Source organism: Ruminococcus sp. AF17-12 (assembly GCF_003479245.1).
GTDB lineage: Bacteria > Bacillota > Clostridia > Lachnospirales > Lachnospiraceae > Blautia_A > Blautia_A fusiformis.
Window position 1 is genome coordinate 170,803 of the sequence record NZ_QUGY01000005.1, and the last position, 111,024, is coordinate 281,826.

The 111,024-nt window shown below is 44.8% G+C and carries 97 protein-coding genes; 16 read left to right on the forward strand and 81 right to left on the reverse strand.

Annotated features, from left to right (window positions below):
• Positions 1–190: 190 nt before the first annotated feature.
• A complete protein-coding gene (locus DWW77_RS07360; RefSeq protein ID WP_114002173.1) occupies positions 191–919 on the forward strand; it encodes a helix-turn-helix domain-containing protein in 729 nt (242 codons plus the stop codon).
• Positions 920–982: 63 nt separating this feature from the next.
• On the opposite strand, the gene DWW77_RS07365 is transcribed toward DWW77_RS07360, so the two are convergent.
• Genes DWW77_RS07365 through DWW77_RS07375 form a run of 3 tightly spaced genes read right to left on the reverse strand, consistent with a single transcriptional unit; the run spans position 983 to position 3,167 of the window.
• Positions 983–1,831 (reverse strand): 4Fe-4S binding protein, encoded by an 849-nt coding sequence (locus DWW77_RS07365; RefSeq protein WP_110102924.1) that lies wholly within the window; start codon positions 1,829–1,831, stop codon positions 983–985.
• 7 nt (positions 1,832–1,838) lie between these two features.
• Complete coding sequence (locus DWW77_RS07370) at positions 1,839–1,991, reverse strand: CD1871A family CXXC motif-containing protein (protein ID WP_015527265.1); 153 nt, start codon at positions 1,989–1,991, stop codon at positions 1,839–1,841.
• Between the two features lie 27 nt (positions 1,992–2,018).
• Complete coding sequence (locus DWW77_RS07375) at positions 2,019–3,167, reverse strand: TlpA family protein disulfide reductase (protein WP_015527266.1); 1,149 nt, start codon at positions 3,165–3,167, stop codon at positions 2,019–2,021.
• Positions 3,168–3,372: 205 nt separating this feature from the next.
• Between DWW77_RS07375 and DWW77_RS07380 the strand changes: the two genes are divergently transcribed.
• Both DWW77_RS07380 and DWW77_RS07385 read left to right on the forward strand, forming a co-directional pair.
• Complete coding sequence (locus DWW77_RS07380) at positions 3,373–4,050, forward strand: response regulator transcription factor (protein WP_118608400.1); 678 nt, start codon at positions 3,373–3,375, stop codon at positions 4,048–4,050.
• The gene (locus tag DWW77_RS07385) at positions 4,047–5,213 is read left to right on the forward strand and encodes a sensor histidine kinase (RefSeq protein ID WP_118608401.1); all 1,167 of its coding nucleotides are present in this window, start codon (positions 4,047–4,049) and stop codon (positions 5,211–5,213) included. The genes DWW77_RS07380 and DWW77_RS07385 overlap by 4 nt, the downstream gene beginning before the upstream one ends.
• A 439-nt stretch (positions 5,214–5,652) precedes the next feature.
• Here the strand turns inward: DWW77_RS07385 and DWW77_RS07395 are convergent, their stop codons facing one another.
• The 4 genes from DWW77_RS07395 to DWW77_RS07410 form a co-directional block, all read right to left on the reverse strand.
• Complete coding sequence (locus DWW77_RS07395) at positions 5,653–6,924, reverse strand: MFS transporter (protein ID WP_110102923.1); 1,272 nt, start codon at positions 6,922–6,924, stop codon at positions 5,653–5,655.
• A gap of 441 nt (positions 6,925–7,365) precedes the next feature.
• On the reverse strand, positions 7,366–8,490 hold the full coding sequence (locus tag DWW77_RS07400) for a DUF362 domain-containing protein (RefSeq protein ID WP_118608402.1): 1,125 nt from the start codon (positions 8,488–8,490) through the stop codon (positions 7,366–7,368).
• A gap of 143 nt (positions 8,491–8,633) precedes the next feature.
• The gene (locus tag DWW77_RS07405) at positions 8,634–9,101 is read right to left on the reverse strand and encodes a DUF2284 domain-containing protein (RefSeq protein WP_110102903.1); all 468 of its coding nucleotides are present in this window, start codon (positions 9,099–9,101) and stop codon (positions 8,634–8,636) included.
• 66 nt (positions 9,102–9,167) lie between these two features.
• Positions 9,168–10,040, reverse strand: coding sequence for a LysR family transcriptional regulator (locus tag DWW77_RS07410; protein WP_021976645.1), 873 nt, complete (start codon positions 10,038–10,040; stop codon positions 9,168–9,170).
• Positions 10,041–10,195: 155 nt separating this feature from the next.
• Between DWW77_RS07410 and DWW77_RS07415 the strand changes: the two genes are divergently transcribed.
• Genes DWW77_RS07415 through sdaAA form a run of 3 tightly spaced genes read left to right on the forward strand, consistent with a single transcriptional unit; the run spans position 10,196 to position 12,980 of the window.
• Positions 10,196–11,416 (forward strand): dicarboxylate/amino acid:cation symporter, encoded by a 1,221-nt coding sequence (locus DWW77_RS07415; RefSeq protein ID WP_118608403.1) that lies wholly within the window; start codon positions 10,196–10,198, stop codon positions 11,414–11,416.
• A gap of 5 nt (positions 11,417–11,421) precedes the next feature.
• The gene (gene sdaAB / locus DWW77_RS07420; protein ID WP_015527273.1) at positions 11,422–12,090 is read left to right on the forward strand and encodes an L-serine ammonia-lyase, iron-sulfur-dependent subunit beta; all 669 of its coding nucleotides are present in this window, start codon (positions 11,422–11,424) and stop codon (positions 12,088–12,090) included.
• A gap of 20 nt (positions 12,091–12,110) precedes the next feature.
• Positions 12,111–12,980, forward strand: a complete 870-nt coding sequence (gene sdaAA, locus DWW77_RS07425) for an L-serine ammonia-lyase, iron-sulfur-dependent, subunit alpha (protein WP_118608404.1) — start codon at positions 12,111–12,113, stop codon at positions 12,978–12,980.
• Between the two features lie 288 nt (positions 12,981–13,268).
• Here sdaAA and DWW77_RS07430 read toward each other — a convergent pair whose 3' ends face one another.
• The 4 genes from DWW77_RS07430 to DWW77_RS07445 all read right to left on the reverse strand — a co-directional run bounded on the left by DWW77_RS07430 (position 13,269) and on the right by DWW77_RS07445 (position 16,873).
• Positions 13,269–14,063, reverse strand: a complete 795-nt coding sequence (locus DWW77_RS07430; RefSeq protein ID WP_243164966.1) for a GTP pyrophosphokinase — start codon at positions 14,061–14,063, stop codon at positions 13,269–13,271.
• Between the two features lie 205 nt (positions 14,064–14,268).
• Complete coding sequence (locus DWW77_RS07435) at positions 14,269–14,628, reverse strand: P-II family nitrogen regulator (RefSeq protein ID WP_015527276.1); 360 nt, start codon at positions 14,626–14,628, stop codon at positions 14,269–14,271.
• 47 nt (positions 14,629–14,675) lie between these two features.
• Positions 14,676–15,920, reverse strand: a complete 1,245-nt coding sequence (locus DWW77_RS07440) for an ammonium transporter (RefSeq protein WP_353616925.1) — start codon at positions 15,918–15,920, stop codon at positions 14,676–14,678.
• Between the two features lie 227 nt (positions 15,921–16,147).
• Positions 16,148–16,873, reverse strand: a complete 726-nt coding sequence (locus tag DWW77_RS07445) for a TraX family protein (protein ID WP_243148535.1) — start codon at positions 16,871–16,873, stop codon at positions 16,148–16,150.
• A gap of 227 nt (positions 16,874–17,100) precedes the next feature.
• Between DWW77_RS07445 and nudC the strand changes: the two genes are divergently transcribed.
• Positions 17,101–17,937, forward strand: a complete 837-nt coding sequence (gene nudC, locus DWW77_RS07450) for an NAD(+) diphosphatase (RefSeq protein ID WP_118608405.1) — start codon at positions 17,101–17,103, stop codon at positions 17,935–17,937.
• Positions 17,938–18,142: 205 nt separating this feature from the next.
• On the opposite strand, the gene glgP is transcribed toward nudC, so the two are convergent.
• Positions 18,143–20,416 carry a glycogen/starch/alpha-glucan family phosphorylase gene (glgP, locus tag DWW77_RS07455; RefSeq protein ID WP_353616926.1) on the reverse strand — a complete coding sequence of 758 codons (2,274 nt, stop codon included), beginning with the start codon at positions 20,414–20,416 and terminating at the stop codon, positions 18,143–18,145.
• A 209-nt stretch (positions 20,417–20,625) separates the two neighbouring features.
• Positions 20,626–21,543: an AraC family transcriptional regulator gene (locus DWW77_RS07460; RefSeq protein WP_092068528.1), complete on the reverse strand. Its 918-nt coding sequence runs from the start codon at positions 21,541–21,543 to the stop codon at positions 20,626–20,628.
• Positions 21,544–21,828: 285 nt separating this feature from the next.
• On the opposite strand from DWW77_RS07460, the gene DWW77_RS07465 reads away from it, so the two are divergent.
• On the forward strand, positions 21,829–23,043 hold the full coding sequence (locus DWW77_RS07465) for an iron-containing alcohol dehydrogenase (protein ID WP_092068531.1): 1,215 nt from the start codon (positions 21,829–21,831) through the stop codon (positions 23,041–23,043).
• A 70-nt stretch (positions 23,044–23,113) separates the two neighbouring features.
• The gene (locus tag DWW77_RS07470) at positions 23,114–24,493 is read left to right on the forward strand and encodes an aldehyde dehydrogenase (protein WP_118608406.1); all 1,380 of its coding nucleotides are present in this window, start codon (positions 23,114–23,116) and stop codon (positions 24,491–24,493) included.
• Between the two features lie 57 nt (positions 24,494–24,550).
• Here the strand turns inward: DWW77_RS07470 and DWW77_RS07475 are convergent, their stop codons facing one another.
• From DWW77_RS07475 to trpE, 8 genes are all read right to left on the reverse strand, one after another.
• Positions 24,551–26,644 carry a glycoside hydrolase family 3 C-terminal domain-containing protein gene (locus DWW77_RS07475; RefSeq protein WP_118608407.1) on the reverse strand — a complete coding sequence of 698 codons (2,094 nt, stop codon included), beginning with the start codon at positions 26,642–26,644 and terminating at the stop codon, positions 24,551–24,553.
• A 182-nt stretch (positions 26,645–26,826) separates the two neighbouring features.
• The gene (gene trpA / locus DWW77_RS07480) at positions 26,827–27,597 is read right to left on the reverse strand and encodes a tryptophan synthase subunit alpha (RefSeq protein WP_118608408.1); all 771 of its coding nucleotides are present in this window, start codon (positions 27,595–27,597) and stop codon (positions 26,827–26,829) included.
• Positions 27,590–28,774 (reverse strand): tryptophan synthase subunit beta, encoded by a 1,185-nt coding sequence (trpB, locus tag DWW77_RS07485; protein WP_118608409.1) that lies wholly within the window; start codon positions 28,772–28,774, stop codon positions 27,590–27,592. The genes trpA and trpB overlap by 8 nt, the downstream gene beginning before the upstream one ends.
• Before the next feature lies 1 nt (position 28,775).
• Positions 28,776–29,423, reverse strand: coding sequence for a phosphoribosylanthranilate isomerase (locus DWW77_RS07490; RefSeq protein WP_118608410.1), 648 nt, complete (start codon positions 29,421–29,423; stop codon positions 28,776–28,778).
• Positions 29,424–29,530: 107 nt separating this feature from the next.
• On the reverse strand, positions 29,531–30,325 hold the full coding sequence (gene trpC / locus DWW77_RS07495; RefSeq protein WP_015527288.1) for an indole-3-glycerol phosphate synthase TrpC: 795 nt from the start codon (positions 30,323–30,325) through the stop codon (positions 29,531–29,533).
• Positions 30,326–30,454: 129 nt separating this feature from the next.
• Positions 30,455–31,468, reverse strand: coding sequence for an anthranilate phosphoribosyltransferase (gene trpD / locus DWW77_RS07500; protein ID WP_118368707.1), 1,014 nt, complete (start codon positions 31,466–31,468; stop codon positions 30,455–30,457).
• A gap of 57 nt (positions 31,469–31,525) precedes the next feature.
• Entirely contained in the window at positions 31,526–32,104 is a 579-nt protein-coding gene (locus DWW77_RS07505; RefSeq protein ID WP_118608411.1) for an anthranilate synthase component II, read from the reverse strand.
• On the reverse strand, positions 32,101–33,588 hold the full coding sequence (trpE, locus tag DWW77_RS07510; protein WP_118608412.1) for an anthranilate synthase component I: 1,488 nt from the start codon (positions 33,586–33,588) through the stop codon (positions 32,101–32,103). Before trpE ends, DWW77_RS07505 begins: the two co-directional genes overlap by 4 nt.
• A gap of 531 nt (positions 33,589–34,119) precedes the next feature.
• Between trpE and DWW77_RS07520 the strand changes: the two genes are divergently transcribed.
• On the forward strand, positions 34,120–34,797 hold the full coding sequence (locus tag DWW77_RS07520) for a GTP pyrophosphokinase (RefSeq protein ID WP_015527292.1): 678 nt from the start codon (positions 34,120–34,122) through the stop codon (positions 34,795–34,797).
• A gap of 17 nt (positions 34,798–34,814) precedes the next feature.
• Here the strand turns inward: DWW77_RS07520 and DWW77_RS07525 are convergent, their stop codons facing one another.
• The 5 genes from DWW77_RS07525 to DWW77_RS07545 form a co-directional block, all read right to left on the reverse strand.
• Positions 34,815–35,798: an AraC family transcriptional regulator gene (locus tag DWW77_RS07525; RefSeq protein ID WP_092068556.1), complete on the reverse strand. Its 984-nt coding sequence runs from the start codon at positions 35,796–35,798 to the stop codon at positions 34,815–34,817.
• A gap of 214 nt (positions 35,799–36,012) precedes the next feature.
• A complete protein-coding gene (locus DWW77_RS07530; protein ID WP_022427045.1) occupies positions 36,013–37,080 on the reverse strand; it encodes a substrate-binding domain-containing protein in 1,068 nt (355 codons plus the stop codon).
• A 99-nt stretch (positions 37,081–37,179) separates the two neighbouring features.
• Complete coding sequence (locus tag DWW77_RS07535; protein WP_092068559.1) at positions 37,180–38,187, reverse strand: ABC transporter permease; 1,008 nt, start codon at positions 38,185–38,187, stop codon at positions 37,180–37,182.
• 3 nt (positions 38,188–38,190) lie between these two features.
• Positions 38,191–39,183 carry an ABC transporter permease gene (locus tag DWW77_RS07540; RefSeq protein WP_110102893.1) on the reverse strand — a complete coding sequence of 331 codons (993 nt, stop codon included), beginning with the start codon at positions 39,181–39,183 and terminating at the stop codon, positions 38,191–38,193.
• Positions 39,183–40,688, reverse strand: a complete 1,506-nt coding sequence (locus DWW77_RS07545; RefSeq protein WP_110102921.1) for a sugar ABC transporter ATP-binding protein — start codon at positions 40,686–40,688, stop codon at positions 39,183–39,185. The genes DWW77_RS07540 and DWW77_RS07545 overlap by 1 nt, the downstream gene beginning before the upstream one ends.
• A gap of 265 nt (positions 40,689–40,953) precedes the next feature.
• Here DWW77_RS07545 and DWW77_RS07550 point away from each other — a divergent pair, with 265 nt between their 5' ends.
• Genes DWW77_RS07550 through DWW77_RS07560 form a run of 3 tightly spaced genes read left to right on the forward strand, consistent with a single transcriptional unit; the run spans position 40,954 to position 44,770 of the window.
• The gene (locus DWW77_RS07550; protein WP_022426624.1) at positions 40,954–42,519 is read left to right on the forward strand and encodes a response regulator transcription factor; all 1,566 of its coding nucleotides are present in this window, start codon (positions 40,954–40,956) and stop codon (positions 42,517–42,519) included.
• Positions 42,516–44,339 (forward strand): sensor histidine kinase, encoded by a 1,824-nt coding sequence (locus DWW77_RS07555; RefSeq protein WP_110102891.1) that lies wholly within the window; start codon positions 42,516–42,518, stop codon positions 44,337–44,339. Before DWW77_RS07550 ends, DWW77_RS07555 begins: the two co-directional genes overlap by 4 nt.
• Positions 44,340–44,386: 47 nt before the next feature.
• A complete protein-coding gene (locus tag DWW77_RS07560) occupies positions 44,387–44,770 on the forward strand; it encodes a DUF3783 domain-containing protein (protein WP_021652148.1) in 384 nt (127 codons plus the stop codon).
• A gap of 141 nt (positions 44,771–44,911) precedes the next feature.
• Here the strand turns inward: DWW77_RS07560 and DWW77_RS07565 are convergent, their stop codons facing one another.
• From DWW77_RS07565 to DWW77_RS07635, 15 genes are all read right to left on the reverse strand, one after another.
• Positions 44,912–46,330 carry an arabinose isomerase gene (locus DWW77_RS07565; protein WP_118608413.1) on the reverse strand — a complete coding sequence of 473 codons (1,419 nt, stop codon included), beginning with the start codon at positions 46,328–46,330 and terminating at the stop codon, positions 44,912–44,914.
• Positions 46,331–46,354: 24 nt separating this feature from the next.
• Positions 46,355–47,758, reverse strand: a complete 1,404-nt coding sequence (gene rhaB, locus DWW77_RS07570; protein WP_015527297.1) for a rhamnulokinase — start codon at positions 47,756–47,758, stop codon at positions 46,355–46,357.
• A 266-nt stretch (positions 47,759–48,024) separates the two neighbouring features.
• Entirely contained in the window at positions 48,025–49,194 is a 1,170-nt protein-coding gene (locus tag DWW77_RS07575) for a substrate-binding domain-containing protein (RefSeq protein WP_118608414.1), read from the reverse strand.
• A gap of 145 nt (positions 49,195–49,339) precedes the next feature.
• Complete coding sequence (locus DWW77_RS07580) at positions 49,340–50,317, reverse strand: ABC transporter permease (RefSeq protein ID WP_118608415.1); 978 nt, start codon at positions 50,315–50,317, stop codon at positions 49,340–49,342.
• Positions 50,318–50,328: 11 nt separating this feature from the next.
• Positions 50,329–51,840: a sugar ABC transporter ATP-binding protein gene (locus tag DWW77_RS07585; RefSeq protein WP_118608416.1), complete on the reverse strand. Its 1,512-nt coding sequence runs from the start codon at positions 51,838–51,840 to the stop codon at positions 50,329–50,331.
• Positions 51,841–51,861: 21 nt separating this feature from the next.
• The gene (locus DWW77_RS07590; protein ID WP_118608417.1) at positions 51,862–52,836 is read right to left on the reverse strand and encodes an ABC transporter permease; all 975 of its coding nucleotides are present in this window, start codon (positions 52,834–52,836) and stop codon (positions 51,862–51,864) included.
• A gap of 157 nt (positions 52,837–52,993) precedes the next feature.
• Positions 52,994–54,001 (reverse strand): substrate-binding domain-containing protein, encoded by a 1,008-nt coding sequence (locus tag DWW77_RS07595; RefSeq protein WP_022427197.1) that lies wholly within the window; start codon positions 53,999–54,001, stop codon positions 52,994–52,996.
• Positions 53,998–55,785, reverse strand: a complete 1,788-nt coding sequence (locus DWW77_RS07600; protein ID WP_114002271.1) for a cache domain-containing sensor histidine kinase — start codon at positions 55,783–55,785, stop codon at positions 53,998–54,000. The genes DWW77_RS07595 and DWW77_RS07600 overlap by 4 nt, the downstream gene beginning before the upstream one ends.
• Entirely contained in the window at positions 55,782–57,398 is a 1,617-nt protein-coding gene (locus DWW77_RS07605) for a response regulator (protein ID WP_118608418.1), read from the reverse strand. Before DWW77_RS07605 ends, DWW77_RS07600 begins: the two co-directional genes overlap by 4 nt.
• 248 nt (positions 57,399–57,646) lie before the next feature.
• Complete coding sequence (locus tag DWW77_RS07610; protein WP_118608419.1) at positions 57,647–58,648, reverse strand: aldo/keto reductase; 1,002 nt, start codon at positions 58,646–58,648, stop codon at positions 57,647–57,649.
• A 46-nt stretch (positions 58,649–58,694) separates the two neighbouring features.
• On the reverse strand, positions 58,695–59,624 hold the full coding sequence (gene pfkB, locus DWW77_RS07615; RefSeq protein ID WP_118608420.1) for a 1-phosphofructokinase: 930 nt from the start codon (positions 59,622–59,624) through the stop codon (positions 58,695–58,697).
• Between the two features lies 1 nt (position 59,625).
• A complete protein-coding gene (locus tag DWW77_RS07620) occupies positions 59,626–60,678 on the reverse strand; it encodes a galactitol-1-phosphate 5-dehydrogenase (protein ID WP_015527307.1) in 1,053 nt (350 codons plus the stop codon).
• Between the two features lie 2 nt (positions 60,679–60,680).
• Positions 60,681–62,198, reverse strand: a complete 1,518-nt coding sequence (gene xylB / locus DWW77_RS07625) for a xylulokinase (protein WP_118608421.1) — start codon at positions 62,196–62,198, stop codon at positions 60,681–60,683.
• Positions 62,198–63,223 (reverse strand): LacI family DNA-binding transcriptional regulator, encoded by a 1,026-nt coding sequence (locus DWW77_RS07630; RefSeq protein ID WP_015527309.1) that lies wholly within the window; start codon positions 63,221–63,223, stop codon positions 62,198–62,200. The genes xylB and DWW77_RS07630 overlap by 1 nt, the downstream gene beginning before the upstream one ends.
• 34 nt (positions 63,224–63,257) lie before the next feature.
• Entirely contained in the window at positions 63,258–64,109 is an 852-nt protein-coding gene (locus DWW77_RS07635) for a class II fructose-bisphosphate aldolase (RefSeq protein ID WP_015527310.1), read from the reverse strand.
• A gap of 347 nt (positions 64,110–64,456) precedes the next feature.
• On the opposite strand from DWW77_RS07635, the gene DWW77_RS07640 reads away from it, so the two are divergent.
• A complete protein-coding gene (locus DWW77_RS07640; RefSeq protein ID WP_118512862.1) occupies positions 64,457–64,903 on the forward strand; it encodes an RbsD/FucU family protein in 447 nt (148 codons plus the stop codon).
• Between the two features lie 117 nt (positions 64,904–65,020).
• Here the strand turns inward: DWW77_RS07640 and DWW77_RS07645 are convergent, their stop codons facing one another.
• From DWW77_RS07645 to DWW77_RS07665, 5 genes are all read right to left on the reverse strand, one after another.
• Positions 65,021–67,984, reverse strand: a complete 2,964-nt coding sequence (locus DWW77_RS07645) for a C1 family peptidase (protein ID WP_118608422.1) — start codon at positions 67,982–67,984, stop codon at positions 65,021–65,023.
• A 39-nt stretch (positions 67,985–68,023) separates the two neighbouring features.
• A complete protein-coding gene (locus DWW77_RS07650; RefSeq protein ID WP_118608423.1) occupies positions 68,024–68,896 on the reverse strand; it encodes a hypothetical protein in 873 nt (290 codons plus the stop codon).
• 124 nt (positions 68,897–69,020) lie between these two features.
• On the reverse strand, positions 69,021–70,136 hold the full coding sequence (gene glf / locus DWW77_RS07655; protein WP_118608424.1) for a UDP-galactopyranose mutase: 1,116 nt from the start codon (positions 70,134–70,136) through the stop codon (positions 69,021–69,023).
• Between the two features lie 118 nt (positions 70,137–70,254).
• Positions 70,255–71,142 carry an ROK family protein gene (locus DWW77_RS07660; RefSeq protein WP_118608456.1) on the reverse strand — a complete coding sequence of 296 codons (888 nt, stop codon included), beginning with the start codon at positions 71,140–71,142 and terminating at the stop codon, positions 70,255–70,257.
• Between the two features lie 29 nt (positions 71,143–71,171).
• Entirely contained in the window at positions 71,172–71,864 is a 693-nt protein-coding gene (locus DWW77_RS07665) for an N-acetylmannosamine-6-phosphate 2-epimerase (protein ID WP_118608425.1), read from the reverse strand.
• A 331-nt stretch (positions 71,865–72,195) separates the two neighbouring features.
• On the opposite strand from DWW77_RS07665, the gene DWW77_RS07670 reads away from it, so the two are divergent.
• Positions 72,196–73,158, forward strand: a complete 963-nt coding sequence (locus DWW77_RS07670; protein WP_118608426.1) for an Rpn family recombination-promoting nuclease/putative transposase — start codon at positions 72,196–72,198, stop codon at positions 73,156–73,158.
• 437 nt (positions 73,159–73,595) lie between these two features.
• Here DWW77_RS07670 and DWW77_RS18275 read toward each other — a convergent pair whose 3' ends face one another.
• From DWW77_RS18275 to DWW77_RS07750, 17 genes are all read right to left on the reverse strand, one after another.
• On the reverse strand, positions 73,596–74,384 hold the full coding sequence (locus DWW77_RS18275) for a hypothetical protein (RefSeq protein ID WP_243164970.1): 789 nt from the start codon (positions 74,382–74,384) through the stop codon (positions 73,596–73,598).
• Between the two features lie 2 nt (positions 74,385–74,386).
• The gene (locus DWW77_RS07680) at positions 74,387–74,536 is read right to left on the reverse strand and encodes a VOC family protein (RefSeq protein WP_330674368.1); all 150 of its coding nucleotides are present in this window, start codon (positions 74,534–74,536) and stop codon (positions 74,387–74,389) included.
• Positions 74,537–74,708: 172 nt separating this feature from the next.
• Complete coding sequence (locus tag DWW77_RS07685; RefSeq protein WP_118608427.1) at positions 74,709–75,131, reverse strand: plasmid pRiA4b ORF-3 family protein; 423 nt, start codon at positions 75,129–75,131, stop codon at positions 74,709–74,711.
• Positions 75,124–75,348, reverse strand: coding sequence for an ErpK protein (locus tag DWW77_RS07690; protein WP_118512869.1), 225 nt, complete (start codon positions 75,346–75,348; stop codon positions 75,124–75,126). The genes DWW77_RS07685 and DWW77_RS07690 overlap by 8 nt, the downstream gene beginning before the upstream one ends.
• 5 nt (positions 75,349–75,353) lie before the next feature.
• A complete protein-coding gene (locus DWW77_RS07695) occupies positions 75,354–77,057 on the reverse strand; it encodes an IS1634 family transposase (RefSeq protein WP_118608428.1) in 1,704 nt (567 codons plus the stop codon).
• 299 nt (positions 77,058–77,356) lie between these two features.
• On the reverse strand, positions 77,357–77,917 hold the full coding sequence (locus tag DWW77_RS07700) for a glycosyltransferase family 2 protein (RefSeq protein WP_118608429.1): 561 nt from the start codon (positions 77,915–77,917) through the stop codon (positions 77,357–77,359).
• Between the two features lie 40 nt (positions 77,918–77,957).
• Complete coding sequence (locus DWW77_RS07705) at positions 77,958–79,028, reverse strand: acyltransferase (RefSeq protein WP_182431202.1); 1,071 nt, start codon at positions 79,026–79,028, stop codon at positions 77,958–77,960.
• Positions 79,029–79,039: 11 nt separating this feature from the next.
• Positions 79,040–80,017: a glycosyltransferase family 2 protein gene (locus DWW77_RS07710; protein ID WP_118608431.1), complete on the reverse strand. Its 978-nt coding sequence runs from the start codon at positions 80,015–80,017 to the stop codon at positions 79,040–79,042.
• A gap of 4 nt (positions 80,018–80,021) precedes the next feature.
• Complete coding sequence (locus tag DWW77_RS07715; RefSeq protein ID WP_021651284.1) at positions 80,022–81,038, reverse strand: glycosyltransferase family 8 protein; 1,017 nt, start codon at positions 81,036–81,038, stop codon at positions 80,022–80,024.
• 18 nt (positions 81,039–81,056) lie between these two features.
• On the reverse strand, positions 81,057–81,992 hold the full coding sequence (locus DWW77_RS07720; RefSeq protein WP_118608432.1) for an NAD-dependent epimerase/dehydratase family protein: 936 nt from the start codon (positions 81,990–81,992) through the stop codon (positions 81,057–81,059).
• A 15-nt stretch (positions 81,993–82,007) separates the two neighbouring features.
• Entirely contained in the window at positions 82,008–82,571 is a 564-nt protein-coding gene (gene rfbC, locus DWW77_RS07725; protein WP_021651282.1) for a dTDP-4-dehydrorhamnose 3,5-epimerase, read from the reverse strand.
• Between the two features lie 2 nt (positions 82,572–82,573).
• Complete coding sequence (locus tag DWW77_RS07730; protein ID WP_118608433.1) at positions 82,574–82,945, reverse strand: NUDIX hydrolase; 372 nt, start codon at positions 82,943–82,945, stop codon at positions 82,574–82,576.
• A 6-nt stretch (positions 82,946–82,951) separates the two neighbouring features.
• Entirely contained in the window at positions 82,952–83,101 is a 150-nt protein-coding gene (locus tag DWW77_RS18015; protein ID WP_182431203.1) for a hypothetical protein, read from the reverse strand.
• Between the two features lie 14 nt (positions 83,102–83,115).
• On the reverse strand, positions 83,116–84,171 hold the full coding sequence (gene rfbG, locus DWW77_RS07735) for a CDP-glucose 4,6-dehydratase (RefSeq protein WP_118608434.1): 1,056 nt from the start codon (positions 84,169–84,171) through the stop codon (positions 83,116–83,118).
• An 11-nt stretch (positions 84,172–84,182) separates the two neighbouring features.
• Positions 84,183–84,962 carry a glucose-1-phosphate cytidylyltransferase gene (rfbF, locus tag DWW77_RS07740; RefSeq protein WP_118608435.1) on the reverse strand — a complete coding sequence of 260 codons (780 nt, stop codon included), beginning with the start codon at positions 84,960–84,962 and terminating at the stop codon, positions 84,183–84,185.
• A gap of 723 nt (positions 84,963–85,685) precedes the next feature.
• The gene (locus DWW77_RS07745) at positions 85,686–86,018 is read right to left on the reverse strand and encodes a UDP-glucose 6-dehydrogenase family protein (protein WP_118608457.1); all 333 of its coding nucleotides are present in this window, start codon (positions 86,016–86,018) and stop codon (positions 85,686–85,688) included.
• A gap of 387 nt (positions 86,019–86,405) precedes the next feature.
• Positions 86,406–87,641, reverse strand: a complete 1,236-nt coding sequence (locus tag DWW77_RS07750; RefSeq protein ID WP_182431204.1) for a zinc ribbon domain-containing protein — start codon at positions 87,639–87,641, stop codon at positions 86,406–86,408.
• Between the two features lie 314 nt (positions 87,642–87,955).
• Between DWW77_RS07750 and DWW77_RS07755 the strand changes: the two genes are divergently transcribed.
• Positions 87,956–89,065 carry a tyrosine-type recombinase/integrase gene (locus tag DWW77_RS07755; protein WP_118608437.1) on the forward strand — a complete coding sequence of 370 codons (1,110 nt, stop codon included), beginning with the start codon at positions 87,956–87,958 and terminating at the stop codon, positions 89,063–89,065.
• 182 nt (positions 89,066–89,247) lie between these two features.
• Here the strand turns inward: DWW77_RS07755 and galE are convergent, their stop codons facing one another.
• The 18 genes from galE to tnpA form a co-directional block, all read right to left on the reverse strand.
• Positions 89,248–90,264, reverse strand: a complete 1,017-nt coding sequence (galE, locus tag DWW77_RS07760; protein ID WP_118512885.1) for a UDP-glucose 4-epimerase GalE — start codon at positions 90,262–90,264, stop codon at positions 89,248–89,250.
• A gap of 92 nt (positions 90,265–90,356) precedes the next feature.
• On the reverse strand, positions 90,357–91,280 hold the full coding sequence (locus DWW77_RS07765) for a sugar phosphate nucleotidyltransferase (protein WP_118608438.1): 924 nt from the start codon (positions 91,278–91,280) through the stop codon (positions 90,357–90,359).
• A gap of 143 nt (positions 91,281–91,423) precedes the next feature.
• A complete protein-coding gene (locus tag DWW77_RS07770) occupies positions 91,424–92,779 on the reverse strand; it encodes a sensor histidine kinase (RefSeq protein ID WP_118608439.1) in 1,356 nt (451 codons plus the stop codon).
• A complete protein-coding gene (locus DWW77_RS07775) occupies positions 92,776–93,450 on the reverse strand; it encodes a winged helix-turn-helix domain-containing protein (RefSeq protein WP_118608440.1) in 675 nt (224 codons plus the stop codon). Before DWW77_RS07775 ends, DWW77_RS07770 begins: the two co-directional genes overlap by 4 nt.
• Before the next feature lie 158 nt (positions 93,451–93,608).
• Positions 93,609–95,429 carry a Na/Pi cotransporter family protein gene (locus DWW77_RS07780; protein WP_118608441.1) on the reverse strand — a complete coding sequence of 607 codons (1,821 nt, stop codon included), beginning with the start codon at positions 95,427–95,429 and terminating at the stop codon, positions 93,609–93,611.
• Positions 95,430–95,617: 188 nt separating this feature from the next.
• Positions 95,618–96,118: a transcription elongation factor GreA gene (gene greA, locus DWW77_RS07785; protein ID WP_015527340.1), complete on the reverse strand. Its 501-nt coding sequence runs from the start codon at positions 96,116–96,118 to the stop codon at positions 95,618–95,620.
• Between the two features lie 135 nt (positions 96,119–96,253).
• Positions 96,254–96,787 carry a CarD family transcriptional regulator gene (locus DWW77_RS07790; RefSeq protein WP_286188000.1) on the reverse strand — a complete coding sequence of 178 codons (534 nt, stop codon included), beginning with the start codon at positions 96,785–96,787 and terminating at the stop codon, positions 96,254–96,256.
• Positions 96,788–97,003: 216 nt separating this feature from the next.
• The gene (locus tag DWW77_RS07795) at positions 97,004–100,018 is read right to left on the reverse strand and encodes a translation factor GTPase family protein (RefSeq protein ID WP_118608443.1); all 3,015 of its coding nucleotides are present in this window, start codon (positions 100,016–100,018) and stop codon (positions 97,004–97,006) included.
• Positions 100,019–100,102: 84 nt separating this feature from the next.
• Positions 100,103–100,972 (reverse strand): patatin-like phospholipase family protein, encoded by an 870-nt coding sequence (locus DWW77_RS07800; protein WP_118608444.1) that lies wholly within the window; start codon positions 100,970–100,972, stop codon positions 100,103–100,105.
• 121 nt (positions 100,973–101,093) lie between these two features.
• Positions 101,094–102,650, reverse strand: coding sequence for an ABC-F family ATP-binding cassette domain-containing protein (locus DWW77_RS07805; protein WP_021652255.1), 1,557 nt, complete (start codon positions 102,648–102,650; stop codon positions 101,094–101,096).
• Between the two features lie 222 nt (positions 102,651–102,872).
• Entirely contained in the window at positions 102,873–103,862 is a 990-nt protein-coding gene (gene bsh, locus DWW77_RS07810) for a choloylglycine hydrolase (RefSeq protein ID WP_118608445.1), read from the reverse strand.
• 17 nt (positions 103,863–103,879) lie between these two features.
• A complete protein-coding gene (gene cls, locus DWW77_RS07815; protein ID WP_118608446.1) occupies positions 103,880–105,436 on the reverse strand; it encodes a cardiolipin synthase in 1,557 nt (518 codons plus the stop codon).
• A gap of 397 nt (positions 105,437–105,833) precedes the next feature.
• Positions 105,834–106,637, reverse strand: coding sequence for a hypothetical protein (locus DWW77_RS07820; protein ID WP_021652251.1), 804 nt, complete (start codon positions 106,635–106,637; stop codon positions 105,834–105,836).
• Between the two features lie 16 nt (positions 106,638–106,653).
• Positions 106,654–107,472 carry an ImmA/IrrE family metallo-endopeptidase gene (locus DWW77_RS07825; RefSeq protein WP_021652250.1) on the reverse strand — a complete coding sequence of 273 codons (819 nt, stop codon included), beginning with the start codon at positions 107,470–107,472 and terminating at the stop codon, positions 106,654–106,656.
• Positions 107,472–107,849 carry a helix-turn-helix domain-containing protein gene (locus DWW77_RS07830; RefSeq protein WP_015527351.1) on the reverse strand — a complete coding sequence of 126 codons (378 nt, stop codon included), beginning with the start codon at positions 107,847–107,849 and terminating at the stop codon, positions 107,472–107,474. The genes DWW77_RS07825 and DWW77_RS07830 overlap by 1 nt, the downstream gene beginning before the upstream one ends.
• Before the next feature lie 437 nt (positions 107,850–108,286).
• On the reverse strand, positions 108,287–109,906 hold the full coding sequence (gene tnpC / locus DWW77_RS07835; RefSeq protein WP_110102857.1) for an IS66 family transposase: 1,620 nt from the start codon (positions 109,904–109,906) through the stop codon (positions 108,287–108,289).
• A 292-nt stretch (positions 109,907–110,198) separates the two neighbouring features.
• Complete coding sequence (tnpB, locus tag DWW77_RS07840) at positions 110,199–110,558, reverse strand: IS66 family insertion sequence element accessory protein TnpB (RefSeq protein WP_118368676.1); 360 nt, start codon at positions 110,556–110,558, stop codon at positions 110,199–110,201.
• Positions 110,548–110,934 (reverse strand): IS66 family insertion sequence element accessory protein TnpA, encoded by a 387-nt coding sequence (gene tnpA, locus DWW77_RS07845; RefSeq protein ID WP_059085448.1) that lies wholly within the window; start codon positions 110,932–110,934, stop codon positions 110,548–110,550. Before tnpA ends, tnpB begins: the two co-directional genes overlap by 11 nt.
• Between the last annotated feature and the right edge of the window lie 90 nt (positions 110,935–111,024).

A 111,024-nucleotide genomic window follows, 5' to 3' on the forward strand; every position in this document is an offset into this window, starting at 1 on the left:
TATAGGCTGAAACCTTCAGCCTAACAGCCATATCTTACCTTAAATAAAGATAAGTGCAAATGGCAGAAGTTTCTTTTTACGAAATTTTATTTCAAAAAAGTTTCTTACTACTTTACAAAATACCGGTTTTTCCGATATAATCGTATACAATAAAAATTAATAAGAAAAATAGATAGTATGAGGAAACAAAATGAGTAATTTTACCTGTTATGTAGGTGAACAAATAAGAAAATACCGAAGAGCCGGAAAGATGACTCTGCAGGATTTGGCAGATGCCATCCATAAAAGTCGAGCTACCGTATGCAAATATGAAAATGGAGATATCTCCGTTGATATCGAAACTTTATATGAGATCAGCCAGATTCTCCAGGTATCTATGTCCCAGCTTACCACTGGTCTTCCTGAAACAGCCAGTAAACCGTCCAATGCACCGGGAAAAGGACAAAAAAGCCCATTTTTTCAGGCACAGCGGCTATATTTTTACTTTTACGATGGACGCTATCAGCGTACGAAGGATGGCGTCATCGATATTTATGAAAAAAAAGGCGAATCCGGAAAATACGAAGCAACCTTAACGATCTGTTCTGTTTCTGCCAACGGAAGAAGCAGTGAGATTTTTTACACCGGAAAAGTTCTTTACAGTGATATGCTGATCCGTTTTTCCTTTGTAAATCAGTATAACCCACTGGAAGAAGATCTCCTGTACATTTTTAATCCTCTGGAGCTTCGAGATTTTACAACAGGACTTTTGTGTGGGATTTCCAGTGCGGATCTGATGCCCTGCGCATTCAAATGTGTGATCACTTTAAAACCACAGGAGCTTACCGAAGCGTTCCGCCACCAGCTGCTTTTTACAAAAAAAGATCTGAAGCGCTGGGAACAGCTGAATATGTTACTGATAGATAATATGGAAAAGTAGTTTTCTGCAAAAAACGGTACACCTTATATTTTATAAGCTGTACCGTTTTCGTATTTTTCTGTATCAGGGTTTGCCTGCAAACCCACACCGGATCGCCTGTGTCGGACATATCTTTTTACATCTTCCACATCGGATACATTCTGTACTGTTTGGATTTTCCGTCGGATCGACCTCCATCTGGCAGATATTCCTGCATTTTCCGCAGTGAACACATTTTTCTTTATCTACTCTGTAACGAAAAACGGAAACTTTATTAAATACCGAATAAAAAGCTCCCAGCGGACAGATATACTTACAGAATGGCCGGTATATCATAATTGATAAGATAATGGTGATCACCAGGATTGTATTTTTCCACATGTACAGCCAGCCTACTGCACTTCGCATGGATTTGTTCAGCAGCACCAGAGGGATACCTCCTTCCAGTGTTCCTGCCGGGCAGATCAGCTTGCAGAAATATGGTGCTCCCTGGCCCATGATATCTACTACAAACATGGGAAGTATGATCACAAATACAAGAAAGATCACATATTTCAGTTTTCGCAGAAGCTTATCTCCCCGAAATGTCCGGATCTTCTTTGGAAAAGGAATCTTGTTCAACAGATCCTGGATCAGTCCAAAGGGGCAGAGAAATCCGCACACCAGTCTTCCAAGCAACGCTCCTACAAAGATCAGAAATCCAGCTACATAATATGCCATCTTGAAGTTCCAGCTTCCGATCACAGCCTGAAGGGAACCAATAGGGCAGGCCCCTCTTGCCCCGGGGCAGGAATAACAGTTCAGCCCCGGAACACAGACATTTTTCAGTTTTCCGGTATAGATCTTTCCAGTCACAAACCCTGATATGTGACTGTTTGTAAGGGCCGCCCACAATGCCTGGATCCCATGCCGCGGCCATTCATTTATTTTCATCTTCTTATTATCCAATGCCAATACACTCCATACAGATGTTGATCGCTTTTGTAAAAACTACAGACACCTCGCCCCTGCAGATTCCCAGTATCATCAGTAAAATCCCCAAAACCGCCAGAGCAGGTCCGATCCACCTGGATGCTGTTATTTTCCGAATCATTTTTTCACTCTCCGTAATGATCATCTTTTACTTTGAAACGTTTTTAAGCTCTTTTTCCACGATTTCCTTCCATTCGTCCAGTGTATGGCTTCCTGTATAGGTATCGCCTACAATGTTTCCATCTTTGTCAACAAAAAATGTTTCAGGAAATGCGGAAATCCCCTGCAGACGGCCATTCATCATAGTAGTATCCGGTATCAGGAACGGATACTCTGCTTTTGTTTTTTCCTGAAGAATGCCTGCTTTTTTTACTGCCTCCTCGTCCTGATTTCCCTTTTCATCTGTAGTATCAAGCACCACGCCTGCTACTCCGACGCCTTTCTCTTTCATTTCTTTATAAAGCTCCTGAAGTTCCGGAATCTCTTTTACACATGGTGAGCACCAGGTTGTAAAAATATTTACCAGCGTCAGGTCATAGTCACTGAATACTTTTTCTGTATATGTTTTTCCATCTATTCCTGTTGTTTCAAATTTTCCTACAGATTTTACATCCTCCGGGTTGACGCTGGTATCCTGTGGCTGTTCAAACACGGAAATATTCTGATACGGTGTCATTTCCGTAATGTCGGTTTTGATCTTTTCCAGCTCCTTTGTCAGCTTTTCATCTGCATCTTTGTTAGTGCTCAGATAATATTTGTATTTCCCGTCACTGCTGCTTCCAAGCTCTTTATGCTCTGTACAGCCTGTGATCTCATCCAGCTTTTTCTGTGAAGCTTCGTCATAAACGCCAATTGTACCAATTCTGTCCAGACCTGCCACCCAGTCGTCATATCCGGTTCCCATCTTCTGTATTTCGGCATTTTTCTGTTCCTCTGTCATTTTGCTCCAGCTTACATAGGCATATGTCACTGCATTGGTCTGATTCTCAAAATCTTCCGTAGTAAGCATTGCAATGCTCTGATCCTTGATCTGATTTAACAGCTCCTTCGAAAGTGAAAGCTTCAGTCCCAGAAACGGATATTCATAAGAATCCTGTGCCTTGCAGGTTACGTCGGAAGGCTTAAATGTACCTGCTACCAGATCTGATGAAACTGCCTCTCCATCCACCGCCATTGCCTCTCCGATATCTGCTGTTTCCGTGCTTTCTGCCGCCGTTACCGGTACGCTTCCAAATGCAGATATTCCTAATACCGCTGCTGCCATAAGTGCTGTTATTTTCTGTGTTCTTAATTTCATTGTTTATATTCTCCCTTCTGATATCACCGGCCCATATCCGGAACCGACGTATATTTTATATGTAAATCTTGCTCTCTGTAGCCTTACTATATCATCCCCTGTATAAAATCTCTGTTAAGAAATAAAAAAATTTACAGGAATTTTATGCTATACATGATATGATAGATAACAAAGCAAAATCAACTGTTTTTTAGGAGAATTTATTATGCATATATTGATAATTGAAGATGAACAGCAGCTTTGCCAGTCTATTGCGGAGGGGCTTCGCATGGATGGTTATGAAGCGGACACATGTTTTGACGGGGATGAAGGACTGGAATTATGTCTGGTGGAAAATTATGATCTCATCCTTCTTGATCTGAACCTTCCAGGCGTTGATGGTCTGGAAATCCTGCGCCAGTTTCGGGAATCCGATACTTCCACTCCCGTTTTGATCCTCTCTGCCAGAGGACAGATCCAGGACAAGGTTGAAGGGCTTGATCTCGGTGCCAATGACTATCTCACCAAGCCTTTTCATTTTGAAGAGCTGGAGGCACGGATCCGAAGTCTGACACGAAGGAAATTCATCCAGCAGGATATATGTCTGCAATGCGGACGTATCAGCTTTGATACCCGTACAAGAAAGGCCAGTATCGATGGACTTCCTCTTTCTCTGACCCGAAAGGAAAGTTCTCTTCTGGAATATTTCCTTCTTCATCAGAACCGTATCATAAGCCCGGAAGAAATGATCGAGCATATCTGGGACGGAAGCGTCAACAGTCTCAGCAATTCCATTCGTGTCCACATTTCTTCTCTTCGAAAAAAGCTGCGCACAGCTCTCGGCTTTGATCCAATACAGAATAAGATCGGCCAGGGTTACATTTTAACGGAGGATATACAATGAAAAAAATAACCGGAAAGCTATCTCTTCAATGGCGTCTGACACTGATCACCGCACTGCTTATGACAGTCACCTGCATTCTGATGTATTTTTTTATCAGCCAGTCTGCAGTTGCCGGAATGGAGGATCTGGGAGATTACATGATACGGATCGATAACACAGATTCTGCTCCCATCACCTTTAATATGGATCCCTCCGTCTTATTTCCGGAGCTTTCCGATCAGCTGCAGCTAACAAAAAAACTGTTTCTCACCAAAGGACTCATGGTAACAGGGATCATCATCCTTCTCAGCAGCATCTGCACTTATTTTATCAGCCGTCAGGCATTACTTCCGCTTCGCAGACTCAGCCAGGAGGTAAACCAAATAGAGGTCCAGAACCTTTCAGAGGCTCTTGAAGTTCCTGCTACCAATGACGAAATTTCCCGCCTGACAATTTCATTTAACAAAATGCTCGCACGCCTGGATGAGGCCTTTACTGCCCAGAAGCAGTTTTCTGCCAATGCAGCCCATGAGCTGAGGACTCCTCTTGCCGTTATCCAGACAAATCTGGAGGTCTTTGCCCGCAGGGAAGCACCTGCTTTAAAAGATTATCAGGAGATTTTTGCCATGCTCCAGGAACAGACCGGGCGACTTTCCCATCTGGCTGAAATCCTCCTGGATATGACCGGTGTACAGACTGTTGAACGTTCCGAAAGGATCTCTCTGGCAGCACTGACGGATGAGGTTTTCTGCGACCTGGCTTCTGTAGCGGAACAGAAGGATGTTGAACTGATCCAGCAGGAGGGGGACTGCATTATTACCGGAAGCTATCTGCTGCTGTATCGCGCTGTGTACAATCTTGTGGAAAATGCGATCAAATACAATCACTCCGGTGGAAAAGTAACCGTAAATATCCATCTTTCCGAAGAAATAACAGATACATCCACGTCGGTCAATTATGTCTTTCTTGAAGTCTCCGACACCGGGATCGGCATTCCTCCCGAATATCAAGAAAAAATCTTCACCCCGTTTTTCCGTGTAGATAAATCAAGAAGCCGCGCTATGGGAGGTGCCGGCCTGGGGCTTGCACTTGTCAGTGAAATTGTCCGACAGCATAACGGACAGGTAAAAGTACTGGAAAGCAGCAAAAAAGGCAGCATGATTGCAATTATTCTGCCAGTCTGAACATGTTTGTATTACATTTACTTTATATGCTCATGAACGCAATCGCTTTGCGATCTGCGTTCAAATCCGAGTATATTTTCTCAACAATACTGTCTGTATCCATTTCGCAGGTAATAGCCTGTTCCCTGAGAACTGAAGAAAAATCTTTTTCTCTCCACCATCTGCGCATATCTTTTTCACCAAATTCTCTGTTTCTTGTATTATGTCGTCTCACGGTTTCTTCGAACGACAGATCAAAATAAACAGTCAAAAACAATATCTGATTTTCTCATCCTTTCGTTATCCTAGCAGAAATATCTGATTCCGGCAACTCAAAAAAAGCCTGGAAGAAATCAGCCACAGGCATTTTATTTCTTCCAGGTTTTTCTGTTTTCTGATTCTCAGTCAGCTGTCTTTGATCCGGCAGCTGATACAGCTCTGCATCCAGTTACATTCAGACTTATTCTGCCTGTGGTTTGCTTACCTGTGCTGTATCATTCTTTACTCCGGCAGATTTTTCGGCATGCTCTTTCACAAGATTCCGTCCAAGTAGAGTCAGGCATACCAATGCGATCACTGCAAAAACAGCTCCGATCCCAAATACCACGTTCATCTCATAACCTTTGCTACTCACCAGACCGGAGATCGCCGGTGCGCCAAAGGTTGCAAATACAATGCCGAACATGACAAATCCGTAATTCTCCCCGGTGTGCTTCATTCCGAAAATAGAGCTTGTCAGGGACGGGAAGCTTCCCATGATGCCGCCGTAGCAGCCGTACATCAGCACAACAGCAACCGTTACTGCCAGGGATCTTGATACAGCGAGAACTCCCATAGCGATCACTGCCACGATCAGCACTCCTTTGATGCAGACGATCCTTCCCACTTTATCTGCCAGTGTCGGAAGCACCAGTCTTGCTCCCGCATTGACAATGGATCCAAGCATAACGGCGCTGACTGCCACTGCAGACGGGATCCCAAGGTCGATCTGGTAGGTCTGGGATACCGGTGAAACCATAAAATAAGAAATCAGTCCAAAGAACATGGTCGCAAGAAGAAGATAAAAATTTCTTGTACGCATCATCTCTCCGGATGTATACTGCTTCATCTCCGATGTTCCGGACTTTGCCGCAGAGCCACCTGCGTTCACCAGACTCTTATCGGGTGCCTGAAAAAAGATGCCGCACAGAATCCAGGAAACTGCGATGGCTGCCCCAATGATCAGAAAGGTTTTCTGCACACCCTCTGCCTCCAGCAGCTTTCGACTCAGCGGCGCCAGGAAAAATCCGCAAAGTCCGTTGGCAGTTACCACAACGCCGGAAGCAAATCCGGTACGGTCCGGGAACCATCTCTGCACAGTTGCCAAGATCACCGTGTAGATCATTCCCTGTCCAAATCCCTGCATCACGCCATAGGACAGATACATAGGAAGCGGTGTAGGAACGATCAGAAATGCAGATGCCAGGATTCCTGCCGCAAAGATCCCGCCTCCGATCCATACAATCGTCTTTTCCTTAAAGCGGTTCTGCATCCTTCCGCCTACGATATTTCCGAATACAAAGGTGCTCAGTGCCAGATAAAAGCACATGGATGCCTGTCCCTGACTCCAGCCTGCCTGCTCCATCACATAGGGCTGGTAAATAGACCATACATGGGGATATCCGGTAAAAAAGATCGCGAAAGCTCCAAATATCATAGTCAGCAGACGCTGTTTTTTCTGTATTCCTGTCATAATTTCCTCCTCTGAAAAAGATTTCAGGCCTGCTCTATATTCTCTGCTCACAGAATGCAGCCTGTTTCTGTACACACGATCTGCACGTTTTCCTGCACATTAGCTCCGCTTATCTTTGATATTTTCGTATTTGCGTGCCTTTTCTCTTTGTTTGCGTGTTAAATGCGTGTTAATTATGTTGTGTGTATGTTATCACACGCAGTCTGATTATGCAATATAAATTTACAGCTTTTTCTGTTTTCTCGTTTTTGTCCAAATTTTCCTGTTATTTCTTTGTATATTATTCACAATGGCTGTATTTCAAGCACGCATATGCACGCACATGTTTTTTATTTAAAAATACCGTCTTTATACGTTTTTTCATTTTATATTTCTTTATTTACGCAAAAAAGCACGCCATGTTGCAGGCGTGCTTTCGTAATTTTCTATGATTTCTGTTTCTTATTTGATTATCTTCAGCTCATATTCCCTGATTCCCAGGCCGATCTTTTCTGCCTGATCCAGGGTTGCCTTCCACTCAATATTCGGATTGGAATCCTTAAAGTGGTCATGGTGACAGTGCCATCCCGGCTCTGCCAGATGCTCTCCAAGCTGGCTGTTGGCGATCGGTGTTGCCTTCAGGCAGGCATCTGCACAGGCCTGATCCAGTGCAACCGGGTCAAAGCTTGCGAACATTCCGATATCCGGAAGGATCGGCGCATCATTTTCACCATGGCAGTCACAGTTAGGGCTGATATCCTGTACCAGTGCAATATGGAAATGGGGACGTCCGTGACAGACAGCCTGTGCATACTCTGCCATCTTGCGATCAAGAAGCTCGTTTGCACTGCTATTCGGATTGTATACGGCATCATAGCTGCAGGCCCCGATACAACGACCACAGCCTTTGCATTTATCGTAATCAATAACTGCTTTCTTGTTTACATATGTAATCGCATCACTTCCGCACTCTTTCGCACAACGGCGGCAACCACGACAGACATCTTCATGGATGGCCGGCTTTCCGCTGGCATGCTGCTGCATTTTTCCGGCACGGCTTCCGCATCCCATACCGATATTCTTCAGAGCACCGCCAAAGCCGGTTGTCTCATGTCCCTTGAAATGGCTGAGACTGATAAAAATATCTGCGTCCATGATAGCATGTCCGATCAGGGCAGTTTTGCAGTATTCTCCGTTTACTACCGGAACTTCTACTTCATCGGTTCCTCGAACTCCGTCACCGATGATGATCTGGCATCCGGTTGTGATCGTGTTAAATCCGTTAAGATTTGCACAGTCCAGATGCTCCAGTGCATTCTTTCTGCTTCCCGGATAAAGAGTATTACAATCTGTCAGGAACGGCATTCCGCCCTGCTCCTTACAGAGATCTGCTACTACCTTTGCATAGTTCGGACGAAGGAATGCCATATTTCCAAGCTCTCCGAAATGCATCTTGATGGCTACGAATTTTCCATCCATATCGATATCTTTGATTCCTGCGGCAACGCAGAGTTTTTTCAGTTTGTCCAGCTGGCTGGTTCCCACCGGACAACGAAAATCAGTGAAATAAACTGTTGATTTTTCCATTCTGGTTTTTCTCCTGCTGATTCTTTTTATGTAATTACATTTATTTAAACTCTACACGTTTTTTCTGTTTCTGTCAACGGATACTCGCATTCGTAAAATTCCATCTATTTCTCCCATATTCCTTTACAAAATCCTTCATCTTATTACCCACGGAAAAGAACCTGGGAAAAATAACGGATCATTCCGTCGCTGGTCCAGCATAGCATTCCTGCAGCGTCTGCCATTTTCTGTGCATCCACACAGTAAGCGGACATGCAGGAATTATGTTTATAAGGTCCCGCACTCATGATCAGAAGATCAGTTATTCCCTCTTCTTTCATCTTCTCTGCCAGCTGTTCTGTCAGTTTGTTATGAGCAAGTTTTGCCTTTTTGTAGTCCATAAGGCCATCCTGCATTGTCTGGAGTATCAGCGTTTTTTCATATTTCAGCGCATGCTCTTTCATCTCCTCTACAGTGCCGCTCTGTGGTGGACATGCCGGGTTTTTATCATAATTCCCGCAAAGATTGTCCTCGCAGAAAACCCGGTATTCCGGCACAAATACAAGCTGATCGGTACTTATGACCGCTGCGTCGGAAAAACCAAGAGCTTTTGCTTCTTCAATAAGATTCATTTTTTCTCTCCTGTGTTTTTTTCTTTTATAGTGCCACATTTTATTTGTTTTTACAAGCTCTGACTTTCACTCTGCCGCCAGACGGATAAACTCCTCCATCTCTCTCGTCTTAAACTTATTCTTATGGTAAAAGATCTGCCGGTACATGGATATCTCCACATCTTCCACATGTAAAAGGGCAATTCTTCCTTTCCGGATATCCCGCTCCACAGCCAGATAGGGAAGAAAGGAAAGTCCGTGGTTCTTTTCCAGCATGCGGATGATAAAAGCGGTATCGCTGATCTCCAGTACCGGTGACAGGGCCTGCTTCTTAAGCGCCAGCTGCTGATCCAGGGCCTGGCGATAATTGGCATTCTTTTCCGTGAGAAAAAAAGGCTCTTCCAGGATATTCTCCATCTTCAGCGTCTTTCCCGCAAACTCCGAATCTGCAGAGGCCACAAATACTACCGGCTCCGCCTTCTCCATGACCTTCACCCAGTTCTGGTCCCACCTTGGAGTATCCAGTATATAAATAAGATCCAGCCCGTTATGCTCCATCATCCGTATCAGCTGCTCCGGTGTATCAATAGTCACCTGCATATTTACTTTCGGGTGAAACTCACGAAATTTGCTGAGAACAGCCGGAAGCTTTGCTGTGCAGAGAGATTCAATCGTCCCGATATGTAATGGATTTTTCAGTTCCGCATCATCATTCATTGACTTTTTTGCTTTATTTACATCATATAAGATCCGGCTTGCATGCCCCATAAACTCTTTTCCGGACGGAGTAAGCACCACACGCTTTCCGGTTCTGTCAAAAAGTCTTGTTTCCAGCTCATTTTCCAGAAGACGGATCTGAACAGTGATCGCTGACTGAGTGTATCCCAGAACCTCTGCTGCCCTGGAAAAGCTCTGAAGCTGTGCTACATGTACAAACGTCTCCAACTGACGGATTTCCATGATTTTCTCCCTTTTACTATGAAATTTTTTCATCGTGATGATGAAATCTGTGAATTTGCCTTATTTTTATGTCAATGTTACAATACAATCACGAGGACGTCAATCGTATTTTTGTGCAAAATGAATAAATTCATACTTAGGAGGAAAGAATCCAAATGGAAAAGAAAAAAATCAAGATCGGACTTGTGCCGAAGCTGATCATTGCCATCATCGTAGGTATCCTGTTCGGCCAGTTCCTTCCGGAAGGCTTCTGTCGCTTTGTTGTAACCCTTTCCGGATTTTTCAGTACCTTTCTGAAATTCGTCATCCCGCTGATGATCCTTGCCTATGTGACCATGGGTATTGCGGATCTTTCACAGGGTGCAGGGAAGCTTCTCCTGATCACAGTGGCTCTGGCTTATGGCTCCACTCTGATCGCAGGTTCCGCATCCTATCTGGTATCATCCAGCCTGTTCCCGCACTTTATGAGTGAAGGTGCACTGGATCAGATCGCAGCTACCGCAGACGCATCCCTGACACCGTTTTTCTCCATCACACTGGAGCCGGTCATGGATACTCTTTCTGCTGTTGCTCTTGCCTTTGTCATGGGACTGTGCCTCTCTTCCATGCGTGGAAAAGAAATGGGAAACAGCCTTTATAACGGAATGAGTGACTTTTCCAAGATCATTGACAAGGTCCTTCATACCATTATCATCCCGCTGCTTCCGCTTTACATCTGCGGAACCTTCACAGATATGACTATTTCCGGAAAAACCTTTGCCATCTTAAGCATCCTCTGGAAGGTATTCCTTGTTGTTATCATCATGCACCTGATCTGCATTACGATCCAGTTTGTGATCGCAGGTACTGTCAGCAAAAAGAATCCTTTCACTCTGATCAAAAATCAGATTCCGGGATACACAACTGCTCTGGGAACCCAGTCTTCCGCAGCTACCATCCCGGTCAATCTGGAATGTGCCAAAAAAGACGGCGTGTGCGAGCAGATCCGCAACTTCGTAGTACCGCTCTGTGCAAACATCCACATGGCCGGTTCCATGATCACCATCACAGCCTGTGCTACTGCAGTCTGCCTTATGAACCAGCTGCCCATCAGTCTTGGGATCATCGTTCCGTTCATCATGACTCTCGGTGTTGCCATGGTTGCATCTCCCGGTGCTCCCGGTGGTTCCATCATGACTGCCCTTCCATTCCTTTACATGGTATTCGGAGCTGAAGCCGGTGATCCGGACGGTGCAATCTGTGCGATCATGGTTGCCCTTTATATCACACAGGATTCCTTTGGAACAGCCTGCAATGTATCCGGTGACAATGCTATCGGCGTGATCGTTGACACTATTTATAAGAAATTTATTGTAAAAACACCACAGGAGAATTAAGCAAAATGTCTTTTATCAGTGTATTTGACGTTATGGGTCCCAACATGATCGGTCCTTCCAGTTCTCATACCGCAGGGGCTGCACGCATTGCTTTCCTTGCCCAGAAGATGATCACGCCGCCCCTGAAAAAAGTGGAATTCATCCTTTATGGTTCCTTCGCCAGAACATACAAGGGACACGGTACAGACCGTGCCCTCCTTGGCGGGATCATGGGCTTTTCCACAGATGACATGCGTATACGGAATTCTTTTGATATTGCCAGGGAACAGGGGATCGACTTTTCCTTTACTCCAAATGAAGCGGAAACCGATGTCCATCCCAACACTGTAGATATCCATATGGTCAATGAACAGGGACAGGAAATGACAGTCCGGGGGGAATCGCTGGGCGGCGGCAAGGTCCGTATTGTGGAGATCAACCACGTGAAAGTGGATTTCACCGGCGAATACAGTGCCATTATCGTGATCCATCAGGATACTCCCGGTGTTGTGGCCTACATCACCAGATGCTTAAGTGAACGTAACATTAACATTGCCTTCATGCGCCTCTTCCGTGAATCCAAAGGAACCACAGCCTATACGATCGTGGAATCCGACGGTCATCTCCCGGAAGATATCGTAGAAAGCATTCACCGGAACACCAACATCCATGATGTCATGGTTGTTCAGATGTAGGGAAAAGGAGGATGTGTTTTATGGATTTCAAAAATGCCAAGGAACTTCTTGCTCTCTGCCAGAAAAAAAAGCTTCCGATTTCCGAAGTAATGCGCCAGCGTGAGATCCTTCTCGGTGAAACCACTGCTGAAATCGTGGACCAGCGCATGGACCGTGTTCTGGAGATCATGAAGGATGCTGCTTTTTCCCCTATCAAAGATCCGGTGATATCTATGGGCGGACTGATCGGCGGTGAAGCCCGAAAGCTCTGCGAATTTCATGACCTAGGAAAAAGCCTGTGCGGAAATGTTCTCGGAAAGGGGATCACCTACGCTATGGCAACCCTTGAGACCAACGCTTCCATGGGACTTATCGTTGCCTCTCCTACTGCCGGCAGTGCCGGGATCGTTCCCGGAATGATGCTTGCTCTTCAGGAGGTCTACGGCTTTTCCGATAAAAAAATCCGCCAGGCACTATTTAATGCAGGCGCGATCGGCTATCTTGCCATGCGTAATGCAACAGTTGCCGGTGCTGTTGGCGGATGTCAGGCTGAGGTCGGAATCGCTTCTGCAATGGCTGCTTCCGCTGCTGTGGAACTTCTTGGCGGTACACCTCTTCAGTGTACTTATGCTGCTTCCACCGTTCTTATGAATATGCTCGGTCTTGTATGCGACCCTGTAGGCGGCCTGGTGGAATATCCCTGCCAGAACCGTAACGCAGCCGGTGTTTCCAATGCCCTTATCGCAGCGGAAATGTCACTGGCCGGTATCCCCCAGTTCATCCCGCTGGATGAGATGATCGATGCCATGTATACTGTGGGCAAAAAGCTTCCTGCAGAGCTTCGTGAAACTGCTCTCGGCGGTTGTGCAGCCACACCGTCCGCCTGTGAAAAGTGTCATCTTTGCAGTTGAAATGCAACTATGGCAGAGAAAAAGCAGTTGGATATCTTATGCCCCATTTGTTGCACAGCTCTATATTGAATAATAACTTCATAGTTTGCTCAGTCAGATAATAAAACGGAGAATTCCTTAAATTTTTCTTTCGGGAATTCTCCGTTTTATTTTTTATAAATCCTAATTTATAATTTCATGTGTAAATATCTTTTATTTCTCCAGCACCGGGATATTCTCCTTTTCTGATGCAGTAATTTTACAGGTTTGTCATAAAACAGGCATTCTGATCTCGCATTCGCTGATTGCTCAGATTTTTTCGATTTTATTTCGTAATCCCAGCATTCTGTGATCCAGATTAGCAATTTCTTCTGCATATTTTTTTAATTCTGTTTCAATTTCCGCATTGTCTCTTTTTTTATAATACAATTCATATTCTAACACAGACCAGTAATCCATCGCAATGGTCCGAAGCTGTATTTCCACCAGTTCTTTCTGTTCACCTTCCGCAGAGTAGATAGGTACTTTCACGATCAGATGAAGACTTTTGTAGCCGTTTTTCTTTGGATTTTTAATGTAATCCTTTATCCGGACGATCTCGATATCCTTCTGCATTTCCAGGGATTCTGCAACCTGGTAAAGCTCATCCTCAAACGGACAGACTACACGGATGCCGATGAGATCTTTCAGATTTTTTCTGGCTGTCTCGAAATCCGGTTCCAGGCCTTTTTTCAGAAGTTTTGCGTAAATACTTTCCGCACTTTTGATCCGACTGGTAGTCTGACTGATCACAGTACGTTTTTTCTGCCCGGAAAGCTCTGCATTGATCATCTTCAGTTTTGCCATAAGGATATCGATGGCCGCCTTACAGCGGAGGCGGTAGTCCGGATCCTTGATGTAGCATGCGATGGCTGCTGTTTTTTCTGCTGTCAGTTTCTGATTTTCTGGTTCTATTGAATCCGGAACTCTGCTCTGCTCTGACTTCTGAGCCGGAGCATCCATTTTTGGATTCTCCTTCTCCTGCTCTTCTTGGTCCTGTTCGAATCCATCTTTAATAGATTTCTGTTTTTTTCTTATTTTTTTCTTTGATTTCTTTTTTGTCATGTCTGCCTTATCTATTATTTTTAGTTTTCGTGTACATCTTATATATTATACCGGCCACATGCTGTTTTTCATCAAATCAACGTAAGACTATTGTTAAATCTGTGGTAAAAAAGTCCTCCGAAAAATCTCAAGATTATATCTCCTGATATCTCTGCGACTTCCCGAAGGACTCTTTCACACATAATTTACATATTAATAAAACAATTTACAGAAATTCCGACTGCAGCGCATCGTATCCTGTCTCACCTGTACGGATACGAACAGCGTTACGAATCTCATAGCTGAAGATCTTTCCATCGCCGGGATCACCGGTAAACGCTGCTTTCTGCACAGCATCAATGACTTTGATCTCCCAGTCCTCCGATGATACCACGATTTCAAACTTGATCTTCGGTTTCAGAAATACATCAATTTTGGAACCACGGACATATTCTGTATAGCCGCGCTGTGTTCCGCAGCCCATGATCTGGGTTACTGTAAAACCGTTAACCTGGATCTCATTTAACGCTGCTTTGACATCTTCCATTTTTTCTTCTCTTACGATTGCTTCTATTTTTATAAGCATACGATTTCCTCCATTTTCACACGATCATTGCCGGACAAATTCTTTTATCAGTCAAATCCATTAAATGACGGATATGCATTCTCTCCATGCTGGGATGCATCCAGCCCTACCATTTCTTCCTTCGGATCTACACGAAGCGGTGTAAAGATCCGCACGATCCCGATACAGATCAGCGTTCCCACAATAGCAACCGCAATGGTGATCACAATACTCAATACCTGCGCCAGGAACAGACGGTGATCTCCAAACACAAGGCCATCCCATTTTGCAACCGAGTTAATGGAAGTTTTTCCGAAGAGACCTGTTGCGATTCCTCCCCAGATACCACCGATACCATGGCAGCCAAAAGCATCCAGGGCATCGTCGATCTTCAGCTTCTGTTTCAGAAGGATCACAGTAAAGTAACAGATCGGGCTTACCAGGATCCCAATGATAAAGGATGCCCATACCGGTACGAAACCAGCTCCCGGTGTAATGGCTACCAGTCCGATAACAAGACCTGTGGATGCACCAACCAGTGTCGGTTTTCCCTCGCGGATCACCTCGATCAGCATCCAGGTCAGCAGTGCGCAGGCAGAAGAAATACTGCTAGTCATAAAGGCATGTGCCGCAAGGCCGTCTGCCTTCAGCGCACTTCCTGCATTAAAACCGAACCATCCGAACCACAGCATAGCTGCTCCGAGAAATACAAATGGGATATTGTGTGTGCGATAGGTTGCTTTTGCATAGCCTCGTCTCTGTCCAAGATAAATGGCAAGAACCAGTGCACTGACACCGGAACTGATATGTACCACATTTCCTCCTGCAAAGTCCACAGAGCCAATGGCTGCCAGAAATCCACCGTCTCCCCAGACCATATGTGCCATTGGATAATACACGATCAAAGACCAGATCGCAATAAAGAAAAACAGCGCCTTAAAACGCATTCTTCCAACCACGGCACCAGTGATCAGTGCTGGTGTGATCATCGCAAACATCATCTGGAACGCCACAAATACCAGATGCGGGATCGTATCCGCATAAGGTCCCGGCTCCCAGCCTACGCCATTCAGCGCAAACCAGCGAAAATCTCCGATGATCCCGCCATGATTTCCTCCAAATGCCAGAGAATATCCAAACAATGTCCACATAACTACGGACAGTCCCATGATCGCCCCACAGGCCATCATGGTATTTACCACATTTTTCCTGCGGACCAGTCCTCCGTAGAAAAACGCAAGCCCAGGTGTCATAAAGAACACAAAGGCCGTACAGATCAGCATAAAACCAGTATCTCCTGCATTCATAATCATTCCTCCTCGATTCCCTCATTTATTTCTGCAACGCAAAAAGCGCCTGGAAACTCAATTTCCAGACGCCTTTGTCATGTCAGTTAGCATAGCAGATAATTTGTGGGTTTTCAAGAGTTTTTTCGCTATTTTTCTGTTTTCTTACAGAATTACTATGTTTTATGTGGATATGAAATTTATTTTCGGCAATCTATCCGTTTATAAATATTGGAGAGATTTTATTTTATCTCTTACTGTACTATAACACGGATTATGCTCAGGATCAGCAGATGTGCCGGATAAAAAATATAGAAAAACCACTTGGAAAACTTCGGTGCTTTTTCGGATTTTTTGCCATTATAGAAGCACAGGATGATGATTCCTGATGCCACGATCCCTGCTGCCGAAAACAGAGCATGGATCATTGCCGGTCCGGCTGCCATTTTTTCCACGTAGGAGCTGTAGTTAAACAGCACAAAAAGGGCAGCACCGACTCCGTACGCTGTTATCATCCTCTTCCTGTTCCCCCAGCTCTCATGGAACCAGATGGTAAAAACCGGTGCCAGGATTGCCCAGTCCGAACAAACGGATAGTAAAAGAAGCAGGATCAGAAGTGGAATTCTCCATTTACTTGCCATCATCCTTTCCTGAACAACCAGGATCATAAAGCAGATAAACAGAGTAAAGATCATATTCAGCTGTGAATTCCCAAAGGCCATCATATAGGGAACCTGGGAGATCCCGGCAAAGATCAGAAGTCTTTCGCCATATTTTCTCCTGGAATGTGTATAGTAAAAACCTTCCACAAGAAAATAGCACATGGTAATGGCTGTGAAGTAGCCAATGTCTATAAACACTTCCCACAGGATCGTGTTTTCCGGCAGAAGCACGTTGGCGATATGATTCAGAAGCATGGTAAAAATTGCCAGATATTTAATGGCATCCCGGGTCAGTCCCGGCTTTTCTGTTGTTGGCATGATCTTCTCCTTCTGTGCAGAAAAATTTTCAGACCTTTCACATCTTCTGCACAATATAATACATTTATCTTACACTGATTTTCTGACTCATACAACTTTTTTTGTTATTGCTGGAGTTGCCTTTTTCTTAAGGTAAGCTTATACTGTAGAAAGCGTGCTGTATTTTATATGGCAAAACTTCTCAGCAAACACTGTAAAACAATAAATTCGGAAAGGAATTATCGATCATGATCCAGGATATCGCACCACATGCCTATCACAATGAGTACAAACCTGTGGCCCCGGATAAAGAAAGCCACATCCTCGCCTATGAAGAAGGAAAGATCCTTATGAAAAAAGATGGCGAGACTATGACTCTTCCAAGCTTTGGAGAGCTGGAAGGAAAAGTTGAAAATCTCTATGAGAATTATATCTATCTCTTCTCCATTGACGAAGAGCATTTTTATCTGATCCCGGATCTTGACACCAGTCTCCTTCCTGGTTATCAGTTTGAGATCACAAGAGTTCTCCGCACAGCAGAGCCACAGTATCTGGCTTTCGCAGGAATCACCGGATATCAGCTCTTTCAGTGGTACAGCAAGCGCCGTTTCTGCGGCTGCTGCGGAAAACCGATGGTACATGATAAACATGAGCGCAAGATGATCTGCCCTGCCTGTGGAAACGGTGAATATCCGGTGCTTTCTCCGGCTGTGATCGTAGGCGTTACCAACGGCAACAAGCTGATTCTCTCCAAATATGAGGGCCGAAATCACACCCGCTACGCCATGATCGCAGGTTTTGCCGAGATTGGCGAGACCATCGAGGAGACTGTCCACCGTGAAGTTATGGAAGAGATCGGCGTAAAGGTCAAAAATCTCCGCTACTACAAGAGCCAGCCATGGTCCTTTTCCGGAACCCTTCTGTTTGGCTTCTACTGTGATCTGGATGGCGACGACACTCTGACTGTAGACCACGATGAGCTTTCCATGGCCTCCTGGTTCAACCGGGAAGACATTCCGGATGAAGGAGATAATATCAGCCTTACCAAGGAGATGATGATGGCATTTAAGCATGGAAAAGCCTGAAGTATCGCTTGCCTGATTCCGTAAACAATTTTTCGCAACCAATTTCACAAAAAAACACCGGCCATTCATCTGTACCATGTCCTGTCCAGGCTGCCAGATCATCTCTGACATCTCAGCCCCAGTACATATTCCGATGAATGCCGGTGTTTTTATTTTCTATTTTTCTATTTTTCTTCCGAGCCGGAGCAATCTGCCTAAAACCGTTTTATTTCTCCGGTGTCAGATGCCAGATATCTCTGTTGTACTCTTCGATGGTTCTGTCTGAAGAGAAGTATCCTGCTTTTCCGATATTTACAAGCATTTTCTCTGCCCATGCGGTTCTGTCCTCATAATCGGACAGTGCCTGATCTTTCACCTTCGCATAATCCTCGAAGTCAAGAAGAGTCATGAACCAGTCTTTGCTTACGATCTCATGATGCAGTCTTCTTAAATGCTCCTCACTTCCAATAGAAAGAAGCTCGTTTCCTACGATAAAGTCTACTGCACGACGGATGCGCTCGTCTTTCTCATAAAAATCTCTGGAGCAGTAGTCCGCCTTTTCATAGTGTTCGATAACCTGCTCACTGGACTCTCCGAAGATATAGATATTATCCTTGCCTACCAGCTGGCTGATCTCCACATTTGCACCATCCATGGTTCCCAGTGTTACAGCACCGTTGAGCATGAACTTCATGTTTCCTGTTCCGCTGGCCTCCTTGGAAGCAAGAGAGATCTGCTCGGAGATATCGCAGGCAGGGATCAGCTTCTCTGCTGCACTTACGTTGTAGTTTTCCACCATAACAACTTTCATGTACGGAGAAACCTCCGGATCATTGTTGATAAGCTCCTGTAAGCAGAGGAGAAGGTGGATAATATCCTTTGCGATAACGTATGCAGGAGCTGCCTTTGCACCGAAGATAAAGGTTACCGGGCGCTGCGGCTTCTCGCCTGCCTTGATCTTCAGGTAACGGTCAATGATGTAAAGTGCATTCAGCTGCTGACGTTTGTACTCATGAAGACGTTTGATCTGGATATCATAAACACTGTGTGTATTGATCTCTTCACCTGTGTTGGCTTTGATAAACTCCGCACATCTCTTCTTTGCATCCTGCTTGATCTTAAGGATATTTGCAAGAACGTCCTGATTTCCCTTGAAGCCAAGCATCTTGTCAAGCTCAAAGGAATCCTTGCGGAAGCCGTCACCGATCATGGATGTGATGTACTCTGTCAGCGGATGGTTGCAGTGAAGGAGCCATCTGCGGAAGGTAATTCCGTTTGTCTTGTTATTGAATTTCTCCGGATAGATCTCATAGAACTGATGAAGCTCTGTCTCCTTCAGGATATCGGTATGAAGGGATGCAACACCGTTGATGGAAAATCCGTAGTGGATGTCCATATGTGCCATGTGTACCAGGTCGTTCTTGTCGATGATGGCAAGATTTTCCTGCGGATATTTTGCTTTGATACGCTCGTCCAGCTTGCGGATGATCGGCATCAGATCCGGAACAACCTCCTCAAGATAGGAGATCGGCCATTTCTCAAGTGCCTCTGCAAGAATGGTATGGTTGGTATAAGCGCATACATGAGATACGATCTCGCATGCCTCCTCGAACTCGATTCCACGCTCTGTAAGGAGACGGATAAGCTCCGGAATTACCATACTCGGATGTGTATCGTTGATCTGGATCACTGCGTAATCGGCAAGGTCATGAAGATTGCAGCCTTTTGCTGTTGCCTCATCCAGGATCAGCTGTGCCGCATTGCTTACCATGAAGTACTGCTGATAGATACGAAGCTTTCTTCCTGCATCATCGCTGTCATCCGGATAAAGGAACAGTGTCAGATTGTGGAGCAGATCCTTCTTATCAAAGGAGATTCCCTCGCCCACAATGCTCTCGTCTGCAATATCAATATCAAAAAGGCGAAGCTTGATTGCTTTGTTCTCATAGCCTGCAACATCAATATCATACAGTGTGGATTTCAGCATAAAGCCCTTAAATGGGACATAATAGGAAACGCCTGCATCTGTAAGCCAGCTCTCCGGCTGGATCCAAGGATTCGGTGTCTCAAACTGAAGATGATCCTTAAACTCCTGTTTGAAAAGTCCGAGGTGATAATTAAGTCCGATTCCTTCTCCCGGAAGTCCCAGAGTTGCAATGGAATCCAGGAAGCATGCTGCCAGACGGCCAAGTCCGCCGTTTCCAAGAGATGGCTCCGGCTCGATCTCCTCGATCATGGAAAGCTCTTTTCCGTTTTCTTTAAGATATTTCGCAACTTCATCATAAACGCCCAGATTGATCAGGTTGTTGGAAAGAAGCTTACCGATAAGGAACTCTGCGGAAATATAATAAATTTTCTTTTTTCCTTCCTGGTAGCCGCGGCCCTTCAGCTGCTCCTTTGTCCAGGAGAGAAGTCCATGATAGATTTCCTCATTTGTACAATCTTTTACATTTTTGTTATATTTGTCTTCAAATACTTTGCTTAATGTTTCCATTTTGATCTCCTTTCATGGATCTTGATGGGATGAAATATGTTTTTACAAGGTTGTTTGCTTTGTTTTTGATGATATTAGGATATCACGCATTTCTTTTCAAAAATATAACAATCCTGTCATGATATGCAAGATATTTGTCAGACTGTTTTTCACTTTTTACTGTAGCTCTGCATAAAAACATAACCGGTACATATGCGGTTGTTTCGGGATCTGTCTCAGATCTGTCTCATACTCTTCCTGTACTTATGCGGTGAAACCTTATTGGACTGCTGAAATTTCTTTATAAAATAACTTGTACTGTTAAATCCCACCTGCATGGCGATCTCCGTCACAGGTGCATCGGAATGCGTAAGAAGATACTTCGCCTTCTCCATACGGAAGTCATTGATGTATTCCACCAGGGTTTTTCCCGTATACTGGCGGAAAAGCTTCATAAAATAATACTCACTGTAATTGGAAAGTCCGGAAAGCTCTGAAACAGTAAGATTCTCCTGGTAGTGAAGGCTGATATGATCCAGCACTTTCTTTACTGCTGCAAGGCTCTTGTTCTGCTCTGTGCTTACCGGGATAATATAATGCTTCGTCAGCATCTCATAAAAGAAATCAAAGAACAGCATTTTCAACTTCACATAGAAATATGGCTTCTTCTCCGTATGACAGTCATGGATCTCCAGAAAAATTTCCCGTAGCTTCTCATATCCGGAATCTCCTTCTTCTATATGATGGCAGAATTCTGCCTTGTTTTCTATTAATGGTGATACCACACATTCCTGGCAGATATCTCCCGGCTGACCTGCAAGGAAGCCCAGGCTGAAAACCACACTCTTATAATAAAGAGGCTTCTTAAGATCCGTGCGCATACTATGGAGAACTCCGCAGTTCACGATCAGGATATCCCCCTTTTTCAGGCGGATGCTCTCCCGGTTCAGTCTGGCAAAGCCACTGCCTTTTTCAATATACATGATCTCCATCTCACTGTGCCAGTGGTCATACAATGCATGAAAGATCTCACAGTTCGCCATATAGGTTTCCACCGGCAGCTCAAAGGAACCGTGAGGGCTTAATTCTTTTAAATTATCATCCACTTCGGATACATGAAGAGGATTTTTTGCGGATGTGTCTGTTTCTGGCATGATTTCCTCCGTGATCAATATCTATCCTGCGGACATTTGCCTTCCGCTGGATATCCAATCCTTGCATAATGATTCTGTTTGACTCCCTTAGTGTAAAGGATATTTACAACCATGACAATATTATATTTTCCTGTTTTCTTTTTTATGACGTTACGGTTACTCTGTTCTCAGCAACACGCTTCGCGATGCACTTCCATAAACGGCAACCTTGACTTTTCCCCTTCCAACTGCTATATATAATATTTAGAATAAAATAATTTGACTTTAAAAGGAACGAAAACTACCATGAATCCATTAAAAAAAGCTTACTGCCGGGTTTTCCAGAATGTCTTTAAATTCGCCCTTCCACTGCTTCCTTACCGCAATCCGAAGATCATCGGAAGCGTCAAAGGTATTCCGGAAGTTCTGGAAAAAAGAAACTATAACAATGTACTCATCATCACAGATGCAGGGATCCGAAGCCTTGGCCTTACAGAAAGGCTGGAGCAGACACTGAAGCGAAGCTGCATCTCTTACCACATCTACGACAAAACCGTTGCCAATCCAACAACCGTCAATGTGGACGAAGCCCTTCACATGTATCTGGACAATGACTGCCAGGCGATCATCGGCTTCGGCGGAGGTTCCAGTATGGACTGTGCAAAAGCCACAGCAGCCCGCATTGCCAAGCCACACCAGTCTCTTGCTCAGATGAAGGGAATCCTGAAGATCCACAAAAAGCTTCCTCTTCTCATCGCCATCCCCACGACTGCAGGAACAGGAAGTGAAACAACACTTGCTGCTGTCATTACCGATGCAGAAACACGGCACAAATATGCCATCAACGATTTTCCGCTGATCCCACGCTACGCAGTCCTTGACCCGAAAGTGACTTTAAGCCTTCCGCCGTTTATCACAGCTACCACCGGCATGGATGCCCTGACTCACGCGGTGGAAGCCTACATTGGAAATTCCACTACACCTGGCACAAGAAAAAATGCCCTGGATGCTGTCAGACTGATCTTTGAAAATCTGGATACCGCCTACACAGACGGCAATAATATTGAAGCAAGACGAAATATGCTCCGCGCCTCCTATTTCGCAGGCTGTGCCTTCACCAAATCCTACGTTGGATATGTCCACGCAATTGCACATTCCCTCGGCGGAAAATATAATGTTCCACATGGGCTTGCCAATGCAGTGATCCTTCCTATGGTACTGGAAACATACGGAGATTCCATCACTCACAAACTCCGCAACCTTGCCGTAACTGCCGGTCTCTGCGATAAACATGAGGACGATAAAACTGCTGCCCGGATGTTTATTGATGCAATAAAAGATATGAAAAAACGCTATGGCATCGGAGACTATATCCCGGAAATCCAGGAAACGGACATCCCGGAGCTTGCCCATTACGCAGATAAAGAAGCCAATCCTCTGTACCCGGTTCCTGTGCTGATGGATGCCGGCGAACTTGAGACACTGTATTACAGACTGATGCCTCCGGCAGGCAATTGCTAAAACAGCCATTGGCATAGAAAGATTTTTTCGATATTTCGAATACAGTTTTTTCAGAAAGGACTACAATTCCATGGAAAAAGAACAGATCAACCAGCTTTTAGATAAACAGCGCCAGTACTTCTACTCCGGCGCAACTCTTGACCTTGATTTTCGCATCAGCGCCCTGAAACGTCTCCGCGCTTCCATCCGGAAACACGAAGATCAGATCCACGCCGCGCTGAAAAAGGATCTGGGAAAAAGTAATTTCGAAAGCTATATGTGTGAGACCGGACTGGTGCTCTCCGAGATCACACATATGCTGAAAAATATCCGCTCCTACGCAAAAGAACAGACCGTTCCGACTCCACTGGCACAGTTCCATTCCCACAGTTTCCGCAAACCATCCCCCTACGGTGTTGTTCTCATTATGAGTCCGTGGAACTATCCGTTTCTTCTCACCATAGAACCACTGGTAGACGCCATTGCAGCCGGAAACACAGTCATCCTGAAACCAAGTGCCTACTCACCGGCAACAAGCGAAGTGATCCGTCTTCTCATCCATGAATGTTTCGATGAAAAATACGTTGCAACTGTCACAGGCGGACGTGCGGAAAACACACATCTTCTCAGTCTGCACTTTGATTACATCTTCTTCACAGGAAGCCAGTCTGTGGGAAAAGAGGTCATGAGAAAGGCTTCCGAATACCTCACACCAGTCACTCTGGAGCTGGGTGGAAAAAGCCCCTGCATCGTGGACAAAACAGCCAATCTCCGCCTTGCGGCAAAACGTATCGTCTTCGGCAAGTTTCTGAACTGCGGCCAGACCTGCGTGGCTCCGGACTACATCTACTGTGATCCGGAGATCAAAGAAGCCCTGATCGCAGAGCTTCGCAGACAGATCACACGCCAGTATGGAAAAGAACCTCTGAAAAACCGGAATTACGGAAAGATCATCAACGAAAAGCATTTCGACCGTATCAACAGTCTGATCGATCCTGCCAAAACTGTCTGCGGCGGTGGTTCCAGCCGTGAAACACTTCAGATCGAGCCAACGGTTCTTGACAACGTAACCTTCGATGATCCGGTCATGCAGCAGGAAATCTTCGGCCCGGTACTTCCGGTCCTCACCTATGACTCTCTCGGAGGTGCCGTAACAAAGATCAATTCCATGGCACATCCGCTGGCTCTTTATATCTTCACCGAAGATGAAAAAAATGCCCGGGAAGTTACTTCCCGATGTGGTTTCGGCGGTGGCTGTATCAACGATGTCCTCATACATCTGGCAACCAGCAATATGGGGTTCGGCGGCTTTGGTGAGAGCGGTATGGGATCCTATCATGGCATCGACGGCTTCCGAACATTCTCTCATTATAAGAGTATTGTAGATAAAAAGACCTGGATCGATCTTCCTATGAGATATCAGAAATATCGGAAGATTTATGAGAAAATGGTACGGTTGTTTATGCGGTAGATATGAAGGGAGGGCGCTGCCTGATTCATCGCCCTCCTGTTGCTTTAGATTTTCTTATTATTTTTCCCAGATGATCTTTACCGGCATGATTCCGGTCAGTTCTTTGCTTTTTTCATCCGGTTGGCTGCAGCCTGCATAAATTTCAAATTTCTTTCCTTCTTCCATCCGTTTCCCCATTTCATCTACTACGGTGAATGCTTTTTCCCATATTGGGATTTCTATTTTTCGGCATTCTCCCGCCTTCAGGAATATCCGCTGAAAACCGGCCAGCATCGGATTGGGAATGGCGTTTTTGCTGTCGATATTTTTTACATAGATCTGAACAACATCCTCTGTATCATATGCGCCGTTATTCCGCACTTCTACCTCCACGTTTACCTTCTGTCCACATGTTTTGACCCCTGCTTTATCTACTGCCACATTACTGTATGTCAGACCATATCCAAAAGGAAACTGTGCTTTTCGTTCCATATAGCGATATGTTCTGCCTTTCATGGAATAATCGGTAAAATCCGGAAGTTCTTCCAGACTTTCATAAAATGTCACCGGAAGTTTTCCTGATGGCGAGATTTCTCCAAACATTACCTTTGCCGCTGCCTTCCCACCCTGGCATCCAGGGTACCACAGCATCATGACTGCATCAAATTTCTCTGCCGCATATTTCAGATCAAGGTCACTTCCTGCCAGCAGACAGAATACTACCGGTTTTCCGGTGTCTGCGATTACTTCCATCAGTTCCCGCTGTACTCCGGGAAGTTCAATATCTTCTTTATCTCCCGATACATAGCTGTTTCCGGTATCTCCTTCTTCTCCTTCCAGTGTCTCATCCAGTCCCATACATAAGATCACTACATCGCTGTTTTCCGCAACCATCTTTGCTTCCGTAATACGATCTCTGGTAAACGCAAGGTGCTCCGTCCGGTCTCGGAACAGATCACAGCCTCTGGAAGTAAGGATCCTTACATCGTCTCCCACATAATCCTGGATGCCTTCCTGTATGGTAATATACCTGGAAGCTGTCCCGTGATAATTACCGATCAGCGCCTGTCTGCTGTCTGCATTTGGTCCAATAATTCCTATTGTTTTCAGTTTTTCTTTATCAAGCGGAAGAATCCCGTTATTTTTCAGCAAAACAAAACTTTTTTCCGCTGCTTTCTCCGCTGCAGACAGATTCCCGGGAGATTCCACCTCCAGGTAGGAGATATTGTCATATTCGCTTCCATCAAACAACCCCAGCAGATACCTTGTAGTAAAAAGCCGCACTGCTGCCTGGGTTATGGTTTCTTCTGTGACAAGCCCTTTTTCGTATGCTTTCATAATGTGAAGATAGGTGTTTCCACAATTCAGGTCACAACCATTATTAATAGCCAGTGCTGCAGATTCAACGGCTGTATCCGTTACCATATGGTGTTCGTGAAAATCACGGATCGCCCAGCAGTCTGATACAAAATGCCCCTGAAATTTCCATTCGCCTCTGAGTTTTTTCTGTAATGTGGGACTTCCGCAGCAGGGTTCCCCGTTTGTCCGGTTATAAGCTCCCATAACCGCTTCTACTTTCGCTTCTTTTACCAGACCTTCAAATGCCGGCAGATACGTTTCTTCCATATCTTTTGCGGATGCTTCCGCATCAAATTCATGACGAAGTGCCTCCGGCCCGGAATGTACTGCAAAATGTTTGGCACAGGCTGCTGCCTTCATTGTATCCCCATTTCCCTGAAGTGCTTTTACAAAGGAAACTCCAAGTTCTTTTGTAAGATACGGATCTTCCCCATAAGTTTCATGGCCTCTACCCCATCGTGGATCACGAAAAATATTGACATTAGGAGACCAGAACGTCAATCCCTTATAAATATCTCTGTCACCGTTTACGGAATATGCATTATACTTTGCTCTGCCCTCTGTTGCCACGATACCGGCCATCTCTGCCACGCTTTTCCTATCAAAAGTTGCCGCCATTCCGATCGCCTGTGGAAAAACCGTTGCCTGCCCTGCTCTGGCAACACCGTGAAGTCCCTCATTCCACCAGTTATATGCCGGAATTCCCAGTCTTTTTATTGCAGGTGCATCGTACCTTAACTGACTGGCTTTTTCCTCCAGCGTCATTCTGGCAACCAGCACTTCTGCTTTTTCCTTTGCTTCCTCCCGATTCATCCCCAATTTCCTCCTCACCTTTTTTTATATCATCTATCACCTGGTCTCTAACTGTCAAGTAGATATTTTCTGTAATTTCTCCGAAATCTGCTCAGCACGAAAAAAATCTGCTTTACCCTTTTTTTGGATAAAGCAGATTTTTATTACACTTTGTGATCTGTGTTCCGATTTCAACCGGAAATTTATCTGATCGCATCCTTCATCTCTTTCACATAAGCCTTCACCTTCGGCACGCAGTCTTTGCCGTAGGCACCACAAAGCTTCACAATGGCAGATCCTACAATGGCACCGTCCGACTGATCCGCCATCTTTTTTGCCTGCTCCGGTGTAGAGATTCCGAATCCTACTGCACATGGAATATCTTTCTGGGCTTTTACCAGCTTCACCATAGCTCCGATATCTGTGGTAATGCTGGTACGCATTCCTGTTACCCCAAGGGAAGATACGCAGTAAACAAAACCTTCCGCCTCTTTTGCGATCATGGCGATCCGCTCATGGGAGGTCGGTGCGATCAGGGAGATCAGATCAAGGCCATACTGTTTGCACACAACATCAAACTCTTCTTTTTCCTCAAACGGAACATCCGGAAGGATCAGTCCATCCATTCCAACTTCTGCTGCTTTCCTGATAAAACGCTCTGTTCCGTAAGAAAATACTACGTTTGCGTAGGTCATAAATACCATTGGGATTTTTGTGTTTTTACGGATTTTTTCTACCATTGCAAAAACTTTATCTGTAGTCACGCCGCCTGCAAGTGCCCGAACATTGGCTTCCTGGATCACAGGTCCCTCTGCGGTAGGATCTGAGAACGGGATTCCAAGCTCGATCAGATCTGCTCCTGCTTCTTCCATTGCATAAACCAGTTGCTCTGTTACCTCCAGAGACGGATCTCCGCAGGCCAAAAAAGGAATAAATGCTTTTCCGTTTGCAAATGCTTCTGTAATTCTATTCATGAATATCCTCCCCTCTGTAGCGGGCGATCGCCGCACAGTCCTTATCTCCACGTCCTGAAACAGTAACTACCATGATCTTGTCCTTTCCAAGTGTCGGTGCGATCTTTTTCGCATAAGCCACTGCATGAGCACTTTCGATCGCAGGAATAATTCCTTCTGTTCTGGAAAGATATTCAAAAGCATCTACTGCTTCGTCATCTGTAACAGGCACGTACTCTGCTCTTCCGATATCATAAAGGTGTGCATGCTCCGGACCTACACCCGGATAATCAAGACCTGCGGAGATGGAGTATACCGGTGCGATCTGTCCGTACTCATCCTGGCAGAAGTAGGATTTCATACCATGGAAGATTCCGAGACGACCGGTTGCGATGGTTGCCGCAGTTTCCGCAGTATTTACGCCACGTCCTGCTGCCTCACAGCCGATGAGACGAACGTTTTTGTCCTCAATGAAATTGTAGAAGGTTCCGATAGCATTGGAACCGCCACCCACACAGGCCAGGACAACATCCGGAAGTCTGCCCTCTTTTTCCAGCATCTGTTCTTTGATCTCCCTGGAGATCACTGCCTGGAAATCACGTACGATAGTTGGGAACGGGTGCGGTCCCATAACAGATCCCAGTACATAATGGGTATCTGCAATACGGTTTGTCCACTCACGCATGGTCTCCGAAACAGCATCCTTTAAGGTTGCGGTCCCGCTTGTGACTGCATGGACTTTTGCTCCGAGGAGACGCATTTTGTAAACATTCAGGGCCTGACGTTCCGTGTCTTCTTTTCCCATGAAAACTTCACATTCCATACCCATCAAAGCTGCTGCGGTTGCAGTTGCAACACCATGCTGTCCGGCTCCTGTCTCAGCGATCACACGTGTCTTGCCCATTTTTTTCGCCAGGAGCACCTGACCGAGTACGTTGTTGATCTTGTGGGCTCCTGTGTGGTTCAGATCCTCCCGTTTCAGATAGATCTTAGCTCCGCCAAGGTCCTCGGTCATATGTGCCGCATAGTAAAGACGGGAGGGTCTTCCTGCATATTCATTCAGAAGCTCTGTGAGCTCACGGTTGAATTCCGGGTCGTTTTTGTAATGGTTGTATGCTTCCTCAAGCTCCAGAACGGCGTTCATCAGTGTTTCCGGGATGTACTGTCCGCCATGGATGCCGAATCTTCCTTTTGACATGTTATATTTCCTCCTTTATGCTCCTTACTGCGTATACTGCTTCTAATATTTTATCCGGGTCTTTGTGACCACCGGTTTCTACACTGCTGCTTAAATCTACTGCCCAGGGGTGAAGCAGATGTATGGCTGATTCCAGATTTTCACAGCCCAGACCTCCTGCCAGAAACCAGGGACGTTTGATCGCCGGTACCAGGCTCCAGTCGAAAGTTTCTCCAGTTCCTCCTGCGCCCTGATCCAGAAGAATATAGTCTGCTTCCGAACGGATCGCTTTCTTTATATCTGCTTCTGTTTTTATAGAAAAAGCCTTTATCAGAAGCTGGTCTGTCATGATCCTAAGCTGTCTTATATAATTCTCGTCTTCCTGTCCGTGAAGCTGTGCCAGGGCAATGGTTCCTTCATTTAAAAGCTGTGCGGGAAGCCCCACCGGTGCATTGACAAATACGCCTACCGGCAAAATGCTCTCATCCAGTTTTTCCCGGAGAGCCTTCAATTGCTCCACGGTGACGCTTCTTCTGCTTTTTGGGAATTCTACAATGAATCCTACAAAGTCCGGTTTAGCCTGGTTAACTGCCTGGATATCTTCCGGGCGGGTCAGGCCGCAGATCTTGATCCTGATTCTGCTCCCATGTTTCAACGGTTGTTCTCTCATATTCAGCCAATCCTGCCCTTTCTGTCTGACCCTGCCCCTTCCTGTTTCGTTACTATTTGCTGCTGGTCAGCTCTGTTACTTATTTGCTCTATTCTTTCGTTTGGCCTTTATACAAGCGCTCCACCATTCAGATTTTCCAATGCTGCTTTCTTATCCGGGCTTCGCATCAGGGTCTCACCGATCAGGACTGCACCTACCCGGTTTCTTTCCAGGATAGCGATATCACCTGCGTTTTTGATTCCGCTCTCAGACACAAATACCACATTGTCCGATGCCAGGTTTCGAAGACGGATGCTGTTATTCATATCAACCTTAAAGGTTTTCAGATCACGGTTGTTTACACCGACGATCTTTGCACCTGTCTTTAATGCTCTTGCCACTTCATTCTCGTCATGAGCTTCCACCAGTGCATCCATTCCCAGAGTTTCTGCAAGCTCTCGGTATTCCAGGAGTTCCTGGTCATTTAAGATAGCACAGATCAGAAGTAAAGCCGATGCACCGAATGCTTTTGCCTGATAGATCATGTACTTATCCACCGTGAAGTCCTTCCGAAGAACCGGAATATCCACTGTTTCTGTGATCTCACGGAGATAAGTGTCACTTCCCATGAAATAAAATGGCTCTGTGAGGCAGGAGATCGCAGATGCACCTGCTGCCTCGTATTCTTTCGCAATTTCCAGATACGGAAATTCCGGTGCGATCAGCCCCTTGGAGGGGGAAGCTTTTTTTACTTCACAGATGTAGGACATACCCGGCTTTTTCAACGCTTCCAGAAAGGACGGCTGCTGTGGTGCTTTTTCTGCCAGGATTTTCAGCTGATCCAGGGGAAACTGAAGTTTTTCCTTCCGGATACGTTCTCTTGTTTTTTCTGCGATTTCCTCCAGAATGTTTTTTTCGCTCATTCTTTGTTTGTCTCCTTGATATTTCAGTTCAACTCTCATTCGGCAATTTCAAGAAGTCTGACCGATTAATGTTTCCGTTCGTATCTCTTCCGATAGGGATTGCCGATTTCTCTTCTGCCGCTATTATTTTCAAATCTCGTTACTTAATTTGATAAATTCCGCAAGCTTAGCAGCAGCTGCACCACTGTCGATCAGGTTTTCAGCCTTTCTTACGCCGGCTTCCAGGCTCTCTGCCTTTCCGGCGATATAAAGTGCTGCACCTGCGTTCATGCAGACCGCCTGACGCTTCGGGCCTTTTTCGTTTCCGTTTACAATGGCTTTTGTGATCTCTGCGTTCTCTGCCGGTGTGCCGCCTGCCAGATCTTCTTTGCTGCAGCGTGTATAGCCGAACTGCTCCGGTGTGATCTCATAGGACTGGAACCATCCGTCCTTGATCTCGCACACAGAAGTCGGTGCGCTCATGGAGATCTCATCCAGCTTATCCTGCCCGAAAACTACCATTCCGCGGTTCACGCCAAGCTTCATCATAACCTGTGCCAGCGGCTCTACCAGAGACTGGTCAAAGACTCCCATCAGCTCCATGTTTGCGCCTGCCGGGTTGCTTAATGGTCCGAGGATATTAAATACCGTGCGGATTCCCAGCTCTTTACGGATCGGTGCCACATATTTCATGGCAATATGATAATTCTGGGCGAACAGGAAACAGATGTTAATCTTTTTCAGGATCTCTGCACTTTTTTCCGGCGGGATGGTGATCTTTACGCCAAGTGCTTCCAGAACATCTGCTGCACCGCTCTTGGAAGATGCTGCACGGTTTCCGTGTTTTGCTACCGGAACGCCACCTGCTGCGATCACAAGAGAAGATGTCGTGGAAATGTTAAAGGAGTTTGCTCCGTCACCACCGGTTCCTACGATCTCCAGAACATTCATATCGTGGAGAAGCTTGATGCAGTGTGCACGCATTCCGGCTGCTGATGCAGTGATCTCATCAATAGTCTCTCCTTTCAGGGAAAGTGCAGTAAGGTAGGATGCCATCTGTACCGGTGTTGCCGCTCCGTCCATAATCTCATTCATTACGGCTTCTGCTTCGTCATATGTAAGATCTTCTTTTTTTGAAAGCTTGATGATTGCTTCTTTGATCATTGTTGTTTCCTCCTGTTCTGTAACGATTCTATCTTTTATGGATTGCTGTTCTCGGTCTTATCTGTCTCTGATAACCTTCATAAAGTTCTCGATCATTGTTTTTCCATCCGGTGTCATAACAGATTCCGGATGGAACTGTAATCCGAATATCGGATATTCTTTATGCTCCAGTGCCATCACCTCTCCGTCCTCAGACTCAGCGGTAACAACCAGTTTCTCCGGTAAAGTATCCCGGATAGCTGCCAGTGAGTGATATCTGGCTGCCGGAAAAGTTTCCGGAAGTCCTTCAAACATCCGGCTCTTTCCAACTTTATGTATCTCTTTCTGCTTTCCGTGCATCAGCTCTTTTGCGTAGGATACTGTCCCTCCGAAGGCTTCACAGATGGACTGATGTCCAAGGCAGATACCCAGGATCGGCAGCTTGTCTTTGAAATATTTTATGGATTCAATACAGATTCCCGCATCCTCCGGTTTTCCCGGACCAGGGGAAAGGATCAATGCCTCCGGCTTCATGGCCTCCAGCTCTTTGATGGTCACTTCATCATTTCTTACCACTTTGATATCCGGCTCCACATAACCGATCAGCTGGTAAACATTGTAGGAAAAGCTATCATAATTATCGATCAGTACTATCATTCCAGTCCCTCCTGTGCAGTTTCAATTGCCTGTACAACGGCTCTTGCCTTGTTGCAGCACTCCTGAAATTCACTTTCCGGAATACTGTCTGCTACGATCCCTGCTCCTGACCGGATACAGATCTCACCGTTTTTCTTATAAACCAGGCGAATGGCAATACAGGTATCCAGGTTTCCGGCAAAATCCAGATATCCGATAGCACCGCCGTAAATGCCTCGCTTGCTCTGTTCCAGTTCCTGGATGATCTGGCAGGCACGGAATTTCGGTGCTCCGGAAAGTGTTCCTGCCGGAAGGATGGCATCCACTGCATCCACCGCATCCCTGTCATTCCGGATCTGGCCGGTAACTGTGGAACCAATATGCATCACATGAGAAAAACGCTCGATGCACATATATTTTTCTACGTTCACGGTACCGATCTTACTGATCTTTCCGATATCATTTCGACCAAGATCCACCAGCATGTTATGCTCGGCACGTTCCTTCTCATCAGCCAGGAGTCCTTTTTCCAGCGCCAGGTCTTCTTCTTTTGTCTTGCCTCTTGGTCTTGTTCCTGCAAGCGGGAAGGTACTTAATTCTGTTCCTGCAAGCCTGGCAAGTGTTTCCGGGGAGGCTCCTGCAATCTCAATATCATCACTGGAAAAATAAAACATATACGGCGAAGGATTGGTAGCCCTGAGAACACGGTATGTATCAAACAGACTTCCCTCTGCTTTCGCTCGCATCGGATTGGAGAGCACCACCTGGAAAATATCTCCTTCGTGTATGTAATGCTTCGCTTTCTCAACCATCTCACAGTATTTTGCTTTCGGGAACTGCGGCTCAATGGAAGATTTCAGTTTCAAAGACGGAAATTCCTTCTGTTTTCCGTTTCGGATCAGATCTGCCATCTCTTTTAATTTTGCTTCCGCCTTCTGATAGGAATTTTCCGGATCATCCGTCATCACACCGGTGATCAGAAGCACCTTCTGTCTGTAATGGTCAAAGGCGATCACCTGGTCAAAAAGCATCAGATCCATGTCCCGAAAATCCTGTACTGTCTCGTCGGTAAGCTTCAGCTTCGGCTCGCTGTACTTAATATAATCGTAGGAAAAATATCCTACCAGACCTCCGGTAAAGGTCGGCATATTTTCCAGCACCGGGCTTTTGTATTCTTTCAGGATCTCCCGAATAGCATCTCCCGGATGCTTCGCCTGCTGTACGGTTTTTTCTTCAGTTCCGTCCTCATGGATCCTGCGGATCTGAAGCTTTCCGTCTGTACAGGTGATCTCCATGGATGGCTCATATCCCAGGAAGGAATAGCGTCCCCATACCTCTGTCTGGCTGGCACTTTCCAGAAGATAGCAATGTCTGCTGGCTGTGCGTAAGGTCCTCATGACTTCTACGGGTGTATAGCGGTCGGAATACAGCTCTCTGCATACAGGGATTCGCCGGTATTCGCCTGACTGTGCGAGTTCTTTGATTTTTTCTAATGTTGGATACATATACAGGCCCTCCTGAGTTTTTCATTCCTTACCGGAGGACGGGACATTCGTGATCTGCATTCGCTGCTTGCTCATGAAATCAAAGAAAAGCCCGTCTCCGACAGAATCTGGTTCTGTCAGGGACGAGCTCTAAATTCAAAATCACCCGCGGTGCCACCCTGATTCACGGTCTGACCCGTGCACTTGGCGGAATACCTTCATATTCCCGGCAACTGACGTATGCCCTCACGTCACAGAATACTTGATACCCGAAAATATCTTTCCCTGTGCCCTCTGCGGTCCATTTGATAAACTGCCTCTCGACCCGGCTCTCACCCTCCCGGACTCTCTGTGCGCGCATGAATATCTTTATCTCCGCTTCAACGGTTTAGTGGTTTAGTGGTTTACTTAATTAAACTTTTTCTATAAAATAGCACAGCTTTTCTGATATGTCAATACAAATGTTGAAAAAAATATCATTTTGTTCTATAATTGTATGAAAGTAATTGTTATAAATATTACATAAGAAAGGAGTTTCACCAGAAAAACACTATGGCTGAAAGAAATACAAACACCTGGCTGGATACCCCTGATCCACAGGTTTTTATCAAAAATTCCGCAAAATTTAATGATCTGATGATGATGTATCGATGTACGGTCCGTGAGGTACGCACCAAGCTGGAAGTCCTCAACGATGAATTTTCATTGGAATATAAACGTAACCCGATCTCCTTCATCAAAACAAGGATCAAAAAGCCGGAAAGCATTTACAAAAAGCTCAAAAAGCTCGGCTATGAGTTTACTGCGGAGAATATTCAGAATCAGCTGAATGACGTGGCAGGCATCCGTGTTGTCTGTGCCTTTATCGATGATATCTACACTATTGCAGACCTGATCACCAGGCAGGATGACATTACCGTCATCCAGGTAAAGGACTATATCAAAAATCCAAAGCCAAACGGCTACCGCAGTTATCACATGATCGTGGAAATCCCCGTATTCTTCTCCAAGGGAAAAACTCCCATGCGTGCAGAGATCCAGATCCGTACCAACGGTATGGATTTCTGGGCAACTCTGGAGCATCAGCTGCGTTACAAGCAGAATATCGAAGAAATGGACGGTTATGAGGATGTCAGCAATGAACTGCTGAACTGCGCCCGCACTGTGATCGATATGGATAACGAAATGCAGCGGATCAAAAACAAGATCGGACAATTCCATGATATTTAAAAAAACAGGTGAGGCTGTTACAGCCTCACCTGTTCTTTCTCACTGTTTTTCACCCGGAACGCCCGTGGTGTCATGTGATAATGTTCCTTGAATACCCGATGAAAATAACTGTTATTTTCATAGCCTACAGCCGCAATGATGTCACTGACAGGCAGATCTGTTTCACACATCAGCTCTACAGCCTTGTTCAGACGTTTTCTCTGAAGAAGTTCCTTGAAATTAAACCCTGTGCTTTTCTTGATCATCTTACTGAGGACATGCATGGGAAGATGCAGACGACCACAAAGCTCCGTCAGCGTAGCAGTCCGGTATTTCTGTTCAATATAATCCAGTGTTGTCATAGAGATCATATTTTCGTACTGATTGGGCAGACGCATCTCCACATACTGCACCGATTCTATCAGATACATGAATATCAGGCCCATTGTGGTCTGATTGATCCGCTCTCTGTTCTCCTCACCGTTTACAAGAGAATAGATGATATTTTCCAGAAGATTCTGGATCTGCAGCACTTCCGCAACCTTAAAATGAAGATATTCCCCACGCTCTTCATCCTGTCGCAGGACATTCACCAGAAAATCTGCCAGCATATTGTCATTGCCCGCCATGGAATAGGCCACATCAAAAAACTCCGGCAGCACCATAAAATTGATCGCAATATCATTCTGCCCCGCTTTCAGAATCTCATGCTTCGTAAACTGATTGAGAAAAAGCAGCTCGCCTTTGTTAACTATGACTTTTTTTCCGTCAATGATATTAGTCAGAGATCCCTCACACACATACAGCACTTCCACAAAATTATGCCTGTGAGCCGGAAAATACACAAAACGGGTGTGTGTACGCACAGCGATCAGCCTGCCTTCTTTCAGCATTTTACGGCTGTCCACAGTAAAGTCCCGACCGGATGTGTAGAGATCTCTATCCACCTCTGCTTCTCCATCCAGGATTTTTCTCTCTTCCTCTGTGATCTTTCTCAGCTGATCCAGTAATGCCTGCTGCATGTGTTTTGCTCCTTCATCTGTTCATGGTTTTCTATTCTGCTGTCCTCATTTTAACACCGCAGCCATAAGAGTACAACCAGAATCAAAAGACTGAAATTTTTTCGGAAACCTTCTATACACCAAATTCAAATATACGAAACAAGGCGGAGTCCGAAGACTCCGCCTTGTCCCAAAAGGATTTATCATATGATTATACAGTCAATCTGAGGATTGATTAGTACAGCTTAGCCATCTCCTCGATGTTGCTTGTATCGAATTTCAGAGGTGCACCAAGAACAACCTCTGTACCGCCGTCATCTGCCTCTGTTACTGTGTAGTCACCAAGGTCACCAGCTGTGAATTTGTCATCTTTAGCACCTGTGATGTCTTCGTTGATCAGAGCGATTGTTGTGTAAGCACTGAGTTTTCCAAGGCCCTGCATATCCCACAGATAGAAGTATGGGCAGGAATGAGAATCATCATCACCTGTGTACTCCTGCATCTCGGATGGAAGTCCAAGACCTGTCAGCTTGCAGGAAGATCCGTTATCCTGAAGATATTTAGCAGCTGCTGCGATACCAACTGTTGTAGGTGCGCAGATAACCTTCAGATCCTTGTAGTTCTGAAGAAGAGCTGCTGTCTGGTCTGTGGATTTCTGCGGCTCATCATCACCGTATACAACGTCTACAAGCTCAAGCTTGCTGTATTTGTCATCGCCTTCCATGATGGTCTTCATCGCGTCGATCCATGCGTTCTGGTTAGCGGACTGAGATGTAGCGGAAAGGATAGCGAACTGTCCCTCACCACCGGAAATATCAAGAACTGCATCCATAAGTGCCTGAGCAACTTCTTTTGTACCAGCCTGGTTTACGAAAATCTCACGGCTGTCTTTGTTCGGTGCGGAGTCGAAGGAAGATACCTTGATTCCCTCATCCATAGCTTCCTCAAGCTTAGCCTGAAGAGCGTTAACATCGTTAGCGGAGATACAGATTGCATCGAAGTCCTGAGAAATCAGGTTGTCAAGAACCTTGATCTGCGCATCAGCTGTAGCTGTCTCAGGATAAACGACCTGAACCTCGCCGCCTTCAGCCTCTACTGTCTCCTGGAAAGATTTCGCTGCGATCTCGAAGAATGCATTACCGGCTGCTTTACCAACCAGAGCGATCTTTTTGCCTTTTGCAGAATCGCCAGCTGCTGCTTCTGTCTTAGTATCTTCGGATTTGTCATCTGCTGCAAGAACCGGGCAAACTGTACCAAGAACCATTGCTCCACAAAGGATTGCGCTAATTACCTTTTTTTTCATTGTTGTTCCTCCCTATAAGAATATAATTTTTTTATATGCTACTGCCTCCGCTACACCAATGGAGGCAGCTAACAATCATATGAGTTTCAAAAGTGATATTTAGTTTTTCTTCATTGCGACTGCTTTTTTCACATCGCCGATGATATTCGGAAGAGCTACTGCTGCTACCAGAAGTACACCGATGATGAGAAGGATCACCTGAGCATTTACGTTCTTCTGTCCAAGGCCAACTCGTAAGCATACGATGATGAATGCAGAAATGATACCGCCGGCCAGGTTACCTTTACCACCTGTGGAGGAGATACCTCCGAATACTGCCATTGCAATGGCATCCATCTCAAATCCGTTACCGGTTGTTGTATTTGCACCGTAGGAAGAGGATACCAGGAATACTGCGCAAAGTCCGGACATAAGTCCCATAACTGTGTAGATGATGAAACGGATCTTCTCTACGTGAACACCTGCGTAATAAGCTGCCACACGGTTTGTTCCGATCGCATATGTACGGCGTCCAAATGTACTCTTTCCAAGAAAGATCGCAAAAAGTACACCAAGGATCAGCACCAGGAAAAGAATATATGGAATATTTCCAACCTTTCCACCGATAGCACGGAAGCCATCTGTGTTTGTGATCGCAATACTTCCGCCGGCTCCAAGTGTTACCTCAGCGATACCACGGAAGATGATCTGTGTTGCCAGTGTTACGATCATTGGAGGCAGCTCCTTGAAACGGGTAAGGATAAATCCGTTAACCGCACCACAGAGGGCACCAACAACCAGTGCTGTAAGTACTACTACAATGAACGGAGCGTTTGTGTTGCAGACCATACAGCTTAAGGTAGCGGAGAGACACACGATCGCACCTACGGAAATATCAATCTCGCCTAATACCAGGATGTACGCCATTGGAAACATCATGAATACCTCTGCAAGGTAAACCGGCATCTGACGAAGAACACTCTTCATATTATAAAACTCAGAAAATGATGCGCAGAAAATATTTACCAGGATAAAGAGAATGACCAGGATGCCTTCCCAACTGAATATGATGTGTTTCATCGGATTTTCCGGCACATTGTTAATACTTCTTCCAGATTTTCCAGCCATGATTTACATCTCCCTTCCCTTTAATGCGTTTTTATCTGCGATTCTCTGCAGAACAACGTTGATCACAACTACTACCAGGATGATAACACCCTTGATCATGTTCTGCCACAGTGAACTGATACCTACAAGCGGAAGAGCTTTTGCGATCGTTGCAAGGATAATGGAACCGAGGAATGCACCTACTACGGTTCCACGTCCACCGCTCATGCTTACACCACCGATAACGCAGGCTGCGATAACATCCATCTCACCACCGTACTGCATATCAGGCATTGCAGAAGCATAAACAGATACCTGAAGTGCTCCGCCAAGACCTGCGAGGAATCCCATGATCACATATACAAGAAGGTTGATATTCTTTGCATTGATACCGGAAACCTGTGCTGCACTTGCGTTACTTCCTACTGCGTAGATCCTACGACCGGTTCTTGTCCATTTCATAAAGAAGAAGAATACTACGTAGCATACGATGATCACCCAGATTACCTTGTTGATTCCAAGGAAATTTGTGGTGGCAAAATTCTTAAAATCACCGAGAGCTGCGGCACTTGCCCACTCACCACCGTGAGAAACAAGATATCCCATTGCTCTGTAGATGTACATAAAGCCCATGGTTGCAATGATCGGCGGAACGTTTGCTCTTGAAATTACAAGACCTACAACCAGTCCGCAGGCAATACCGATTGCCATTGCAATGATGAAAGCAAGTAATGTGCTTGTGATATGTCCGTATTTCAGAAGCATACCGATGGACATACCGGAAAGTGCCAGAGTTGACATAATGGAAATATCAATTCCGCCTACCAGCATGACACATAACATACCAAGTGACATTACCATTGTTACTGCATTATTTTTCAGCATCTCCATGAGTGACTTTGGCGTAAGGAATGACGGGCTGATCGCTGTGACAACTGCAAACAGCACGATTACGATAATTGCCAGCAGAGCCTCTCGGGAGCCTGTAATCTTCTTGATGACAGATTTCTTTTCCATTATTTAGTCCCCTTTCCAGTGCTCTTTTCCATGGACAGCTCAAGGATTCCCTCCTGTGTTGCCTCTCCTCTGTTCAGTTCTCCTGTCTTGCGGCCATTACACATAACAATGATACGGTCCGCCATACCCAGGATCTCCGGCATCTCGGAAGAGATCAGGATGATTGCATATCCTTTCTTTGCAAGGTCTCCCATGATCGCATAAATCTCAGCTTTGGCTCCGACATCGACACCCTTTGTCGGCTCATCCATGATAACTACTTTCATTTCCTGAGCAAGAGCTTTCGCAACAACAACTTTCTGCTGGTTACCACCAGACAGAGAGCTTGCCGGCTGGAAGATATCGACTGCCTTGGTATCTACTTCCTCAAGAAGTTTCTTGGAAAGTTCTCTTTCTGCCTTCTCATCGTTAAATCCGGATTTTGCATATTTGCTGATGATCGGAAGTGTTACGTTTCTTCCAAGTCCCCAGCTCATAACCAGACCCTGTTTCTGTCTGTCCTCTGGAAGAAGGATGATACCTTTTTCCATTGCATCAGACGGAGTCTTGATATAAATTTCTTTTCCCTCAAGGAAAACTTTTCCTTCGTCCGGACGGGTAATTCCACAGACAGCTTCCATAACCTCTGTACGTCCTGCACCAACCAGACCGGTAAGACCTACGATCTCGCCTGCATGTACATTGAAAGAAACATCCTTGAAAAATCCTATTCTGGAAAGATGTTCGATACGGAGCATCTCATCTCCAAACTTCACTTCCGGTTTCGGGAACAGATCGTTAATCTCACGACCAACCATTGCCTTGATCAGATCTGCGTTTGTGATTCCATCTACATCATAGGTTCCAATGTACTGGGAATCACGGAATACGGTAACTCTGGAAGCCAGACGGTACATATCTTCGAAACGATGGGAGATAAAGATAATGGAAACACCATTCTCTTTCAGCTTGTCAACCAGTGTGTAAAGCTTCTCGGACTCGTTTCTGGTAAGTGCTGCTGTCGGCTCATCCAGAATGATGATCTTCGCATTTGTGGAAAGTGCCTTGGCGATCTCGACCATCTGCTGCTGTGCAACAGAAAGTGTACCCATCTCTGCTGTTGCGTCAAAGTCTGCATCCAGCTCCTTCAGGTACTTGTTTGCCTCCTGATTCATCTCTTTCCACTGGATCATATGATGTTTAATGATCTCATGACCCATAAAAATATTTTCGGCTACTGTAAGATGCGGATATGATGTAGGGTGCTGATATACGGCAGCGATACCTGCCTCCTGGGCATCCTTCGGACCTTTGAAGTCAACCTTCTGTCCGTTTAAGAACATCTCACCCTCTTCTGCCTTATGTACTCCGGTAATAACCTTGATAAACGTAGATTTACCAGCACCATTCTCACCCATCAGCGCATGAACTTCGCCAGGTTTGAGCTGGAACTGTACATTATTCAGAGCTTTGACACCGGGGAATATCTTCGTAATACCTTTTAATTCAAGAACATATTCTGACACGGCTCTTTCTCCTCCCTTTCCTTTAATCTGATTATATTCTATCATCCGGCCCACAGATTGATAATGGGAATATTTTTGGATAAGGGTAAAATATTCTTCTTTTCCCTGTAAAATATTACTCATAAACCATTGTCCCATTCTCGTATTTCTATATACTTTATGCTATAATGATAACGCTGACGTTACAGTTTTCTGGGAATATAAACAGAGCTGTAAACGTCCGATTTACGAAGCTATAAAGCTATGCTCGATTGGAGAATTGTATATGAAATTACTGATCGTCGATGACGAAGAACTTACGCGTACCGGACTGATCTCATCTATCGACTGGGATTCTCTGGGAATCACCGAGATCCTTCAGGCAGATGATGGTGTGAACGGACTGGAAATGGCCAGACTGTATAAACCTGAGATCATTCTCTGCGATGTACGGATGCCGCGGATGACAGGCATTGCCATGCTGGAGCGTCTGGAGAAATTCCTGCCGGACAGTATCCCTATCTTTATGAGCGGATATTCTGACAAAGAGTATCTGAAAGCTGCCATCAAACTAAAAGCCATCAATTACATCGAAAAGCCTCTGCATCCCGAGGAAGTACAGGCGGCAGTTCTGGAAGCGCAGACTCTTTACAAACAAAAGCTCCGCTCCCATCGTGGCGAAGCGATCCATTCTCAGGAAATCGCTACCCGGCTGGCACAACAGCTGACTCTTCCACCTTCCGATAACAACAAAATTGCAGATCTCTGTCTGGAACTGGGGCAGCCGGAGCTTCTTGAGAACGGCATGAATTTTACCTCTGTGATCGTAAAGCTTAATGAATCTGTGGAGGCTTCCGGTATTTTCCTGGAAGATCTCCAGAACGACATTTCCTGTTTTCTGGAGCATTACCATCTGAAATGTCTTTTTGTGGAAAAAAGAGTTCAGTATCTGGTCCACCATATATATGGAAGGAATGCCCTTTCCCCGACTACCCTTTCCGCAGTGGGAAGCTATATTTCCAGACAATATGACACCTGCGGAAAGCATCTGATCGCTGCCGGAAATACCGTAACGGATATTTTCAGGGTTTATCAGTCCTACGCTTCTGCCGTGATCCTTCTGCAGAACTGTTTTTTCTTTCCGGAAAAAACATTTCTGACGGAAAATTCCATCCGCCTGCTTTCACCGAAGGGACCGGTTCCGGATTCCCTGCATTCACCGGAAAATACTTTTTCCAAATATCTCCTGGCCGGAGAAGAAGAACCCTGTTTTCAGTTTCTTGATGAGCTTTTCCGGTATTATAGCTGCAATCACACATTTATGCCTAACCAGATCCGTGATCTTTATTACCAGCTATTTAATACACTTTCGGCTTCCCGTAAAAAAAATCAGCTGGAAACCGAACTTCATGAAAAGCAGGATCTGATCGTAGATACGTTAAACAACGCCTTCACCTACGAAGAGCTTCACAAAGCTCTGAAAGAAAAAACCGCCCAGTATTTTGAAGATGCGAAAAATTCCCAGCCGGAAAATTCCACGATCTTTATGATCAAGGATTATATCAGCCGGAACTATATGAACGATACACTTTCCGTAAAAGATATCAGCGGCCATGTATACCTTTCCGCATCTTATGTATGCACTTTTTTCAAAAGCGAGACCGGACAGACTCTCAATCAATATCTGACAGAATACCGAATGGAAAAGGCCAAGCAGCTGCTTTCCGATCCCAAATACAAGATTTCCGAGATTTCTTCCAAGGTAGGCTATACGGATGGCAATTACTTCGGAAAAAGCTTCAAAAAATACTCCGGCTTTTCCCCGTCTGAATACCGGGAGAAAATGTCATGAGGGCCCTCTGGCGCCGTTTCAAAAACGGCTACCTGAATTTAAACCTGCAGACAAAATTCACCATTGCCCTGATCAGCATTGTGGTAATTCCTGCCTGTCTTACCGCCTTTCTTTTTTATGGACGACTTTATAGCATGGTGGTTTCCAATACCATCCGGCAGGAGCAGGACGCCTCCGCAAAAACTGCACCTCTGATCGAACGGACTATGGATACGATCCTCGCTACTACCCGGAATATTACAGGACAGAATTTTTTTCAGGAACTTTTTTATATGCCGGTCAGCGATTCAGCAGAACAGCTTGCAACATCTAACCATGCCACTGATTTTAAAAATGCCGTTCAGCGTCTGACCACAGATTCCATTGTTACCGATGTACAGATCTATGTGGATTTTCCTGATGATCTGAAGACACTGGATACTTATCCCAACACTAAGAATATCCTTGCTCCCTTAAGTCAGGCGAAAGGTACCTACTGGTACGGTATCTTTCAGGGAAACCGGAACACCCAGGAAATGTTCTGTCCTTCCTTCTATCTTGGTCCCAGGGAAAAAAAGAATTATGGTGATATGGCATATATCTGCCCTTTAAGCCTTTATTATCACTCCACTGCCTATAAGGCTTATCTGGCAGTGTATTATTCCGATGACAAGCTTACTTCCATTCTTTCCGACAATCTATCTCTGGAAGGAAGTGTTTCATATATTGTAAACGAACGTGATGCCATTGTTGCTACCTCAGATCTGTCATTATCCGGAATCTACCAACTGGATTACGACACCATCAAGGCTTCCTTTATGTCTTCCAATAACTTCATTGAGCGGAACATTCTGGACACAAAGGTTTATGCCGGTTTTTACAGCATTTCCAATACGGACTGGTTTATGGTGACGGTCCTTCCTTCCCCGCCGCTGATCCATGCGAGCAACCGACTGATGGTCCAGATCGTACTGATCTATGCAGTTTTTCTGGTTCTGGCTCTGATTTTTGCCAATGTACTGGCTCATTCCATTACCGGAAGACTTTCTTCTGTGATCCGGCAGATGCAGACCGTCCGCCACGGCCCGCCTACTCCTATGGAAAGTCCACAGGCACATGATGAGATCGGTAATCTTATCGATACCTACAACTATATGACTCGAAAAATGGAGGAACTGATGGAGAAGCAGGCTAAGGCTGCAGAAGATCTCCGGATTGCAGAATTCAATTCCCTCCAGGCACAGATCAATCCGCATTTTCTTTATAATACCATGGATATGATCAACTGGATGGCACTGCAGGGACAGACCGATGAGATCAGTCACGCAGTGCAAAGTCTTTCCCGTTTTTATAAGCTGACTCTGAGCCGCAAAAAAGGAATCTCTACCATTGCAAGGGAGCTGGAGCATGTAACCATCTACGTGCAGCTTCAGAATATGCGCTACCACGACAGCATTGAGCTGATCACGGATATCCCGGATGAGCTTTCAGAATACCAGATCCCGAAGCTGACTCTTCAGCCTGTTGTGGAAAATTCCATTCTTCACGGGATCCTGGAAAAAGAATCAAAATCCGGAACTATTGTTATTACCGGATGGATGGAAAATGAGGATATTGTTCTTCTGATTTCCGATGACGGTGTTGGGATTTCGCCGGAAATCCTGTCAACTATCCTTTCCGGAAAGGGAAAAAGCCAGTCCGGCGGCACAAATATCGCAGTTTATAATACCCACCGGAGACTCCAAATTCTCTATGGAAATAATTACGGACTCACTTATTCCAGCAAGCCTGGAGAGGGGACAGAGGTTGAGATCCGCTTCCCTGCACATCGCGAAAAGTAACTTATGTTCCACAAAAATCTTTATTCAGAAATGAGGTATGACACTATATGAATACACAGCCAGAAGCTCTTTTATATAATTTTAACGACCCAGAACGGCTTCGCCAGATCCGCCGCTATCTGAACCGTCAGAAGGTTAAGACACGGATCGTCACTGCGCCGGAATTTCTTCATCCGCTGGGATATCTTTTTGAGATTCCGGGATTTCATCCCTCATCCCAGTTTAATCTGGGAAGCAATTTCAGTGATGAGATGATCGTGCTGAAGGATTTTTCCAGTGCACAGATGGATGATTTTCTTGCTTTTTTCCGTGAAAACCAGATCCCGCCTGTTGCACTGAAGGCCATGCTCACACCGGTAACTCAGCACTGGTCTTCCATCCAGCTGCACGATGAGCTTTCCAGGGAGCACACACTTATGCATAAAAAATAACTGCAAAACCAAAATCTGCCGAATCTGCCTGCTGCATTTCCGGCAGATCTTTTTTATCTTATTTTTCCCACTGAAAAAGGAGACCGCTCCGCGCAGTCTCCTTTTTTGAATATGTTTTAGGTTGAATACATAAGAAAGAATTTATCTTGTCACGATATCTACCGGTACGTTAAAGATTTTTGCAACCTTCAGGATCGTATCGATGTGTCTTCCTGTAGCAGCTGCCATATGATGTGTCGGGCCAGCCTCGCTCCAGCGGTTAACGAACTCTCTTGCTCCGCATGTGAAGCGTGTTCTCATGTTTGTATCACCGAAGGAAAGGATCGGTCCCTCCTCGTTTACGCCCTCAGCTACAACGAATTTGAAGTTTCCGTCTTTATCCTGAGTGATTGCAAGGTAGGTTACAGGGCCTGTGTATGGATAGAACTGTGTCAGGTATCCGCCGCCTGTTTTGCCGTGGAATACCGGCACGATTTTCATGGTTGGTTTCTTGTCGGAGATGTCAGCGTCACCGCTTCCGGAATGTCCGATGATGCAGATGTCATCGTTGAAATCGATGGAGTACATCTCAGAAAGCTGGCCTGTACCGGAAATTGTCTTTAAGATACTCATTGCCATGGCAACTTTCATATCGCCCTCTACGGCACATGCAGTACCCTGTTTGATCAGCATGGAGAAAGCCGGGATCAGCATACTGTCAAGGACTCCTGCTTTACCCTGTGCAAATCCGTCGTAATGGGAAGCGATCATTCCAAGATGCTCGTCTTTTACCCACTCCTCAAAAGCAACTACATATTTTGCCATATCCCATACTTTCTCAATGGTGCCGCCGCCCTCAATATCGAATGTATCAAGGATATCCTGTGCTTTTGCCCGGATTGCCTCCTCATCTGTAATATCATCAGCGATCGCCCACATCTTCTCCCAGTCGAACTGTTTTGTGTAGAGGAACATTCTGTTATAGAGGTTTGTCTCATCAATATACAGATCCATCATACCCGGATATGGTCTTCCGATCTGCGCAATGTTAGTCTCACGGAATCTTCTTCTTACCTGAGCAGCCTTGCACCAGTCTTCGATCTCAGCCTGAACTGCAGGATCTCCGCCTTCTACAACGCCTGTGATAACCGCATGTCTCTTGCCTGCTCTCTCAAGGTCAGCAACTGCCTCGCCTACAGCACCGCATGCATAGCCTTCACCCAGCCAGGAGGCAATGTCAGTGTGCTCATAATCCAGCGCTTTGATCTTCTGAACGTTTACAAGAACAACCGGAACATCCAGATCACGGATTGCCGGAAGCATGTTGTAGGATGTTGCGTATGTCAGCATCTGAAGAAATACAAGGTCAACATCTGCTGCACGGAACTTATCTCCTGCCACCATTGCCTGCTCTTTTGTTGTCACCATTCCGCCGTCAACGATCTCTACTGTATCCGGGATCGTTTTCTTGAATGCGTCGTACTGTGCCTCAAATTCCGACACCAGTGACGGGAACTGCGGAAGATATGCGCCTAAAGCAATTGAAAATACACCAACTTTTGCCTTTGTGTTAACTAACATAATAAAACCTCCAGTTATTTTTATTTATGCTTTGTATACTTTGATACCGAAAGACTCATGGATGGTTGTACGAGCCTCCTCGATCGTTTTAAACTCCTCGGCCTTCAGCATCTGTGCTGTGATATTACCGATTGCAGTAGCCTCACCAGGGCCTGCATGGATTTCTTTCTTTGTAGCTTTTGCAGTCAGCTCATTTAAGTATCCTGCATTGGAACCACCGCCTACGATATGGATACGGCTGTAGGTTCTTCCTGTCATCTCCTCGATTTCTTTTGCGATCTTAGCGTAGCAATCTGCAAGGCTTGTATAGATAACGGTTGCAATCTCGCCAAGAGTTTCCGGAACCTGCTGTCCTGTTCTGCGGCAGTAGTCCTGAACCTCTTTTGTCATGTTCTCAGGAGAAAGGAAGCACTCATCGTTTGCGTTTACTCTTGACGGGAAGTCTTTTGCCTCCTCAGCCATCTCGCAGATCTGTGCAAAGCTGTACGCATCATCAAACTCATGACGTACAGACTGGATCATCCAGAGACCCATGATGTTCTTCAGATAACGGAAACGTCCTGCATATCCACCCTCGTTTGTGAAGTTCATCTCACAGCTCTTCTCAGAGCAGTCTGCTTCTTTTCTCTCGATTCCCATCAGAGACCATGTTCCGGAACTGATATAAATGAAATCGTCATCATTTGCAGGCACAGCCAGAACTGCAGACCCTGTATCATGTGTAGCCGGTGCTACAACCTCAAGATCAAAGCCAACTGCTTCCTTCACTGCGTCTGTTAAATGTCCGATGCTTGTGCTAGGCATGATCAGCTTCTGGAATATCTTTCTTGGATATCCCAGCATATCGATCAGCTCATAATCCCAGTCCTTGGTTGTCGGGCATACAAGCTGTCCTGTGGTTGCCTCTGTGTACTCGCAAGTTTTTTCGCCTGTAAGAAGAAAATGGAAGTAGTCCGGTACATGAAGAAGTGTCTCAGCCTGCTCCAGATACTCAGGATGTTTCTTCTTCACTGCCATCAGCTGATATACTGTATTGTAGATTGCTTTCTGGATACCGGTTCTTGCATACAGATCCTTCAGGGAAATTGTCTTATAAACTTCCTCGTCCATTCCCTCTGTACGATGATCACGGTAGCCTACCGTGTTGCCAAGAACCTTGTCATCCTTGTCTAGAAGCACAAAGTCAACACCCCAGGTATCAACACCCATGCTTACCGGGATCTTGCCGATCTCTTTACATTTCTTAAGACCATTTACGATCTCGTTGAAAAGGCGGTCAAACTCCCAGCAGAGCTCTCCATCCTTCTTAACCATGCCGTTCTCAAAACGATAGATTTCTTCCAGGATCATTTTTCCGTTTTCCATATGTCCCAGAATGTGACGTCCACTGGATGCTCCGATATCTACTGCTAAATAATATGTTGCCATTTTTAAATCCTCCTCAATATGTAAGCTTCTGATCACTTTCATATCTGATGTTGTATTTATCATACATCAGGATCCTTCCGGTGATAAGAACCTCTTTTGTCAAAAAAAGTGTCTTTATTTGCCAATAATACAGCGATTATTTATGAACTACTACATTATTTGTTTAAAAAATCCGCTGACTGAATCAGCCAGCGGATCTCTTATTTCATACGTCCGTGAACGCAATCCGCGTTCATTATAACTTCACGATCTTATCAATTATATGATTAGTCATAAAGGTTAGGTGCGATATTCTCGTCTTCCATATTTGTTGCATCATACCAGTAACCCTCTGTAGGAACATCCTCAAGCTTCTGGCCGTTTGCTGCTGCTGTCAGAGCGTAGATTGCATAGTATCCCATCATAAGAGGAGACTGTGTAACAGCACCAACGAGTGTGCCATCTTTAACAGCTGCTTTGATGATAGAACCAGCATCGAAACCAACACCAACTACATCACCGTTTGCCGGGTCAGAACCAAGAACGTTAAGGTTAGCATTTGCTGCAAGAACACCCTCTGCGGAAACCTGGTTGGAACCGAAGATTGCAATACAGTTCTCCTGGGAAAGGATTGCCTGTGCCTCTGTGGAGCAGAGCTCTACAGTTGTCTGTGCCGGAACAGCTACCTGGATAACAACGTCTGCGTCTTTAGCGTCTGCGTCAGCACCCTCTGCTGCGTTTACATAGAACTCGTTGCCGCTTACTGCAACTGTCTTTCCATCAGCCTGAAGAAGCTCGATCATCTTGTTGATGAATCCTGTACCACGCTGCTGGATGTTCTGAGCTGTTGCATCCTGGTTAACCTCACCGATGATAACCTGTCCGTCAGCATCTTTAACAACGTCTTTAATGGAGTTGTACATATTCTCAGCTGCTACTGCACCAGCCTGTGCGTTGTCTGTACAAACCTCGCATACTACAGATCCTTCCGGAGCATCAGCGATACCTGTATCGAATGTTACAACCGGGATTCCTTTTTCTGCACATGTCTTAAGTGCATCTGTAACGGAAGATGTATCACAAGCTGCAAGTCCTAATCCAACAGGATTGGAAGCGATAGCTGTGTTGATCATGTTAACCTGGTCAGCGATATCGGACTCACTGTTCGGTCCCTGTGGTTTATAATCAACGCCCAGCTCCTTAGATGCTTTCTTCATACCTTCCTGAGCTGCATCCCAGTATGTGGACTGGAAAGATTTAACCATCATCGGGAACACATAAGCTTCGTTTGCTTTCAGTCCGTCGAACTGTGCAGTAGGATCCTCAGCTGCTGTGGAATCTGCAGATTTCTCTGTTGCTGCATCTTCTTTCTCCTCAGCTGCAAAAGCTGCAGTTGCACTCATGCTTGTTACCATTGCTGCACAGAGCATTAATGCCATAACCTTTTTTGCTTTCATATAATATTTCCTCCTTAAATATATTATATAGTTTTTTTATGTTCATACGCCATTGCTACCCCTTGGCGTTTCACATCTTTGATAATGGGTACTGTCACATTTCTCTGTGAACAGCACCCTTTTTCACATTATATCTCACTGCTTATCAGTGAGCTGCTTTTTTCTCTTTCAGGATATCGATCAGAACGGCTACGATCAGAACGATACCAGTGATGATCTGCTGCCAGTTTGCCTGCAGGCCGATATATGGAAGACCTGTTTTCAGAAGCATGATGACGAAGATACCAACGAATGTACCGATCACGGAACCATATCCACCGGTAGCTGCTACACCACCAACGAATACACCACCGATAGCATCCATCTCAAGTCCGGCACCAGTACCAGGCTGTACAGTAGGTGTTACTGCTGCGTATGCGATCGCTGCAAGACCTGTAAACAGACCGCAGACAACGTATACCATTACGTGATAGAACTTTGTATTGATTCCGGAAAGGGCTGCTGCCTCTTTGTTGGAACCGATTGCAATTGTATAACGACCGAATTTGGTGTGGTTCAGGATGTACTCCATAAGAAGAACCAGAATGACCATCCACAGGAATCCAAGCGGATAACGGGAAGCACTTCTTCCTGTACCAACAGTTACTTTAAAGATTGTGTGGAACCATCCACCATCCTGTGTAAGTCCCGGCCAAGGTGTCGCACTGCAGAGAGATCCGGCACCACGGGTGATCATACAGGTACAAAGTGTTGCCAAAAATGGCGGCAGGTTCATAACACCGATCAGTACACCGTTCAGTGCACCGACTGCGATACCAAGAACAACACAGATCAGCATTGCCAGAGCTACCGGGCAATTGTTGTTTCTGATCAATGTTCCGGCGATCAGTGCGTATGCTACCATACCAGTTCCGATTGACAGGTCAACACCACCAGTGATAAGCGGGAATGTAACTCCGATCGCCATAAGAAGATCGTAATATGAGAAATCCAGCATACTCAGGATCGTGGTGTACTGTCTGAATTCTTTACTCAAGCCTGAGAATATTGCACACAGGACAATGATAACGAGCAAAACAATAAATCTCTGATCACTTAAAATACTTTTTTTCTTCTTAGTCATGACTTTCCTCCTTAATCGATATTCCGTGTGGCCTTGTCCATGATGTTTTCCTGGGTTGCCTCGGAGATATCAATACATCCGGTAACTTTACCCTCACACATGATGATGATACGGTCACTCATTCGGAGAACTTCCGTCATCTCAGAAGAAATCATGATAATGGATTTTCCTTCTGCTGCCAGTCTGTTCATTAATTTGTAGATTTCGTTCTTAGCACCAACATCGATACCTCTGGTAGGCTCATCGAAAATAAGGATGTCACTGTCTCGTGTCAGCCATTTTGCGATAACTACCTTCTGCTGGTTACCACCGGAAAGGTTAACTACCAGCTGGTCTGTAGTAGGTGTCTTAGTTGCAAGTTCGTTTACATATTTCTCAGCAACTTTTTTCTCTTTTGCTTTGTTGATAAAGATACCATTGGTAAACTCTTCCATTGTTGCCAGTGTTGTATTCTCTGTTACAGATTTCTGTACAACACAGCCGTATCTTCTTCTGTCCTCTGACAGATAACCGATACCGTATTTAACAGCATCCTGCGGGCTGTTGATGGTAACTTCGTGAAGCTGTCCATCTTTACCCATAACAGAGATCTTACCACTCTGTTTCGGGTCTGCTCCGAACAGTGCTCTGGCTGTCTCGGTACGTCCTGCACCCATCAGTCCTGAGAAACCAAGGATCTCACCTTTCTTCAGTTCAAAGCTTACATCTTGAACCATCTTTCCTGCGTTCAGATGTTCAACCTTAAGAACTACCGGTGCATCTGCCGGAACTGCACTCTCCTGCTTCGGATCCTCATAAATAACACGACCAACCATCATGTTGATGATATCTTCTTTTGTACTGTCTTTTGTGATGAGAGTTCCTACGTAACCACCATCTCGCATGACTGTTACACGGTCTGTGATGGTTTTGATCTCATCCATACGGTGTGAGATATACACGATACCAAGATTTTTCTTACGAAGGTCACGGATGATCTCGAACAGATCCGCGATCTCTTTCTCGGTAAGTGCTGCGGAAGGCTCATCGAAGATGATGACCTCAGCTTTATGAGAGATTGCTTTTGCGATCTCACACATCTGCTGTTTTCCGACTGTCAGGTTTTTCATCTTTTCCTTCGGATTGATCTCAATGTTCAGATCCTGGAAAAGCTTCTTTGAATCCTCGATCATCTTTTTGTCATCAATGCGGAAACCTTTTTTCGGCTCACGTCCGATGAAGATGTTCTGAGCAACGGTAAGATCACCTACCATGTTCAGCTCCTGATGTACGATTACAACGCCGGCATCCTGTGCCTCACGTGTATTGTGGAATTCTGTTTCCTGTCCTTTGTAAACGATGGAACCTGAATCCTTCTGATAAATACCGGTAAGAACCTTCATCAGTGTTGATTTACCGGCACCGTTTTCTCCCATAAGTGCATGTACTTCGCCGCGTTTTACTTCGAAATTAACGTGATCCAGAGCATGAACTCCAGGAAAGGACTTATCAATGTCCTTCATAGTTAAAATAACTTCACCCATTGTCGCATCCTCCCTCTAAGATCAGTTCTTTCTGCGTCTTGCAGAAACGTCGATATAAACTGCAACGATAACGATGATACCTGTGATGATCATCTGCTGTCCTTTACCAAGGCCAAATGCCATGATGCCCTGCTGAAGAAGAGAGATGATAAATACGCCGATTACAGTACCGCCGATGGAAGCAAGTCCACCAACCATGGATGTACCACCCATAACGCAGCCTGCAATAGCCTCATTGTTGTACTGATCGCCATAACCAGGCTGAACAGTTGTGTATGTAGCTACAAAGAAGAGTGCTGCAATACCTACCAGGAATCCGCAGATCATATAAGCAAGCATTTCCCATTTCTTTGTGTTGACACCGGAAAGACGGACAGCCTCTTTGTTAGATCCAAGGCAGAGGATGTAACGTCCTGGTTTTGTGTTGTAAAGAACGATACCGCAGATAACTGCCATTACCAGGAAAATAATAATTCCTACAGGGAAGCCGTTTACGGAAACGATATTACGGAACCAGCCGTTTGCATCGCTGGCTGCCGGCCAGCTTACAGACTGTGTTTTTGTGAATACAGAAGCAATACCTTTTGCAATGTTCATGGATGCCATGGAAATAATGAATGGTGGCACTGACATGTAAGAAACCATCCAGCCATTGAAAATACCAAAGCAGAGACCGATCAGAATGCAAAGGATCATGGCAACTGCACAGGGAACCTTGTAAGATGTCATGCAGTAACCGGATACCAGTGCACAGCAGAACATTACAGGTCCGATGGAGAAATCAATTCCTCCTGTAGCGATTACGAATGTAACGCCAAGTGACAAGAAGCCCAGGAAGTACACATAGTTCAAAGTAGACTTGATACTATCAACAGCCGGAAACTTGTTTCCAAGAACTACTTTAAAAACCAGGAACATAAGAATCAGAACACAGACAAGAAGTATTCTGTTCAATCCGAGCTTCTTAACGATTGGATTTTGTTTTAAGTTTTCCAATTTTTACCCTCCTCACGTTTTGCACGTATCTTGTGTTTTCTTGGTTATTATAATACCGTCAAAAATCAATAATTGTAATAGAATATCTTTCAAAAAAAGGTTAAATATTTACTGTATGGTAAATATTTAACCCTTTTCTTTGTGCATTTATGACTATTTACGGTGTAAGATCACCATATGTTTTTAACGTATTAAACGGGAAAAGCAGTTTTTCGATCTCACTGGTATACATATTGTCAGGAGTCACCAGCTGGCACCCGGAATTAATATTCTTCTTATAGTCTTCTCCACGCAGCATCTTAACAGTTTCCCGAACACCCACATACCCCATTTTAAATGCCTTCTGTACAACGATTCCCTGGAAGATTCCGTGTTCCATCAGCTGGACGGCCTCCTGTGAGCTGTCTACTCCCACCACCCTGATCCGATTCTCTGCTTTTGCTGCCTTTACTGCTCTTGCAGCACCTACAGAGGAATATTCATTCATTCCCGCGATCATCTTGAGATCCGGATATTTTTTCATCAGCTCTTTTGTAAGCTCATAGGACTTGTCATACTGAGAATCACAGTATACCACATCTACGATATTATCCTTCAGACTGCCAAGTCCTGTCCGGAAACCTTTTTCTCTTTCAACTGCCGTAGATACCCCCTTTACATGTGAAACGATCGCAATCTGATCATCCGTTCCCACAAGATCCTTCGCAAACCTGCCAAGGATCTGTCCCGCTTCCAGATTATCGGTCGCAACGGTAAGATCCTGGACCTCTTCCTGTGTGTAGGAATCAATAAATGCGATATGTATTCCCTGTTCCTTTGCCTTCTTCAAAAGCTGGTCGGATTCAGTGAAGCTGGACGGCGAGATCAGGATCGCGTCCGGTTTTTCTTCTATTGCCCTTTCGATCAGCTTGTTCTGCCCAGCCACATCATTCTCTTCCTCAGGTGCCCATACGCGGATATCTGCATTATATTCCTTTGCAGCCATCTCCGCCCCCTGGATCAGTGATGTCCAGAAATCATTGGTACCGTCCACAACCTTCGGAATATAGATCAGCGATAGTTTTCTCTCTTCTTCTACCTGTTTATAATAGACTATTCCGGCTACAAGCCCCGCCACAAGGCAGATGACCACTCCTAAAGTCAGGAGTTTTCTATGTTTTTTCATATTGATTCCTCCTGTATTCCCGGAATGGTGATCGTGGCAGTGGTTCCGACACCTTTTTCACTTTCATAGGTGATCCCGTAATTTTCTCCATAATAAAGCTTCAGACGTTTCTGTACATTGTAAACACCCACACCATTGGAATGATAATTCACCTTATGCTTATCATAAATATGTGACAATGTTTCCTCATCCATACCTACACCGTTGTCGATCACCTGAAGAACTGCATTTCCGTCCTTCATAAAGCCTTTTACCTGCAAAAGTCCCTTACTCTCTTTATATTTCAGTCCATGATAGATGGCATTTTCAATGATCGGCTGGAGAACCAGCTTGATCAGAGGGATATTTAATATAGAAGGTTCTACATCGATCTCGAATTCCAGCTTGTCCTTGTAACGCATCTTCTGGATCGTAAGATAACCCTTGGCATACTCCACTTCCCTTGCAAGAGGAACCACTTCATCTTCATTACTGATGCTCTGACGAAGAAGACGCGCCAGGGATGCTGTCATCAGAACAACCTCTTCGTACTTTCTGCCCTCTGCCATCCAGATGATCGAATCCAGGGTATTGTAGAGAAAATGAGGATTGATCTGGGACTGAAGGGCCTTAAGCTCACTTTTTCTCTTTGCTTCCTGTTCCTTCACGTTCTGCTCCATAAGATCCTGTATCCTATGTGTCATCACATTGAAAGATTTCGTCAGGCTTCCGATCTCATTCTCAGAATCGATCTCCACATCTGCTCCGTCAAAATGCCCTTCCTGTACTCTGGACATGGAATCTCTGAGACGCTGAAGAGGATATGTAAGACTCTTTGCCAGAAATCTGGAAAAAAGCAGTGCCACGATCATCAGAAGTGCGGAAATAAGCACATAAATACTCTGTGCCTGATTGCTTTTGCGCAGAAGCTCGCTGACGCTCATACAGCCCACAACGGTCCATCCGGTTTTATTTGATCTGGAAATGGAATACAGCTTTCCTCTGTTTCCCTTTTCGGTACGTACCGTATCTTCTTTTGATTTCACGATCAGGTCGATATTCTCAGTCTGCAATTCATTGTAAAGCTGCTGCTGTTGGGGATGGTATACAATATTTCCGCTTTCATCCAGAATGAATGCGTATCCCTTTTTCCCGATCGTATTCTGATCACAAAGTTCACTGATGGCACTGTAATTCAGATCAATAAAAAAGACTCCCTCTTTCTCACCACTGTTGGAAAAATTACGGATTCCCCTGCTTAAAGTGATCACCCACGGACGCTCTCCGCTGATGATGTGCTGTACATGAGAAGATGTAAGAAGCGGGCCTTCCGGCTTCTGTAAAGCTTCCAGATACCACTCCTGGGTGGAAAGCTTCAGATCCGGATTCACAGACTGTTTGCCTTCGTTGATCAGCTTCCGTCCATTACTTCCAATGATCCCAAGATTTCGGATATCACTTCGTCCATCCAGAATAGTCTTGAACTGATTGATCAGACGCTCTCTTGTTCCATTGTCCACATTTTCACCAAAAAGATATTGCTGTACATCCTCGTTACTGGAGATCATATAGGCTATATTTTCCATGTAATCAATATAGGAATCAATATTCTGATTCATCTGCTGCACGATATTCTGGGTGTAGACAGCAGAATTTTCAAAAATAGAATTGCGGGTATATCTCATGGAAACACCTGTTATGACCAGCACCGCACTTAAAAGCAGCACCGTCACTACCGCAAAGATCGCACTCTGGATACTCTTAAATTTTCCTATGATCTTTGCCGCAAACCGGATATCTCTCATTTACGTTTCTCCCTTGCATATTCTGTTGGTGTGCAGCCGGTCATTTTTTTGAAGGAGATCCCAAAATAATGGGGATCTGCAAATCCGACTTTCTCGGCAATTTCATAATTCTTCATAGTTGTATTCTCCAGAAGTTCCTTCGCCTTCTCCATACGGGTACGGATCAGAACCTCTGTAAAAGTCTCTCCCGTAAGATCCTTAAAGATCGTACTGAAATAGCTTGTACTGATATTCAGATAGGAACAGATACTGTTCAGGCTTAAATCCGGATCCATATAATTCTTCTGGATATAATCCAGGGCAAGTCTGGCCTGACGCTGTCCGCTGGAGCTGTTTGCATCGGAAAGTGTCTGGAAAATCTCTCCGATATGATTCCTGACCAGTTCAACAGCACTGTCAAAAGAATTCTGCTCCGTAACCTGCTGCAGAAGTGCTTCTCTTTTGGAAAAAAGCCTGTTGTCCGGAACCATATCCTCACAGGTTTCATCTGCTGCACGGATGATCTGCTGAAGATACACGCAGGCACGACTCTTATCCACCCGCGCTTCCTTGATCTCAGAAGAGATCTGTTCCAGAATATGCTCTGCGTTTTCCTTTTTACCCGCTTTCAGAGCAGCTGGCAGCTTCTCTACATAAGCTTTAATGGAAAGATTTTTTTCCTCCGGCTGTTCTTCCATATCAATAAGAAGGCTTCCGCCAAGAAGATAACGATATTCAATAGCTTTCTCTGCAAGTTCATGGGATACACGAAGCTCCTGCTGAGTTCTGGCCCAGCTTCCCACACCGATAGAAATATCCAGCGACATCAGTTCCTTCAGCTTATCCTGGATCGTCCTGCAGATCTCCATGATCTTGTGTTCAAACTCTCTGGTACGGTTTCCCATGAAAAGAGCACCGACCTTGTTATTTCCGGCCTGATATGCCACTCCTGCTTTTTCTTTGCTGATGATCTCATCACTGATATTAAAAAGGACAAAAGACATCAGTGCACTCTCCTGGCGTTTCTCCGCAGTAAGCTGACTGCCGTCCGAATACAGATCCAGATCAAAGACAGCCACACGATAGCATGCTGCCTCAAGATCGATTCCCAGTGCTGCAAGCTCTTCCAGACTTTCCTGCCGTGTCTTGATATTATCCACAAAGCCCTGCAGCGCTCTGGAACGGATCACAATGGCGTTTTTCTGATAATTCTCGGAAGTCTGTGTCAGACGTTCCAGCTTCTCTTTTTCTTTTCTTTGCTGGTCCACCTTCTCCTTCATTTTTCCGATAACATTTCTGAGTTCCATGGCTGTCACCGGCTTCAGCATATATTCACTGACACCATACTGGATCGCCTTCTTGGCATACTCGAATTCTCCGAATCCGCTGAAGATCACGATCACGATATCCGGATAATTCTCATGGAGAAAACGGCTCAGTTCCATACCATCCATATATGGCATAAGGATATCTGTAAGCACGATATCCACCGGATGGTTCTGTACAAATTCCGCTGCTGCTTTCCCGTTATCACAGTCTCCTACCAGCTCACAGTCCATTGCTTTCCAGTCAATATTCTCCCGGATCGCATCTCGAACAAGTATCTCATCATCTACCAGTAAAATACGATACATAATTTCTGTTGTCCCCCTCTGATCAGTTTCTGTTGTTTTTATTGCACATCCCCCTGACAGATCATTCCCCCCGTCTCTGTCATTTTCATTGGTAAGATTACTGTCCTTTCTGTGAACAATAACTGTTAATTCTTTTTATATGTTAACATGTTTGGTTAAAATTTACAACGGAGTTTCTTAGTCCAAATTAAATATAAAGAAATCCCGCATCCAACATATGGGATACGGGATTTTCCTGCATATTTTTATTATTTTACGATAACGCCATCCTCATCCCAGAGGTCATGCCAGTCCCTGGCACCATGCCACAGAAATACCTGGCCTTTTACAAGACGGTTGCCTTTTTCCAGAGTTGCGATGGTTGCCATTTCCTCATCTGTAAGTGGATCCTCTGTGACACATTTCAGGTTGCTTGCATAGTTGTGGACAGAGAACGGAATGGAGATCTCGCCTCTCTGATGTGCCCACTTCAGAGCGATCAGAGCCGGGTGAACCCCATGTGCTTTTGCGATTGCCTGCATCTCCGGAACCTCCAGATCCGCAACATCCTCCGGGCAGATATCTCTCTCCGGTCTGCGTGGAGAACCGATTGGCATATAGCCTACCGGCTGGATGTTATGCTCTACCAGATAATCATAAAGCTCCTGCTGCTGGAAGCATACATGAAGCTCAAGCTCACAGGTTGCAGGTTTGATCTTCATAAGCGGAAGAACTGCCTCAAGCTTCGGAATGGTCATATTGGAAATACCAATGTAACGGATCTTTCCTTTTTCTACCAACGCCTCACACTGGCGGTATGTATCCATAAACTCCTCCACACTGAAGGGTTTGGAATCCGGATTTCTGGAATCCACATCACATCCCGGTGCATGATAGTTCGGGAATGGCCAGTGGATGAAATACATATCCACATAATCGCACTGAAGATCCTTAATGCTCTTGTCGCAGGCTTCCTCTACTCTTCTGTGCATGTCGTTCCATACCTTTGTCATGATAAAAAGATCCTTACGCTCTACAACACCTTCGTCAAAAGCGTCCTTAAATACCTGGCCGATCTCATGCTCGTTTCCGTAGCATGCGGCACAGTCAAACATACGGTAGCCACTGCGGATCGCGCCTGCAACAGCTGCAGATACATCCTCTGCGGATACACGGTCGGAACCGAATGTTCCCATTCCGACACACGGGACCTGCTCGCCGGAAGGAAGTGTCACTTTCGGCACAATTGCCGGATTGATAACTTCTGCCATCTTTACATCTCCTTTTTTATAAAAATTTTTTTATTATAAGCTTATCTTATAAACGCCTGATCTCGATCTTCGGAAGAAGAGCCTCCATATCCTCCATCACAAAGAAGCCCGTTTCCTCGCACATGGCTGCCGCCGCTGAGATCGCACTGGCTCTTTGCAGAGTCTCTTCCAGGGAAAGTCCCTCACTTAATCCAAGGGCAAAGCCTGCGATCATGGAATCTCCGCAGCCTACGGTATTTACCGCATCGATCTTCGGAACCACCGCACGGAAAATCCCTTCCTCTCCGACTGCCAGGGAACCATCTGCTCCAAGCGAAACCGCCACGATCTCCACACCACCGGCATGGATGGCTTTCGCTGCTTCAATGATATCGTTGATATCGTCACAATGCTTGCCTGTCAGCATACGGATCTCATCAATGTTAGGCTTGATCAGTGTCGGTGCTGCCTTGATTCCCTCTTCCAGAAGCTTGCCGCTGGTATCCAGGATCACCGGTTTTCCGGCGTCTTTCACAATCTTCACAAGGCGCTGGTAGGCACTTCCGTCAAGTCCCTTCGGCACGCTGCCGGACATCGCCACAACAGAAGCGTCTTTTACAAGCTGGCGAAATTTTTTCTCAAAGCCCTCAAAATCTGCCTCTGTCAGTGTAAATCCCGGCTCCAGGAATTCGGTCTGTACATGATTCACCTCATCCCAGATGTTGATACAGGAGCGACTCTCCGCATCTACATGGTAAAAAGCACTCTTAATGCCAAAGGGTTTCAGGGCAGTTTCTATATAATTGCCTGCGTGGCCGCCTACAAAGCCGGTGGCAACCACTTCAGCACCGTAAATGGACGCCGGCTTGGAAACATTCAGTCCCTTTCCGCCGGGAACGTAGGTACATTCACGCACACGGTTCACTTCGCCCACTTTAAAATCATCCACTACATAACGCTTGTCAATGGCAGCGTTTAAGTTCACTGTCAGAATCATATCAGTCTTCCTCATTAGAAAGAAGGATCTTTCCTTTTACAAGGCCCGGTGTCTTGAACAGCTGGAATGCCTCCTGTGCCTGGCTCATCGGGATTTTCTTATAGATGAAGCCCGGGTCAAACTTCAGCTGGCCAGTTGCAAAATAATGCGCCGTCAGCTCCCACTCACGTCCCGGATACGGGGCACTGTAGGACATCCAGGAACCGGTAAGCTTGAACTCCTTACGGTTCATGTTCTCCCACTCCTTCGGTGTAAAGGTAAGGTTTTCATGAGGAGTACCGATGAAGCATACATGTGCCTTGTTTGCTGCAAGCTCAAATGCCATATGCATGGTAGGAACCTGTCCGGCTGTCTCAAATACGAAGCCGTAGCCCTTTCCACCTGTAATGGCCATGGCTTTTTCCATATATCCCTCTTCCTTTGTGTTGATGATCTCATCTGCGCCGAGACGCTTTGCAAGAGCAAGTCTCTCATCGCTGATATCAAAGACCACTACCTTCTTGGAGCCGAAGATCTTGGTCCACTGCATGGTGAACATACCAACCGTACCGCCGCCAAGGATTGCCACATACTCACCGCCGTGGTAATCGTTCTGGAATACACCGTGGATAGCTACGGTTGCAGGCTCAAACATGGCTCCCTGCTCATATGGAACATTGTCTGCGAATGGTACTGCATTCTGCTCAGGAACCACTACATAATCTGCGTTTGCTCCCTGCTCTCTGGAACCGATAAAGCTGTAATGCTTGCAGAGAGAGAAATTACCCTTCTGACAGTCGTCACATTTCATACAGGGAAGAAGTGGTGCACCGGATACACGGTCGCCGACCTTCACCTTGGTAACGCCTTCTCCCACTTCCACCACATCGCCGGAAAATTCATGTCCAAGCACGATGGGATAAAAATGTACGCCGTGATTTAATACACGCGGAATATCAGATCCGCAGATCCCGGAATATCTTACCTTGATCTTCACATGGCCCGGTGTTACCTGAGGTTCTTCCACTTCCTGATATTGAACATCCTCATTTGCTACTACTACTGCTGCTTTCATGATCACTTTTCCTCCTCATTTCTCATCATAGGTTCAAGAGATTTATAGAGATTTAAATAGGTTTTATAGGTTTTCTCATAAACGTCCCGGTTTTCCGGGTTCGGTTCATGTCTTCTTGTTTCCTTTACCGTAAGACGGATGGCCTCATCATAATCCTGATACATTCCAACACCAACACCTGCCAGAATCGCTGCGCCAAGTGTTGTTGCCGTATCAGAGGACGGCACTACGATGGGTTTTCCTGTGATATCGGATTTGATCTGTGTCCAGAGAAGAGAATTTGCAGAGCCTCCCATTGCGCGGAGAACTTCCACATCTGCTCCTGCTTCCTTTGCCACCTCAAGGTTGTGTTTCAGAGAAAGTGCTACGCCTTCCATACAGGCACGTACCATATGTCCCTTGGTCTTGGCAAAATCCAGTCCGTAGAATACGCCCTTCGCATTAGGATTCCAGATCGGGGAACGCTCACCGGACATATATGGAAGAAATACCACTCCGTCGCTACCTGGTGCGACCCTTTCCGCGATCTCATTGAGCTGATTCAGAGAAGAGCCTTTTTCTCCTGCTACAGAGCGCTCATAATCTGCAAACTCACGTTCAAACCAGCGCATGACACCACCACCTCCGGTGGTTCCTCCCTGAAGGAGCCACTGTCCCGGAACCACGTGATAGCCAAGGATCAGTCTGGGATCTGCCTTGTACTCATCCATGCAGATGCTCATTCCGCCGGCCTGTCCGCCTTGCTCCTGTGTCTCACCCGGATGGATCACTCCAGCCCCCAGTGTTCCGCATGCCGCATCCAGACCACCGGCAACAACCGGTGTTCCCACAGCAAGGCCGGATTCCTCCGCCGCCTTCTCTGTAACTGTTCCCACAACATGATCACAGGCACAGATCTCAGGAAGAAATTCCATGGGAATCCCAAGCTTTCTGCACATATCCTCATCCCAGGCTGCCTTTCTCATGTCAAAGCAATGCAGGCCATAGCCCTGGGAAACATCCTGGCTCATCACACCCGTCAGCTTATATGCAATGTAGCTGTTAGACTGCAGGATCTTGTGGATCCTTTGGTACACCTCCGGGAGATTTTCTTTATACCAGAGGATCTTTGCAGTTGTGTAGGACGGCTGAAGGGAATTACCGGATACTTCAAAAATCTGCTCTGCCCCGATCTCTTCATTCAATCTGTCACAGATAGACTGTGCTCTGGTATCCATCCAGATCGGAGTGTTTGTCAATACATTTCCGTCCTTATCCATGGCAATGGCTGACCAGCTCTGGCCGTCAACACCGATGCCTGCGATCTCCTCAGGTGCTATCCCCGCTTTTTGGATGGCCTTCTTTACCGCCTGACAGACAGCACTCCACCATTCTTCCGGATCCTGTTCTGCCCAGCCCTCCTTCGGATAGTAAACCGGATAATCGCCGTTGGCCGCAGCCACAACCGTTCCCGATTTTTCAAAAACCGCAACCTTACAGGCACTGGTGCCGATATCAATACCTAATAAATATGGTTTCATTATAGCTTCTCCTTCTCGTCCAGCACGCGGACGGATTTTCCCATGATGATCTCTGCGCCAAGCTTCTCCGTGATCGGTTCTGTTTCTTCACTTGCAGCCCCTTCCAGCCGTTTCAGCATGATTCCCGCCACTTCTCCGGCAATCCCCTGTGTAGGCTGTGCCACAATGGTAAGCTTGGGATTGCATGCTCTGGCAAACTGCAGATTGTCAAAACCGATCATAGACAGCTGTTCCGGGATCTTAAGACCCAGCTCATTCATCCCGATCACCGCCCCCATGGTCATCTCATAATTGGTAACAAACACAGCCGTCATATCCGGATTGTCCGCAACAAGCTTCTCTATTCCCTGCACACCGCCCTGAATGGTATAATCGCCGTGATAGATCAGAGATTCCCGTACCGGTATATTTTCTTTTTCGTATGCATTGCGGTACCCCTGGAGACGTTCCTGAGCTGTGGAAATTTCCTCCGGTCCGCCAATGATCCCGATCTTACGGTGTCCTGCCTGAAAAAAAACTCTCATTGCGTCCTCAGCCGCCTTCTCGTTGTCTACAAGAACACTGTCACAGGAAAGCTCCCGGATCCTGCGGTCAATGAGTACGATGGGCTTTCCGGTTTTCTGGAATTTTTTCAGATGATTGCCTTCCGCATCCACCGGCATGCTGATGATCCCGTCCACACGCTTCCGGCTTAAAAACTCCACTGCATCCCGCTCCAGTCTCTTATCGGTACGGCAGTCACAGACAATAGTCGCATATCCGTGACTCCTTAAGACATCCTCCATTCCTGTGATGATCTCCGCGCAAAAGGTATTGTTAAGCTCCGGGATCACCACGCCGATGGTCTTGGTAGCATTAGTCTTAAGCCCTCTGGCCACCTCATTGACCTCATAATGCAGCTCCTGAATGGCCTCCTCGATCTTTATTCTGTTTTTTTCTCTTACGTTTCCGCCGTTAAAATAAGAAGAAATCGTTGCGAGCCCAAGTCCGGTCCGCCTGGCAATATCTTTCATGGTTGCTGCCATACAGATCACTCCGTTTCTGCTTTTTTACAGAAGATCATTCTGCCTTTCCATCACAGCCGCAAACCTTCATACGCGCCTCAACCAGCTCCTTCACTGCCTGGATCGCTTTCTTTCCGTAGGCTTTCGGATCGATGGTGTTCTCATTCTCTGCAAAGGTCTCCTTCACTGCCCTGGAATATGCAGCACGAAGCTCTGTTGCAAAGTTAACCTTGCAGATACCACGTTTTACACAGTCGCTGACATCCTCATCACTGAGTCCGGATGCCCCGTGAAGAACAAGGGGGATATCTACAACTTCACGGATCTCGCTTAAGCGTTCCTTGTCAAGAACCGGTGTTCCCACATAGAAACCATGTGCGGTTCCGATGGCAACTGCCAGGGAAGTAACACCTGTACGCTCCACGAATTCCTTCGCCTCCTGCGGGTCGGTGTTAGTGTCTGCCTCAGCCTCAAGATCATCCTCTTTACCACCGACCTTACCGAGCTCAGCCTCACATGGGATATCCAGGGCTGCTGCCACATCCGCAACTCTCCTGGTCTCTCTGATATTATCCTCAAAATCCAGCTTGGAACCATCGATCATCACAGAGGTATAGCCCGCATGCATTGCCTGCATCGCAAGCTCAAAGCTGCTGCCATGGTCAAGATGAAGGCATACCGGAACGGAAGCCTTGGCTGCCTCTGCTGCTACGATCGCAGCGTAAGTCTCAACCGTACCATATTTAACAGTAGAAGGTGTTGTCTGGATCATAACCGGTGCTTTCAGCTCCTCAGCTGCCTGGATGATCGCCTTCACCATCTCCATATTCTCTGCGTTGAATGCTCCTACTGCATATCCGCCCTTCTGTGCCTTTAACAGCATTTCCTTCGATGTAACCAGTGGCATAATCTTCTCCTCCTTGGAATCATAATCATTGTGTTTGTTTTGTATTATTTTCTCATTTGGTTCAGAAACCGAAACGTTTCCGTTTGAGTTCATCATAGCGCTCCATACGTTTTCTGTCAACCATAAAATTTTCATCATTTATAGGAAAATATTCCCTTGAAAAGAAGACCAAATACCGTTAGATTAATTAATAAGAGTTCTAAAGCCTGTGGCCGGGCAGGTCTGTCTGATACTACCGGCGTCATAACAGTTTCGGAAATCCATGTATCCTGTTCTGATCACCTGAGCCTGATGCTGTAATTTCCGAAATGCTGTAAGTACACAATGATCTTAGGAGGATATGAACTATGTTAAAAGGAATTCCAGAAATCTTATCACCAGAATTACTGAAGGTTTTATGTGAGATGGGACACAGTGACCGTCTTGTTATCGCTGACGGAAACTTCCCTGTAGAATCCATGGGAAAAAATGCCATCACCATCCGCTGTGACGGACATGGCGTTCCGGAGATCCTGGATGCCATCCTGAAGCTCTTCCCGCTGGATACCTATGTAGAGCATCCGGTAAACCTGATGGAAGTAATGCCTGGTGATACTGTAGAGACACCGATCTGGGATACATATAAAGAAATCGTTTCCAAGCATGACGAGCGTGGCGAAAAAGCTGTCGGAAACATCGAGCGTTTCGCATTCTATGACGAAGCAAAAACTGCATACTGCATCATCTCCACAAGTGAGAAAGCACTTTATGCCAACATCATGCTTCAGAAAGGCGTTGTGATCAACAACGACTGATCTTTCTTTTGAACTGCCTGATATAATCATATATAATACACTTATTCAACCAAAACATAAAACGCCCGGATCTGGCTTGAAACATTCCAGATCCGGGCGTTTTATATTTTGACACTTTTATCTCTTTGCTGCTTTTGCGGCATATCCTCCGCAGAGTACTTTTCCACCGGAGGTTTTTATCCCTGCACGCACCGCATAGTAATACGTTGTTCCCTTTTTTGCGGTCTTATCCTCAAAGGAAGAGCTGCTGCCTCCGGAAACTGTACGGATCTTTTTCCATGACCCCTTTCCAGTCTTACGGTAGATCTGATAGCAATCTGCTTTCTTCTGCGCTTTCCAGCAGATTTTCAGCCCCCTGGAGGTCTTCCTGACACAGGATATCTTCTGGAGTTCCGGATAAGACAGGATATAGCTGCTTGCCTGATATCCTCCTAAAACTTTTTTCCCGTCTACCTTCTTATATGGTCTCACAGCATAAGCGTAGGAGGTGATTCCCTCAATCTCCGTATCCTTCCAGGACAATACTTTGTTGTTAACGGTTCCGATCCGAACCCAGCTTTTCCCCTGGAGCTTCCGGTAGATATGATAGCCACTGGCTCCGGAAACCTTCTTCCAGGATACCCTGTTACATGGTCCGCTGACAGCCTCCGCCACTGCACGGGCCTTCCCCAGTTCCGCTTTTGCTGCTAACGGTGGAGATGCAGCTCCATAAACAGTATTCTTTCCGGAACGTACATAAGAAGCCCGGATCCTGTACGTATAAGTGCTTCCTGTTTTCACTGCAGTATCCTGCCAGGTCACTACATCTGCTGTCACGGTTGCCATTTTTTTTGAATTTCCGCTTTCATCCCAGCGATAGATAGCATAACGATTGCAGCCGGGAACTGCTTTCCAGGAGATCCGTATCCTGTTAAATGCCTTGGAAACCAGTTTTACACCTGTGGTCTGACGAAGCTTCACCGTAACCTTACAGGTAGCTCGGATTCCCCTGGCATTTTTTCCGTAGCAGGTTATGGTTGCTGTTCCCGGATTTTTTGCAGTAACAACGCCGCTTCCATTTACAGCAGCCACACTGGTATCTGAGCTTTCCCAGACAATGCCGGAAGCATCCATCTCGGATCTGGTAGCCGAAGCATTCAGTGTTTTCTGATCTCCGGAATACAGACTTATCTCAGAGGAAGAAAGCTGCATCCTGGCCGCACTGCTCAGAGTCCTGGTATGCGCCTTGATCCTCGGCGTTACCGATGGATTAAATTCAACTGCATCCATCCAGGTATCCTCCGCGTTATATCGCAGAAAGCTCTGACCGGATACGATAGACGGAGAAAAGCTGCACCAGCCATAACTGACCTCTGCCTCCACACAGTATTTTATATATGTGCTTCCTGCATTTGTCACCACAATAGAATACAGACTGTTCTGGCTGAGCAGAACCTCCGGGATCTGAAAGGTCATAACCCCAGCCATCGGCTGACTGCAGGAAACCGGTGTGGAATATGCCGGTGTTCCACTGGTAGGATCACTGGCATCCTTCAGATTTGTATATACCTGCACAGTATAGGAATTATTGGCAGACATGGAGCTGAGAGTCACCTCGCCAAGCGATTCCGCTTTTCCGTTTCCTGCACTGGCACGAAAAACCGTGGACAGCTGTTCCCCTGCATACATGCGGATAGAACCAAGGCCCGACGTTCCGTCATAAAAATAATTGTTGCTATATTTCGGTGTATTGACAGCCGTAGCCGCAACCAGCTCACTGACAGACTTATCCTCATAAGACATATAAAAATATCCGGATTTTCCCCAGCCTGTACCCCAGCTGTTCTTGACGATCCAGGCTCCGTCTCCCTTTACCTTGGAAGATGCCCGGAAATTCTTCGCAGAATAATTGTCATCCCAACCCACCACTGTAACTACATGATTCACGTTCTTGGTGCTGGTAGGATAGGAATAGGCCGCTGTACTTGCATTGTAATAGGCATTCTGTGCATTATACATCACAGTGACCGAATTATTTGCAACCAGAAGCTTCTTCATGGCATTTACGGAATAATCGGAAAAATAGGCATTTTTCAGATAAGCAGCTGCATTGTACGCCTTGGATGCCGCCGGAGTCACACCGGTTTTCTGTGTATGCGTGGAATCTGTTGCCAGCGGCACATCCCCTTCTGTTGTCATTCCGGACCAGGTACTCAGAAACATGGAAGCCAGCAGATCATTTCCGCCCTCATGATAATCTGCGTTTCCTTTATCATCTGTCCCCATATGCTTATTGACATCCCCGTAGGTATTTCCAAGCGGGTCATTCTTTCTGTTTGCAAAAAAATACGCCAGATGCTCTTCCGACAGATCATAAGTTCCAAGGCCCTGGGTCAGAAACGAAGTTTCCAGAAGAGAGGCCATTCCAAATGCCCAGCACATACCGTAGGGCTCCTGATTCTTTACAGAAGTGACATATCCCTGATCCGCTGCATTATAATAGGACGGATAGGCCGCAGCTCTTCCCATAGGTACCTCATCCACATCATTTCCGATCTCCACAGCGGTGGAATAAGAGGTCAAATTATCAAAAGGTGCCAGCTGTTCCTGCTCCTCTTCCTCCGTAAGCGGGCGGCCCTTGATATATTCGATGCCGGACTCCTCACTGTCTGAGTCATCCCCGAAACTCTCCTCACCGTCACCAAAGGTATCCTCTCGGGAATCACTCTCCTGGGAATCTGAATACGATTTTTCTGATATTTCGGGAGTTTCTGTATTCTCCCCTGAACTCTGCAAAGCTATATCCTCGGTATCCCCGTCGGCTGCCTCTGCAATATCCTCTGTCTGTTCATCCGGGATACCGGTGTTCTCTGTGGTATTCCCTGTGATATTCTCTGCGGTGTTCCCTTCTGCGGTCTCCGTCGTATCCTCTGCTTCCGCTGACTGCGTCTGTGTATCTTCTGACCATTCTTCATTGAAGCCTTCCGCAGAATCACTGAAACCTTCCACATCGGCTGCCATAACCGGAACCTGGCTGCCCGCAACTGCCACACACAGAAGAAGCGGCAGTAATTTCTTCCTGACAAGCTGTAATCTCTTCACAAAATTCTCCACTTTTCTTATATTGATCTGGTTTATCTGTTAACGTTTCTTCAAATGATAACCCAGAATTCCGATTACTGCAAGTACTGTTGCGATTCCAATCCAGATAAACGGACTTTTATACCAGGAATTTTCTTCTTTAAAGGATGTCGCAGCTGTGCCATTGACCGGCTTGGTGACAGCTTCATCCGCAGCTTCCCCACCTTCTGTTGTTCCATCCGCTGCAGGCGGTCCCTGGACCTCGCCGCTCTGAGCCTGAGAACTACCTGTGCTGGCCGTCCCTGCAGGTGGCCCCTGAACCTCACCTCTCTGAGCCTGAGCTTCATCTGTGCTGGCCATCCCTGCAGACGTTCCCTGTCCTTCGCCATTCTGAGACTGCGAGTTATCTGTGCTGTCCGTCCCTGCAGACGTTCCCTGTCCTTCGCCATTCTGAGACTGTGAGCTACCTGTGCTGTCCATTCCTGCTGCTTCCCCCTGGGTCTCGCCGGCTGAGGAGTTCTGCGTATCGGATGCTCCTCCCTGCTTCACTCCGGAAGTCTCTTTCTCCGTGCTCCCTGCGATTCCGGTCTTCGCCAGCTCCGCATCCTTTGAGGGCCGCAGCTCCTCCAGCGGCACATAACCGTATCTGCCATTATACTCTGTATATCCCCAGGTTTCACCATTCTTCTCTGTCTCCCCTTCGATATGCAGGACAGTACCATCCTTTACCGTCTTATCATTGAGCTTTTCACCTTTTTCATCGGTGGAAGGATAGATATCCACACCAACTCCGCCGGAATCCACAGTCATATAATAATCTGTGGTATCTGCCGGAGCCTCCACCTTCACCACAACCGACTTGTCCGCATACACCGGAACACTCATACTCAGCACCAGCATTCCTGCCAGAAGCACACCTTTGCACCTTCTCATTGCTCTTTCCTCCTTCAAAAAATCTTACTGCCATTCTATATGCATAAAATCCCCTTATATTTCTTTTTTGCCTTGGCTCCGAAATATAAGAGGATCTTATCATTTGTTATATCCAGTATCTTTTTTATGCAAGCTCCCGCTCACACATATCCAGCGCAGAAGCGATCACCACATCCATGTCATAATATTTATATTCGCCAAGACGGCCGCCGAAGATCACCTTCGGTTCCTTCTCTGCAAGCGCCTTATACTGTGCGTAAAGCGCTCCGTTCTTCTCATCATTGACCGGATAATAGGGCTCATCCCCCGGTTTCCACTCGGAACTGTATTCCCGGCTGATCACCGTTTTCGGAAGATCATTACCCTCCTCATCCTTTCCGAACTCAAACCATTTATGCTCAATGATACGTGTCCAGGGAGTCTCCACATCCGTATAATTCACTGCTGCATTTCCCTGGAAATTAGGTTTATCCAGTGTCTCGTTCTCAAAACGCACGGAACGATACTCCAGAGTACCCAGCTTATAGTCAAAATACGCGTCGATGGCACCTGTGTAGATCACCTTCTCCGCCATTGCATCGTACTGCTCTTTTTTCTCCAGATAATCCTCATTCAGCCGTACCTCGATACCGTCCAGCAGATTGGCAACCATCTTCGTATAACCACCCACCGGGATTCCCTGGTACAACGCATTGAAATAGTTATTGTCAAAGGTCAGACGCACCGGAAGCCTCTTGATGATAAAAGCAGGAAGCTCCGTACATGGACGTCCCCACTGCTTCTCCGTGTAACCCTTGATCAGCTTCTCATAAATATCCGTACCTACAAGGCTGATAGCCTGTTCTTCCAGATTTGAGGGTTCTGTGATACCTGCTGCCTGCCGCTGCTCCTCAATCTTTGCCGCAGCCTCCTCCGGAGTCACCACGCCCCACATCCTGTTGAAGGTATACATATTAAACGGAAGACTGTACAGCTCCCCGTGATAATTGGCAACCGGACTGTTGGTAAAACGATTGAAGGTGGCAAACCGGGTGATATAATCCCAGACCTTCTTATTATTGGTATGGAAAATATGTGCACCGTATTTATGCACGTTGATCCCTTCCACCTTCTCTGTATATACATTTCCCGCAATATGCGGACGCTTGTCGATCACAAGCACTGACTTCCCGGCACGCTTCGCCTCCTGTGCAAAAACCGCACCGTAAAGACCTGCACCTACGATAAGATAATCGTACATTGATTTCATTCTCCCTGTTCTTTCATTGATGCTGTTATTTTAACACCGAAAAAGGGCAGCTGGCAAGAAGCCACTGTAAAATCCCGATAAATCTTATGTAAGAATGTTGACAAACAGATTACCTCACGCTGCAGAAATGATAAAAGGCGCCAAGCATACCCGCATCATTCCGATGTCGTGCAAATGCAAGCCTTGTATGCTCCGCCATACCGGGAACAAGATATTTTTTCAGGGCATTTTCTATTTTTTCCTTCAGAAAATCCTCCTGTGCCATGATCCCGCCGCCAAGCACAACGACCTCAGGATCGATCACATAGCAAATATTTGCGATCCCCCTGCCCAGAACATCCGTCATCTCATCAATTGCCCGAATACAGATCCTATCTCCTCTTCCGGCCTCCTCAAAAACATGGCGGCCATCCCATTTTTCCTGCGGCTCACCCTTCCACTGTGCGACCTTTTTGGTCAGCGTACTGGCCGCTCCCAGGGTCTGGAAATCACTGTCTCCCATATGCATATAGCCAACCTCACATGCACTGTTCCCAAACCCGCGAAAAACCTTTCCGTCTATCACAATACAGCCGCCGATTCCTGTTCCCACCGTAAGGATCAGGGCAATGCGGCTTCCCTTTGCCGCACCGGAGCTGTATTCCGCAAGACCCGCACAGTTTACATCATTTTCTACCTCACACGGAATGTGAAACCTTTCTTCCAGAATTTTTTTGTACTGGATCCCTGCATAGTTTGGTATCAACGGAGACGCATAAAAAATAGATCCCTCTTTTGTATCCACCATACCGGCTGTTGAAATACAGATGCCGGAAACTGTATCCTGTGTCCGTGTGAGCAGATCTTCCACTATTCCAATAACCTTTTTAAGAATTTCCGGGCCACCCTTTTCTGCTTCCGTTTTTGTCGATCCCTTAAAAATAATCTCAGCACTGTCACTGATCAGGCCATACTTGATGGCTGTACCACCAATATCAAGACTGACATACGTTTTCATCCTGTGATCCTCATTTACACTCTCATCCGTCATTTTCGTTCCATTACTTCAACAAATGATCTCGTGATCAGCTGTGGCCTTGTGATGATCGAGCCCACCACAACGCTGTAAGCTCCCAGCTCGATCACATGCTTCGCTTTTTCCGGTGTATTGATATTCCCCTCTGCGATCACCTTATGTTTTGCTTTCGCCACGATTTCTCTTAAAATTGCAAAATCATCCGCTTCGATCTTAGAGCCCTTACTCTGCTCCGTATAACCAACCATCGTCGTTCCTATAAAATCAAATCCCAGCTCATCTGCATGAAGTGCCTCTTCTACTGTAGAACAGTCCGCCATCCACAGCTGATCCGGATATCTTTCTTTTACCTCATGGAAAAACTCCTCCAGGGTTTTATTTCCGGGTCTTTTTGAGATCGTTGCATCCATCGCTATGATCTCCGGCTTTACCTCCATCAGTTCCTCGATCTCTTTCATAGTTGGTGTAATGTAAACCTCACTGTCCGCATAATCCCTCTTCACGATCCCGATGACCGGAAGATCCACCTGCGACTGTATCTCCCTGATATCCTCTTTGGTATTTGCCCGTATCCCGCATGCTCCGCCGATTTTTGCTGCCAAAGCCATTCTTCCCATAATAAATGAAGAATGCAGCGGCTCCTCCGGCAGCGCCTGACAGGATACGATCAGCTTCCCTTCCAGATTTGCTACCTTCTGATCCATTTTTGTCATTCCCCCACTTTTCTGTTGATGAGACAATGATACCATGAAACCGTTTTTCCGTAAAGTTTACAACCACATAAATCCACAGTCCCGGAACAGCAATTCTTACTGTTCTCTGGTAATGTCCCGCGAAGTGTTTTTTGTGAGCGAAGGTCACAGAAAACCCGAGACATACCGCGCGAATTTATGCGATCAGCATATCTGTCATTTATGATCTTTTTATAAAATATCAGAGATCCGCTTCTCAAACACCAAAATGTATGATACCCTGTAACTGGATCAGATAATAAACTACTCTGATCACATAAACAGATCGAAGGTGGTGAAACCTATGGGTACAAAGGATACCATCACCAAAGATTACATGGCTGACAACCGCGTTTTTGCGGACGTGTTCAACCATATGCTGTACAAAGGAAAAAACGTCATAGACCCTGACACTCTTCATCCACTGGATACCACAGCTCTCGCTGTCCCCTACGGATCCGGCACTTCAGAAGTTCCTGTCCAGAAATTCCGGGACGAATTCAAATCACTCAACGTCATGCACGATGAATCAAGAATTTATCTTCTCCTGGGGATTGAGAACCAGTCGGAAGCACACTATGCAATGCCGGTCAAGAACATGGTCTATGATGCATTAGAATACGCGGGGCAGGTAGAAAATTCCGCCAGATCCCACAGAGAAGCAAAGCAATGGCCTTCCACATCCGGAGAATATCTCACCGGCTTCTACAAGGATGACCGGCTGATCCCGGTCATAACCACAGTCGTGTACTTCGGTTCCGACACCTGGAACGCTCCCAGAAGCCTCCACGAAATGCTCTCTGTTCAGGACCCTGAGATCCTTTCTCTGGTCCCGGATTACCGGATCAATCTCTTCTCACCTGCCGAGATAAAGGATGAAGAACTTGATAAACTCCAGAGCAATCTCAAAGAAGTCATGCTCTTCATCAAATATTCCAAAGATAAACGGAAGCTCAAGGAGCTCACCACACAGAGCCCCGGTTTCCGCTCACTCGAGCTCAAAGCAGCCCGGGTCATCGACTCCATAACAGGTATCAACTTACGTTTCACAGAAACAGAAGGGAGTGTTAATATGTGTCAGGCTGTTCAAGAAATGTGCGATGATGCACGTGCCGAAGGCCGTACTGCCGGGCTCGCAGAAGGTCTTCAGGAACAAGCTATGCTGACAGCACAGCGTATGCTTCAGGATCCAAGATTCTCCCCTGAAGACATCTCCAGATTTTCTGGCCTTTCTCTTGAGGACGTGCTGAAATTACAGAAGAAATAATTCGTATTGGAAGTGCTCAGATCCTTTGTGGGGGATCTGAGCATTTTGCTATTCTTCCGACCAGGACAGAAGCCAATTGCAATCAATTACCCTAAATCAGCTTTTTTTGTAACTTTATAATTGTGTATGTTAAAAACAAACTTATCAAAATGCACAAAACATAATTTTGAAAATAAAATGTCTTTATCCCTATAACATTCATAAGTGCTCTAATCGCAACATGAGTCAAATATAATTCATAAGACATTTTTCCAAACTGCTCTAATATCTTTACAATTCTTTTAGGCATCTTTCGCATACTTTCAGCAGTACAATACAGCAAAAAAACAAAAATGAATATTCTTGTGCGGTGAATCCGGACAGCAGGGACACGGAGCCCGGATTATTCAATTATTCAGTTACGGCACATCTTACCGTAGACTTTTGCACATAGCAACCTATTTTTTGCATTTTTTCGGATGACCCATCTTCTCCTTCGCATCATCCGGCACATCAATCAGTCCGAACCGGTAGAACATCCCGTAGATGTAAGTCACGCCCCTGATATCTCCCAGAGCTTTTGGGCGATCTACCACTGCTCCTACCTTTTTAATATTGTGCAGTGCCAACAGCACTGAACTCCATGCCAGACTTTTACTCTTCTCCCGTCTGTCGATCCACAGTTCTTTCGTATACTCGCCATTCCTGCCTTTCCGTACCTCATAAGAGAATGGCAACCCGGAGTAAGTTTTGAATTTCACACCTGCATAGGCCAAAACCACACCCCAGAAGTTTTCTTCTGTCGGATCAGCCCTCCACCGTTTCATCGCTCTATATCTCCGCTGCCGTTCTGCTCCAACACTGATTTTCTCTTTCTCTGTACTTGGGAAGTACACACCTTTTTTATATGGCAGGTACGAGGTGACAGAGGCTATGGAGAGTTGAAGAGTAGAGGATGTTGAGACGATGGAGGTTTTGTAGTCTTGTGTTTCTCGGTATTCTTCAAAAGTGTCCTGCACTTTCTTCGCCACATCCGACTCATACACACCAGCCGTGATGAGCAGCTTCCGTACCTTTATTGGATTGAGCGATAGCTCATCTGCTATGGCTTGGAGGGACATAGTATTATAAAGTGCCACAGCACTTTCCATCTGTTCCTTCAGATTTTTCCCGGCATCGTACTCCGGCTTCAGCTTCTTCCGGCCACCGCCGGACTTTCTGACTTTATGTGCTCTTTTCTCTTCCATAATTATTCGTGCAGCTCCAGCTTCCAATCTTTGCGTTCCGAGCGATAATTCTCCCTGATGACAGAAAATCCCAGCTTGTTCACATAGAAATCCTTTGCGGCTTCGTAGTCAGATACGATGATTGCCATATGATGTATTTTTGATAAATTCATTTTGTATCACGCTCCTCTTCTTTTAATTATGTTCTTTTATTTCCGTCATAAACTATATAGCGACCCTCAAAATACACCGTGTGAACTCCTGGGAGTTCAGTTTGTCCACATGGCAAATATTTGTGATCTTAACTTCCTGTACAATTAGCTCTCGTTAGACGCAAACATCACATTATTCTTCGTCAAACTCATCTTCATCCCAGTGTGGATACTGCTGAATACTTCCTTTTGCCTTAACGATACGAGGCTTAAAATCTCCCTGAACTTCACTGATTTTTGAAACCGTAATCGTGAACATCCAATCATCCCCAAAATCATAATGAAGTGTAAATTTCTGTCCTTTGCAAAGCCTGACCTCATCCAGTGTGATATCTGCAGAAGGTTCGTCTCCCTCTGGATCTGACTGATAAGCATATTCGCTGTACATACGGTTATCCATACAAAATTCATACAGATGCTCATCTATAAAATCAAATGATTCCAGGATAATCTGGCACAATTGATTTAATGTACTGTTACCGCAGATTTCGATATTTCGGTAAACATCACGTCCTCTGCCTGCAGGATATATCTTCATCGTATACTGGTTACTCATCATCCACCTCATTTCCAGATAAAAATCTCATTACTTCCTCAAAAGAACGTTCGCTTCTGGCAAATGCTTCCATTAATTCCTTACTGCGAAGTTCATCCCGTTTCTGCACCAGCTTCTCAAGCTTATCCAATTCGTTCTCATACCTGTCTTTTGCTTTCGAAACTACTTCCTTTTGTGATTCAATCTTTTCTTCTATCGGAACACTTCTCCTTGCCATCGTTCTTATCCTTCTTTCTCTATCTGCATCAGATATTCATTCATTGCAGCAGCCTGGGTTCTGATGTTTGCCGCCGTCATGTTAAATGCCTTCAGGATTTCTTTCTGCGTGGCCGTAACCGCATAATCCATGCGGTATCCCCAGTCGCTCTGGCGGATCAGTTCTATCTTTTCCAGTTCCCGGATTGCTGCCGGAACTGTAAGATAATTCGGCTTTTTTGCCAGTCCCTTCGCCTTTTCCTTTAAGGCTGTATATATCCTGCATCGGATGATCAGTGCAAGAAAACCAATGAATATCTTATTTGATGCCGCCTCTTCTGATGCCACTCTCAGACAATGATTTCCGAGATAAGATTTATCTGCCCGGAATACTTTTTCCGATACATCCCTGCTCTTGTAAAGGTTTATCGCATCCTTTGCATCCATCTTTTCGGATGAGATGATAGCAAAATATCCACAAAGCTCCAGCTCATCCTGGATCACCGGCAGCTTGGGTTCGCCATAAACAAAATGTCCGTTTTCCTTGTTATAATGCATATGAAAATACTTATGGAATGCCGGTCCGAATTCATACTCCTTATCTTCATGCTGTTCCATAAATCTCTGCATTTCGTGGATTTTTTCTTCCAGTCTTGCACGTTCACCAACCGCTTTGGCAGCACTGTAATAAATATGTATGTATCGTTTCTTTGTGTCACTGGCATACACAAAAGTGTAGACCGTTTTTCCATACACTTCGAATTCCTCGATCCGGTTTCCCCAGTTATTTTCAAAAGTGCCTTTCTGTTTTCTCACCTGACTGCTTATAAAATCCTTTATTCCTTTCACCATAATGATAAAGGAAAATCCACTGCTGTCCATGTAGTTAAGATTATCTTTGCTAAAATATCCCCGGTCCAGGATAAACCCGATATTTTTATAACCATAGCATTTTATCTTATCAACCATAAACTGTAACTGGGAAACATCATTGATACTTCCGGAATATTTTTCATACATGAGAGGCTCCCGGTTGTTTACATCATAGCCAACAGCATAATTGAATATCGGAAGTCCTGCATCCACCTTTGCTGCTCCGAATTCCACTATATCTATATCTCCGGCCTGACAGTTCTTATTTGTTGAATCATATGATATATAAATACGCTCACGTTTGCATCTGTCTGCATTCCACTGATCCAGGAAATCCTGCCTCTGATTTTCTTTTATTGACCTCAGAAAATCTGAAATAAATGAATCACTGTAACATTTCATATCCGGAGTAAAAAGCGGGTGATTGTAAGCATAATCAGGATAATACTGTACTGCATTCCCTTCTGTAATAATGGAATAGGCTGCCAGGTCAAGCATGATCCCGGCTGCTTTTGCCCCAAATGAATCCTGCAGTTTTGTATCCAGTTCAAGATCTTTTGCAGCTTTATCTATGATCATATATGCACCTGTCTTCAAACAGCTGCTCCTGCATGAAACTGTTTTTTCCTCAGGCTGTTCAACCTCCGGAAAATATCTCCTGAAATTTTCATTAGGTCTCATTTTATTTTCATCTTCCGGTAAAACCTTACCGATGGTGACCCTTTTTACATTTGTATACTGTTTGGATGGATCGTACTCACGGCTGTACTCATAATAAACATAGCGTGCCTTACCTTTGGTTCGAAATGTGATTTTTCCTTTTACATCAGGTATATCAACAACATAATCCAGATACATGAACATCTCACTTCTTTGTAGTTGTATTTACGACTAAATATGGTATAACATAAAACCTGCATTTCTGCAACAACAAAATGCAGGTTTTTCCTTATTTTTTCAGTATTTTCAGGGCATTCTCAATCCATATGATTCACTTGAGTTGCACTTTATTATGGAAGTTCACACCGCTGAAAGTAAGGGCTTTTGTCGTCTTTACTGTCTTTTAGGACACAAACGAGAGTTAATTATTACGGAAGTTCACATAAAATTTATTTTCGTTAGGGCTACTCATTTTGGGAAGTTAAGATATACGTGTCTCAAATGATTGATATAGCTAAATCTTCCGCTAATCTATTTTTTATAAATCGTACATTATCAAACAAAGAACGCCTAAACATCTTATCAGATACCATGTGAGTTATTATTTTTCTCTCAATATAAATTTTTTCCACATCGGGCTGACTGTATTTACTTATGCCTTCATCAACTTCTATCTTTTCTATATGATTATCATATACTCTTCGATATTTATATGCTATAATATCTACATCATCATCAAACAAGCCAATACATTTTTCGCACAAATCAGGTTCAATAAAATCATCAGAATCCACAAAAATCACGAAATCTCCAGTAGCAATATCTAGCCCCTTATTTCTAGCATCAGATAATCCACCATTTTTTTTATGAACAACTAAAACTCTATTATCCTTTTTTGAATATTCGTCGCATATTTTAGGACACATATCTTGCGATCCATCATCAATAAGAATTATTTCCAAATTTTTATAGGTTTGATTGATAACACTCTCTATGCATTTTACTATAAATTTTTCTACATTATAAACCGGAATAATAATACTAATTTTATTTTCCATCAAAAAAACTCCTTAAATTCTCTATTTTAGTTTAAAACACTTATAAAATTTTTGACAATAATGGAACCTTTAACATTATAAATGTTCCTCCCCAAGAGAGCAGAAACACAATAAGCCATAACAGTGGAATAGCAAATTCTATTCCCAGCAAAGGAAAATTAGTATGTGTAATGTTCATCATCTTGTACAGAAGATTAATAAAGAAGGGGTGAATCAAATAAATCCCAAAACTACATCTGCTGATTGATTTTGCTAATTTTCCTACATGCACACCGTCCATATATTTTTTGAACAAACAAAATACTGACAGTGCCTGGATCATAGTAAATATTCTATCTCCCAGAATCAATGCAGAGCCCTCTCCGCATCTCATAACAGCAGCGTACTGTATAATAATTTTTATTACAGAGGCAAACAGCCACAATCCGAGCTGTACCCCTCCCCGGTTAGTGATGATATCTATTGCTTTTTTCTCTCTGCCATTATCCTCAGCATGGAGTCCACCAATAATGTAACCGAGCAAAACATATGTTACATACTGCGTAAACAGCATATAATTTTCTATCTTCGTACCAAAGGCAATATTAATTGTTGGGATAACAAAGTTTCCAAAAATTAATATCGCCGTAAATATGCAAATTTCTCTATTACTTGAATTATCGATAAATCTCTTCAAAGGAATAAGAATCAAGTAGATACCAATTAGAATATATAAATACCAAAGATGCGACCAACTTTTCTGTTGAAGAGTCATCAGCACTGAATTTGGTAGCATTCCTATTTCTAATGTTTTTCTTTCAAATACTTGTTCCAAAAGAGCAAAGGCACTGCCAAATAAAAGTAATACCGCTCCCATTCGAAGGCTCATTTTCTTTACCTTTGTAAATGCCAGCTTATTTGAATGCAAAAGCAAATTACCGCTGATCATCAGAAAAACCGGTACTGCCCACTGAATCAGCGTATATACACATGTAAGTATGGTATAATTGCTCTTTCCAATCTCCTGCACTGAATAATTATTTGGCTGTGTCATCGTTATATGAATTCCAATGACTGCAATAGCACTAATTATTCTCAGCCAATCAATATATTCAATTCTTTTTCTTTCCATAGCTCCCACACCTATTTCTTTATCTTGACAAAAAAGCATAATGCTCTTCTTGTTAACGAATATCCAATATATTTTTTTAATTTTTTAACTTTCTTGACTTTTCTACTAATGTCATAATTCAATAAAATTTGCAGATTCTTAACTTTACTCAAGAGTTCCTTATTCTTTACTCCTGAAGATACCCCTAGAAGAACAGAATACTCATATGCATAATAAGAAGCAAGCAATTCAGTCTTTTCCTTGTCCTCCAGCTTTAGTGCCTGTCTATAACCTTTCTCACACATATAAAGCTTATCGGAGATTAACTTTTCAGCTTTTCCAGCAGTAATTGAACCATTCCGTTGTTGTCTATACGCATAGAATGGATTATCATAAAAATCAAACCGTTGCGCATAAAGAAGGAGATCTCCACACCAATCCATGTCCTCACTAAGATATCCGTCTTTAAATCTCATCGAATAGCTGTCAATAATAGATTTTTTAACCACTTTATTCCATGCTGCTGCTCGATAAATATTATTTTCAATCATATAACAGATTGATGCATTAACATCTTTATCTATAATCTTCGTCCTGTCCACGGCTGAGGTGATGATATAAGTATATTTATCTTCACTCTCATAGTATCTCTTTGCAGTGAATACAAGTACGTCAGCATCCGTTTCTGTAAGGTTAATGTGAATGTGCTCAAGAGCACTAGCATCATCCCAAAAATCATCACTATCAATAAAGATGACATACTTACCGGTGGCAATATCCAATCCTGCATTTCTTGCACTTGATAACCCACCATTTTCTTTATGAACTACTTTTACACGTGTGTCTGACGAGCTATACCTATCACAGATTTCTCCACAGGTATCTGGTGAACCATCATCAACCAGTATTAATTCAAAATTACAAAAAGACTGTCCAATAATGCTGTCAATACATATCTCTAAATACTTTTCAACCTTATATATTGGGACAATAATACTAAACTCTGGCATCTTCTCACTCTTTTACTCTTTCTTGCATTCGTTTATAGTTCTTCTCAGGAATTATGACACCATGCAGCACAGATGCCACTTCACAAAGTACAAATCGTGGTGCTTTACGAATCATCGTAGTTCTAAACTTAACCAAACCACTTCTCTTATCCTCCTGAAGTGGAATATCTCTCCACGGTGACATTTCTTTATACTTTAAAAAAGTTTTTAAATATGGATGTTGATTTCCTTTTATCCAAGGCCTTAGACCATCCAAAAAACATGTTGTAAAATGTACTAAGCCGGGGTTTGATATGGCTTCTGAAAATTCTTCTTTACTGTAAAAATCTTGGCTTTTCGATCTCCTGATTTTTAGCACCTGCTCATATGTAGCATAAAAATAAATCGAAAGCGTGTTATAACGCATAGGAAGTTTTACTTTCTTCTCTTGTTCCACAACACCATTCAAAACATCCTGATCTAAGTATGCTAGACTGCTACCGTATTTTGTAATGTAATCCGTGAATTTTCTTTCGTAATTCCCAACACGTACTTCATCGAGATTCAAAAACACAATACCACCATTCAAATAATAGTCGCCATCATTTTTCCCCACATTACGTCTGTAACGGTCATTAATACATTCCAACATTCCACCAAATACTTTTCCCGTCATATCCGTATTCCACAATGGTTCAATAGTATCTACAATAATAGTATCACAGTCAATATTTAGAACTTTATGTACTGTTTCAGGCAATGCACTCGCCATATATAACCGGCCAAAAGTACTGATATTCCATCTTCTTGTGTCTATTTCTTGTCCGGTAAGTTCTTTCATGTCAGGCATCGGAACAAAAGAGATGTCACGCCGATACTCCTTAACAACTTCAATCAATTTATTTTTATTTATATCTGAAATATGATTATCCATAATATAAATATGGATAGCATCACACTCTCTATTATTTTCTAACAATGACAATATTGAAATACCTGTCAAAAAGGCATAGCTGTCACTACTTGAGTACAAAATATCCATCTTCCCACCGTATATCCTTTACATTCCTTCATCTTCTTTAATCCATCGAGCTGTTCGCTCAATCCCCTTCCTAAAAGGAATCAAGGGTTTAAATCCAGTATCTTTATAAAGTTTAGTAACATCAAATGTTGTTATCGGTAAAGAAATGACATTTGATGTTATTTTTCCAAAACCTAACTCAACTGGCTCACCATCGTGTAAATCATTAGCAACTTGTCCAACAATCTTTAAAAATTCCTTTAACGGTTTTGCATCACCGGAGCCAATCGTATAATTAGTTCCATCCACGCCTTTTTCTGCAATTAGAATAAGAGCTCTGGCGACATCCGAAACATGAACAAAATCATAATACTGATTTCCTGCCGATAAATCAGGCGACTCTCCATGAAGAACTTTACGAATTATTGTGTTAACAAGCCGAGCGGATTTTTCCTCTTCGCCATATGTATTAATCAAGGGCCAGAAAAAGCGAATTCCATAAGTTCCACATTTTGCCTTTCCAATCCAGTGAGCCGCTGTTTTTGTTGCCTTATACATATACCCAAGGTTCGAAATCACTTTATCTTCATTCATCTCAACCAGCGACTCTGCTTCATGCATACTTCCGCAACCAATAAAGCAGCCAATTCTCATAATATGCATAGCATCAATCAAATCAAGTGTTGACTGTAAGTTCTGCATCTGAATCGCTTCGTTTCGAGCATCCAGATCAGATACTCCCTGCCAGGCAATATGAAAGACAACGTCAATATCTCGATCAGCAATCATATCAGGCAGCATATGATAATCTGCAATGTTGCACTCCACTATCTTTACCGGCAAAGCATTGATCGTATTAAGATTTTTTGTTCCCCGTCGCACAACTGCAATGACTTCCACATTCTGTTTCACAAGTTCTCTTACGAGAAATTTTCCAATAAATCCTGTTGCTCCTGTTACAATTGCTTTTTTCATCACTCCGCTCCTCCGTTACTTTCTTAATTCAATATATTCAGCTAATGTTGGCCAATTTTTGTCTTTCTCGGTTGCAATAATATGTTCTACCCCATATTCTTTAAGCGGCCATGGGATATTTAATTCAGGATCATTCCAACGAATACCTCCACACGCTGACGGAACATACCTCCCCGAACACTGATAAGAGAAAATCGTATCATTAGTAAGCGAAATAAATCCGTGAGCAAATCCCTCCGGGATATATGTTACAAATTGATCTTCAGCCTTTAAAAGCTCAGTATGGTATTGACCAAAGGTCGGAGAATTCTCTCTTAAATCAAGAGCTACATCAAATAAAACACCAGATATGACGTGTATAAGTTTTGCTTGCGAATCCACTGTTTGATAATGAAGCCCTCTTAAAGCTCCCTTTTTAGAATATAAATCACTGCTTTCTGTAAATTCACATGTTATACCATTCTCTGCAAAAATATTTTTTTCATAATATTTTTTATACAAACCGCGCTCGTCTGGATACATATGTGGCTTTATGAGCATTAAACCCTCAATTTCGGTTTTCTTAAATTCAAAAGGCATTACTAATCCCCCTGTTCTAAAATCTTAGTTATCGTCTCTCGATAAAAATCTTGAACCGGAAGGAAATGTTCCGGTATATGATCAAACCATCCAAGATGAACTTTTATTTCTTGGTTGTCAAGCAGTCGAAGTTGAACTTTATCTACAGGCACACACTGATAAAGGAACGAAATAAAATGGGTTCGCCCCCTATCTCTTTTTGGCTCAATATTCTCCGTAATTAATACGGGTTTCATATCACAGAGAACATCTGTACCAAGTTCACTTTTAGCACAGACATGAAGTCTTTGTTCTAAGGTTTCTTTTAATCGGACACATCCTCCTGGCAAATGCCATCCAGCTCCGCATTGTTCATCATCTCTCCATGAAAGCAAAACCTTTCACTCTTTAACAATAAGAATGTCAACGTTTACAATAGGAGTCAGTGATGCCACAGCTAAAAACAATTGATCCCCCAGTCCTTCAGCGGGATCAATTTTTTCTTCTTTTATTTCCAAAAGTAGTTCATTTATAACCGCTGTAAGACTCATGCAAATTTTACCTTTTAACTTTCCATAAATAATTTAATTTCGTTATCCATGCAGACACGAATATCTCCACCTTCTACCCAACACTTGCTCCATTCCACGACCATCTCAATTGCCGTATCAAGATTCCAATGGGGCTTCCAGCCAAAGGTAGTCTTCAACTTGGAGCAATCCAGCTTCAAGAAATTCGCTTCGTGGGGACCACCGTCATACCGGTTGACCCATTTCATACCATCGCCCCACTTGCTCACAAACAAATCGACTAAGGCCCCCGTCTGGAAGCAATCCACATCATCGGGGCCTACATTATAATAGCCTGCATATTTAATGTCCTGATACTGCATTGCTGCAATCATCAGATACGCATACAGCGGCTCCAGAACGTGCTGATACGGACGGGTCGAGAACGGATTTCTTACTACAATATCTTCATGCTTGATTGCAGCACGGATACAGTCTGGAATAATGCGGTCATTTGCAAAATCTCCACCGCCAATTACGTTACCAGCCCGTGCCGTAGAAATAGCGACTTGATTATCTCCAAAGAAACTATTTTCATAGGAGTGTGTAACCAATTCAGAACAAGACTTCGAGTTCGAATACGGATCAAAGCCATCTAGTTCTTCATTCTCGCGATAGCCCCATGCCCACTCTTTATTCAGATAAACTTTATCAGTAGTTACATTCAAAAAAGACTTAACACAGTTGCTAGTTCGGACACATTCCAAAATGTTCACCGTACCCATCACATTCGTTTCGTATGTATAAGCAGGATCCTTATAGCTGTCACGAACGATAGGCTGTGCTGCCAGATGCAGTACCATTTCCGGCTGTGCTTCATCAAATGCGGCCTTCAATGTTTTAAAATCACGGATATCTCCAATTACAGAATGCACGTCCTGCTCAATTCCGGCAATCTCAAACAAAGAAGGACTAGTCGGAGGATTGAGGGAATAGCCAGTAACAATAGCTCCAGCATTAGCCAGCATCTTACACAGCCAAGATCCTTTAAAACCGGTATGTCCTGTTACAAATACTTTCTTTCCTTTATAAAAGTCTAAATCAAAATTCATGTTTATTTTCCTCAGTCTTTCCAAAGTTTCCACGGGGCGTTACCGTCTTCCCACAATTTTTCAAGCTTTTGTTTTTCTCTTAAAGTATCCATACACTGCCAAAAGCCTTTGTGAATATATCCTGCGAGCTGCCCATCTTCAACCAACTTCGTGAGCGGTTCCTTTTCAAAGATCGTGCTGTCTCCTTCAATATAATCAAACAGAGCAGGTTCAAAAACCATATATCCGATGTTAATCAAATCACCGTCAAAATCGGATTTCTCTCTAAATGCATTAATGATTCCATTGTTGCCAACATCAACAATACCTTTTGTCTGTCCAAAATTATACATTGACATTGTTCCGATTTTACCGTGTGCTCTATGAAACGCAAGTAATTCGTCTATGTTAATATCACCAACCGCATCACCGTAGGTAACCATAAATGTATCATCGCCAACAAAGTCTTTAACTCGTTTGATACGTCCACCAGTTTGTGTATTTAATCCAGTATCAACAACCGTTACCTTCCATGGCTCAGCATGCTTATTGTGAATAATCATTTCATTGCCTTTTGTGAAATCAAAAGTAATATCAGATGTATGGATAAAATAGTCTGCAAACCATTCTTTAATCACATGCTGTTTGTATCCGGCACAGATAATAAATTCATTAATACCATAAGCTGAATATTCTTTCATAATATGCCACAGTATCGGCTTTTCCCCAATTTCAATCATTGGTTTTGGTTTTAAATGAGACTCCTCAGATATCCTTGTTCCAAAGCCGCCTGCTAAAATAACAACCTTCATAGTATTTTTCTCCTCTACCCCTAGTAGGGCTCATACCTTATTTTTATATCTATCTACACATCCATATGGATGGTATTTCTCTCTAATTCCTCGTATGTTCATCACACACTCGGCTAAGTGTTTTCTTATGCTGTCGTATCCAATTACCACAGCAATCATATTTTGCCTGTTTTCTACTCCATAAAACATCCGTTGAGTACACTCGTCTCTATTTCTCTATAGCCGAAGTGTTGCTTTATATAATCGAACCCCGTATACCCTGCAATGACGTTTTTTCTAAGTGTTGGATTGTTGAATCGAACCCTGTCGGCGCATGAGTTTTATTAAAACTGTATATATCATCCAGTCCAATTTTCGTCATTCATTGTTCATTATGAATAAATCATTCACTCTCACCGCACAAAATCTGTATTTATCATCGCCATCCATACTCTACTCAACAGCTGTTTTATGAAGTAGAAATCATCTGTTTTTCCGTAATTTTCATGACTCAACAAACCGTTATGATGTAGGTGTCATTAGCGGGTCAGATAGTGTACTCAACAGCAGTTTCAGACGTTAATGATAAACTCATGGATTTTTGTTGTTTTATCCTGTTTTCCGCCATTTTCTCATAACTTCCAAAAAAGTTGTGACAATTTTGTGTCGCAGTGGTCAAAAGTTCAGCGTTTTGTATGAGTTATTGGCATTTTCAGTTCATACAGCTGTGAAATATAACCAATTTCAGTACCCCATATAGTGTGCAAAACGGGTTCTTTTCGACGATGCTACGTCAATACGGTTTGTTGAGTAGACATTTGTAGGAGCAACAATTACTACAAAGTCAGCATCGGCGTATGCGGTCTTAGCATCCAGAGTTACAGTCAAGTTCAGTTCCTTCTCTGCAAGATACTTTTCAATATAATCATCCTGAATCGGAGACTTCCGGTTGTGGATCATCTCGACCTTCTCCGGAATGATATCCACAGCGGTCTCATGATGATGCTGAGAAAGCAATGGGGCAATTGACAAGCCCACATAACCAGTGCCCGCAACGGCGATTTTGTACTTCTTCATGTTATTTACTCCTCCGATCCTCATCGGGCATATCCTCTAATTTTTGCACCTGTGTACACATCCTGTATTTCAGGATGGTATTTCATTTTCATAATCTCCTGTGTCATATCTCACAGTTCTATTAAAAATAACTTCGAATACACTCCCCAGCTTAAAGCCGGCACACTCTTCGCCGTGCCCGCACCTTCTTCAGGTACACACACGACAGGCGGTATTCAACCCGGCGGTGTTTATCACTGATATACACCGTGTTTTGCTTTCGCTTTCTTTTTGTCAGCACGGCAAAGCCGATGCACTGACCTTATGACATCTGTTTTCTAACATGCCATAAGGTCAATCCACCTGCTCGCTTTTCATACTGATATTCTGTTTCCTTTGTTCTTCCCTTCATGCTCTGCGTCCAAACTGTGTCAGGCACTTTTTCCCGAGATTTCTCACAGCATTCAGATATCGGTTCGTCTGATGTCCATTGGCGCAGCAGCATAGTTCTGTTCTGGTGTCAGTCCGAATGATTTCTGCGCCGCATCTGGCACAGTTTGTGCTGATGCCGGTGGCGTAGACTTCGATAACGATGATTCCGTTTTTCCATGCTTTGTAGTCCAGATACTGGCGGATCCTGGTGTTTAAGTGGAGCGGGCCCCAGTTTCCTGAGCCTTTCATGACGTTTCTGGAATATTCCTGGTTATAACGTGTAAGTACGATCACAGAAACGTCCTGCTCTACGGCAAAACGTAAGATCTGGCTTGTGACCTGGTGTCCATAGTGTTCAGAAAGATGTTTCAGATGCATCCAGTATTTCTGATCAACTCTGCCTGTCTGTCTGCCTCCGGTTGCTTCCTGGGATTTCTGGATCTTTTCCAGAAGCTTTCTGCAATGGTGGCTGTATTCCTTTCCGCCTTTCCAGAACTTCACTGCGATTTCCTGACCGGTTCCGTCCAGAACAACGCCTGCTGCAAAGGCATCACTGTTTGTAAACTGAATACAGAGTATCCTGCATCCTGCCTGCATCCTCTGACGTACTGTTGCTGTATTTTCATTGTTCTGACGTACTGGAACATGCAGCATGTCATATTTGTATTCAAAAACTACGGATGGTGACATGAGTCTGGCGTTTTCCGGAAAGTCTCTGCCTGACAGCCGGCAATGCATCCAGGTCCATGTGTCTCCTGTCCAAACACGCAGTGTGATCTCTTTAGCGGAAAAATCCTGATACATTCCTTTGTAATAGGTAACTGCTGCATTTAGTTTCTCTGCTCTGCCGCTCTTCTCATCCTGGGTAAAACGGCTGAGATAGCTTTTGGCTGAAGCAATTCCCTCATTGGCTGCTGCTCTTCGAAAATACAGCGGAACCTTTTGCCAGGGGAGGGGATCTGATGGTATGCGTCCGCCTCGTCCCGGAATGCTCATGATCTCCAGCTCGCGTAAAGTCTGCTGGCTTCCCAGTTCCCAGAGATCCGTATGATCCAGAAGCAGGTTGTAATAAAATTCAGCGATCCGGTTATAAAATTCCTGCGTGGTCCGCAGCCATTCCGGATGTCTGCACCAGAGATGCAGTCGCCAGGTTGTGATGCTGTAGCCGCTTTTTCCGGTGTTTTCTTTTTTGCCGGTTTCCGGTTCTTTCATTTTGGTTCTCCGTTTTTTGCAAAGAAAAATCATTATAATATAACTTATCTAAATTATTATTTTTTCCTGTCGCTTATCATTTCCATAAGCGACAGGTGATTTTCTCTCAAATTGCATAGTTCTCGAATCTTAATCAATGATAGCATTGCACCCTGTCGCTGTCAAGATGCGAAAAATGCACCACTTTCGACCAAAAATGCAGGTTTTTTCGGTTGATTTTTTTATATACGACAAATTTTCCTTTTTTTCGCTTATTAGTGGTCACAAAAATGGTCAGACTTTTGCTATAATAGTGCGAAAAGGAGACTACGATTATGCCTAGAAAAGGGGAAAATATCAGAAAAAGGAAAGACGGAAGATGGGAGGCGCGTTATGAAAAATGTCGTGACCAGAATGGACGGATCCAGTACGGATATCTGTATGGTCGTACATATGAAGCTGTAAAACAGAAAAAACTGGACATCCTGTGTCAGAACAATCCTCGGAAATTTTGCGGAAAACGCTACGTATTTCGAAATCTCAGTGAAGAATGGATGCTTTCCATGCGTTATGCAGTGAAACTTAGCACCTATGCATGCTATGAGACACTGCTCGATACACATATCCTTCCGGAATTTGGAGATACACCTCTGAAATATATCTCTTCTGCTTCTGTATACGCTTTCTCCGAAAAGCTGAAACGTCAGGGGCTTTCGCCACGTACCATCAAAAATCTTCTGATCCTGTTCCACAGTATTTTACGCTATGGTGAGAAGCAGGGTTATCTGAATCTTTCACAACTGGATTTTCGATATCCAAAAATAAATACCAGTCCTTTCGAGCTTATTTCTTCTGAAAATCTTACAAAACTGATCACGACTCTCTCCGCTGAGGATTCTGAGTTTTCCATCGGCATCCTGTTATGTATTTACACAGGGATCCGTGTTGGAGAGCTCAGCGGCATTCGCTGGGAAGATATTGATTTTGATGAAAAACTGCTACATATAAGACGAACGATCTCACGAATAAAAAATCTTGATTATTCTGGTGAATCTGATGACGAACCCAAAACCGTTTTAATGATAGGTCCTCCTAAATCAGTCTCATCCATCAGGGATATTCCAATCCCTGATTTTTTATTGAAAAAAATGGAACGGATTGCTGCTGAACCTGATTCATACCTGCTGACGAGTACGAATCGTAAATGCATGGAACCCAGAAATATCCAGCGAAAATTCCAGCGGGTTCTTCAGCAATGCGAAATCCCCAGCATCAACATCCATTCTCTCAGGCATGCATTTGCCACCCGATGTACAGAGATGGGATTTGACAGCAAGACACTTTCTGAAATTCTCGGGCATTCGTCCGTCAAGATCACCATGGATATTTATGTGCACAGCAGTATAAAACAAAAGCAGAAGTGCATGGAAAAACTGAGCTATTAGCAGTCAGAATTATGGTCAAAGCAAGGCCGGAAGTCCGCTTTTATACGGGTTTCCGGCCTGTTTGTCGCTTATGGAAATGATAAGCGACTTTTTTACCCTCAAAAAAAGCAACACGGCAGACATCCCTCCGGGGCTGTCTGCCGTATTTTATATCACTTTTATGTAATTAGGCTTTCTGTTCCTTAAGCCTCATATCCATTAGGGTTCTGGCTCTGCCATCTCCAGGAGTCTGCACACATCTCGCGGATTCCGTTCTCTGCCTTCCAGCCGAGCTCTTTCTCTGCTTTGGTTGCATCGGAGTAGCAGGTTGCGATGTCGCCTGGGCGGCGTGGTTTGATCACATATGGGATCTTGACGCCGGTAGCTGCCTCAAAGTTCTTAACGATATCAAGAACACTATAGCCTTTTCCGGTACCAAGGTTGTAGATGCTTAATCCGGAATTGTCTTCCAGCTTCTTAAGGGCTTTTACATGGCCCTTGGCAAGGTCTACTACGTGGATGTAGTCACGGACACCTGTTCCATCCGGTGTATCGTAATCGTTTCCGAATACGCCAAGCTCTTTCAGCTTGCCTACTGCTACCTGTGTGATATATGGCATCAGGTTGTTCGGGATACCATTTGGATTCTCTCCGATGGTTCCGCTCTTATGAGCACCGATCGGGTTGAAGTAACGAAGAAGAACTACATTCCACTCCGGGTCTGCCTTCTGGATGTCTGTAAGGATCTGCTCCAGCATGGATTTGGTCCAGCCATATGGGTTGGTACACTGTCCCTTCGGGCACTCCTCGGTGATCGGGATCATTGCCGGATCTCCGTATACGGTTGCTGAGGAAGAGAAAATAATATTTTTAACATTATGCTTTCTCATCACGTCTACAAGGGTAAGGGTTCCTGCGATATTGTTCTCATAGTACTCCCACGGCTTGGCAACAGATTCACCAACTGCCTTCAGTCCTGCAAAATGAATACAGGAATCGATCTCTTCCTTGTCAAAAACCTCATTTAATGCATCGCGATCCAGGATATCGGCTTTATAGAATTTCACCGGTTTGCCTGTGATCTTGGATACTCTGTCCAGAGCCTTCTCACTGGAATTGCATAAATTGTCAACTACTACAACATCATATCCTGCGCTCTGCAGCTCTACAACGGTATGACTTCCAATGTATCCTGCTCCGCCTGTTACTAAAATTGCCATAGTTTTTCTCCTCCTCTATTGGATCTAACTGTTCCTGTTTATTTTAGCACTGTTCCTTTGTTTCCACAATAGCCGAAAACCAGGTTTACTACTTAATCCCAGAGTCCCTGCGGATAAAGTCCCTGATCCTTCAGATTCTGGATTGCGGCTACCACTACCGGTTTGTCCTCTTTATAGGTCACTCCGTACCATTTATCCTGTGTGGTAAGGACTTTGACTTCTGCCTTTTTTTCCTGAAGGAGCTCGTCAACTACAAACGGAAGAAAATATTCGCATTTCAGAGGATTTTCCGGGATGCTCTTTTCAAGGAATACCGGGAAGCGTTTTACCAGCTCTTTCATAAATCCACCGGTGAATCCCCACATGTTCATGGATACCGGAGTCTCTCCCGGGAGACTTGTCCAGGTTTTTCCATCGTCCTCTGTGTAGGCTGCTCCGCCGTCACGTTTCTCAATATGTGTTCGCTCATTGATATCTGCAAGATATCCATTTTCATCTGTCTCACAGACACCTCTGGAAACGTAGCCGTTGTCTGTCAGGGTGTTCTCAAGGCGGTAGCCTACCATCATATACTGGGCAGGTACGGTGTCCTCCTGGGCCTGGATCAGGAAATCATACGCCATCTTAAAGGCATGGGTTCCATAATAATCATCTGCATTGATCACCACAAACGGTCCGTCGATCTCTCCGGCACAGCTTAATACCGCATGTCCGGTTCCCCATGGCTTCACACGGCCTTCCGGAACCTGGAAGCCTTCCGGGATGTTGTTGAGATCCTGATGCACATAAACGATCTCCACCTTGTCACTTAAGCGGTCGCCAATGGCATCGCGGAAATCCTGTTCATTCTCTTTTTTTATGATGAATATCACTTTCTTAAAGCCTGCACGTACGGCATCATAAATGGAAAAATCCATAATGATATGACCTTCCTGATCTACAGGATCGATCTGTTTCAGTCCGCCGTAGCGGCTTCCCATTCCTGCTGCCATTACTACCAGAACCGGCTCTTTCATAATCTTGTTCCTCCTGATTTTTAGAAATACAGGGATTTTTTCCCATACATAGTTTAAGCCGGTCAGATTCTCATCCGACCGGCCTTTGAACCTTTTTTTATTATACTACACTTCACCGTGAAATCCTACTGATTATTTTCAGTTTATTTTCGGTCAGAAGTATTCTCCGGGAAAACGATCTCCATCCTGGTTCCAACTCCCTGTTCACTTTCCACGTTGATCTGTGCATGATGAAGCGTTGCTCCATGCTTCACAATGGAAAGACCCAGACCTGTTCCGCCGGTCTGTCTGGAATGGCTTTTGTCTACCCGGTAAAAGCGCTCAAAGATCCTTCCCTGTTCACTTTTCGGGATTCCGATCCCGTCATCTGCCACACAGTAGAACGGATGCCCTTTCCGGTTGCCTACCATGATCCGCACATGACCATTCTGTTCTGTATAGCGAACTGCATTGTCTGCAATATTAAAAAGCATCTCATAGAGTACATGGCGGACGCCCTGGATCTTCTCTGTACTTCCGGCAAGCTCAAGGGAAATATTTTTCTTTCCGGCAGGATGTCTGAGATTATTTCTTACGTCTTCTGCAAGCTCATAAAGATCCACCTCTTCAAAAGGAACCTCACTGTTGCTTTCATCCAGTCTGGAAAGCTGGATGATATCCGCTACCAGATTGGAAAGTCTTATTGATTCATGGTAGATCCTTCCGGAAAATTCCTGTATATGATCTGCCGGAACCATGCCGTTCATCATAAGCTCCGCATAACCGGAAATGGACATCAGCGGGGTCTTCAGCTCATGGGAAACATTTGCAGAAAATTCCTTCCGGATTTCCTCTGCCTCCTTCAGTTCTTTTACCTGCTGCCGGATCTGCCGATTCTGTTCATCCACCCGCACAAGAAGGGGACGCAGCTCCTCATAGCACACATTGTTCAGCGGATGCTCCAGATCCAGCTCGTTGACCGGACGGATCAGCTCTCTGGTCTGTCTCTGTGCAAAAACAAACTCCAGGATCAGTACCAGTAGCATCAGAAGTCCCAGCACTGCAAGACTTGAGGTCCATGTGGAATATATGGAATCTACGGTTTTTCCCACCCGGAGCACGTTTCCGTCATCCAGCTTCACCGCATAATAAAAGGTCTTTTTTGCAAAGGTTTCTGAATAACGGATACTTTCGCTTTTTCCGTTTTTTTCTGCCTGTATAAATTCCGGACGATCACTGTGATTTGCCAGTTTTTTCGGAGATGTCTCAGAATCGTAGAGAACGGTTCCGTCTTTACGGATGAGGGTCACACGACTTGATGATACTGTCTGGAGCTTTTTTGTGAGAAAGGAATCTCCATACTCATCCATGGCAAGGCAGATATACTGAGCTTCCTCACGGACTCCCCGCTGCATGTATGTGTTTAATTTATTGTAGGTGACCACACTTGCTGCCAGAAACGTGACAAGAACAGCAAAAATGATCATAATGCTTGTATGATGCAGAATTTTCTTTTTCATACATGATCTCCGATCCGGTATCCCACGCCACGCACTGTCTCGATCAGATTTCCGGCTTCCCCCAACTTCTGTCGGAGAGTCCGTACATGAACATCTACAGTCCTCGTTTCTCCGTCAAAATCATAGCCCCACACATGGCACAGGATCTGGTTTCTGGACATGACCAGTCCTTTGTTCTCCATAAGATATTCCAGAAGTTCAAATTCCTTTCTGGTCAGCTCTTTCACCTCACCCTGATAGCTGACTTCGTGACGGGACACATTGACACGAAGGCCCTTGCAGTGCAGCTCCCTCTCTTCGCTCTGCCTTGCGCAGCGCCGAAGGACCGCTTTGACCCTGGCTACAAATTCCATCATCCCGAAGGGCTTGGTGATATAATCATCTGCGCCGCTCTCCAGACCTTTTACCTTGTCAAACTCCGCTTCTTTGGCTGTGACCATGATCACCGGGATATCCCGGGTCCTGGTATCGCTTTTCAGTCGTTTCAAAATATTATACCCGTCTTCACCCGGGAGCATGATGTCCAGCAGGATCAGCTCCGGCAGATTTTTTTTCATGGCTGTGTCAAGTTCCGCCCCGGTTTCAAAACCTTCTGCCTCAAAGCCTGTTGTCTCCAGGGTATAGACAAGAAGCTCTCTGATATTTCTCTCATCTTCCACACAGTAGATCATTCTATATCCTCTCTGTTCATTTTTTTGCCGTTGGCACTTCATAATCGTCTGGTCTTTTTTGTTCCATGCCTTCAGTATAACTGCTTTCTTTTTACTGCACAAGCCCTGGCCGTCTGCTGATACAGCTAACCAGGGCATAGCATTATTTCGATATATTTTTATTGGCTGCCTGCCGCTGCTATCTGGGCTGCCGCCGGCTCATCCTTTATTTCCGGAAGCTGATACTGACTCCGGATCACCTCCAGCTCACGGTAGAAGGTTTCGTCCGGCCCATGTTTGATCTGCTTCAGGTGCTGATGTGTATCAAAAGCATCTTCATGAACCTGTGTCACACAGACACCGATATTGGAACAGTGATCTGCCACACGCTCCAGGCTGGTAGTCACATCGGACAGGATAAATCCCATTTCAATGGTACATTCCCCGGCGCGAAGTCTCTGGATATGCCGGTACTTCAGTTCCTTGCTGAGTTCATCGATCACTTCCTCCAGTGGCTCGATCTCTCTCGCAAGCTGCACGTCCTGATTTTCGTAAACCTTGTAAGCAATATCTACAATGTCTTCCACCGCATGTTCCATGACACGTAACTCTTCCAGTGCCTTATCCGAAAACTTCAGGCCTTTTTCATAAAGCTCCTGTGCGGATTCCATGATGTTCACACCGTGATCGGAAATCCTCTCAAAATCACCGATACAGTGGAGCATGATGGAAACACTGTGACTGTCATGAACGGAAAGATCCTTCTGGTTCAGTTTTACAAGATAGGTTCCAAGCTCATCCTCATAACGGTCTACCTTTTTCTCTGCTTCTTCCACCAGAGCCTTTCCTTCCACGCTGAAATTCTTCAGAAGATCCAGGGCGGTAAACAGAGTTCTGTGAGAATCCTCTGCCATTTTTTTCGCTGCATTCCTGCTCTGCTCAACTGCAAATGCAGGTTTCTCCAGAAAACGGCTTTCCAGGATCATGAAATCCGGATCTGCTGCCACCTTCTCCTGCTCTTCCTTCCTGTCGCGGATAGTAAGACAGGCAAGCTTCTCCAGAGCCTTTCCAAACGGAAGAAGGACAAGAGTTGCCGTAATATTGAAGGCACTGTGCAGAATTGCGATCCCGGCCGGAGTCGCTGCCTGCGTCATAAATGAAAAATGTACTGCTGCATTTATCGCATAAAATACTGCCATGAACAGCATGGTTCCGATCAGATTGAAATACAGATGGACCATAGCCGCACGTTTTGCGTTTTTGCTGGCTCCGATGGCTGAAAGGATCGCAGTGATACAGGTACCGATATTCTGTCCCATGATAATAGGAAGTGCTGCACTGAACGGTACCATTCCGGTAAGACACAGGGCCTGGAGGATACCAACCGATGCGGAGGACGACTGGATGATCGCTGTCAGCACTGCTCCAGCCACAACTCCCAGAATCGGGTTGGAAAATTTCACCAGCATTCCGGTAAACTCCGGTACCTCTGCAAGAGGTTCCACAGCTCCGCTCATGGCATTCATTCCATACATCAGGATCGCAAAGCCTACTAAGATTGCTCCCACGTCCTTTTTCTTCTGGCTTTTTGTAAACATGATCAGAACCACGCCGATCAGTGCCAGGATCGGTGAAAATGACGTCGGCTTAAAAAGCTGGATAATAAAGTTATCACTCTGAATACCTGTAAGACTCAAGATCCATGAGGTTACTGTAGTACCGATATTGGCACCCATGATGATCCCCACAACCTGGGACAGCTTCATGATTCCCGAGTTTACAAAACCAACGACCATAACGGTGGTTGCCGAGGATGACTGGATCACTGCAGTCACACCCATTCCAAGAAGAACGGCTCTGATAGGATTGGAGGTAAGTGTCTCCAGGATCCGCTCAAGCTTTCCGCCTGCAACCTTCGCAAGCCCGTCTCCCATTAAGTTCATTCCATAAAGGAAAATAGCAAGGCCGCCAAGCAATGCCAGTACGCTGAAAAAGTCCATAATACTCTCCTTCACTTTCTCTTTTTGATATGTTTGATTTCCTTTTTCTCATTTCAACGATTTTCATAATAGCGGCCTATTGTAAAATTTTCCCCACCGGAATGTAAAATCTGTGTAAAAAAATAAAACAGAGGATCCTGCTACGGGAAACAGATTTCCCGTCAGAATCTCTCTGTCCTATATATCGTTCAAAATCCGCGGATTTCCTCATCCTCAGATCCGGTCTTGTCGATGGATTTTATTACAAGGTAATAGCTGTAATCATCATTGACCTTTACTTCCACCCGATCTCCTACACGATGACCGCGCAGTGCCTTGCCGATAGGCGATTCGATACTGATACGGTTTTCCATGGAATTTCCACGGATGGAAGTAACCAGCTTGTACTTCTCCACCTCATTATCTTCTTCAAAAAGAACTTCCACGATATCGTCCATTCCCACTTCGTCTGATCTGGAAGCATCGGATACAATGGAAGCAGTCTTCAGCATCCTCTCCAGATAACGGATGCGGCTCTCATTCTGATTCTTATGTTTCTTGGCTGCATAATACTCAAAGTTCTCACTTAAGTCTCCCTGGGCACGTGCCTCCTTGACCGCCTCAATGGCTTCCTTACGTACTACCAGTTTACGGTGTTCGATCTCCTGCTCTATTTTTTCAACATCCTTGCGGGTAAGCTGTTCTCTCATTTCTCTGGCATCTCCTTTTCTTTATAACATTCAGACTGATTCTGAATCTGTTCTCCACTTCCTGTGAAGCTTCTGTCACAGATACAGAGTTCTGGAAGGTTACCGGAAATACCATAGCAGATACGCTCTGCTTTGTCAAACAGCACATACCTGTTCTTCGGCTTCCTTCTTCTGGTTTACTCGCTGTTCAATATAATCTGCCATATGTTCTTTGGGGATATCCAGTAACATGGACAATTCAGAATAGAGATGATCCTCTGCAAGCTTCAGATACCGTTCGTCTGTAGCGGTTGTTTTTTTGCCATGAGATAATCTGGCCTGTTTTCTGACGTAGATCGTCTTGATGATTCGAAGAAGATCTCTGCATTCACAGGTACGGATGCATTTCTTGTAGCTATCCTCCCGGAATTTCTCATTCTCAATACTCAGTGTCTCAATGGATGGGATCTCATCGATAAGCCTCTCCGCTTCTTCCCTCGTAATGATTCCGCGAAGCACCTGCTTTCCACCTTCCACCGGTGTAAATATCTTCCCATCGGTTTCTCCTCCGGGCCTCAGTACATAATAAAGCTTCTCGCCGGAGGAACCATCCACCCTCATTGTGGTAACTCCTGTTACCTGGCAGATGCCGGTACGACCATACACAACATATTCGCCTGTTTCAAACATTCTTCCACTTCCTTTCATTTTTTTACTTTTCTTTTGTTATCCTGGCGCTTATTGTGCTCTAATGAAAGCTCCCTGCCAGGTTATATATCCAGACAAGGAGCTTCTCACTGAGGATTCTATCCTTATTTTACTACTTTTCCCATTTATTTGCAAAAGAATTCAAAAAGCTTTTTTATTTTTGTGAAATATGCCCACAATGAGGGCATATATTTTTTGTTATAATTCTTCTTTTTTCTTTCTTCCCAGACGGATGTCTTCCATATGAGATTTCAGTTCCGGTGTCATACTGTCAAAGAGATAGGTTTTGCTGTTGTCTCTGCGCTCCTGCCATTCTTCTCTCATCTGCTGTTTTGCGGAAGCGATCTCATCTTTGAATCCGCGCGCTGAGATCCTGGCGGCTCCCTGTCCCATAATGATGATCTGCTCCAGTCCGTCTGATGTGGCAACTGTCACGTTATGCTTCCGTCCAATTTTATGGACAGTGCGTTCAATATACTGGTCTGCAGTTTCCGCTTCTTTTGTATAAACAACATGAATGTTATGATACTGGAAGGTTTCCTCCGGATGGCCCTCTACACGGTAGGCATCAAATACCAGGATCAGGATGCAGCCCTTGATCCCCTGATAATCGCTTAATATATCCATTAACCTGGACTGTGCCGCATGAAAGTCTGCCTGTGCCAGATCTCTTAAATCCTCCCAGGCAAATATGATATTGCAGCCGTCCACCAGCAGATAGTCCTCTCTGTGGATGGCCGGACTGCTGTTTCTCCAGGCGCCGTGACCGGTTTTTGCCGGAAGGCCGGAATCTGCTGCACCTTTGCCTCCCTTCCCGGAAAAGCTGCTTCCGCTTTCCGAATTTCCGAAGCTTCGGCTGTTATTGCTGTATTTCTTTGAGCTCACCGGACCAAAGGTTTTCTCAAAGATTGCCTTCAGTTCTTTTTCCTCTTCGTAGCTTCCATACATGGAGGTATATTTTCCACGGCCGGCATTGGCTGTTCTGTGATCCGGACTGTTTTTGGCTGTTCCCTGAACTGCACGCACTCCTGCAAAGCTGTTGTCGGAATCCTCATAGGCATCATTACTGTCCGGAAGCTGAGCTCCTTCCAGATGCATATATTCTTCTACCTCATACCAGGGAACCACGAAGCCTGCTCCATGGGCACAGAATACAGAGCCTGTAGGATTCTCAAGATCTCTCTCGGAATCATATCCGATCTCCTCTGCGATCTGCTCCTGATCCTGACAGGGTTCATAGCCCTTCAGAGTACAGGTCAGATGACCTCTGCCTCTTGTGTAGGAAACTACCTGGCTCTGATAATCCCTCATTTTTGCCACCGGCGCACTTCCTGTGATCACCGACAGCTCTCCCTGGGTTTCCGGCCCCTGAAAGGTTCCCTGCATCCTCTGGATATCCGTCATGGCACGTCCTACATTTTCTGCCGGAACCTCAAGTCGGAAGCTGTAATAGGGTTCCAGAAGAACTGTCTCCGCTTTCTTGAGGCCCTGGCGCACAGCACGGTAGGTCGCCTGCCGGAAATCTCCACCTTCCGTATGCTTCTGATGTGCCCGCCCGGTGAGAAGTGTGATCTGCATATCGGTGATGGGTGATCCGGTAAGGACTCCCAGATGCTCTTTTTCCTCCAGATGTGTCAGGATCAGCCGCTGCCAGTTCCGATCCAGCTGATCTTCATTTGCCGCAGTAAAAAACTGCAGTCCGCTTCCTCTCTCTCCCGGTTCCAGAAGAAGATGCACCTCTGCATAATGACGAAGCGGTTCAAAATGTCCCACGCCTTCCACCGGTGCGGCAATGGTTTCTTTGTATACGATATTACCGGTCCCAAATTCTACTGCCACATGAAAACGCTCCCAGATCAGATGCTTCAGGATCTCGATCTGTACCTCGCCCATCAGCATGGCGTGGATCTCTCCCAGCTGCTCATCCCACATGATATGAAGCTGCGGTTCTTCCTCCTCCAGCTCCTTCAGGCTTTTCAGCATCCTGTGGGCGTCACAGCCCTCCGGAAGGATGATCTGATAATTCAGTACCGGTTCCAGCACCGGCATGGCAGAATCCGCCTCAATGCCAAGCCCCTCTCCCGGATATGTTTCGGTAAGACCTGTAACTGCACAGACGGTTCCTGCCTCTGCCTCTTTGAGCATTTCAAATTTTGCACCGGAATAGATACGGATCTGATCTGCCTTTTCCTCCCAGATCTCCTCTGCCGGAATACCATTTCTTCCTGCATTGGTCAGCGTCTCCTTAACCTTCAGGCTGCCGCCGGTGATCTTCATATAAGTGAGACGGTTTCCCTGCTCATCTCTGGCGATCTTAAAGATCCTGGCTCCGAATTCTGCGGGATAGGACGGTACTGCCATGTAGGTCTCCATTCCATGGATAAAAGCATCTACGCCTTCCATCTTCAGGGCAGATCCAAAGAAGCAGGGAAAAAGCTTTCGCTCCAGGATCAGCTCTGCCACGTCCTTTTTTGCGATCGTTCCTGTTTCCAGGAAGCTTTCCAGAAGGTTCTCCTCACACATGGCGATATTTTCCAGAAAATCATCCGTTCCATTTATTTTATCAGAAGTGCCCTGCGTTCCGGATATATTCTCTTTTTCTGCTTCACTGGCGTTGTCTTTCAGCTGTATTCCTTCAGCTGACGGATATTTCCCGGAGTTATCCACAGGATTCTCCTTTTTCCCTGCTGCTTCTGCACCGGAGCATTCCAGTTCTCCACTAAAATCCACACAGCATCCGCTTAATTTCTTCTTCAGCTCCTCAAGAAGTCTTTCCCTGTCTGTTCCTTCCTGATCCATTTTATTTACAAAAAGAAATGTTGGGATCTTATACTGTGTCAGCAGTCTCCACAATGTCTGTGTATGCCCTTGCACACCATCTGCTCCGTTGATCACCAGGATCGCATAATCCAGCACCTGCAGGGTACGCTCCATCTCAGCAGAAAAATCCACATGCCCCGGTGTATCCAGAAGTGTCACTTCCATATCCCCCATGGAAAAAACTGCCTGCTTTGAAAAAATGGTGATTCCTCTCTCCCTCTCAAGCTCATAGGTATCCAGATACGCATCCTTGTGATCGACTCTTCCGATTTTCCGGATCCTTCCGCATTTAAAAAGCAGGCCTTCCGATAATGTCGTCTTTCCTGCATCCACATGGGCAAGCACGCCCAGGCTTATATGTCTGTGTTTTATATTCTGAGGTTTTTCTCCCATTGAAAATACCCCTTTCTGTTGTAATGATATCCAATATCATAACATAGAAAGGGGTATAAGTCGAATTTTGTTTCGGTCTGTGATTCAGGAATCCAGGTAGGCTTTCAGCTTCTCCAGATCCTTTTTCATATCTGCTCTTCCTGTCTGGTAGATCCGCTCCAGATTGCTCTCATCACGCTCGATCATCGCCGCCTGGATGGGACTGCTCGGACGGATGATATGAATGCGCCCCTCTTTTTCCAGAGAAGCCAGTTCCTCCAGTGTTTCATTATAATGGATATGCCGTTCCTCCAGATCCTTCAGAAAAGCCGGATATTTATGTAATACTGCTTTCAGAAAAAGCTGCATCTTCGGGTTTGCTTTTTTTCGGTACTTCACATCTCTGGTAAGCACCACTACGTTTTTTTCGTATCCCCGGGAAAGCATCCACTTAACAGGGATCGGATCAGACACACCACCATCCAGAAGTCTCTTTCCCCCAAGCTTCACCGGTCGGGAAGCTACCGGGATCGATGCCGACGCACGCATCCATTCAATATCCTCCACATCTCCGTTGGGACATTCATGATACACCGGTTTTCCTGTATCCAGGTCCGTACACACCACTGTAAATTTCATGGGATTTTCTGCGTAGGTCTGACGGTCAAAAATATCCAGCTTCCAGGGCAGTTCATAATATCCGAATTCCCGGCTGTATACATCTCCTGTGGTGATCCAGTTCCGGATGCTTGCAAGTCTTTTATCCTTGCAGTACTTTTTGTTATAGCGAAGAACTCTTCCGATCTGCCTGGACTTATAATTGCATCCAAAAACAGCTCCAGCCGATACGCCCACCGCACTGTCCGCATAAATCTCATTTTCCATCAGAACATCGATCACGCCGGCTGTATACAAACCTCGCATACCGCCGCCCTCCATAACGATACTGAATTTTTTCAATTGTGTTTCTTCCATTTATTTGTCCTCTGTATTCTGTCTGGCAGACTCTGCTGCCCTTATGCTGTCATCTTTATGTCCCATTTATTGTACTTTTTGAATTATATCGGTCTTTTCTGCCATATATCTATATCCATTATCAGAATATCTTGGTTGTCCACTTGCTCATATCCCAGACTTCATTTACCACATCCTGGTAAAATTCCGGTTCATGGCAGATGAGAAGAATACTTCCGCGGTATTCCCGGAGAGCTTTTTTCAGCTCGTCTTTTGCATCTACATCCAGATGATTGGTAGGCTCGTCCAGAAGAAGAATATTGGTGTCACGGTTCACCAGCTTGCAAAGACGCACTTTTGCCTGCTCACCACCGCTTAAAACTCGTACCTGGCTCTCAATATGCTTGGTCGTCAGGCCGCATTTTGCCAGTGCGGAACGCACTTCATACTGGGAAAATGACGGAAATTCCTGCCAGAGCTCTTCGATACAGGTAGTTCGATTCTCACCTTTAACTTCCTGCTCAAAATATCCGATCTCAAGGTTCTCGCCCTGCTCCACACTTCCGGAAAGAGGCTTGATCAGTCCAAGAAGGCTTCGAAGAAGTGTTGTTTTTCCTATTCCATTGGTTCCCACCAGTGCGATCTTCTGTCCTCGCTCCATAGTAAAATTCAGTGGCTTGGAAAGCGGCTCATCATAACCGATCACAAGGTCATGTGTCTCAAAAAGCATCTTTCCTGGTGTTCGGCCATAACGGAATTTGAACTCCGGCTTCGGCTTCTCTGCTGCCAGCTCGATCACATCCATCTTGTCCAGCTTTTTCTGGCGGGACATAGCCATGTTTCTTGTGGAAACACGGGCCTTATTCCTTGCTACAAAATCCTTCAGCTCACTGATCTCCTGCTGCTGTTTGCGGTAAGCAGCCTCCAGCTGTGCCTTCTTGACCGCATAGACCTCCTGGAAATGATCGTAATCTCCTACATAACGGTTCAGTTCCTGATTTTCCATATGATAGATAATGTTAACTACAGAATTCAGGAAGGGAATATCGTGGGAAATAAGGATAAAGGCATTCTCATAATCCAGAAGATATCTTTTCAGCCATGCAATATGCTCCTCATCCAGATAGTTGGTAGGCTCATCCAGAAGCAGGATGTCAGGCTTCTCAAGAAGAAGCTTCGCAAGAAGTACCTTGGTTCTCTGTCCGCCGCTTAGATCCGTAACATCACGGTCAAGCCCCAGATCCAGAAGGCCCAGAGCTCTGGCAACCTCCTCCACTTTGGCATCGATCGCATAAAAATCATGAAGTGTCAGTTCGTCCTGGATCGTTCCAAGCTCTTCCATCAGACCATCCATCTCGTCAGGATCTGCAGTTCCCAGCTTGTCGCAGATCTCGTTCATCCGTTCTTCTTTTTTGAGGAGAGGATCAAAAGCGGATTTCAGCACCTGGCCGATGGTCATCCCCTTTTCCAGAACTGCATGCTGATCCAGATAGCCTGCGTGGACATTTTTTGCCCACTCTACCTTGCCCTCATCCGGCATCAGTTTTCCGGTCACGATACTCATAAATGTGGACTTTCCTTCGCCATTAGCGCCTACAAGTCCGATGTGTTCTCCCTTAAGAAGCCGGAAAGATACATCTTCGAAAATCGCTCTGTCTCCAAACCCGTGGGTCAGGTGTTCTACATTTAAAATACTCATTTGTTATATTCCTTTATCATTGTGGTTTTTCTGTTTTCCCGGAAGGGATTTTTAATAATGCTATAGTATTATACTTGATATTTTTCTCTGCTGTAAAGTCAAATCTCTGTATACACTACGATCGGCTGACTGGCAGCTTTTTGTATTACCGGTTAAGCTGCTGAATACTATTGAATAATTTTCCATCTTCCTACCTCATTATCTTCTGTAAAAATCCTGTTCTTATTTATTATGCCATCGGATCTCACCGTTTAATATGATCGGATAACGGATCAGCTTGTCTGAATCAAGGTTTTCCGCATACATATCTACTGCGGTTATCTGGTGATTATCATAAGTGGTATAATAATAGATTCCCTTTGTCGTGTTGCAGCATGAAGTATAGATCGTGATCTCATATGCGCCCTCTGATACCTCACAGCATCCCCGCTGCTGATCAACAGAGCCTAAAATATGGAAAAACTGGCTGACACTTTCGTTTTCCCCATCTCCGGATATTGCGTTTAATTTTGTGAATGCAACCTTTACAAATCTTGACTGGCTTGAAAGATCTCCCGGAATTCCCATTCCGCCCATTCCTCTGCTGTATGGATCCAACTCCAGCACTCCTGCAAATGTACTTTCCGGCTGCTTTCTGGATACACCCGCATAATTGTTAAGTGCAAACATCTGACCGGGGAATGGAGGATTATTTGTAAGTACGCCAACAGGATCGTCATAGATGTGCATTCCGTCTTTCATGGATTCTACAACGATGCATTCCTCCTTGTCTGCGATCATCCAGTGAAGCTGTGCCGTTGGAAGCTGTCCACTGAAGGGTGTTCCCATAAGCTTCATATTGGAAAGCATCCTCCTTGCTTCAGCCACCGAAGCACACTGGGTAAGGATCCATGGAATAAATTCATATTGCGCCACCTGGACAAGATCCTTATCTGCCTCTGTCGCTTCCTCTGCATATGCCGCATTCCCCACAAAGTTAAGTCCTGCCATACCTAGTCCCTTTTCATTAGCCGCATCATAATAAAGCGGATAATCTCCTGCTATAAACGCCATTCCTATGAAAGCATAATGTGTTTTTGCTTTTCCTGCATATCGGAAATCGAACTCATAATTTCTTGGGGTTATGGTCACCTCTTCCCCATAGGAAAACTCATAGTCAAGAGTTCTTCCCATATAAAAATCCTTTGTCTGATACGTTGCTGCTGTACACATAGATCTACACCTCTTCCTTACAATAATCCTGCAAACAATCTCATGAAAAGCTGTCCCAGACGAAGATATGCACTGCGTCCTGTACGGTATTGTTCTGTTACTTCCCGACATTCCTTCATTGTTTCTTCCAGGTCATTTCTTATGGATAACACAGCCGGACTGTCTGCCATAAAGCATCCGTTTTCAAAATGATGATAAAGACTTCTGTAATCCAGATTTATGGTTCCGCAGGTTGCCATACAGTCATCTGCCACGCTCATCTTGGCGTGACAGAAGCCAGGTGTCCACTCGTAGATCCGCACTCCATTTTTAACCAGTCCATGATAAAAGGAACGTGTAACACTGTAAATCATTTTTTTATCCGGGATTCCCGGTGTAATGATCCTGACATCAATCCCCCGCTTTGCAGCAAGACACAGCGCATGTGTCATTTCATCCGTAATGATCAGATATGGCGTTATAAACCAGCAGTATTTTTCAGCTTTGTTGACCATGCTGATATAAACTTCCTCTCCTACCTGTTCATCATCCATTGGACTATCTGCATAAGGCTGTACAAATCCGTTCTGAGCTGCCTTATATTCTGATCTTATAAAATATTTGCTGAAATCCTCATTATTATTCCTGTCATTGGCTGCATTCCACATTTCAAGGAATGTTGCTGTCAGCGACTGAACTGCATCGCCTTCAAGACGGATCCCGGTATCCTTCCATTGTCCGTAAGGATTGGTGTAATTAAAATATTCATTTGCCAGATTATAGCCGCCTGTGAAAGCTACTTTTCCATCGATCACGGTTATTTTTCGATGATCACGGTTGTTCAGAAATACATTCAGACCCGGCATAAACGGATTAAATACCCGGCAGTGGATTCCGATCTGCTCCATCTTTTTTACAAAATCCGTATTAATAAAGCCAATAGAGCCCATATCATCATAAAATACTCGCACTTCCACGCCTGCCTGTACACGCTCCTCCAGCACTTTCTGGATCTTTTTCCAGGCCTCTGCATCTTCTATCGCATGGTATTCCATAAAAATAAACTTTTCAGCCTTTGACAGTGCTGATAACTGTGCTTCTAATCCCTTTACCGCCTCATCATAATAAACAATATCCGTATTCTGGTATACGGGATAACCTGCATTTTTCCAAATATACTCACTGATATTTCCTGCTTTGGGGATTTTGTTTTTGATATTTTCCAGTTTTTCCCGATTGTCCGGCAGAAGCGGCAGAAGCTTTCTGTCGATATCCGCATATCGTTCTCGCATTTTACGGGTTCCGCCATTTAATCCGATCAGCAGATACAGTGCTACACCCATGATTGGAAACACAAGTATCAGAATGATCCACGGCATTTTCATGGAAGAGGTCTGATCGGATGCATATAGTGCCAGAACCAGAATTCCTGCAAAGACTCTGGTCAGCAGATTAACGATCTCCGCATATTCATTCAGCCTTGTGATCACGATAATGATAAAAGCTGCTTCCAATAAAATACAAAGCACCGAAAAGCATAATCGAATGACACCGTTTTTCGTTTTTGCTCTGCCCTCCAGTGTATCCTGCCTCATAAAACCGCCCCTTTCTGCATTGAATGAGAATTTTCTGTTGTGCGTAAGCCTAACTGAATATTCCTGTTGCGTAATAAAATCAACAATTATCGTCTATACTACAAACAGCGGAGCTCTGACCTGATGATTCCTTGTCCACTGTAATAAAAAATGAAATAAGAAGAAAGCCCTGGAAGCTGCAACTTCGAGGGCTTTTGATTTTTTTGTTATAAACACTTTAATTCTTTTTTGCCTGCGAGCATTATAGCATATGAGATTTTTCTTCGCAATATACTCTGTATACTTTTTAAGATGTTTCTGTTTTTACTGAACTCTTTGCTTCTATCATTGCAATAACTTTCTCCGCTGGTTTCCCAACTAGACATGTGATTGTTGGTATTCTTTAACCTGTTTTCACTTACCGCTTGTACCGCAACATACCATTTTTCAATTCAATAAATTTTCCGTTAAAGATTTCCTGCAACACCTGTCTGCATGGTATCCGTTGCAATCTTCTAACCTCAGACGCTTCCATTACTCGGAAAGTAGTTTGGTGATGATCTTGATAAAATGCAATGAGCGATTCAATATACGGCTCAGCATCTTCAAACGTCCAGTTTGCTTCCTCCTTCAAACGCGAGAATACCGATACCAGACTAATACATCGAACATCTTCAAAATTTGTAGCGCCATTCCGAGCATTTCGGTCATCGGAGCAGAACACATAAATCTGCTCCCCAAGCATCACCGACAAGACCTGCAACAGCACAAAAGACTTGATTTCTCCAAGATTATTTTTCTTGCCCACTTCGATATCGAGTCGTTCAAGCTCTTTCAAATAATCCTCTCTCGATATCGCCGTGTAATCAGCATCTTCCAATGCTCGATAATGTTCCGAAAAGTAATCTTTAGAAAAAACATCACAGGCCAATTTTAACATCTGTGTATAAGTCGCACACGCCAGCGGCCCTCGTACATGTGACAGGCTTTCAAGAATTTCTTGATCTGTGTAGCTTTTTATCTTTTGCGCGCCAATCTTTTCGCTCAACCAGATTGGCGCATCAGCATTATACCGATTAAGTTCTGTTACGATTTGCGCATGACAAAAGAACACATATTCCGGCAATTCCATGACCCGGTCAATCAAATGATTATCGCCGCCATCTTGAACAGAGTGCGTTTTGGAAATGAAATCGGTATCTAGCAGTGCATATTTTTTCACTTCGCTTTGACACCCCTCAATCCAAACCGTACTCTTTTTTCAGTTGAGTAATGTAAGCCACATCGTCATTTTCTCTGGATTCTGTCAGATACTCATGCTGTCTGTTATACTCAACTTTCTCAAGGAGTGTGCCAAAAGATTCTGTTCCCCTGCCATCAAGCTGCCAGCGCTTTGCCTTACCTATCAGTGATGCCCTTTTCATTACATTCGCAGAACTTATCTCCAGCAGCTTTTCAGCCTGCTGGTGGGATATGTTTCCACTTTCAAACAAGCGCAGTACAACTGCCTTGTAGGGCATAGCAAACATATCCATAAGTATCAAAACGGAATCTACCGAAACCAAATCTTTATCAATTCCATACAGTAGAATTTGCTCATGGAGAAGTTGATCCGGCATCAAAAGCAGACCTGCGAAGGCATTAGCTTCCAAGTCCTCCTGTGTTCTTCCTGTTTCATCACCTGTTGCCGAATCCAGCATAGAACCATTTTTTATATAGCTCTGGTCTGCATTTTCTACATAACAGTAGATATGGTACAATTCATGCGACGCAGCGAAAAACTGCTTACATAGTGGAAGTGCCGTATTTACGCACACAAAAATCGTATCCTGCTTCAAAAAAGTCAATGCCCATAATTCATCATCATGAATTGGAAAACGAAGCAGTTCCAGTGCAATTTCTTTCTTTCTTGCATAGTTCTGTATAACAGCAAAAATATTATCTTTGATAATAGAATTACCGACATACTCTGCCGAAAACTGCCTGACAACAGATTGAATTTCATCAAATTTCCTGTTTTGGCTTACAAAAAGGCTATCTTTCAGAACATTGTTCATCACTTATCCTCCCAGAGCTGCTCCATCTTTTTGCCATTCTCGCATGCCCTAGTGTGGAACAGAATCATGTCGGACAGTTCATCCGCAAGCCGGATTCCCTTTCTTGCTTCTTCTGTTTTAACACGCCCCATAAACGCATGAATCACATTCGTATCCATCGGCTTTTCTGGCATCTTCATCAGAGAATCCATCGACACATGCAGATATTCAGAAATCTTATGAAGTTCAATCGCATTGATTGCTCTTGCACCATTCATAATTTTGCTCATTGTCTGTTTGGAGACTCCAATTCCTTCTGCCAGATCAACCTGCTTTTTGTTTTCTTTTTTCAGTTCAGCCTGAATGTTGTTTGCAATTATCATATTTACATCCAGCATATAATCGCCTCCTGTTCTTGTACTTATATTATACGCTCTTTCACATAGAATATCAATTATTTAGAGACTGATCTTAGTTTTTAATTTATTTTGTCGCTATTTTAGTTACAAGTCATCGCTAACCTTCAGAAGAGTGGTTTACACTAACGCTATAAACCTGTATTTTCCTCATTCAAAAGACCTTCTACAACCTCAACAGAGAGATTTCTATGATAGAACAGCTCATTGCCGAAGCAACAAAATTTGATTTCAAAGTTGCTCTCAAAACGAATCCACCAAAAAACCGGTTAAAAAACACCCCATTGCTTTTCCAACGAGGCTTGTAATTGTTGCAGGTCGACAAAATGCTTGTTTCTACACCCCTTGACCTTTCTTTCGTATACGGTAAACTATCCGTACTGCTCTAACTTTAAGCCGCCGTTTCCGGCGGCAAGGTTTTAAATATTAGTTGCTTTTGTTTTGCTCCGGCATATTGCTGGAAGTTTTTCAGACCATGGCAGGATATCATTTATAAAACTATATTCCCTGTCATCCTGGTGGTCCTTCAATACAGTCAGGACATGTTCAAGATACCGAAAAGGATTCAGATTGTTAGCTTTTGCCGTTTCTGTGATGCTGTAGATAATAGCACTGGCATTTGCGCCATCCAGACTGTCGATCAGCTTCCATGTATGCTTATGGAGACAAAAGCTACGCAGAGCACTTTCTGTCGCATTGTTATCCATAGGAATATCACCGTCTTCCAGAAAGGCTTTCAGAGAAACTTCCTGATTGATACAGTAGTTGATCCCATCCAGAGTCTTTCCTCTGGAAAGCTGATTTTTAATCTGGATCTCTTTTGCCCATGCAAAGAAGGCCTCTACAAGAGGTCTGATATTGGCCTGACGGTACATCTTTCTGACTTTTGCAGGCTGTCCCTCCATCTGGTTGTCCAGATGATAGATTGCTGCGATCCGGCTGACTGCTTCGTAAGCTACAGTCTCTTTCGCATTTTTCTGTGCTGCTTTCGGCAGGGCTTTCAATGCCTCCGCAAACCTGCGCCTTGCATGTGACCAGCAGCCGGCAAAGACGATGTCTGGATTTTCCCTGTCCAGCTTCCTGTATGCAGAGTAACCGTCGCATACTACGATCCCTTTAAAATCCTTCAGGAATTCTTCCGGATGGTCCGCTTTTCGGGTTCGCTGGTATTCATACAGGATGATCGGAGTATCCGCATAACTCTTTCCGGTCCGATAGATCCACATGTAACTTTTACTGTTTACCGGCCGTCCATCCTTAGTGACCATGACTGGAGTCTCATCAGCCTGAAGTACATGAAACTGATACATCTCCTTATGGAGCCGGTCATAAAGGATTCCCAGATACCTGTCCGCACACTGGATCATCCAGTTTACCATGACCTGTCTGGAGATATGGATGTCATTCCGCAGGAATTCCTGGCTGATCCTGTAAAGAGGAAGCCCGTTTACGTACTTGGCATTCATGATGCTTGCCGCAAGTGACGGAGTGAGCAGGCTGTTACGGAGCAGATTCTTCGGACGGTCCGCTTTTATGATTGTCTGGTTGTCCTTACCAGCGTAGACTGCCACATGATGTTCTTCAACAGTATAGACTGCCGGCTGCACACGTACCCTTTTATATATCTCGTCTGGAAGCTGTTTCCATCCATCTGTGCCAAAGACATCCTGGAGTTTTTCTTCTGACAGGGTATGGACGATCACTTCAATCGGAAGATCTTTTAGAGCTGCCTCCCGTTTTCCTTTATTTTTACGACGCGGCTGTATCACATCTTCCTCAACAGGCTCAACTACATACAGTGTTTCCGTAAGTGCTTCAGCCTCATTAAATATAAGCTCCAGTTCCAGCTGTCCGGAGATCGTTTCCAGTTTTTCGGAAGAACGGCCGTAACGCTTATTGTTTGCGTCAGCGATCTGCTCGATCAGGCGCTCCATGTTTGTATTCAGCTGGTGAATCTGATCCTGCATGGACAGGATGACTGCCATAAGTGTTTCCCTGCTGAAATTATTCAGTTCTTCTTCTGTATATACTTTTGCCATGGATGCCGTTCTCCTTTACCTGATGTTCCTATTGTAACGCAAAGATAAAGAAAAAGCGAATCAGGCAGACAGGGTATTCGTCATTTTTACTAATAGATGAATACTATGAAAAACTCAAAAAACTATTAGTTTTTCGGGCTTTTCAGAGTACTTATCCACAAGCCCTGCAAAGGGGCCTGAAAGTACTCCTGAATAAATGAAGGCAGCGGAATTATGAAAAGTGGATAACTCTTTTTCGGGACTTATGATGATTGGAAGATGTTTTTTTATTTTCTCTGTTTTGCACAGGATCTTATAAGATCTTATCCGGTCTGACTTCCTGGATCGGATGGCGTGCAACAATTTCCAGTCCCTGCATGAGATATTGGTACTGCTCTGGGGTGATCTCCAATGCTTCTTCTTTTGTGCGGGGCCAGTTGAATGCACCCAACTCCAGTTTTTTGTATAGAAGCAGGAAGCCGTCGCCTTCCCAGACCAGCCCTTTGATGCGGTCAGTACGTCTTCCGCAGAACAGGAACAGAATATCTTTTTGATACGGATCCAGCTGAAAATTGAACTTGATAATGGATGCAAGCCCCTCCATACCACGTCTCAGATCTGTGTAGCCGGTAGCGAGATAGATCCTGCGGAACCCGGAAGCATCATTCAGCATGAAAGATATCTCCGATACGTGACAGGAGTTCTGCTGAAACGGAATTGGATATCTCTACAGAGACCGGTCCTTTTCGGAGGATGATATCCGGATGGAATCCATTTCTGACAGACTCCTGTTTTATTGGAATGCTGATCTCTGCGAACGAAATCTTTTGTGGGCTGGTTTCATCTGCCGGGTCTGTGATAACCGAAAGGTCCTTTGATGTCGAAGCAGCAAAAGCTTCTTTTCTGAGAATCCTTTGCCAGTAAAAGAATTGTTTGTCTGAGATCCCATTAGCCCGGCACCATTCAGTTTTATTCATACCGCTGTTCAAACATTCATTCATGATCTGGGTCCAATGTTCAATGCGGACCTGACGTGTGATCTTATCCATAAGATCCTCCTTTAAAAAACTTTTAGTTTTACAAAGGGATTATCTCATGGTTTTAGGTGAAAAGCACGGTACTAACTATTTACCGTATAC

Excerpts from the sequence above, each read along its gene's own strand:
- xylB (WP_118608421.1), bottom strand. The coding sequence starts at position 62,198 with ATGAAACCATATTTATTAGGTATTGATATCGGCACCAGTGCCTGTAAG.
- DWW77_RS07440 (WP_353616925.1), bottom strand. The coding sequence starts at position 15,920 with ATGATTATGAATGCAGGAGATACTGGTTTTATGCTGATCTGTACGGCC.
- DWW77_RS07775 (WP_118608440.1), bottom strand. The coding sequence starts at position 93,450 with ATGATCTACTGTGTGGAAGATGAGAGAAATATCAGAGAGCTTCTTGTC.
- DWW77_RS07505 (WP_118608411.1), bottom strand. The coding sequence starts at position 32,104 with ATGATAGTACTGATCGATAATTATGATAGCTTTTCCTACAATGTTTAC.
- trpD (WP_118368707.1), bottom strand. The coding sequence starts at position 31,468 with ATGATCAAAGAAGCAATCATCAAGCTTTCAAAAAAAGAAGATCTTACA.
- DWW77_RS07610 (WP_118608419.1), bottom strand. The coding sequence starts at position 58,648 with ATGGCAGAAGTTATCAATCCGGCAATTGTGCCGAAAGTGACACTTCCT.
- rhaB (WP_015527297.1), bottom strand. The coding sequence starts at position 47,758 with ATGGCAACATATTATTTAGCAGTAGATATCGGAGCATCCAGTGGACGT.
- DWW77_RS07465 (WP_092068531.1), top strand. The coding sequence starts at position 21,829 with ATGAATCCATTAAAAAAAGCTTACTGCCGGGTTTTCCAGAATGTCTTT.
- DWW77_RS07680 (WP_330674368.1), bottom strand. The coding sequence starts at position 74,536 with ATGAATTTATCAAAAATACATCATATGGCAATCATCGTATCTGACTAC.
- trpE (WP_118608412.1), bottom strand. The coding sequence starts at position 33,588 with ATGTATCCAACATTAGAAAAAATCAAAGAACTCGCACAGTCAGGCGAA.
- DWW77_RS07770 (WP_118608439.1), bottom strand. The coding sequence starts at position 92,779 with ATGAAAAAGAAAATTCTGCATCATACAAGCATTATGATCATTTTTGCT.
- sdaAB (WP_015527273.1), top strand. The coding sequence starts at position 11,422 with ATGTCTTTTATCAGTGTATTTGACGTTATGGGTCCCAACATGATCGGT.
- DWW77_RS07370 (WP_015527265.1), bottom strand. The coding sequence starts at position 1,991 with ATGATTCGGAAAATAACAGCATCCAGGTGGATCGGACCTGCTCTGGCG.
- trpC (WP_015527288.1), bottom strand. The coding sequence starts at position 30,325 with ATGAGCGAAAAAAACATTCTGGAGGAAATCGCAGAAAAAACAAGAGAA.
- DWW77_RS07650 (WP_118608423.1), bottom strand. The coding sequence starts at position 68,896 with ATGAGAAGGTGCAAAGGTGTGCTTCTGGCAGGAATGCTGGTGCTGAGT.
- DWW77_RS07565 (WP_118608413.1), bottom strand. The coding sequence starts at position 46,330 with ATGTTAGTTAACACAAAGGCAAAAGTTGGTGTATTTTCAATTGCTTTA.
- rfbF (WP_118608435.1), bottom strand. The coding sequence starts at position 84,962 with ATGAAGGTTGTTATTTTAGCAGGCGGCTTTGGAACAAGGATATCTGAG.
- DWW77_RS07660 (WP_118608456.1), bottom strand. The coding sequence starts at position 71,142 with ATGAAAACGTATGTCAGTCTTGATATTGGTGGTACAGCCATCAAGTAT.
- DWW77_RS07395 (WP_110102923.1), bottom strand. The coding sequence starts at position 6,924 with ATGACAGGAATACAGAAAAAACAGCGTCTGCTGACTATGATATTTGGA.
- DWW77_RS07780 (WP_118608441.1), bottom strand. The coding sequence starts at position 95,429 with ATGGACTTTTTCAGCGTACTGGCATTGCTTGGCGGCCTTGCTATTTTC.
- DWW77_RS07460 (WP_092068528.1), bottom strand. The coding sequence starts at position 21,543 with ATGCCAGAAACAGACACATCCGCAAAAAATCCTCTTCATGTATCCGAA.
- DWW77_RS07665 (WP_118608425.1), bottom strand. The coding sequence starts at position 71,864 with ATGGATCAGAAGGTAGCAAATCTGGAAGGGAAGCTGATCGTATCCTGT.
- DWW77_RS07715 (WP_021651284.1), bottom strand. The coding sequence starts at position 81,038 with ATGGATATTTTGTACTCAAGTAGTGACAGCTATGCCTTTTTGACAGGT.
- DWW77_RS07535 (WP_092068559.1), bottom strand. The coding sequence starts at position 38,187 with ATGGCTGGAAAATCTGGAAGAAGTATTAACAATGTGCCGGAAAATCCG.
- DWW77_RS07635 (WP_015527310.1), bottom strand. The coding sequence starts at position 64,109 with ATGCCACTGGTTACATCGAAGGAAATGCTGTTAAAGGCACAGAAGGGC.
- DWW77_RS07670 (WP_118608426.1), top strand. The coding sequence starts at position 72,196 with ATGGGTACAAAGGATACCATCACCAAAGATTACATGGCTGACAACCGC.
- tnpA (WP_059085448.1), bottom strand. The coding sequence starts at position 110,934 with ATGGATAAGATCACACGTCAGGTCCGCATTGAACATTGGACCCAGATC.
- DWW77_RS07490 (WP_118608410.1), bottom strand. The coding sequence starts at position 29,423 with ATGAGAGAACAACCGTTGAAACATGGGAGCAGAATCAGGATCAAGATC.
- nudC (WP_118608405.1), top strand. The coding sequence starts at position 17,101 with ATGATCCAGGATATCGCACCACATGCCTATCACAATGAGTACAAACCT.
- greA (WP_015527340.1), bottom strand. The coding sequence starts at position 96,118 with ATGAGAGAACAGCTTACCCGCAAGGATGTTGAAAAAATAGAGCAGGAG.
- DWW77_RS07755 (WP_118608437.1), top strand. The coding sequence starts at position 87,956 with ATGCCTAGAAAAGGGGAAAATATCAGAAAAAGGAAAGACGGAAGATGG.
- DWW77_RS07640 (WP_118512862.1), top strand. The coding sequence starts at position 64,457 with ATGTTAAAAGGAATTCCAGAAATCTTATCACCAGAATTACTGAAGGTT.
- DWW77_RS07550 (WP_022426624.1), top strand. The coding sequence starts at position 40,954 with ATGAAATTACTGATCGTCGATGACGAAGAACTTACGCGTACCGGACTG.
- DWW77_RS07525 (WP_092068556.1), bottom strand. The coding sequence starts at position 35,798 with ATGCAGCAGGCATTACTGGATCAGCTGAGAAAGATCACAGAGGAAGAG.
- DWW77_RS07380 (WP_118608400.1), top strand. The coding sequence starts at position 3,373 with ATGCATATATTGATAATTGAAGATGAACAGCAGCTTTGCCAGTCTATT.
- DWW77_RS07800 (WP_118608444.1), bottom strand. The coding sequence starts at position 100,972 with ATGGAAGAAACACAATTGAAAAAATTCAGTATCGTTATGGAGGGCGGC.
- bsh (WP_118608445.1), bottom strand. The coding sequence starts at position 103,862 with ATGTGTACAGCAGCAACGTATCAGACAAAGGATTTTTATATGGGAAGA.
- DWW77_RS07710 (WP_118608431.1), bottom strand. The coding sequence starts at position 80,017 with ATGCCAGAGTTTAGTATTATTGTCCCAATATATAAGGTTGAAAAGTAT.
- DWW77_RS07805 (WP_021652255.1), bottom strand. The coding sequence starts at position 102,650 with ATGAGTATTTTAAATGTAGAACACCTGACCCACGGGTTTGGAGACAGA.
- rfbG (WP_118608434.1), bottom strand. The coding sequence starts at position 84,171 with ATGAATTTTGATTTAGACTTTTATAAAGGAAAGAAAGTATTTGTAACA.
- DWW77_RS07620 (WP_015527307.1), bottom strand. The coding sequence starts at position 60,678 with ATGAAAGCAGCAGTAGTAGTAGCAAATGAGGATGTTCAATATCAGGAA.
- DWW77_RS07750 (WP_182431204.1), bottom strand. The coding sequence starts at position 87,641 with ATGAAAGAACCGGAAACCGGCAAAAAAGAAAACACCGGAAAAAGCGGC.
- DWW77_RS18015 (WP_182431203.1), bottom strand. The coding sequence starts at position 83,101 with ATGAGTCTTACAGCGGTTATAAATGAACTACTTTTGGAAATAAAAGAA.
- DWW77_RS07540 (WP_110102893.1), bottom strand. The coding sequence starts at position 39,183 with ATGGAAAAGAAATCTGTCATCAAGAAGATTACAGGCTCCCGAGAGGCT.
- DWW77_RS07585 (WP_118608416.1), bottom strand. The coding sequence starts at position 51,840 with ATGGGTGAAGTTATTTTAACTATGAAGGACATTGATAAGTCCTTTCCT.
- DWW77_RS07630 (WP_015527309.1), bottom strand. The coding sequence starts at position 63,223 with ATGGCAGCAACCATGAAAGATATTGCCAGGCGGACCGGACTTGGGCTC.
- rfbC (WP_021651282.1), bottom strand. The coding sequence starts at position 82,571 with ATGCCTTTTGAATTTAAGAAAACCGAAATTGAGGGTTTAATGCTCATA.
- DWW77_RS07705 (WP_182431202.1), bottom strand. The coding sequence starts at position 79,028 with ATGGAAAGAAAAAGAATTGAATATATTGATTGGCTGAGAATAATTAGT.
- DWW77_RS07795 (WP_118608443.1), bottom strand. The coding sequence starts at position 100,018 with ATGGGAGAAAAACCTCAGAATATAAAACACAGACATATAAGCCTGGGC.
- DWW77_RS07595 (WP_022427197.1), bottom strand. The coding sequence starts at position 54,001 with ATGAAAAAACATAGAAAACTCCTGACTTTAGGAGTGGTCATCTGCCTT.
- DWW77_RS07790 (WP_286188000.1), bottom strand. The coding sequence starts at position 96,787 with ATGTTTGAAACAGGCGAATATGTTGTGTATGGTCGTACCGGCATCTGC.
- DWW77_RS07375 (WP_015527266.1), bottom strand. The coding sequence starts at position 3,167 with ATGAAATTAAGAACACAGAAAATAACAGCACTTATGGCAGCAGCGGTA.
- DWW77_RS07430 (WP_243164966.1), bottom strand. The coding sequence starts at position 14,063 with ATGACAAAAAAGAAATCAAAGAAAAAAATAAGAAAAAAACAGAAATCT.
- DWW77_RS07685 (WP_118608427.1), bottom strand. The coding sequence starts at position 75,131 with ATGAGTAACCAGTATACGATGAAGATATATCCTGCAGGCAGAGGACGT.
- DWW77_RS07385 (WP_118608401.1), top strand. The coding sequence starts at position 4,047 with ATGAAAAAAATAACCGGAAAGCTATCTCTTCAATGGCGTCTGACACTG.
- DWW77_RS07830 (WP_015527351.1), bottom strand. The coding sequence starts at position 107,849 with ATGCTGGATGTAAATATGATAATTGCAAACAACATTCAGGCTGAACTG.
- DWW77_RS07520 (WP_015527292.1), top strand. The coding sequence starts at position 34,120 with ATGGCTGAAAGAAATACAAACACCTGGCTGGATACCCCTGATCCACAG.
- DWW77_RS07745 (WP_118608457.1), bottom strand. The coding sequence starts at position 86,018 with ATGAAGAAGTACAAAATCGCCGTTGCGGGCACTGGTTATGTGGGCTTG.
- DWW77_RS07475 (WP_118608407.1), bottom strand. The coding sequence starts at position 26,644 with ATGAATCGGGAGGAAGCAAAGGAAAAAGCAGAAGTGCTGGTTGCCAGA.
- DWW77_RS07445 (WP_243148535.1), bottom strand. The coding sequence starts at position 16,873 with ATGCCAACAACAGAAAAGCCGGGACTGACCCGGGATGCCATTAAATAT.
- trpA (WP_118608408.1), bottom strand. The coding sequence starts at position 27,597 with ATGAATAGAATTACAGAAGCATTTGCAAACGGAAAAGCATTTATTCCT.
- DWW77_RS07435 (WP_015527276.1), bottom strand. The coding sequence starts at position 14,628 with ATGCTTATAAAAATAGAAGCAATCGTAAGAGAAGAAAAAATGGAAGAT.
- sdaAA (WP_118608404.1), top strand. The coding sequence starts at position 12,111 with ATGGATTTCAAAAATGCCAAGGAACTTCTTGCTCTCTGCCAGAAAAAA.
- DWW77_RS07700 (WP_118608429.1), bottom strand. The coding sequence starts at position 77,917 with ATGGAAAATAAAATTAGTATTATTATTCCGGTTTATAATGTAGAAAAA.
- galE (WP_118512885.1), bottom strand. The coding sequence starts at position 90,264 with ATGGCAATTTTAGTAACAGGCGGAGCAGGATACATTGGAAGTCATACC.
- cls (WP_118608446.1), bottom strand. The coding sequence starts at position 105,436 with ATGAGGCAGGATACACTGGAGGGCAGAGCAAAAACGAAAAACGGTGTC.
- DWW77_RS07720 (WP_118608432.1), bottom strand. The coding sequence starts at position 81,992 with ATGAAAAAAGCAATTGTAACAGGAGCAACAGGATTTATTGGAAAATTT.
- DWW77_RS07765 (WP_118608438.1), bottom strand. The coding sequence starts at position 91,280 with ATGAAAGAGCCGGTTCTGGTAGTAATGGCAGCAGGAATGGGAAGCCGC.
- DWW77_RS07600 (WP_114002271.1), bottom strand. The coding sequence starts at position 55,785 with ATGAGAGATATCCGGTTTGCGGCAAAGATCATAGGAAAATTTAAGAGT.
- pfkB (WP_118608420.1), bottom strand. The coding sequence starts at position 59,624 with ATGATTCTGACAGTGAACTTAAACGCTGCCATTGACAAGCGTTATGTA.
- DWW77_RS07530 (WP_022427045.1), bottom strand. The coding sequence starts at position 37,080 with ATGAAAAAAAAGGTAATTAGCGCAATCCTTTGTGGAGCAATGGTTCTT.
- DWW77_RS07365 (WP_110102924.1), bottom strand. The coding sequence starts at position 1,831 with ATGAAAATAAATGAATGGCCGCGGCATGGGATCCAGGCATTGTGGGCG.
- DWW77_RS07605 (WP_118608418.1), bottom strand. The coding sequence starts at position 57,398 with ATGTATCGTATTTTACTGGTAGATGATGAGATACTTGTTCGAGATGCG.
- DWW77_RS07690 (WP_118512869.1), bottom strand. The coding sequence starts at position 75,348 with ATGGCAAGGAGAAGTGTTCCGATAGAAGAAAAGATTGAATCACAAAAG.
- DWW77_RS07400 (WP_118608402.1), bottom strand. The coding sequence starts at position 8,490 with ATGGAAAAATCAACAGTTTATTTCACTGATTTTCGTTGTCCGGTGGGA.
- DWW77_RS18275 (WP_243164970.1), bottom strand. The coding sequence starts at position 74,384 with ATGGAAGAGAAAAGAGCACATAAAGTCAGAAAGTCCGGCGGTGGCCGG.
- DWW77_RS07360 (WP_114002173.1), top strand. The coding sequence starts at position 191 with ATGAGTAATTTTACCTGTTATGTAGGTGAACAAATAAGAAAATACCGA.
- DWW77_RS07410 (WP_021976645.1), bottom strand. The coding sequence starts at position 10,040 with ATGGAAATCCGTCAGTTGGAGACGTTTGTACATGTAGCACAGCTTCAG.
- DWW77_RS07415 (WP_118608403.1), top strand. The coding sequence starts at position 10,196 with ATGGAAAAGAAAAAAATCAAGATCGGACTTGTGCCGAAGCTGATCATT.
- DWW77_RS07695 (WP_118608428.1), bottom strand. The coding sequence starts at position 77,057 with ATGTATCTGGATTATGTTGTTGATATACCTGATGTAAAAGGAAAAATC.
- DWW77_RS07405 (WP_110102903.1), bottom strand. The coding sequence starts at position 9,101 with ATGAATCTTATTGAAGAAGCAAAAGCTCTTGGTTTTTCCGACGCAGCG.
- trpB (WP_118608409.1), bottom strand. The coding sequence starts at position 28,774 with ATGTCAAAAGGAAGATTCGGCATCCATGGCGGACAGTACATCCCGGAA.
- DWW77_RS07560 (WP_021652148.1), top strand. The coding sequence starts at position 44,387 with ATGAATACACAGCCAGAAGCTCTTTTATATAATTTTAACGACCCAGAA.
- glf (WP_118608424.1), bottom strand. The coding sequence starts at position 70,136 with ATGTACGATTATCTTATCGTAGGTGCAGGTCTTTACGGTGCGGTTTTT.
- DWW77_RS07825 (WP_021652250.1), bottom strand. The coding sequence starts at position 107,472 with ATGAACAATGTTCTGAAAGATAGCCTTTTTGTAAGCCAAAACAGGAAA.
- tnpC (WP_110102857.1), bottom strand. The coding sequence starts at position 109,906 with ATGGCAAAAGTATATACAGAAGAAGAACTGAATAATTTCAGCAGGGAA.
- DWW77_RS07470 (WP_118608406.1), top strand. The coding sequence starts at position 23,114 with ATGGAAAAAGAACAGATCAACCAGCTTTTAGATAAACAGCGCCAGTAC.
- DWW77_RS07575 (WP_118608414.1), bottom strand. The coding sequence starts at position 49,194 with ATGAAAGCAAAAAAGGTTATGGCATTAATGCTCTGTGCAGCAATGGTA.
- DWW77_RS07580 (WP_118608415.1), bottom strand. The coding sequence starts at position 50,317 with ATGACTAAGAAGAAAAAAAGTATTTTAAGTGATCAGAGATTTATTGTT.
- DWW77_RS07555 (WP_110102891.1), top strand. The coding sequence starts at position 42,516 with ATGAGGGCCCTCTGGCGCCGTTTCAAAAACGGCTACCTGAATTTAAAC.
- tnpB (WP_118368676.1), bottom strand. The coding sequence starts at position 110,558 with ATGCTGAATGATGCTTCCGGGTTCCGCAGGATCTATCTCGCTACCGGC.